The sequence below is a fragment of the Streptomyces sp. NPDC046805 genome, assembly GCF_040645355.1.
Lineage (GTDB): Bacteria > Actinomycetota > Actinomycetes > Streptomycetales > Streptomycetaceae > Streptomyces.
This window is the reverse complement of record NZ_JBEYYC010000011.1, coordinates 56613-171955: the sequence shown is the minus strand read 5'-3', so window position 1 is coordinate 171955 and position 115343 is coordinate 56613. Positions and strand designations below refer to the sequence as shown.

Genomic DNA, 115343 nt, shown 5'->3' with positions numbered 1-115343 from the left:
TGGCCGAGCACGAGCTGGACGTACTCGTGGTCGGCGGCGGAGTGGTCGGCGCGGGCACGGCGCTGGACGCGGTCACCCGCGGTCTGTCCACGGGCATGGTCGAGGCCCGCGACTGGGCGTCGGGCACGTCCAGCAGGTCCAGCAAGCTGATCCACGGGGGCCTGCGCTATCTGGAGATGCTCGACTTCGCCCTCGTACGCGAGGCCCTGAAGGAACGCGGCCTGCTGCTGGAGCGGCTCGCCCCGCACCTGGTCAAGCCCGTGCCGTTCCTGTATCCGCTGCAGCACAAGGGCTGGGAGCGCCTGTACGCCGGGACGGGTGTCGCGCTCTACGACACCATGTCGATGGCCCGCGGCCACGGCCGGGGCCTGCCGATGCACCGCCACCTGAGCCGCAATCACGCCCTGCGCGTCGCCCCCGCCCTGCGCAAGGACGCCCTGGTCGGCGCGCTGCAGTACTACGACGCACAGATGGACGACGCCCGCTTCGTGGCGACGCTGGTGCGCACGGCGGTGTCGTACGGCGCGAAGGCCGCCAACCGCGCGCGTGTGACCGGCTTTCTGCGCGAGGGCGAGCGGGTGGTCGGAGTCCGGGTGCAGGACGTGGAGGGCGGCGGGGAGTACGAGATCCGCGCCAAGCAGATCGTCAACGCCACGGGCGTGTGGACCGACGACACCCAGGCCATGGTGGGCGAGCGCGGACAGTTCCACGTCCGCGCCTCCAAGGGCATCCACCTGGTCGTGCCCAAGGATCGCATCCACTCCTCGACCGGGCTGATCCTGCGCACCGAGAAGTCCGTCCTGTTCGTCATCCCCTGGGGCCGGCACTGGATCATCGGTACGACCGACACCGGCTGGGACCTCGACAAGGCCCACCCGGCCGCGTCCAGCGCGGACATCGACTACCTGCTGGAACACGTGAACTCGGTCCTCGCGGTGCAGCTCACCCGCGACGACGTCGAGGGCGTGTACGCCGGGCTGCGCCCGCTGCTCGCGGGGGAGTCCGACGCCACCAGCAAGCTGTCGCGCGAGCACACCGTGGCGCATCCGGTGCCGGGTCTTGTCGTCGTCGCGGGCGGCAAGTTCACGACGTACCGGGTGATGGCCAAGGACGCGGTCGACGAGGCGGTGCACGGGCTCGACATGCGCGTCGCGGACTGCGTCACCGAGGACGTTGCGCTGCTGGGCGCGGAGGGCTACCAGGCGATGTGGAACGCGCGGGCGCGCATAGCCGCCCGGACCGGCATACACGTCGCGCGCGTGGAGCATCTGCTGAACCGGTACGGCTCGATGGCCGACGAGGTCCTGGACCTCATCGCCGCCGACCCCTCCCTGGGCGAGCCTCTCCAGGCGGCCGACGACTATCTGCGCGCCGAGGTCGTGTACGCCGCCTCGCACGAGGGCGCGCGGCACCTGGACGACGTACTGACGCGGCGGACCCGCATCTCCATCGAGACCTTCGACCGGGGCACCCGCAGCGCCCGCGAGGTCGCCGAGCTCATGGCGCCCGTCCTCGGCTGGGACGAGGACCAGATCGAGCGCGAGGTCCAGCACTACGAGAAGCGGGTGGAGGCCGAGCGGGAGTCCCAGCGCCAGCCGGACGACCTGACGGCGGACGCGGCCCGGCTGGGGGCACCGGACATCGTGCCGCTGTGAACGGCAGCACAGCCCGATACGACGCGGTACGAGCGGCACGGCTCCCCGCAACCGTGGCATTCGGCTTTCCCGGAACGCCTGAATGTCACTCGAACGGGTGCGGTGATCCGGGATCTCTGTCCGGAACCGGCTCGTTCTACGAGGTGCGGGGGCAGAACTCGGCCGTGAGCAGCGCGCGCTCGAGGCTCGGGTCTGCGACCTCGTCCGTGTTGACGCGGAAGGTGAGGGCACGGCGGCCGTGACCGCTGACTGCGGTGCGCACGTAGCTTCCGGGGATGCGGCCGTCGTGCCCCCACACCGTGGCGCCGCACGGAAGCCTGGCCGGAAAGATCCCCATGCCGTACGAGCCGTGTGCGGCACGGGTGTTGAGCATCTCGCGCAGCCAGCGCGGGGGCAGCAGCTTGCCGCGCAGCAGGGCCGCGTAGAAGCGGTCCAGGTCGGCGAGCGTGGTCACCAGCTCACCCGCCGCGCCGGCCACGCGCGGGTCGAGCCTGGTGACGTCGGAACCGTCGGGGGTGTAGGCCCGGCCGTGCGGCGCGGGCAGGGTGGCGCGGGTGCCCGGGAAGGTCGTGCCCGTGAGATGGAGGGGGGTGATGATGCGGCGCCGGGCCTCGGTGGCGTACGAGCGGCCGGTGACCTGGCGGATGACCATGCCGAGCAGGACGTAGTTGGTGTTGGAGTACGAGAAGCGGCCCGGGCGGGCCGAAGGGAGGGTGAGGGCGATGCGTACGGCCTGACGCGGGGACAGGGGGACGATCCCTCTGGTGACCGTGGTGAAGTCGGCGAGGCCGCTGGTGTGGGTGAGCAGGGCGCGCAGGGTGATGTCCCGTCCGTCCGCGTGCGCTCCGCGCACCACGCCCGGCAGGTGCTGATCCACGGTGTCGGAGAGGGACAGCCGGTGTTCCGCGGCGAGTTGCAGGAGAACGGTGGCGATGAAGGTCTTCGTGATGCTGCCGGCGCGGAAGTGGTCGACGCGGGCGATGCCCTTGCCGGCGGCTGCGTAGTGGCGGCCGGTCCCCTCGACGGCGAGCAGGGCGGCGGCGGGCGCTCGCCCCCGGTCGACCAGCGGCGGAAGGAGCGCCGCGGGGGTCCGGGGCGTGGTCGCGGAGCAGGCCGCGGTTAACGCGATGAGCAGCACGAGGAGCACCTGGTTCGGTGGTGATGTGCGACGCGGTGGCATGGCCGGTCCTCCTCTGTCGCGCCCCATCCTCCCGGGGCGGGGAACGCGCGCCTCACCGGGTCCCGGGTGTGGTGAATTCGTGGACACAATGAGGGCACCCTGGGCGTTGATCACTTGTCGCGTGAGGGACAATGGAGGCTCTGTCAGGGCGGGTTGCATGAGGGGACGCATGTCGGAGGCGGAGCGGGCGGGGGCATCCCGTCAGGACAGGAGCGGACATCTCCTTGCCGGGCGGTACCGGCTGGGAGAAGTGCTCGGCCGCGGCGGCATGGGTACGGTGTGGCGCGCCGAGGACGAGACCCTCGGCCGGACCGTCGCCGTCAAGGAGCTGCGGTTCCCGTCGAACATCGACGAGGAGGAGAAGCGGCGTCTGATCACACGCACGCTGCGCGAGGCCAAGGCGATCGCGCGGATCCGCCACAACGGTGCGGTGACGGTGTTCGACGTGGTCGAGGAGGACGACCGGCCGTGGATCGTGATGGAGCTGATCGAGGGCCGGTCGCTCGCCGAGGTCATCCGCGAGGACGGCCTGCTGGAGCCGAAGCGGGCGGCCGAGGTCGGGCTCGCGATCCTCGACGTGCTGCGTTCGGCCCACCGTGAGGGCATCCTGCACCGCGACGTGAAGCCGTCCAACGTGCTGATCGCCGAGGACGGCCGGGTCGTGCTCACCGACTTCGGCATCGCCCAGGTCGAGGGCGACCCGTCCATCACCTCCACCGGCATGCTCGTCGGCGCTCCCTCCTACATCTCCCCGGAGCGGGCCCGTGGGAACAAGCCGGGGCCGGCGGCGGACCTGTGGTCGCTCGGCGGCCTGCTGTACGCGTCGCTCGAGGGCATGCCGCCGTACGACAAGGGTTCGGCGATCGCCACGCTGACCGCGGTGATGACCGAGCCGGTGGAGGAGCCGAAGAACGCGGGTCCGCTCAAGGACGTCATCTGCGGGCTGCTCGTCAAGGATCCGGCCCAGCGGCTGGACGAGGCGGGTGCCCGGGCCATGCTCGACGCCGTGATCCACGCGCCCGAGCCGGAGCCGATGGACGCGACGCGGGTCGTCCCGCTGCCGCCGCAGCCCGAGGAGGCCGCGGGCAAGGACGGTGCGTCCGGCGCGGACGTCAAGCGGGGCGAGGAGGCGGCACAGAGGCTGCGCGGGGCGCTGCGTTCCGTGCGCAAGGCCGGGGCGGCGCAGGGCAGCGACAGCGGCAGCGAGAGTGACGGCTCGGGAGCTGAGGTCGCCTCCGCCACGGCGGCGGATTCGGATTCCGCTGCGGGTTCCAACGCCAGGGGTGGGAAGGCGGGTTCGGGATGGCCGGTGATGACGCCGCCGGATCTGCCGCCGCGCACCGCGCCCCGGGCCTCGCTGACCGACGTGGTGCCCAAGCGGACGTTGGGCGTCGTCGTGGCGGTGGTCGTCCTCGCCGTGCTCGTCACGGTGCTGGCCGTGGCGCTCAGCCGGGACGGCGACGGGACCAAGGGGGCCGGGAGCAGCGGCGGTTCGAAGGCCGCGGCGACGGGGACCGCGGGCGCCCACACCAAGGAGGACAAGGGGAGTACCCGCACGGACGGTGACTCCACGGCCTCCGCCCCGGCGGCCTCGACGTCAAAGACCGGGAGCACGACGAGTGCGAGCGCGCCCAGCGGCGACGACTCCGGGTCGGCAGACTCCCACGGCAGCGGCGGCGGGCGCGCGCCCGTGGTGTCGACGCACAAGGGGAGCCAGGGCTACACCATCGGGCTGCCGAAGGGGTGGAAGTTCCAGTCCGCGAGCGCCGCGGGGGACCGGTTCACCGGGCCCGACGGACAGAAGCTGCTCGTCGCCTGGACGAGCACGCCGAAGGGCGACCCGGTGGCGGACTGGCAGAACCAGGAGCGCTACATGGTGCGTTCGCAGTACAAGAGGATCCGGATCGAGAAGGTGGACTACCGCGGCTGGAACACGGCCGACTGGGAGTTCACCTACGTCGACGGCGGCACGAAGTACCGGTCCATCGACCGCGGGTTCGTCGTCAACGGCCACCAGGGGTACGCCCTGATGTACACCGCCAAGGCCTCGACGTGGGGCGGCGAACTGCGCAAGGGCACCTGGAAGACGCTGACGGGTTCTTTCCACCCGAAGTCCTGAAGCGGGCGGCCCCGGGTCGGTGACGGAAGAATCCGGCATCCCCTCATTGCGGGTCGCCGTCGGCACGTATCGTGAGTGGTTGCGGACCGTACGCATCCAGGCAGGAGTGCCCAACGGCCCGTACGGCGAACGGAATTGACCAACCGGGCGGCCAGGGGAGGCAACGTGGACGACTACGCGGGTCGTGTGCTCGCCGACCGCTACCGCCTGCCGCTCCCGCCCGACGACGAGTACGAACTCACCGAGACCCGCGCCTTCGACACCTACAGCGGACAAGAAGTCCTGGTACGACAGCTGCCGTTGCCGGAGATCGTCGAGGCGGAGGTACTCGACGCGGACGGGCTGCCCGACGGTTTCACGTCCCGTGACCGCGGGGCACACAGGCCTCCGGCGGACCGGGCGGCCACGCGACGGCCGACGGATCCGGCGGTACGGCGTGCCGTCGAGGCCGCGCAGGCCGCCGCCGCGCTGCCCGACCATCCGCGGCTCGACCAGGTCTTCGACGTGTTCGCCGAGGGCGGTTCGCTGTGGATCGTCAGCGAGTCGGTGGCCGCGCGTCCGCTGGCCGCGCTGCTGGCCGAGAGGCCGCTGACGCCGTACCGGGCGGCCGAGATCGCGTCCGACGTCCTGACGGCGCTGCGGACGCTGCACGCCCACGGCTGGGTGCACCGCAACATCACCGCCCGCACGGTCCTCGTCTGCGACGACGGCCGCGTGATGCTGACCGGCCTCGCGGTCGGAGCGGCGGAGGAGGCGCTGTGCGGGTACGACCCGGTGCCGCGGGGCTCCGCCGGTTCGGGGGGTGGCGGGGGAGCCGATGGCGCCGCAGGCCTCGTCGGCACGGGCGCGGCCGGTGTTCTCGGCGGTGGCAGTGCAGTCGTCGACCACCAGGTGGGGCCCGGTGCTTCGGGCGGCGCCGGTGCGGTGGATCCCGAGGCTGCCCGGCGTGCCGCGATTCGGGCGCGGGAGGCCGGTGGGCTGCCGGTGGCGGGCGTGGACGGCGCCGGGGCGAACCCAGCGGAGGGGCGCCGTGCGCTGGAGAGCGGGGGGGACGTCCGTGCCGCCCGGGCCGGGGCGATCGCCGCGTACCGGGCCGGAGCTCGTGCCGCCGCCCGGGTGCAGGAGGCGCAACAGGGCGGGCGAGCGGGATTGGCGGGCGCCCGGCCGTCGGCCGAGGACGCCACCGGTGGCGGCGCCCGGGCCAACGGCACGACTCAGCCACCGCACGCTTCCGGGCAGGGCACGGACCACTGGCCCGGCACGGACCACCGGCCCGGGACCGACCATCGGCCGCCCGTCACCGACCACCGGCCCGGCACCACGCCCCCCGGACAGATAGCCAACCCCTACGGCGTGCACCCCGTGCACCCCGCCCCCTGGCACGGAGCCGCCCCGCGCACCGCCTCTGACGGCGTCCGGCAGCGACTGTCGGGACTGCCTTCCGAACTTCCCCCGGGGAACCCGACCGGCGACACGGCCCCGGGTACACCGCCCACCCCCCTGGCAGGCAACGCCCTGTCCCCTGCCCTCACCCCACCCCCGCACCCCTCTGCCCCACAGGACACTCCCGCCGCCCCCCGAAGCCCCGGCACCGCGCTGGCCGCCGAACGGGCGCGGCAGGTACGGATGACCGTGGTGGGGCCGGTGACGGAGAGGTGGGCGCCGGAGCAGGCCGGCCCCGTGCACCAGAACTGGCAACTCGCCGCGCCCGTCGGCCCGGCGACCGACCTGTGGGCGCTCGGCGCGCTGCTCTTCAGGGCCGTACAGGGGCATGCCCCCTACCCGGAGGAGTCGACGGCCGAGCTGGTGCAGCTGGTGTGCTCGGAGCCGCCCGCCTTCGCCGAGGAGTGCGGGCCGCTCAGGCCGGTCGTCGAGTCGCTGCTGCGCCAGGACCCCACCGAGCGGCTGGACGTGGAGGAACTGCGCGGCTGGCTGCGCTCGCTCGTGCGGTCGGCGCCCGAGCCCGAGGCCGGCACCTACGTCGTCGCCGCTCCGCCCGCCGACGCGAGCCGGTTGCCGATCGTGCGGCAGCGCGGCTGGCTGGTGCGCAGGCGGCGTGCCGGGCTGCCCGAGACCAGTGCGCACGGCCGGCACAAGCGGGCCAAGCAGGAGGCCCGGTCCCGGTCCCCGCGCAGCCTGGGCCGCACGCTGCTTCTGCTGATCCTGCTCCTGCTGGTGGGCGCGGTCGCGTACGCCGTGCTGTTCATGCCGAAGGCCGGCCGAGCCGATCACGGCGGCGCCGCGGACGGTGCACGAACCGGGGCCGCCGGGGAGGCGCGTCAGGCGCCCTCACCGTCGAAGGAGCCGGGCGACGGGAGCGGCACGTCGTCGTCGGTCCCCGCCGAGCAGACCTCGCCGGCTCCCTCCACCGAGACGCAGTCGACCACCGACCCCTCCGTCGCCGACGGCTTCACCCTGCGCAAGGACCCCGACGGCTTCCAGGTCGCGGTGGCGGACGGCTGGGACCGCACGCCCAGGAACGGGCGCGGTCAAGTGGTGTACTCCCATGGGGACTTCGAGCTCCTCGTCGTACCGGGGCGGGACAGTGCGACGACGTACGGCCGCGATCCGATGGCGTATCAGCGGAACAAGGAGCCGGAACTCCGGCCGTACCGGGACTCCAGTTGGGCCACGGCCGCCGGTCTGCGGACCATCGAGGTGGGGGAACGGTCCATGGCAGAGGGACAGTTCACCTGGACCGACGGCCAGGGGCGCGACCTGTTCGTGCGCAACCTCGCGATCCTCCTCGGCGGCCGCTATCACGTGCTCCAGGTCCGCGGCCCGGAGGCCGAACGGGACGAGGTGACGCGGCTGTACGAGCAGGCGTCGGCGACGTACCGGTTCACCGGCTGACCTCACCGGCCCGGCTGTTTCGCCACTCGATTCGACAGTCCGTCAATCTTGCGCAGCCGCATGGAACTTGAGTCACACGCGCCACAGCAAGCGAAAACCGTCACAGTGCTGTTCCTTTGGCACCCCGCTGGTTCCATGGAGGCGGCCCGGTCCTTAGTCTGACCCTGTCAAGACCATTGCGGGGCAACGTGAATCAGATGCAGGGCCTGCTCATAGCGGGCCGTTACCGACTCGCCGACTCGATCGGCAGCGGTGGCATGGGCCGTGTGTGGCGCGCCCAGGACGAGGTGCTCAACAGGGCCGTCGCCGTCAAGGAGTTGACTGCCGCGCTCTACGTTTCCGAGAGCGATCGGCACGTCCTGCTCGCCCGTACCCGGGCCGAGGCGCGCGCGGCCGCGCGCATCAACCACTCGGCCGTCGTCACCGTGCACGACGTCCTCGAGCACGACGGACGTCCGTGGATCGTGATGGAGCTGGTCGAGGGCAACTCCCTGGCCGACGCCGTCAAGGAGCAGGGGCGGGTGGAACCGCGCGAGGCGGCCCGTATCGGCCAGTGGGTGCTGCGCGCGCTGCGTGCCGCGCACGCGGCCGGGGTCCTGCACCGCGACGTCAAGCCCGGCAACGTCCTGCTCGGCCGGGACGGCCGCGTCCTGCTCACCGACTTCGGCATCGCCCAGATCGAGGGCGACACCACCATCACCCGCACGGGAGAGGTCGTCGGCTCGGTCGACTACCTCGCCCCCGAGCGGGTACGCGGCCACGACCCGGGCCCCTCCTCCGACCTGTGGGCGCTGGGCGCCACGCTGTACACGGCGGTGGAGGGCAGGTCCCCCTTCCGCCGCACCTCGCCGCTGAGCACCATGCAGGCAGTCGTCGAGGAGGAGGCCGACGCCCTGCGGTACGCCGGTCCACTCGAACCCGTCATCACCGCCCTGCTGCGCAAGGATCCGGCCGAGCGGCCGGACGCGGAACAGACGGCGCAGATGCTCGCCGAGGCGGCCGAGGGGCGCCGTCCCAGCTCGGCGCAGGCGTACGTGCCCACGCAGCACACCGCGTCGCGGCCGGCGGAGCCGGGCGAGTACCGCTCCGCCCCCGTGCCCCGGCACGGGCCGGGCTCGACGACTCCGACGGCGTCCGTTCCCGCTCCTGCCTCCGCCGCGGCACCGGCGGCCGTCCGCTCCCGGCGCCGCCGCCTGCGGACGCTCGCCGTCGTGGTCGCCGTGTCGGCGATCGTGGGTGGCGGTGCCGCGGTGCTGCTGCAGCAGCTGGACGAGGGGCGGAAGGACCACGGCGGGGCACCGGCCACGCCCGTGTCCGCCTCCACGCCCACGTCCGCGTCCGCGTCGTCGGAGCCCCCGCAGGCGAGCACCGGCGCCACCACGCCCGCGGGCACGGTCCCGGACAACTGGGAGTCCCACACCGACCCGGCGGGCTTCAGCCTCTCCCTCCCCCCGGGCTGGAAGCGGACGGTCTACGGCGTCGACGGCGACCTCACGCAGATCGACTACTCGCCCGACGGCGGCAATCACCTCGTCCGCATCGCCGTCGACGGCTCACCGGACTTCGCCTCGCCGTACCAGCACCAGCAGGACCTGGAGCAGCAGATCCAGGGGCTGGTCGCCTACCGGCGCCTGACCCTGGAGCAGAACACCTACCGCGACCGCGACGCCTCCCTGTGGGAGTACACCTGGACCGCGCTGAAGAAGGACCCGCCGCACATCCCCGGGCCGCGCCATGCCATCGACGAGACGTATGTCTCGCGGGAGGGCGTCGAGTACGCCGTCTACATGTCGTCGCCCGCCCCGGACTGGGCGAAGACGAGCCGGCAGTTCAAGTGGGTGCTGCAGAGCTGGCAGCCGAACACTCGCTGATCACCGAGGAGCAGGCGTTCGCGCGCCCGTTGCACGGCTTGGCCGGTCACCGACGCGGAAGGGAGGCGTCCGGTGCGGCATCATGGGGCCCATGGGGACCGAGGGGGCCGACTTCCGTGTGATCGCCGGTCGTTACCGCCTGGAGGCGCGGCTCGGGCGCGGCGGGATGGGCGTCGTATGGCGGGCGACCGACCAACTGCTGGGCCGCCGGGTGGCGGTCAAGGAACTCGCCCACGACGCCGACGCCTCCCTCGCCGACGGCGAGGCGCGGACGCGTCGCGAGCGCACGCTGCGTGAGGCCCGGGCGGTGGCCCAGTTGAGCCATCCGCACGTCATCGTCGTGCACGACGTCGTGGAGGACGGCGAACGCCCCTACCTCGTCATGGAGTTGATCGACGGCGGCTCGCTCGCCAACCGGGTCTCGGCGCACGGCCCCGTGACCGCCGCCGAGGCCGCGCGGATCGGCATCGGCCTGCTGAGCGCGCTGAGCACCGCGCACGCGGCCGGTGTCCTCCACCGTGACATCAAGCCCGCGAACGTGCTGATCGAGTCCGGCACCGACCGCGTCGTCCTCACCGACTTCGGCGTCGCGCAGGTCGCGGGCACCACCACGCTCACCGAGACCGGCTCCTTCGTCGGCTCACCCGAGTACACCGCGCCCGAGCGGATGTCCGGGGTCAGGACCGGTCCCGAGTCCGACCTGTGGTCGGTGGGCGCGCTCCTGTGCGCGGTACTGAGCGGCGAGTCACCGTTTCGGCGCGACTCGCTCGGCGGTGTCGTGCACGCCGTCGTCGACGACGAGATCCGCCCGCCCGCGCAGGCCGCGCCGCTGCTGCCCGTCGTACGGGGCCTGCTGGAGCGCGACCCGGACCGGCGGCTGGACGCGGCGGAGGCGGAGCGGATGCTGCGGGTGTTCCTGGAGACGGGGCGTACGCCGGAGATCGGCGCTCGCGGGGGCGCCGGCGCTCTGTCGGGGCTGATGCCGCGGCCGGTCGAGGGCCGTCCGCCGAAGCCGCCGGTACGGCGCTCCACGCGCAGCGTGCTGGTCGCGGCCCTGCTCGTCGCCGCGATGGCCGGGGCGGGCGTGTCGGCGGCGACCCTGCTGATGCACGGGGGCGGGGCCGGGAGCGGTGGTACGCCGACGAGTACGACCCCGGGTGCGACGTCCTCGGCATCGCCGTCGCCGCGGCCCTCCTCGGCATCGGCCACGCCGTCGCCGCAGCACTCCTCGCCCGCGCCCGCCTCGACCGTCACCGTGACCCGGTCCCCGACCGTCACGGTCACCCGCACTCAGGCCGCGGGCGTCCCGGCGGGCGGGGTTCGCCGCGACGTCAGGATCGCCCGAGGCGACGCATGAGCGCCCTGAAGGGATCGGTCCGTGCGACCTGCAGCGCGAAGCGCCCCTCGTCGGAGGGCGCGGGCCTGGCGTAGCAGGGGAGCCCGAGGCGCCGCCACCTGGCCGGGGCCAGGGTCTTCGGCAGCTCGGGTAGGGGCAACGTCCAGTCGCCCAGGCCGAGTTCGCCGCCCCAGACGCCGGGGGAGAGGCTGCCGACCGGTACGCGGACGATGAAGGCGCCGTCGTCCGAGACCCGCCGGGCGGGGAAGGCGGCGGTCGCCCCCGTGCCGTTGCCGAGCCGGACCTGCAACGCGCCGTCCGGGTGGGCGGCGAGCGTGCACCGCCCGGCGAACTCCAGCTCGGTGGGCGCGTCGGCCGCCCAGTGGACGTCCGGGGCGAGGGTGAGGTGAGGGAGGACCCGGTGCTTGTTCTCGCCGAGGTCGAGGGTGAGGTTGCCGTACGGCCTGGTGGTGTACAGAGTGACGGCCCGGAGACCGTCGGCGCCGGTGACGACCTCGGTGCTCGCCCTGCCGGAGACGTCGGCGGCGCGCTTGCTGCCGATCCGGACCTCCTTGGTCACCCCCTGGGCACCGATGGCGAGTGAGATGTCCCACAGCCCGTCGGCGAGCGGCGCGCCGTCGGCGGCGGTGGTGATGTCGACGTCCGCCTCGAAGCCGGCCTTGTCGTACGTGTACCGGCCCTCGTCCTCGCCCGCGCCGAGGCCCGGGGTGGCGGTGTGCGTGACGGGGAGGCGGTACTCGGCGCCGCCGGCGCGCTCACGCAGGACGAGTGCGGTGCTGACGTCCCGCGTCTCGATCCGGTGGAGGTAGCCGTGTCCGGCCAGGCGCAGGGTGGTGCCGTGGAGTTCGGCGCGGGTGACCTGGTGGCGCGGGCCGAGCTGGTCGGTGACGTCGTAGCAGGTGTCGGGGACGGCGTGCGCGGGGTCGCGGAAGTACGGGTACCGGGCGTAGGCGCGGCCGTCGTCGACGACGACCGGGGTGGCGACGCCCGACGTCTTCAACTCCGCCTCGAAGCGGATGAGTTCGAGCAGCTCGTCGAGCATCCGATGCCGTACGAGGTGCAGGCGCAGCCAGGCCATGGCGGAGAGCCGGGTGCGCAGGCCCTCGTGCCAGAGGGGGGCCACGACGTCGGCGAGGCGGTCGAGGTTCTTCTGCTGCTCGGGGCGGGCCTCGCGCGCCAGGTGGGCGAGGATCTCCTGGACCTCGATGGTCAGGTGCCGGTGCGCCAGGTGGTCGCGGCCGGGACCGGGCGGGACGTTCTCGAGCAGCAGGTCGACCATCCGCGCGAGGATCCGCAGCCGGAACTCGGAGCCGAGGGCGCGTACGGTCGCGTTGCCGCCGTCGTCCCGCAGGGAGCAGAACAGGAAGTCGTAATCGGCGAGCACCGAGATGCCCGACGCGTGCAGATAGGCCAGGGCGACGAACGGCTGGTCCTCGCCGATGGTCAGACCCGTCGGGAACCGCAGGGCGTGCCGCTCCAGCAGCTCGCGGCGGAACAGCTTCAGCGCGTTGAGCGCCCAGTAGACGCGCGAGTCGAAGACGTCGGTCTTCGGCTGCGTGCGCTTGAACATCGACGTGGGCAGGCTGCGTCCGCCGACGCTCACCATCTTGCCCAGCACGATGTCGGTGCCGTTCTTCTCGGCCGTCGCCACCATGCGCTCAAGGGCCTCGGGCCCCAGATGGTCGTCGGCGTCGAGGAAGAAGACGAAGCGGCCCTGGGCGAGATCGAGCCCGACGTTCCGAGGCGCGGAAGGGCTGCCGGAGTTCTCCTGCCGGATCACCTGCATCAGGCCCGGGTACACCGTGGTCAGCCGCTCCAGCTCGGCCGCCGTGCCGTCGGTCGACCCGTCGTCGACGACGATGACCTCCAATGCGCCCCGACCGATGGTCTGCTCGGCGACGGAGGAGATGCAACGCGTGAGATAAGGCATCGCGTTGTACGCGGGGATGATCACCGAGACGGTCGGGTCGGTCACCGTGAAGCTCTCCAAGGACGACGGACGAGGCACACCCTGTTTTTCAAAAGGCTTCCGACACGACGAATGCGCCTGCCAGCTCCGGGAGACGTGCCGACTGTCATGTGAACGTATCGTGCCTCACCTATGACCTCAAGGTAAGAGCATCGTAAGACGGGTGAGGACGAGAGTGAATCGAGTCATCTCGTTCACGTCGACAAGGACGTGTCGCGCGAGGTACTCATGGGACATGAGTGATGACGGGGAACACTCGCCCGACGGCCGTCTGCTCGGCGGCCGTTACCGACTGATCGAACGCGTCGGCTCCGGTGCCGTATGGCGCGCCCATGACGACCTCACCGGCCTCGACATCGCCGTCAAGTGCCCTGCGCTGCCCGGCGATCCGGCTCCCGGGAGTGAGGGGCACGGGCGCGTCGTCCACCGCCTCTACCACGAGGCGCGCGCGGCGGCCCGGGTCGACCATCCCGTCGCCGTCGCCATCCACGACGTCCTCCTCGAGGGCGGGCTCCCCTGGATCGTCATGGAGCTGGTCCGGGGCGAGTCGCTGCGCGCGGTGCTGCGGCGCGGTCCGCTCCCTCCCGTCGAGGCCGCCCGTATCGGGCTCGCCGTCCTCGGCGCCCTGCGCGCCGCGCACTCCGTCGGCATCGTGCACCGCGACGTCAAGCCCGCCAACGTGCTCCTGGAGTCCGGCACCGACCGCGTCGTCCTCACCGACTTCGGTGTCGGGCGCGGGGACGCACTCGGGTTCCTCTCGCCCGAGCAGCTGGCGCGGCCCGGCGCCGGCCCCGCCTCCGACCTCTGGTCCCTGGGCGTGCTGCTGTACGTCGCCGTGGAGGGCCGCTCGCCCTTCCGCCGCAGCGCCGCCGGTCCGATCGTCTGCGAGCGCGCCGGCGCCCTCGGTCCGCTGCTGGGCCGCCTCCTGGTCCGGGAGCCCGACGAGCGGCCGGACGCGGAGGAGGTCGAAGCGGCCCTTGCGACGATCGCGCCCTTCGGCCCCTCCCTGACCTCCGCCCTCTCCTCGGCCACGTCCTCGCCCGTGCCCTCGGTGGGGCCCAGGTCACCCCACGCGTCTCCCCACGCCTCACCGCACCCCGCCGTCTCCGGTTGAGGGGAAGATTTCCGGATCAGGTTGATCCACACCGTACGACGCCCTGATCAGGGTATTTACTGCCAGTGATCACTGGCAGTGTGTGGGCACTTTGTGAATCCCAGTTACCGACAGGTATCCAAAACCCCCGGAGCGGTCCTACTCTGCGCCTCATGACGGACTCGCAGGCCCCCGAGACGACCGGCACCGACATCGCGGCGCAGACCGGCACGGTCGGTACCAATCCACTCGCCCCCGCGCCCGCGGGCGCCCGGACCGCGGCCGACGTGGTCACCCCGGAGCTGATCGCCCAGCTCACGAAGGGCGTCGTCGGCTCCGGCCGTACCGCCAACCACACGCCGCTCACCGGCGAGAAGCTGGCCGACCTGCCCGAGTCCACCCCCGAGGACGTGCAAAGGGCCTTCGAGGCCGCCCGCGCCGCCCAGGCCGTGTGGGAGCGGACGCCGCTCAGGCGGCGGGCCGCCGTCCTGCTCCGCTTCCACGACCTGGTGCTGGAGCGCCAGGCCGAGGTCCTCGACCTCATCCAGCTGGAGACCGGCAAGGCGCGCCTGCACGCCCACGAGGAGGTCCAGGCCGTCGCCATCGCCGCCCGTCACTACGGCCGCAAGGCGCCCGGGTACCTGAGGCCGAAGCGGCACACCGGTGCCATCCCGACGCTGACCAAGGTCACCGAGCTGCGCCACCCGCGTGGCGTCGTCGGCCAGATCGCCCCCTGGAACTACCCGCTCGAACTGTCCGTCGGCGACGCGCTGCCCGCCTTCGTCGCGGGCAACGCGGTCGTCATGAAGCCGGACACCGAGACCTGCCTGACCGCCCTGTGGGCCCGCGACCTGCTCATCGAGGCGGGGCTGCCGGCCGAGGTCTTCCAGGTCGTGCTCGGCGAGGGGCCCGTCGTCGGCCCTGAGGTCGTCAGGCACGCCGACTACGTCTCCTTCACCGGCTCCACCCGCACCGGCCGCGAGGTCGCCCAGGGCGCCGCCGCGCGCCTGGTCGGCGTCTCCCTCGAACTCGGCGGCAAGAACGCCATGCTGGTCCTGGACGACGCCGACATCGAGAAGGCCGCGGCGGGCGCTGTCCGTGCCTGCTTCTCCTCCGCCGGGCAGCTGTGCATCTCCATCGAGCGGCTGTACGTCCACGAGTCGATCGCCGACGCGTTCCTGGAGCGCTTCGCGGCCCGCACGAAGGCCATGCGGCTCGGCACGTCCCTCGCCTACGGCGCCGACATGGGCTCGCTGGTCGGCGAGCGGCAGCTGGAGACCGTGCAGCGGCACGTCGAGGACGCGGTCGCCAAGGGCGCCACGGTCGTCGCCGGCGGTGTGGCCCGTCCCGACATCGGGCCGTACTTCTTCGAGCCCACCATCCTCGACGGCGTCGAGGCCCCGATGACCGTGTGCGAGGAGGAGACCTTCGGTCCCGTCGTCTCCGTCTACCGTTTCAAGACGGTCGACGAGGCGGTCGAGATCGCCAACTCCACGCCGTACGGCCTGAATTCCTCGGTCTGGACGAAGGACGGCCGGCGGGGCCGCGAGGTCGCCGCCCGCCTGCGCACCGGCACCGTCAACGTCAACGAGGGCTACGCGCCCGCCTACGGCAGCGTCCAGTCCCCGATGGGCGGCATGAAGGACTCCGGCCTGGGACGGCGGCACGGCTCCGAGGGCATCCTCAAGTACACCGAGGCCCAGACGGTCGCGCAGCAACGGCTGCTGCCCATGGCCCCGTCGCTCGGCATGGACGACGAGAAGTACGCGGCGTTCCTCACCCGCAGTCTCCAGCTCATGAAGGCGTTCCGCTTCCGCTAGTTCCGCCAGTCAGCCAGACCACCCCCGTTCTCAACGAGGAGAGCACGTGTCGCAGGAGAAGTCTGTCCAGCCCCGGGACGAGGACGGGCACGACAACGCAGACGGGCAGGAGCGGGTGGACGGCCGTGAGGACGCGTACGACTACGACGTCCTGGTCGTCGGGTCCGGGTTCGGCGGCTCCGTCACCGCCCTCCGCCTGACCGAGAAGGGCTACCGGGTCGGCGTTCTGGAGGCGGGTCGCCGTTTCACCCGCGACACGCTCCCCAAGAACTCCTGGGACCTGAAGAACTACCTCTGGGCCCCGAAGCTCGGCCTGTACGGCATCCAGCGCATCCACCTGCTGGGCAACGTGATGGTGCTGGCGGGAGCGGGGGTCGGCGGCGGTTCGCTCAACTACGCCAACACCCTCTACGTACCGCCGAAGGCTTTCTTCGACGACCCGCAGTGGAAGGACATCACCGACTGGCAGGAGGAGCTGAAGCCGTACTACGACCAGGCCCAGCGCATGCTCGGCGTACGGCTCAACCCGACCATGACCCCCTCCGACGTGCACCTGAAGGCGGCGGCGGAGCGGATGGGCGTGGCCGACACCTTCCACATGACGCCGGTCGGCGTCTTCTTCGGCGACGGCAAGGACGCCGACGGAGAGGCGAAGGCGAAGGCGGGCGAGCAGGTGGCCGACCCGTACTTCGGCGGGGCCGGGCCCTCCCGCAACGCCTGCACCGAGTGCGGCGAGTGCATGACGGGCTGCCGGCACGGCGCGAAGAACACCCTCAACGAGAACTACCTCCACCTCGCCGAGAAGGCGGGCGCGGTCGTGCACCCCATGACGACGGTCGTGTCCGTCACCGACGACTCGCGCGGCGGGTACGCGGTCGCCACCCTGCCGACGGACGCGAAGAAGAAGGGCAAGGGGCGGATCTTCACGGCCCGCCGGGTCGTCCTGGCCGCCGGTACGTACGGCACGCAGACGCTCCTGCACCGTATGAAGACCAACGGCCAACTGCCCTATCTCTCCGACCGGTTGGGTGTGCTGACCCGGACCAACTCCGAGGCGCTCGTGGGCGCGCAGACCGACGACCGCCGCTACCGCAAGGCACACGGCACGCAGAAGGTCGACTTCACCCGCGGCGTGGCGATCACGTCCTCGATCCACCCGGACGAGAACACGCACATCGAGCCGGTCCGCTACGGCAAGGGCTCCAACTCGATGGGCGGCCTGACCATCCTCCAAGTGCCGTACGCGGAAGGGTCCTCCCGCGTCCTGGGCTGGCTGGCGAACGCGGTCCGCCACCCGCTGCTCGTGGCGCGGTCCCTGTCCAACCGGCGCTGGTCGGAGCGGACCATCATCGGTCTGGTGATGCAGTCGCTGGACAACTCCCTGACGACGTACCTCAAGCCGGACGGGGTGGGCAAGGGGCTGCTGACCGCGCGCCAGGGCCACGGCGCCCCCAACCCCAAGCAGATCAAGGCGGCCACGGAGGCGGCCACCGTGCTCGCCGACGAGATCAACGGCTTCGCGGGCAGCAACGTCGGCGAGCTCATGGGCACCCCGCTCACCGCCCACTTCCTCGGCGGCTGCCCGATCGGCGACTCGCGCGAGACGGGCGTCATCGACGCCTACCACCGGCTGTACGGCCACCCGGGCATCTCCGTGGTGGACGGCGCGGCGGTGTCGGCGAACCTCGGGGTGAACCCGTCCCTGACCATCACCGCCCAGGCCGAGCGGGCGATGGCGTACTGGCCCAACAAGGGCGAGACCGACCCGCGCCCGGAGCAGGGCGCGTCGTACGAGCGCCTGAAGCCGGTCGAGCCCCAGAACCCGGCGGTCCCGGCGGACGCCTTCGGCGCGCTGCGCCTGCCGTTCCTGGGGATGCCGACGGTGCCGCCGAAGAAGTGACGTCCATGAAGCCACGTACATGAGTGGACATACATGAAGAAGGACCTGCGCCCCCCTCCGAGCGCAGGTCCTTCTTCATGCGGCGGGCGTGTCACTCACGCCGTGGCTCAGGCGCCGGCCTGGGCTCCCGCCTTGCGCCGGCGCATCGCGATCACCGCGCCCGCACCGGCGACGACGGCGACACCGCCGGCGAGGCCGATCATCGGCAGCGCGGAGCTGGCGCCGGTCTCGGCGAGGTTGCCGGTCGGCAGCTTGGAGACGTCGCCCTGCGGCTTCTTCACCGAGGTCTTGGTGCCCTTGTCGCTCGGCTTGGCGGTGCCGGGGGCCGGGTTCGTGGAACCGGCCTTCAGGACCTGGAAGTCGTACTGGGCCCAGCCCTCGGCGATGCAGTCCTGGCCCTTGACGTTGTCGAGGTAGGCACCGGAGCCGAAGGAGTAGGCGTCACCGGCGGGGGCCTTGGCGTCGATGCTGACGCGCAGGTCGACCGACTGGCTCGCGCCCGACTTCAGCTTGCCCATGAAGAAGAAGTAGTCGCCGGCCCAGTCCTTGGAGCCGATGCGGTCCCAGGAACCGCTCTGGGGGTTCTTGAACTCCAGGTCGACGTACGGGCTCAGGAACTTCGACTCGTCGAGCTCGTAGTTCTCGACCTCGGCGTAGAAGGCCACGTCCTGGACGTCGGTCTTGGAGTTGTTCGTGACGGTCAGCTGGAAGCCGTGGAAGCCGTCACCCGCGACGATCTTGCCCGGCAGGCCCTTGATGTCGGCGGACAGCTTGGCGTTGGAGAAGTCCTGGTCGAGCTCCTCGCAGTAGGGCACGTCGGGGGACGACGGGTCCTCGCTCGGCTCGGCCGACTCGGACGGCTCGGCCGGGGTCGACTCACTCGCGCTGGTGCTCGGGTCCGGCGACTCCTCGGCCGGCGCGCTGGTGCTCGGGTCCGGGCTGACGGTGTTGTCGGACGGCAGGGACGAGACGCTCGACGACGGGTCGGTGGACTCGCTCGGCGTCGACGCCGAGGGGTCGACCGTGACCGACTCGGAGGGGGACGGCGACGCCGACTCCTCCGCGAACGCGGCGGGCGCGGACAGCAGGGCGAGCGGGGCTATGACAGCCGTGGCGGCTGCCGCGACCATGGCACGGCGCAGATTCATGAAGACCTCGGTGTGTCCGGCGTGCTGCGGCTTCGCAGCACGAACGTCTGGGGGAGGCCTCCGCGTGTGGGTTGCGGGTGTGGCCCTTGTTGCTGCTGGTTTGATCAGTGAGACCTGTGAATGGTTGCGGCGTCACTCACACGTTTCTTATGTGGGCTGCGTCACATGCGAAAGGGCCCCGCGGACGGAGCCGCAGGGCCCTTCTTCGTCAGCACGGCGTCAGGGCAGCGCCGGTGCCCCGGGGGCGGCGCCGGGGGGCGCGCCGCTGGTGTGGTGCCGCTGGTGTGTGGTGCCGAGCGCCCTGCGTGCGCCGGGTCGGTGCCCCGGCGCGCTCTGGGGCGTGTGGGTGGGTCGACCTCCGGCGGGTCGGGCGGGACATCGCAATGCGGGGGTGCGGATGGGGACGTGGGCTTCTCGCATCGTGCTGGTGATCACGGCCTCCGCAACCGTGTGACCGAGCCCGGTGCGGCGGGCATGTCTGCGGTTTCCACCGGTCGACGGTTTCCGCCGGTCGACCCCGGGCGTCCCCGGAGCCGACCGTTCTCTTGGATGACCGGGCTGCTGTCCCCTGCCGTCCGGTCACTTCCCTGGAGCGAGGTCCCACGACGCACGGCACGATCCGTACGCCTCATCGCCCCAGCGAGCCACGCGTGGTTCTTTCGGGCCCGCCCCTGGCTGGCACGGACACCGGGACCAACGAAGCGGTGCGCGAGGCGGTCACGCGCCGTACGAGTGAGAGCGGGACCGAACTCAGATGCGACCCCGGCACAGTTCGAGGAGCGTCATGGCGAGGGACGTACCGGGCTTGCCCAGCGCGTCCCTGTAGTGGCCGAGGATCTCCATCTCGCGGGAGAGGTTCACGCGCCGGCCGCCCGAGGTGAGCCGGGCCTGCTGGATCGCGGCGGACACGGCCATCCGTTCCTGCACGAGCCCGATGATCCGCTCGTCCAGCGCGTCGACGCGCTCACGGGCGTCGGTGATCGTGTCGGCGGCCTCGGGGGTGCGGGCACCGGTCTTCTCGGTGGCGGAAGTGGCGGGGGCGGTGGCGCTCATGGCAGGGGGCTCCTTGTCGGTGTGGCCCGGGTGCCCCGGTCCGGCAGGTCCCGCAAACGCCAGGCGCCCCGGACCTTGTCGGCCCGGGGCGCCTGGGAAGTCGCTTGTCAGTTGCTCAAGCAGCACGACCATGGCAGCCGGTGGGCCGGTTGCCATAGGTAAAGAGGAAGGTCGGGTGCGCGAGCATGCGGCCAGTATGCCACGTCACACAACGGCACCTCTGTGTCCGGCCGAGACGGGCGGGCGGGTGCGTAAGAGACCGGGGGTCCGGGGGCGGAGCCCCAGGACGGGACCGGTCCGACGGCCACCCCCGTTAGAATCGGAAGATACCGACCCCCCGCCCAACCGCCGGAAGGCACCCCGTGTCATCAGCGACTCCCGCTGCCGCCACCCCCGACACCGTCCTGGTCGTCGACTTCGGCGCGCAGTATGCCCAGCTCATCGCCCGTCGAGTCCGCGAGGCGCGGGTCTACAGCGAGATCGTGCCGAGCACCATGCCGGTCGAGGAGATGCTCGCCAAGAAGCCGGCGGCGATCATCCTCTCCGGTGGCCCCTCGTCCGTGTACGAGCAGGGCGCCCCCCGCCTCGACCGCACGCTCTTCGAGGCCGGTGTCCCCGTCTTCGGCATGTGCTACGGCTTCCAGCTGATGGCGCAGACCCTCGGCGGCACGGTCGACAACACCGGCGCCCGCGAGTACGGCCGTACGGATATGTACGTCTCCAAGCCGTCCTCCACTCTCTTCGAGGGCACCCCCGCCGAGCAGGCCGTCTGGATGTCGCACGGCGACGCCTGCTCCGCCGCCCCCGAGGGCTTCGCCGTCACGGCCTCCACGGACGTCGTCCCGGTCGCCGCCTTCGAGAACGACGAGAAGAAGCTGTACGGCGTCCAGTACCACCCCGAGGTCATGCACTCCACGCACGGCCAGCAGGTGCTGGAGCACTTCCTGTACCGCGGTGCGGGCCTGACGCCGAACTGGACGACCGGCAACGTCATCGACGAGCAGGTCGCCCTCATCCGCGAGCAGGTCGGCGACAAGCGCGCGATCTGCGGTCTGTCCGGCGGCGTCGACTCCGCGGTGGCGGCCGCGCTGGTCCAGAAGGCCATCGGCTCCCAGCTGACCTGCGTGTACGTCGACCACGGCCTGATGCGCAAGGGCGAGACCGAGCAGGTCGAGAAGGACTTCGTCGCGGCCACCGGCGTCCAGCTGAAGGTCGTCGACGCCGAGCAGCGCTTCCTCGACGCCCTCGCCGGGGTCTCCGACCCCGAGGAGAAGCGGAAGATCATCGGCCGCGAGTTCATCCGCGTCTTCGAGCAGGCGCAGGCGGAGATCATCGCGGACGAGGGCCCCGCGGTCGAGTTCCTCGTCCAGGGCACGCTCTACCCGGACGTGGTCGAGTCCGGCGGCGGCACCGGCACCGCCAACATCAAGTCCCACCACAACGTGGGCGGCCTCCCCGAGGACCTGGAGTTCCGGCTCATCGAGCCGCTCCGCAAGCTCTTCAAGGACGAGGTCCGCATGGTGGGGCAGGAGCTCGGCCTGCCCGACGAGATCGTCCAGCGCCAGCCCTTCCCGGGCCCCGGCCTCGGCATCCGTATCGTCGGCGAGGTCACCAAGGAGCGCCTGGACCTGCTGCGCGAGGCCGACGCCATCGCCCGCGAGGAGCTGACCGCGGCCGGCCTCGACCGCGACATCTGGCAGTGCCCGGTCGTGCTGCTCGCGGACGTCCGCTCGGTCGGCGTCCAGGGCGACGGCCGCACCTACGGCCACCCGATCGTCCTGCGCCCGGTCTCCTCCGAGGACGCGATGACCGCCGACTGGTCGCGCCTGCCGTACGACGTCCTCGCGCGCATCTCGACCCGCATCACCAACGAGGTCCGCGACGTCAACCGCGTCGTCCTCGACGTCACCTCGAAGCCCCCGGGCACCATCGAGTGGGAGTAGTCCCGCTCGATGAACGGTGAAGAGGTGGAACGGCTCAGGCCGTTCCACCTCTTTCGTGCGAGAGCGCTCTTTTGCGCAAGAACGCTGTCCTCCCGTGCGAACCGACGGTAACTTCCGCACCGTAAAGCAGAACCAGTGCTGGAGGACCTATGCACGGGCCCACCCCGCCCCTGCCGCTGCCGACCGACCAGTTGCAGTTCGCGATGCCGCCGATGCACGAGTCGCTCGAGGACGAGCGCCGGCACCGCAGGCAACGGCTGGCCGGCGCGCTGCGGGTCTTCGGCCGGTCCGGCTTCGAGGACGGGGTGTCGGGTCACATCACCGCACGCGACCCGGAATTCACCGACTGCTTCTGGGTCAACCCCTTCGGGATGCCCTTCAAGCACGTCACCGTCGGCGACCTCGTCCTCGCCAACCGGGACGGGCAGGTCATCGAGGGCCGCTACCACATCAACCAGGCCGCGTTCGCCGTGCACGCGGCGGTCCATGCCGCTCGCCCGGACGTCGTCGCGGTCGCCCACTGCCACTCCGTGCACGGGCGCGCCCTGGCCGCCCTCGGCGAACTGCTCGACCCGATCACCCAGGAGAGCTGCGCCTTCTACGAGGACCACGTCCTCTACGACGCCTACACCGGCGTCAACGTCGACGCCGTGGAGGGCCGCCGGATAGCGACCGCGCTCGGCAGCCGCAAGGCGCTCGTCCTGCGCAACCACGGGCTGCTGACGGTCGGCGACTCGGTGGACGCGGCGGCGTGGTGGTTCCTGTCGATGGAGCGCTCCTGCCAGGTGCAGCTGACGGCGAGGGCGGCGGGGCGTCCGGTGCTCATCGACCACAAGCTGGCGGTCGCGACCCGCGAGCAGCTCGGCGGCGACCTGGTGGCATGGATCAACTACCAGCCGCTGTGGCAGGACATCAGCCGCAGCGAGCCGGATCTGCTGAACTGACGGACATGCTTCCGGCCGGGTCAACGCGGCGGCCCGCGCTTCACCCGGGGTGACCACCTGCCGAACGCGCGGGGTGGGCCGTAGGGCACAATTCCCTGTCATCACAAGGGAGTTGCGCGGCGACGGTCGACCCTGTCCAAGGGCGCCGGCCGCGCCGCGGGTCGTGGGGAAGGCGGGCGTCGGGCGTGGCGGTGCAGGAGGCGAGGCAGGGCGCGGGGACGAGCGCCCACGGGGGCGGTTGCACCTGCGGGGACTGTCCGCACGGGGCGCGCGAGGGGCACCGGCGGGCGGTCGCCGAGTTCCTGCTCAAGCGCGACGCGTTCGCGGCCGGGCAGGGGCTGCCGGCGGCGGTGGCCCACTCGGCCTCCGCCTCCCGCCAGTGGGTCTCCGCGGAACTGACGCAGACCGCCGAGGCCGTCGCCGAAAGCGGCCGGGCGGAGGGCGAGGCATGGCTGACCCGGCTGTGGCTCCGGGCGGTGTACGTCCTGTGGGCCGCCGTCGCCCTGCTGCTGATGGCCGAGTCGCTGACGGCGATCGGCGCGGGCTGGACGAGCGCACGCACTGCCGGACTGCTGGCCGCGCTGGTCGTGGCCGGTGCGCTGACCGCCGCCTCGTGGTTCCACCGGGCGCGCGGCGGGGCGCTCGCCCCGGTCATCGGCGAGGACAACCGGATGTCCACCTCCCGTACCGTCGCCGCCGCCTGGGTGCTGTTCGTGGCGTACGCGGTGCTGGTGCTGGCGGGCCGCCTCGCCGCCGCCTCCGACCACCGGGAACGCGACGCGCTGATCTCCGGACTCGACCTCGCCCGCGGGGCCGGGATCGCGACCGTGCTCGCCGTGGTCTGCGGGATCGCGGTGCTCGTGCGACGCGTGGTCGGCCTGCGGATCCTCGGGCAGCGGCTGCAGAAGGTACGGGCGCGCCGGCCACGCGCGGCCGACCTGCTGACCGACGACGGCGGCCGGGGCACCTTCGCCGACATCCAGTACGTCGTGATCGGTGCCGTTGCCCTCGTGTTCGCCGCGGTCCGGCTGGCCCGCCGCCCCGACCAGCTGCCCGACCTGCCGTGGGGTCTGGCGGTGGTGGTGCTGATCTCGGCCGCGACCTACCTCGCCGCCAAGTACGCGGAGGGCGGCCGCCCGGTGATCCTCTCCGTGGTCCGCGCCCGCGAGGCCGGCGACCTGGACGGGCCGATCCGCACCGGTGACGACATCGAGATCCGCGGCGCCGGCTTCGTACCGCCCGGCGCCCAGAGCGCCGACCAGCTCTCCCGCATGATCGTCCGCATCGGCGCGGTCGACGTCCACGTCCCCCTGGTCCCCGTCACCGGCGGCTTCAGCAACCCCACGGACGCGGTGCTCACCGTCCCGGTACCGGCCGAAGTGGAGCCCGGACGCGTGGAGGTGCGGGTGGTGACGGCGGCCGGGATCGCCACCGAGCGATGCGTGGTCGAAGTGATGGAGTGACTCTCCGGGCGAGCGGCTCTCCAGCGGAAGGATGACCAAGCCGAATTCGGGAAATCGGCCACGGAGAGGATTGAGCCGGATTCGATTGTCGTACGTATGGTCTGTCGAGGGTCACGGTATGCGGGCGAGAGGCGGCTGGGAGCGATGACGCACAGCATTCGTACGGACACGCACAACTATCTCGACAGCGACCGGACCTTGCGGGACACCACCACCCGATACGCCCTCCTTCCGCTTCGGGTCTTCCTCGGCGTCACCTTCATCTACGCCGGGCTGGACAAGATCACCGACAGCTCCTTCATGAAGGCCTCCGGTTCCGGCTCGATCGGCGACACCATGAGCTCGGTCCGGGACTCCGCGGCCATCCCGGCCATGGTCGACATGGCCCTGAAGAACCCCGTCGGCTTCGGCTACGCCATCGCGTTCGGCGAACTCGCCGTCGGCATCGGCATCCTGGTCGGCCTGTTCGGCCGCCTCGCCGCACTCGGCGGCGCACTGATCTCGCTCAGCCTGTGGCTGACGGTGAGCTGGGCCACCACCCCCTACTACTACGGCAACGACCTCGCCTACCTGATGGCCTGGCTGCCCCTCGTCCTCGCCGGCACCCCGTACTTCTCCCTGGACGCGGCCCTGCGCAGGAGGCGCCGGGGGCGGGCGGGTGGCTTGCGGTAGATCCCGCCGGAGGGGAGTTGCGTCCCCTGCAGGGACCAGAGTTCCTGGCAGGTCGTCAGCTCGTCGCGCCGGTGTCGGCGGCGCCAGTGCCGTTCCCGCGACCCGGCCCGCGCCTGCCGCGTATGCCCCGGGTCAAGGCCGCCGTCGCGCCCGCGAGGCAGAGGCCGCCCACGACGAGCGGGACGATCGCGAACCACGGGGTGTCCCACAGGCCGACCGCATCACCGGCGTAGACGGCGCCCGTGCCGGCGAGGAAGAGCCCGGCGACCAGCCGACCCGGCTGGAACTCATGACGCAGCACGGCTCACCTCCGCCTGTCCCACGCCGACCTGTAGGCCGAGATCGAGCGTGCCCGCGTCCTTGCCACCCGGCGCCGGAGCCAGCGTCACGTCCTTGTGCCTGTCAGGCTCCACGTCCACGCCCTTCCTGTCGTCTCCCGGTATTCGGATGTCGCCCAGTCCGACGTCGATGCTCATCCGCACGGTCACGTCCGCCGGCACGATCACGCGCAGCCGGCCCGCGCCCACCTGGGCCCCCGTCTCCAGGGTCCGCCCCTTGCCCGGGTGTATCCGCGTCAGGTCCAAGGTGCCGACCCCGGTACCCAGGTCGTACTTCCGTTGCACGTCCGCAGTCGTCGCGGGGCGCCATGACGTGTGGTTCCAGTGGGCGGTGATGTCCCGTGGCAGTGCCGTCGCCCCGGCGAGCAGCGCCGCCGTGAGCACCGCGAGGAACACCGATCCGGCCCCCGTACGCCCCAGGGCCGCGCTGACGGCGATGCCGATGCCGAAGACGACGAGCGCGCAGGACAGACCCGCCTGCAGGCTGGTGCCCAGCGGGTGCGCGCCCCAGGTCCGACGGGCGCCCAGGCCACCGGCCACGAGGGCGAGCAGGAAGACCCAGCCGCCGATCCAGCGCGGGCCGCGCGCCTTCGCCTTCGCGGGTGCGGGCGCGGGACGCGGTGTGCGTATCTCGGTGGTGCCGTGGCCGTAGGACAGGCCGAGGCTGACGTCGAGGGCCGCTGTGACGTCCCCGCCGCGGGAGTCTCCGGGGCCCCACAGATAACCGGTACCGCCGACGTGCGTGCCGTCCTTCACGATGGGGTCGCGCCACCAGGAGGGGTAGGTGGTGGGGACCGGCGGCGCCTGGGCCTCGGGCGGGGCGTCGGCGGCGGCCTGGGCCGCTATGGGGCCTGCTCTCCCCGAGCGCGGTCCGGCGCTCGGGGAAGGCGTGGCGTCGGGAGCGTCGCGTCGCTGCGACCAGTAGCCCGCGCCGGCGAGCAGCAGTGACAGGACGGCGGCGAACGTGAGCACCCCGCCGTTCCTCAGCATCGTCAGGAACACCCAGCAGCCGATCAGGGCGAAGAGCACGGCGGCGAGCGCCTGCCCGTCGACCCGGCCGGTGAGCAGCTTGCGGACCTCGTTCTCCTCCTCGTCCTCGTACGGCACGAAGAGCCAGGCGAAGCCGTAGAAGATGAGCCCGATGCCGCCGGTCGCGGCCAGCACGGCGAGGGTGATGCGGAAGATCACGGGGTCCATGTCGGTGCGCCGCCCGAGCCCCGCGCACACGCCCGCGATCACCTTGTGGCGCCGCTCGCGGCGGAATCCGCGCAGGGCCGCGAGGGGTGAGGCCTCCCCGGAGCTCGGGACCGTTCCGCCCGAGCCGCCCACGCCGGCGGAGTCGGCCGCGGCGGGCGCGGCATCCGTCGGCCCGGCGCCCGGGGTCGGGCGTGGGCCGGGGCCGGGTCCCGGACCCGTCGCGGCGTGCTCGTGATCTGTCATGCGTCCATGGTGACGGCCGGGCTGCCGCGACGGCAGGGGGAACGACCCTGGGCGAACCCTGAAATCGGCCCCCGAGACGGTGCGGGGGAGGCGTGCGACGGCCCGGGTTCCGAAGATCAGGGGAGTCTCGGGGGTCGACCCTGATGCCCCGTGACACCCGGTCATGTGACCATCGACGACATGCCGGAAGCCGCAGCACCACCGCTCGACGACCCGCGGCCGCCGCGCAAGCTCTACCGCAGCAGCGACGGCCGCTGGCTCGGTGGTGTGGCGCGGGGGCTCGCCGGGCATCTCGGGTTGCCCGTGGTGTGGGTGCGGCTCGTCTTCGCCGGCCTGTTCATGGCCCACGGCCTCGGCGCGCTCCTCTACGCCGCGTTCTGGTTCTTCGTGCCTCTCGGCGTCGGCGGCGTCGGCGACCAGAAGCCTCCGTCCCTCGTCGGTACCGAGACCTCGCCGGACGGACGCCGCAGACTCGTCGCCCGTAAACCGGACAAGGGCCAGATGGTCGCCCTGCTGCTCATGGTCGTGGTGGCCATGGTCTTCGTGAGCAACATCAACCTGAGCGGCGCGGCCAAGGCGTACCTCATCCCGGCCGTCCTCGTCGGCGCGGGCGTCGCCCTCGTCTGGCGCCAGGCGGACAACGCCCGCAGGGCCCGCTGGGTCGAAGTCGGCCGCCGACGCCGGACGCTGACGCTTCTGCGCGCGGGCGCGGGCGTCCTGCTCGTCACGGCCGGCGTCTCCGGCATCGTCGTCCTGCAGGGCTCCGCCGCCCCGCTCGGCCCGGTGCTCCAGGCCGCCCTCGCCGTCCTCGTCGGCATCACGCTCCTCGCCGGTCCCTATCTCGTCCGCGTGACCCAGGACCTGTCCCAGGAGCGCCTCATGCGCATCCGCGCCCAGGAGCGCGCCGAGGTCGCCGCCCACGTCCACGACTCCGTGCTGCACACCCTGACCCTGATCCAACGCAACGCGGAGAACGCGAACGAGGTGCGCCGTCTCGCCCGCGCCCAGGAGCGCGACCTGCGCACCTGGCTGTACCGGCCCGCGGGCACCGGCAAGGACGAGGACGACGAACCGGCCACTCTCGCCGAGGCGGTGCGGCGCACCGCGGCCGAGGTCGAGGACAAGCACGGCGTCCCCATCGAGGTCGTCGTGGTCGGGGACTGCCCGCTCGACGAGAAGACCGCCGCACAGATGCAGGCCGCGCGCGAGGCGATGGTGAACGCCGCCAAGTACGGTGGCGAGGGCGGTGCCGTGCAGGTCTATGCCGAAGTCGAGGGGAGGAAGGTCTTCGTGTCGGTCCGCGACCGCGGACCGGGCTTCGACCTCGACTCGATACCCGCCGACCGCATGGGGGTCAGGGAATCGATCATCGGCCGCATGGAGCGCAACGGCGGCACGGCGCGGCTGCGGGCGGTGCCGGGCGGCGGCACGGAGGTCGAGCTGGAGATGGAGAGAGCGGAGAAGACGGCATGAGCGACGCGACCGAGACGAACGGCACGGCGGGAGCGGCGGAGGCGGCCGAGGCCGGCCCCTCCGGGAAGCGGCACGTACGTGTGGTCCTCGTCGACGACCACCGTATGTTCCGTACGGGCGTACAGGCCGAGATCGGCCAGACCGAGCAGACCGGCGTCGAGGTCGTCGGCGAGGCCGCGGACGTCGACCAGGCGGTCACGGTCATCACCGCGACCCGCCCCGAGGTGGTCCTCCTCGATGTCCATCTTCCCGGCGGTGGTGGCGTCGAAGTCCTGCGCCGCTGCGCCGCGTTGACGGCCGACGCCGAGCGGCCCGTCCGCTTCCTCGCCCTGTCCGTCTCGGACGCGGCGGAGGACGTCATCGGCGTGATCCGCGGCGGCGCCCGCGGCTACGTCACCAAGACGATCACCGGCACCGATCTGGTCGACTCGATCTTCCGCGTCCAGGAGGGCGACGCCGTCTTCTCCCCGCGCCTGGCAGGCTTCGTCCTCGACGCCTTCGCCTCCACCGACGCCCCACCGGTCGACGAGGACCTCGACCGCCTCACCCAGCGCGAGCGCGAGGTGCTGCGGCTCATCGCCCGGGGCTATGCGTACAAGGAGATCGCCAAGCAGCTCTTCATCTCCGTGAAGACGGTCGAGTCCCATGTCTCCGCGGTCCTGCGCAAGCTCCAGCTCTCCAACCGCCACGAGCTGACCCGCTGGGCGACGGCCCGACGGCTGGTGTGACCGTCCGACGAGGGCTTGAGCCGCTGTCGTTGGGGCCGGAGCATGCCGCGGGCGTCGATCACCAGGCCCTGACCTCGCCACGTCGCCGCCCTCGCCGCCCCGACGCAGGCGCTCACGCCACCCGCGTCGCCCCCGCGAACGGCATTTCGTCGATGGGGGCCACGCGGACCGGTGCCGACGGGTTGGGGGCGTGGATCATCTGACCGTTGCCGATGTAGATGCCGACGTGGCTGACGCCGGAGTAGAAGAACACCAGGTCGCCTGGGGCGAGTTGGGAGCGGGAGACGCGGCGGCCCGCGTCGATCTGGGCGTATGTCGTGCGAGGGAGGGAGACGCCGGCGGAGCGGTAGGCGGCCTGGACGAGGCCCGAGCAGTCGAAGGAGTCCGGGCCCGTCGCGCCCCAGACATAGCGGCTGCCCAGCTTCCGGTACGCGTAGGAAACGGCCGTGGCGGCACGGGGGTTGGGGGCCGCGACGGAACCGGCAGCGCCCAGCGCGTCGCGCGCGTCCGAGCCCGACCGTGAGGCGTGCCCGGCCCCGCCGTCCGCCGTGGCCCGCGTCCGCTCGCGTGGTGACAGCCGGGACAGCAGATGCCGGGCTTCGGCCAGCTTCCCGGTGATCGTCTTCTTCTGCCGCTTCAGCTCGGTCTGTCTGGACCTGAGCGATGCCAGCTCGACGCGGGCGGCGCCGCGCAGTTGCTCGATCTCGCGGAGCTGCTGTCGTACGCGAGCGACGGCCTGCGACTGCCGGTCGGCCACGCGCTCGGCCAACTCGGCGCCCTCCAGGTACTGCCCGGGACTGCCGGAGAACGCCAGCTGCATCGCGGGCGGGAGCCCGCCGCTGCGGTACTGCGCCGTGGCGATGGAGCCCAGCGCGTTCCGCGCCGAGTCGAGCTTCGCCTCCCGGCGGGCCGCCTGGTCCTGCAGCGTCGTCAGCCGCCGCTGCGCCGCATCCGCCTTCTCCTTCGCCCCGTTGTACTTCTCCGTGGCGATCTCCGCGTCCTCGTACAGCCTGTCCACCCTGGCCTTGACCTGCGCAGGCGTCAGTTGCGGCTCGGCGTGCCCGGTTCCGTCGAAGCCCGTCGCGGTCGCCGCGCCCGCCAGGGCCAGGGTCGCCGCGGTACGGGCCGTAGGGCCGCCGAGCGAGCGTTCTCGGGGCTTGCGGTGCGCTGCCACCGGACCGTCACGTCCTTTCGTGTGACTCGTACGACCGCGGGGGCGCTCTCTCGCGCCCGGTGTCCTGCGGCGGCCCGCACGGGGGAGCGGGCCGCCGCCGGACCTTCTCGGCGGAGGTGTCCGGCTGCCGCCCATGGCCCGGGCGGCGGTGGGGAGCCGGTCACCTGGTGGAGGACGCTAAACCTGAGTGTGTCGGCTTGGTAACGCGATGTACGGAAGTGGCGTGACGGGATCGCCTGGTGACCGCATATGACAGCGATCAGGGTGCGGAGCCGCCGACTTCATGTGGAGCCGTGACCGAAGCAGCGGTTTCGGGGCGCGCGGGGTGGCGCGGTGCTAAGGCCACGGGCGCATATGCGCATGAGGGGGAGGGGGCGAGAAGGTGGGGCGGTGGCCGGACGTGCCGGCGCCGCTGATTAGGCTCCCGACCATGGGCGTACTCATCGAAATCTTCGTCGGCCTGCACATCATCGGCATCGCCTCGCTCCTGGGCGGCTTCCTCACCCAGATGAAGGCGATGGGCAAGGGCACAGCCCGGTTCGTCCCCGCGATGCTGCACGGCGCGCTGACCATGCTGGTCACCGGCGTGGTCCTGGTCGGTCTCAACGAGGCCGGCGGCCATCATGTCAACAGCATCAAGATCGGCGTGAAGCTGGCGCTGCTGATCGTGATCCTCGGGCTCGTCTACGTGAAGCGGGACGACGAGACGGTGGACAAGCGCCTCTTCGGCCTGGTGGGCGTGCTGACCATGGTGAACATCTTCATCGCCGTGCTGTGGACGTGACTGAGCCGGACGTGAGATGAGCCGGAGGTGGTGTGAGCCGCCGCGACAGCGGCCCACACCACCGCGGCCGGCTCAGACCAAACGCTCCATCAGGTCGGCTCAGGCCGGCCGCACCACGCTGTGGATGATCGACGAGCCGCCGTAGTAGATCGACTCCTCGCGGACGTAGGCGCCGGGCTTCGGGGCGTGGATCATCATGCCGTTGCCGATGTAGATGCCGACGTGGCTGATGTCGTCGTAGAAGAAGATCAGGTCACCGGGCCGGGCATCGGCGAGCGAGACCGTGGTGCCGACGTTGACCTGGTCCCAGGTGGTGCGCGGGAGGCTGACGCCGGCGGATCTCCAGGCGGCCTGGGTGAGGCCCGAGCAGTCGAAGGAGTCGGGCCCGGTGGCGCCCCAGACGTACGGCTTGCCGATCTGGGCGCGCGCGAAGGCGATCGTCTTCGCGGCCTGCGTGGCGTACGAGGAGTCCGCGGTGGAGGTCGAGGAGCCCGAGGAGGAGCCCGTCGAGGCCGACACGCTCGCCGCGGCGGCCTTCTTCTGCCGGGCCGCCTCCTCCGCGGCCTGCTGCTTGGCGAGCTCCGCCGCCTTCCGCGCGGCCTCCTCCTGCTTCTGCTTCTCGATCGCCGCTAGCCGCGCCTTCTGCTCCGCCGTCAGCTTCGACAGCAGCTCACGCGCCGTCGTCAGCTTCGTCTGGACGGTGGTCTTGGCGGTCCTCAGGTCGGTCTGCGAAGCGGTGAGCGTCTCGAGGCTCTTGGTGGCCTCCTGCCGTTTCTTCATGGTCGCGGACTGCTGGGTGACGTAGTCGTCGACCGCGCCCTTCTCACGTGAGGTCAGCCGGTGCATCAGCTGGCTCTGGTCGAAGTAGTCCTGCGGGGAGTTCGCGAGCAGGAGGGTGGCGGTACTGGGGGCGGCGGCGCCGGTCCGGTACTGCGCCGCGGCGAACGTACCCAGCTTCTCGCGTGCCTTGTTGAGCCGCTCCGTGCGGCGGGCCACGTCGTCGAGGAGGCCGTCGACGCGCTTGCGCTCCTCGCCGGTCTTCACCTTCGCGGAGTTGTACTTCTCGGTCGCCGACTCCGCCTGGTGGTACAGGTCGTCGACCTTCTTCTGGACCTCTTCGACGCTCGGCTTGCCGCGGTCGGCGGAGGGGGCGGCCTGAGCTGTCTGGGACAGCAGGGCCACCGAGGTGAGGGCGGCGGTTGCGAGGGCGGGGGTGCGTATGCCCGCCAGGCCCGTACCGACGGGGCGCGGCTTGCGGTGCGACGCCAAGGGGGACTCCTTCCGTGCTCCGCCTACCGAGTTAGCTGTCGGGTTCGGGCGGGTGGATCCGGAAGGCTGCCCTACGGTCCCTTCCCTGAGGGGAGCGGGACCGATTCACCCCAAGGTCGGTGTGGGTCCCCGGCTCCGGCACCACGGAAGGCGCGCCGGACTCGGCGGGGGCCGCGTGGCCCGGCGACGTTCGCCGGTGGGGGTCCTGCGGCCCGCCCGGCACGGTAGCCAACTCGTGTGGCCCGTGTGAAGGTTGGTGGGTGATATGCCCGATACATTTTCGTGACCTTGGTAATGACCTTGCCTGGCGATGGTCAATTCGGTGTGTTATGAGGTGACTTGTTCGGTTGTTCTCGACGGGGGGATGGCGTCGGTCGCCGTCGCCGCGTGATCGATTCGAGCCGCCTGCGGGTCGGTTGCGTACCGTTACGGCACGATTCTGGAGGGTGAAGGTGGGTGTGTGTGCCGCACCCGGCGTCCCCGGCCGTGGATGTTTTCGGGGCGGCGGCGGTTTGTCGGTGGGGCGCCCTAGACTCGGAGAGCGATGAGCAGCCTCTTTGACGACAGCTTCCTGGCGAACCTCCAGGCCCCCCGCGGCCACGAGGAGGAACCGCCGCCGCCCGAGGACGATCACGCTCCGGAGTCGATTCCGGACGATCTGTTCGGCGGGAAGTTCGACGTGCCGCCGGACCGGGACGCCCACTACCGCGACGGCGCCCCGCGCCCGGTCATCGACCCGGCGGCGCTCCTGGTCGGGCTGAACGACAACCAGCGCGCGGCCGTCGTGCACGCCGGTTCCCCACTGCTCATCGTGGCCGGCGCGGGCTCCGGCAAGACCCGCGTCCTCACGCATCGCATCGCGCACCTGCTGGCCGAGCGGAACGTGCACCCGGGCCAGATCCTCGCGATCACCTTCACCAACAAGGCCGCGGGCGAGATGAAGGAGCGCGTCGAGCAGCTCGTCGGCCCGCGCGCGAACGCGATGTGGGTCATGACCTTCCACAGCGCGTGCGTGCGCATCCTGCGCCGCGAGAGCAAGAGGCTCGGCTTCACGTCGTCGTTCTCGATCTACGACGCCGCCGACTCCAAGCGGCTGATGGCCCTGGTCTGCCGCGACCTGGACCTCGACCCCAAGCGCTTCCCGCCGAAGTCCTTCAGCGCCAAGATCTCCAACCTGAAGAACGAGCTGATCGACGAGGAGGACTTCGCGGCCCAGGCCTCCGACGGCTTCGAGAAGGCCGTCGCCCAGGCCTACGCGCTCTACCAGTCGCGGCTGCGCGAGGCGAACGCCCTCGACTTCGACGACCTGATCATGACGACGGTCAACCTGCTCCGCGCCTTCCCGGACGTCGCCGAGCACTACCGCCGCCGCTTCCGCCACGTCCTCGTCGACGAGTACCAGGACACCAACCACGCCCAGTACGCCCTGGTGCGCGAGCTCGTCGGCCCCTCCGATCAGTCGGCGGACGCGACCCCGGGCGAGCACGAGCTGCCGCCCGCCGAACTGTGCGTCGTGGGTGACGCCGACCAGTCGATCTACGCCTTCCGCGGAGCGACCATCCGCAACATCCTCCAGTTCGAGGAGGACTACCCGGACGCGACGACGATCCTGCTGGAGCAGAACTACCGCTCCACGCAGACGATCCTGTCCGCCGCCAACGCGGTCATCGAGCGCAACGAGTCCCGCCGCCCGAAGAACCTGTGGACCAACGCGGGCGCGGGCGCGGGCATCACCGGCTACGTCGCCGACACCGAGCACGACGAGGCCCAGTTCGTCGCCGACGAGATAGACCGCCTCACGGACGCGGGCGACGCGAGGGCCGGCGACGTCGCCGTGTTCTACCGCACCAACGCCCAGTCCCGTGTCTTCGAAGAGGTCTTCATCCGCGTCGGCCTGCCCTACAAGGTCGTCGGCGGCGTCCGCTTCTACGAGCGCAAGGAGGTCCGGGACGTCCTGTCGTACCTGCGGGTGCTGGCCAACCCGGAGGACTCCGTCCCGCTGCGCCGCATCCTCAACGTCCCCAAGCGCGGCATCGGCGAGCGCGCGGAGGCGATGGTCGACGCGCTCGCCCAGCGCGAGAAGATCAGCTTCGCGCAGGCGCTGCGCCGGGTCGACGAGGCGTACGGCATGGCCGCGCGGTCGACCAACGCCGTAAGGCGCTTCAACGTGCTGATGGAGGAGCTCCGTACGATCGTCGAGTCCGGAGCGGGACCGGCGACCGTCCTGGAGGCGGTGCTGGAGCGCACCGGCTATCTCGCCGAGCTCCAGGCGTCCACCGACCCGCAGGACGAGACCCGCATCGAGAACCTCCAGGAACTCGCCGCCGTGGCTCTGGAGTTCGAGCAGGAGCGCGAGGAGGGCGAGGAGCAGGGCACGCTGTCCGACTTCCTGGAGAGGGTCGCCCTGGTCGCCGACTCCGACCAGATCCCCGACGAGGAGGACGGCGACGGCGTCATCACGCTGATGACCCTGCACACCGCCAAGGGCCTGGAGTTCCCGGTGGTGTTCCTGACCGGCATGGAGGACGGGGTCTTCCCGCACATGCGCGCCCTCGGCCAGACCAAGGAGCTGGAGGAGGAGCGGCGCCTGGCGTACGTCGGCATCACGCGCGCGCGGGAACGGCTGTACCTCACGCGCTCGACGATGCGCAGCGCCTGGGGCCAGCCGTCGTACAACCCGCCCTCCCGCTTCCTGGAGGAGGTCCCGGACTCGTACCTGGAGTGGAAGCGGACGGGAGCCGTCGCGTCCAAGCCCTCCGGGTCGGCGTCCGGGATCGCGGCCTCGCTGTCGTCGTCCCGCTCGCGTTCGTCGGCGGCGGGCGCGTCCGGGTTCGCCACGCGCAGGACGTCGGACAAGCCGGTGGTGTCCCTGGCCGTCGGGGACCGGGTCACGCACGACCAGTTCGGGCTCGGCACCGTCGTCGCAGTGGCGGGCGCGGACGACAAGGCCCAGGCGACGATCGACTTCGGCGACGGCAAGCAGAAGCGGCTGCTGCTGCGGTATGCGCCGGTGGAGAAGCTCTAGCCGGCCCACGAGCGGTTCCGTGAACATGAGTGAGCCCCCCGTCGGAGATCCGGCGGGGGGCTCACCTCGTGGAGCTAGTTCGGGTTGAGTCCGTGGCTGTGCAGCCATGGGAGCGGGTCGACCGCCGCGCCGCCGCCCGGGTGCACCTCGAAGTGCAGGTGCGGGCCGGTCGAGTTGCCGGAGTTCCCGGAGTTGGCGATCGGGTCGCCGGCCTTGACGGACGTACCGGGGGCGACGCGGTAGTGGGAGAGGTGGCAGTACCAGGTCTCCGTGCCGTCCTTCCCCGTCAGTATCAGCATGTTGCCGTAGGCGCTGTTCCACTTCGTGGTGACGGTGCCGTCGATCGCGGCCATCACCGTCGTGCCGTACGACACGGGGAAGTCGATGCCCGTGTGCAGCGACATCCAGTTGACGCCGGCCTGGCCGAAGAGGGCGCTGAGCCCGTGCTGTGCCACCGGAAGCGCGAACTTGGGACGCAGCCGCTCCTTCCGGGCCGCCTCCTCCGCAGCCTTCTTCTGCTCCGCCACCTGCTGGACCTTGAGGTCGATGCGCTCCTGTGTGCGGCTGGCCCGGTCGGCGAAGTCGTCGGCGCCGGCGGAGAGGCTCTCGAGCTGGGTGTCCAGCTTGTTGTTGGCGACGGAGGGCTTCACCGCGTGGGCGTCCGGGGCGGCGGCCGCCGTGTCCTTGGAATCGTCGCTCATGCCGCCGCCCACGGAGGCGGCGGCGATCCCGGCGACCCCCATCACACACGCCGAGGGGACGGCGACGGTCAGCAGCGCGGAGCGCTTGGCGGGCGTACGGCGCCGGGAGCGCGCCGCGCCGCGCGAGCCGGCGCGCGTCTGCGGAGCCGGGGTGATCTCCTCCTGGCCTTCGAGCAGAGGGGTCTCGCCCGGCAGCACGCCGGTCGCAATCAACTCGCCGTCGTCCGGCGCGGATTCCTCGAAGGGGACGCCCTCGAAGGACGGGTCTTCGTACGACGGTTCCTCGTACGTCGGATCCTCGTACGACGGCTGTTCGAAGGAGGTTTCCTCGTAGGAGGGGTGCTCGAACGCGGCTTCCTCGTACGGCTGTTGCTCGAAGGTGCCGGTCGCCTGCTGATCGAAGGACTCGGGCCGCTGCTCGGGAACGCTCCCCTCGGCGTTCCACTGCGTGGCGTCGTACGCGCCGGTGTCGAAGGCCTGCGTGCCCCATTCCCACTGCTGGGTCGGGTCGGCGGCGGGGGCCTGGTCGGGCTGGAGCCAGGCGTTCGTGTCCCACTGGCCGCTCGCGTCGGCGCCCGTGGCCTGCGCGGGGAAGGTCCAGGCGCCGGTCTCGTAGGCACCCGTGGGGTGGTAGCCGGTCTGCTGCTGGGCCGTGTAGGGGTCGTAGTCCACGGTCTGGTGGGCGCCGGTCGACCAGTGCGTGGTGTCGTACGCGCCCGTGGCGTGGCTCTCGCCCGGGATGTCACCGAAGAGCGGGTCGGTCTCGTAGCCCGTGGTGGGGTGGGTGCCGGTCGCGTAACCGCCGGCGTCGTAGCCGCCGTGCGTGGTGAAGTCGCCGTACTGGGCTTCCTGCGTTCCGTACGACGCGTAGTGCGCCGACGTGGCCTCGGAAGCCGGGGCCGGGGTGGTCATGGTCCCCGACGTGTAACGGTCGTTCACCAACTTCTCTTTCGCCTCGACAACAGGGGCTGCCAGAGCAGTGCGGCGACTGTACCCGGCGGTACACGGGCGCGACAATCTTCGGCTGGTTTCGCGCCTGCGGGAAACGGGCATTCGGCCGTGTTTCGGGGACGGTGGGCACGGGTTTGGCTTTGCGTTCGATGAATGTTCGATGTCCGTCGGCCGTCCAGTGCGTAAAGTCCGCGGCATCCGGCCGCTCTCACGGCTCTCAGGCCACGATCACGCCGTCCGTTTCCGCGTCCGTCCGCGATCCCGGCTGCTCTGCGTCGAGGGCCTGCCGTATCCCGGTCGCGACGAGGGGATGGACGGGCAGGGCGAGATGTCCGATCCCGGTCACCTGTACGTTGCTCGCCACCAGGTCGGGATGGTCGATACGGGCGGTCTCCAGCGGCTCCATCAGCGAGTCCAGGTCGCTCCAGAAGCTGACGAAGCGCGTACGGCAGCCGGGAGCGGGCCGGGCCAGCTCCTCGATGACCTCCGAACCGGGACGCATCTGGCGCACGATCGGGTGGGCGTTCGCCAGCGGGGCGACCCGCGTGCCGGAGTGCGGGGTGCCGAGCGTGACCAGTGTGCGGACCCGCAGGTCACCGCCGAGGCACTGTACGTAGTAGCGCGCGATCAGACCGCCGAGGCTGTGCCCCACGACGTCCACCCGGCGGCTGCCCGTGCGCTCGCATATCTCCTCTATGTGGCGGCCGAGCAGCTCGGCCGCGGCGCGGATGTCGCAGGTCAGCGGCGAGTAGTTGAGCGACTCGACGCGCTGTCCGCCGTGCTGCGCGAGGCTGCGGCGCAGCAGCACGAAGACCGAGCGGTTGTCGATGAAGCCGTGCAGCAGGACGACCGGGGGCCCGGTCTGGACCGGCAGCTGCGCGGTGCCGTCCGGCGCGGGCAGGGGGCGGGCGGGGGAGCGGCGCTCCTGGGCGATGCCGGTCGGATACAGCAGGAGATGCCCCGCGAGGATCGTGACCTCGAGGGCGGCCGCCTTGAGGAGGGTCAGGGAGAGCCCTGCCAGCCTGCATGGAAGCAGACGCTGGCAGAGGGGGAGAAGGGGGTGCAGTGCCCTGGTGACCCTCATGGCCGACCTCCTGTCGGCACACAGAAGGACGCCCCTGTCCCCCGTGTGCGCTCGCGGAAGTCGCGAGTGGGCGCGAGAAGGGGGCCGAGGGTGCGCGCGGCTGCCCTACGCGCCCTTCGGGTCCCCACGGACCACGCTGCGGCTCCCGAACATGTCCCACCGTGTGATTTCCCCCTCGGTCAGCACCGTGAAACTGCCGGTTGCGGGATGCTGGAGATAACGTTCGTTCACTTCGCTACAGGTGACGGAACGCGGGGAACATGCGGTACATGTCGGTACGGATGGATGTAGTCGCTTCATGGAGGCAGTGATGGGTGTGGCAGCTGGTCCGATCCGCGTGGTGGTCGCCAAGCCGGGGCTCGACGGTCACGATCGCGGAGCCAAGGTGATCGCGCGGGCCCTGCGCGACGCCGGCATGGAGGTCATCTACACCGGGCTTCACCAGACGCCGGAGCAGATCGTCGACACGGCGATCCAGGAGGACGCCGACGCGATCGGCCTCTCCATCCTCTCCGGCGCCCACAACACGCTCTTCGCGGCGGTCATCGACCTCCTCAAGGAGCGCGACGCCGAGGACATCCTGGTCTTCGGCGGCGGCATCATCCCCGAGGACGACATCCCGCCGCTCAAGGAGAAGGGCGTCGCGGCGATCTTCACGCCCGGGGCGACGACGGCGTCGATCGTGGACTGGGTGCGCGAGAACGCACGGCAGCCCGCGGGAGCCTAGGGTGCGCGGGCCCTGGGGAGCTGCTCCCCAGGGCCGGCGACCGTGGCCGAGGCTGCCCTATCCCAACTCGTCGGCCATGGCGGAGCGCAACCGCAGCGTCGTCACGAGTCGCTGGAACGCCTCCGCCCAGTACCCCCCTGCGCCCGGCGACGCGTCCTTCCCCTCGTCCGGCACCGCCAGCAGCCCCTCCAGCCGTGCCGCCTCCGCGGGATCCAGGCACCGCTCGGCCAGTCCCATCACTCCGCTGAAGCTCCACGGGTAACTCCCCGCGTCCCGAGCGATGTTGAGGGCGTCCACCACGGCCCGGCCGAGCGGCGCGGCCCACGGCACGACGCACATCCCGAGCAGCTGGAACGCCTCGGACAGGCCGTGCGTCGCGATGAACCCGGCCACCCACTCCGCCCGTTCCCCGGCCTCCAGCGTGCCCAGCAGCTTCGCCCGCTCGGCCAGGGAGACCGCCCCTGGGCCGCCGGCCGCGGGGGTCGAGGCCGTGCCGAGCAGCGCCCGGGCCCACTCCGGATCCCGCTGCCGCACGGCCGCCCGGCACCACGCCGCGTGCAGCTCGCCCTGCCAGTCGTCCGCCACCGGCAGCGCCACGATCTCCCGGGGCGTACGCCCGCCGAGCCGTCCCGGCCATGTCCCGAGCGGCGCGGCCTCCACCAACTGCCCCAGCCACCAGGACCGTTCGCCGCGTCCCGACGGCGGCTTGGCCGCCACGCCGTCCCTCGCCATCTCCGTGTCGCACTCGTGCGGCGCCTCCACCGCGATCGTCGGTGCGTCCCGTGTGTGGTCGAGCGCCACACAGGCCGCGGCCCGTACGGCCATCCGCGCGGCGAGCGCCGAGCCCGGCAGCGCGGACAGCAACTCGGCCGCCGTCGCCCGCACGTTGCGGCTGCGGTCGGCCAACGCCTGTTCCAGGAACGGCTCGTCCTCGGCGGCCAGCCCCGTACGCAGCGAGTCCAGGAACATGAGCCGGTCCTCCGCCCGTTCCGTCGCCCAGGTCTCGGCCAGCAGCTCGCGGGCGACCGCGGGTTCGCGAGCCCGTATCGCCGCGAGCAGGGCGACCCGCTCGGCGAACAGCCCCTCCTGCCACAGCCGTCGTGCCGCGTCGGCGTCCTCGGCGTCCGGCAGCATCGCGCCGCCCCCCGGTGCGGCGCGCAGGGCGAACCGCCAGTCCGGGTTCAGCCGGGCCAGCCACAGGGCGCGGGGTCCCGCGAACGCCAGCACGGCCGGCCGCAGGTCCGTACGTCCCCGGGCCGCGTCCAGCAGGGCGGGCAGCGCCTGCGGGGGCGCGGCGAAACCGCGCGCGTTCGCCGCCGCGAGCCACTGGGGCAGCAGCTCCATCAGGTCCGGTGCGCTGCCGCGGCGGCCGCCGCCCGGCCCGGGACGGGCGGCGAGCAGCAGGGCGAGCCGCCGCGCCGCCGCGGCGGGCAGGGCGGGGCGCGGGTCCTCTGCGGCCCGCTCCGGCCGCCGTGCCGCCCGGGCCGGACGCAGTCCCGCCCGCCGCCTCACGGTCTCCACGGCCGCCGCGTCCAGCAGCGCGACCGGCGCCTCCCGGGCCGGCCCGCCCACCATCGCGCGCCGGTCGGTGCCCAGCAGCGCCGTGGTCACGAGGTTCTCCCAGGTGCCGGCGCCGCCCGAGGCGTGCACAGCGGTGGAGCTCACCGTCATCGGAGTCCCTTCTTTCGTGGCCCTCGGTCCCTCAAGTCCCGTGTTTCTCTTTGCTGTTCGAGGCCCTTCGGCCGGCGGCTCAGCACAGCGCCACCGCCTCCCCCGCTCCCTCCGGCCACGCCGTCAGCGGGGTGAAGCCCCGGTGGCCGCACTCGCCGAAGACCGTGACCGGGGCGCCGCCGGAGAGGGCGGCGAGCCGCCACAGTCCGGGGCGGGCGCGGGCGGCGGGAGTGAGCGGCAGCGCGGCGTCCTCGTCCGCGTCCGCCAGCTGCCAGGAGTCGCCGTCCGGGGTCGGAACGACCCGACCCAGCGTCACCGGCACCGCGTCCAGCCAGGGGTCGTCGCGCAGCGCCTCGCCGTACCGGGCGACCGCCTGCGCCGTCGTCACTCCCGGCGGCCGTATCGCGGCGGGCGCGGGTGGCCCGAACCGCTCGCCCAGGGACACGCGCAGCTGCCCGGCACCCGGGTGGGCGCACGCCTCCGCATCCAGGGCCAGCCCGACCGGCAGGGCCAGTTCGGGAGCCCGGCCGGCGGCGCCGTAGGAGAGGAGCAGGCAGGTGCGGTCCGACGCGGCGCCGTACAGCCAGATCCTGCGGGTCGTCAGCTTCGTGTCCGCCGTGTCGTACTGGGCGAGGACCAGCCAGCGGTCGTGTACCGGTGGGCCGTCCGCCGGGCCGGCCACGCCGATGCGGGAACGGACCGTCGCCGCCAGGCCGTCCGGCAGCCGCTCGCGGCGCAGCCAGCCCTGGTCGAGGAGGTGCAGCAGGGCGAGCTCCTCCAGCAGCCGCACCGGCCAGCCGGGGCCCGACGCCGGGATCGCCCCCAACTCCCTCACCCGCGCGGCCAGTCCGGGAGCCTGCGCGTCGACCATGCGGGCCGCCGTCTCCTCCCACAGCCCGTACCCCGCCTGCTCCGCCGACGCCAGGCCGCCGCGCAGCAGGTCCGCCAGACGCTGCTCCAGCTCCGTCGCGCCCGCCGTGACCCGCTCGGCCCGGCGCTCCGCCCTGCGCCGCGCCGCCTCGGGGTCACCCGACCCGGGCGAGGAGCCGGCGCCGCCCGCAGGCCGCTTCTCCTGCGCGCGCTTCCGCCTGCCTTCTGTCCACTGCTCGGCCCAGTCCGGCGCCTGCGCCGTAGGCACCGCGCCGTCCCCTTCCGCCCACAGCAGCAGCAGGCCGAGCGCGTGCTTGCACGGGAACTTGCGGCTCGGACAACTGCACTTGTACGCGGGCCCCGCCACGTCCGCGACGTCGACCACTGTCTGATACGGCTTGCTGCCACTGCCCTTGCACAGTCCCCACACCGTCCCCTCGTCCGAACTGCCCGCCTCGGACCACGGCCCGGCCGCGCCGAGTTTGCTTCCCGCTTTGCGTGACGCGGTGTCAGGCGCCAGTGCCAGCACCTGATCCGCGGTCCAGCGCACCCCCTGCTGAGTCATGTCATCGACGGTAGATCCCGCCACTGACAATCGGCCTCGCGAGCACGTTTTCGCAGGTCAGAGCCGATTGTCAGTGGGGTGGTGCACGGTGGACACCAGATCCGAACCGGCCGAGCTGGAGGGGGCCTCAGCCATGACTGTCACCGTTGCACCGACGTCGACCGAACCGAGCCACGACCATTCCGCACCCGCGAACGCGGCACCCGCGAGCGAGGCGCTGCGACCGCACGCCGAGGACGCCTTCGCCGCCGAACTCGCCGCGCTGGCTGCGCAGGACGACCGGCCGCGTCCGGCCCGCTGGAAGCTGTCGCCGTGGGCGGTCGCCACCTACCTGCTCGGCGGCACGCTGCCGGACGGCACGGTGATCACACCGAAGTACGTGGGACCGCGCCGCATCGTCGAGGTCGCGGTCACCACCCTCGCCACCGACCGCGCCCTGCTCCTGCTCGGCGTCCCCGGCACGGCCAAGACCTGGGTCTCCGAGCATCTCGCCGCGGCGGTCAGCGGCGACTCGACGCTGCTGGTGCAGGGCACGGCGGGCACGCCGGAGGAGGCCATCCGCTACGGCTGGAACTACGCGCAGCTGCTCGCCCACGGCCCGAGCCGCGACGCCCTCGTGCCCAGCCCCGTCATGCGGGCCATGGCCGAGGGCATGACCGCCCGGGTGGAGGAGCTGACCCGGATCCCCGCCGACGTGCAGGACACGCTGATCACGATCCTGTCCGAGAAGACGCTGCCGATACCCGAGTTGGGGCAGGAGGTGCAGGCCGTCCGCGGCTTCAACCTGATCGCCACGGCCAACGACCGCGATCGCGGGGTCAACGACCTGTCCAGCGCCCTGCGCCGCCGCTTCAACACGGTCGTGCTGCCGCTGCCGGAGAGCCCCGAGGCCGAGGTCGACATCGTCTCGCGCCGCGTCGACCAGATCGGCCGCTCCCTGGACCTGCCGCCCGCACCCGACGGCATCGACGAGATCCGCCGCGTCGTGACCGTCTTCCGTGAACTGCGCGACGGGGTCACGTCCGACGGCCGTACGAAGCTGAAGTCGCCCAGCGGCACGCTGTCCACGGCCGAGGCGATCTCCGTCGTCACCAACGGGCTTGCGCTCGCCGCCCACTTCGGCGACGGCGTGCTGCGGTCGGGCGATGTCGCCGCGGGCATCCTCGGTGCCGTCGTCCGGGATCCGGCGGCGGACCGTGTCATCTGGCGGGAGTACCTGGAGACCGTCGTCCGCGAGCGGGAGGGCTGGCAGGACTTCTACCGGGCCTGCCGGGAGGTGAGCGCGTGAGCGACTCCGAGAGGGGAAGCGCGTTCGGCTCCGGACCGCTGCTCCTCGGTGTCCGGCATCACGGGCCGGGGTCCGCGCGGGCGGTGCGGGCCGCGCTGGAGGCCGCCCGGCCGAGCGTGGTGCTCATCGAGGGGCCGCCCGAGGCCGGCGCCCTGATCCCGCTGGCCGCCGACGAGGACATGCGGCCGCCGGTCGCGCTGCTCGCCCACGCCGTGGACGAGCCCGGCCGCTCGGCCTTCTGGCCGCTGGCCGAGTTCTCCCCGGAGTGGGTGGCGATCCGCTGGGCCCTGGAGCACGGCGTCCCGGCCCGCTTCATCGACCTGCCCGCCGCGCACACGCTGGCCCTGCGCGGCGAGGAAGAGGCGGCTTCCGAGGAGGCCGGCGATCCGGCTGACGCGTGCGCCCCAGGCCATGACATCCGTGCCGATCCCCTGGGCGCGCTCGCCGAGGCCGGGGGGTACGACGACCCCGAGCGCTGGTGGGAGGACATGGTCGAGCACCGCGGCCCGGGCACACGGGCGGACGCCGCGTTCGCGTCCTTCGCCGCACTCGAAGAGGCCATGGGGGCGCTGCGGGAGACGGACGCGCCCGGCGGGCGCGACCGGGATCTCGTGCGGGAGGCGTACATGCGCCTCGAACTGCGCGCGGCCCGGCGTGAGTTCGGGGACGCCGTGGCCGTGGTGTGCGGGGCGTGGCACGTGCCCGCGCTGCGGCGCAAGGCCACCGTCGCCGCCGACCGGGCGCTGCTGAAGGGGCTGCCCAAGGTCAAGACGGACCTGACATGGGTGCCGTGGACGCACCGCAGGCTGTCGCGGTTCAGCGGGTACGGGGCGGGCATCGACTCGCCCGGCTGGTACGGGCATCTGTTCGGGGTGCCCGACCGGCCGGTCGAGCGGTGGCTGACCAAGGTGGCGGGGCTGCTGCGCGAGGAGGACCGGATCGTCTCCTCCGCGCACGTCATCGAGGCGGTGCGGCTGGCCGAGACGCTCGCCGCGATGCGCGGCCGCCCGCTGCCCGGCCTGACCGAGACGACCGACGCCGTGCGCGCGGTGATGTGCGAGGGGTCGGACGTGCCGCTCGCCCTGGTGCACGACCGGCTGGTCGTCGGCGACGTGCTGGGGGAGGTGCCCGAGTCGGCGCCCGCGGTGCCGCTGCAGCGGGACCTGGCCCGGCAGCAGCGCCGGCTGCGGCTCAAACCGGAGGCGCTGGAGCGGGAGATGGAGCTCGACCTGCGCAAGGAGACCGACGCGGGGCGCAGCCGGCTGCTGCACCGGCTGCGGCTGCTGGGCATCGCGTGGGGTGAGCCGGAGCGGTCGCGGGGGAGCACGGGCACGTTCCGGGAGACCTGGCGGTTGCGCTGGGAGCCGGAGCTGTCGGTGCGGGTCGCCGAGGCCGGGGTGTGGGGCACGACGGTGGTCGCCGCGGCGACGGCCAAGGCGGAGGCGGACGCCGCGGCCGCGCCGTCCCTCGCCGAGGTCACCGAGCTGGCCGAACACTGCCTCCTGGCCGGACTGGGGGACGCGCTCCCCGCGGTGATGCGCGTCCTCGCCGACCGGGCGGCGCTCGACGCCGACGTCGGCCACATCGCCCAGGCCCTCCCGGCCCTGGTGCGCTCCCTGCGCTACGGCGACGTGCGCGGCACGGACACGCGCGCCCTGACCGAGGTCGCCGTCGGCCTCGCCGAGCGGATCTTCGTCGGGCTGCCGCCCGCCTGCGCCGCCCTGGACGCGGACGCGGCCGAGGAGATGCGGCGCCATGTGGACGCCGTCCACACGGCGGTGGGGCTTCTCGCGGAGGCGACCGTCCGTGCCCCCGAAGACACGCTCACCGCAGAGCGGGGCGACGCCGGGCTGCGCGGACGCTGGTGCTCGGTGCTGCGCGGGCTGTCCGGGCGGGACACCGTACCCGGCGTGATCCGGGGGCGGGCCACGCGGATCCTGCTGGACGAAGGGGAGTTGGGGCAGGACGAGGCGGCCCGGCTGATGGGGCTCGTGCTGTCGCCGGGGACCGCGCCGGCGGAGGCGGCCGTGTGGATCGAGGGCTTCGTCGGCGGCGGGGGCGGGATGCTGCTGGTGCACGACGAGCGGCTGCTCGGGCTGGTCGACGCCTGGCTGACCGGCGTACCGGCGGAGGCATTCACGGACGTACTGCCGCTGCTGCGGCGGACGTTCTCGGCGTACGAGGCGGGAGTGCGCAGGACGCTCGGCGAGCTGGTGCGGCGCGCCCCGGGCGAGCGGGGGAGCGCGGCGGGCGGCGGAAGCTCCGGCCTCCCCGGATTCGACCCGGAGGCGGACACCGCGCGCGCGGACGCCGTGCTGCCGCTGGTGCGGCTGCTGCTGGGCCTGGACGAAGGAACGGACGACGAGGTCCACGGCCGGGCCGAAGACAACGATCTTGTGGGGGTGGGGACATGACGGGCTCGGCACAGGCGGAGCACACGTCTCGGTCGGACCAGGAGCGCCTGCGGCGCTGGCGGCTGGTGCTCGGGGGCGACGGGGCCGACGGCACCGGGTGTGCGCTGTCCGGGCGGGACGCCGCGATGGACGGGACGCTCGCCGCGCTCTACGGCAGCGGCAGCGGCAGCGGCAGCGGCGGCGGGGGCAAGGGGCAGGCGGGGCTGGACCGTTCCGCGGGGCTCGGGGCGTCCGCGCCGTCCGTGGCGCGCTGGCTCGGGGACATCCGTACGTACTTCCCCTCCTCCGTCGTGCAGGTCATGCAGCGGGACGCCATCGACCGGCTCGGGCTGGCCTCCCTGCTCCTGGAGCCGGAGATGCTGGAGGCGGTGGAGGCCGACGTGCACCTCGTCGGCACGCTGCTCTCGCTCAACAAGGCCATGCCGGAGACCACGAAGGAGACGGCGCGGGCGGTCGTGCGCAAGGTGGTCGAGGACCTGGAGAAGCGGCTCGCCACCCGCACCCGGGCCACCCTCACGGGCGCCCTCGACCGCAGCGCCCGGATCAACCGGCCGCGCCACCACGACATCGACTGGAACCGCACGATCGCGGCCAACCTCAAGCACTACCTGCCCGAGTACCGCACGATCGTGCCGGAACGCCTCGTCGGGTACGGGCGTGCCTCCCGGTCGGTGAAGAAGGAGGTCGTCCTCTGCATCGACCAGTCGGGTTCGATGGCGGCGTCCGTCGTCTACGCGTCCGTGTTCGGGGCGGTGCTGGCGTCCATGCGGTCCATCGACACCCGGCTCGTCGTCTTCGACACGGCGGTCGTCGATCTCACCGACCAGCTCGACGACCCCGTGGACGTCCTCTTCGGCACCCAGCTCGGGGGCGGTACGGACATCAACCGGGCGCTCGCCTACTGCCAGTCGCAGATCACCCGGCCCGCGGAGACCGTGGTCGTCCTGATCAGCGACCTGTACGAGGGCGGCATACGGAACGAGATGCTGAAGCGGGTCGCGGCGATGAAGGCGTCGGGGGTGCAGTTCGTGGCGCTGCTCGCGCTGTCGGACGAGGGGACGCCCGCCTACGACCGGGAGCACGCGGCCGCGCTCGCCGCGCTGGGAGCGCCGGCCTTCGCCTGCATGCCCGATCTGTTTCCCGAGGTGATGGCCGCGGCGATTGAGAAACGGCCGCTTCCGATACCGGACGGCATGGGATGATCCGCGTTCATGTGACAGGTATCACCGCCATGGTGTGACCCGCGATTTAGGGGCCCCAAGCAAGCAGCGATAACCTGCGAGACGGACATGCCGCGCACTCGGACACCGTGTGCGCCCCTTTAGTGACAAGCGGACGTCACGTTGCCCTTCGCGGCACGCCCACGCATCCAACGAACCGCGAGATCACTGATAGGGACGGAAGCGCGTGGACCTGTTCGAGTACCAGGCGAGGGACCTCTTCGCCAAGCACGATGTACCGGTGCTGGCCGGTGAAGTCATCGACACGCCTGAGGCGGCGCGCGCGATCACGGAGCGTCTCGGCGGCAAGTCCGTCGTCAAGGCGCAGGTGAAGGTCGGTGGCCGCGGCAAGGCCGGCGGCGTGAAGCTCGCTGCCACCCCGGACGAGGCCGTTGCCCGCGCGACGGACATCCTCGGCATGGACATCAAGGGCCACACGGTCCACAAGGTGATGATCGCCGAGACCGCGCCGGAGATCGTCGAGGAGTACTACGTCTCCTTCCTCCTCGACCGTGCCAACCGCACCTTCCTCTCCATCGCGTCCGTCGAGGGCGGCATGGAGATCGAGGAGGTGGCGGCCACCCGCCCGGAGGCCGTCGCCAAGATCGCGATCGACGCCATCGACGGCGTGGACGAGGCCAAGGCCCGCGAGATCGTCGAGGCCGCCAAGTTCCCGGCCGAGGTCGCGGACAAGGTCGTCAACGTCCTGATCAAGCTGTGGGACACCTTCGTCAAGTCGGACGCCCTCCTGGTCGAGGTCAACCCGCTCGCGAAGGTCGCCTCCGGTGACGTGCTCGCCCTCGACGGCAAGGTGTCGCTCGACGAGAACGCCGAGTTCCGCCACCCCGAGTACGAGGAGCTCCACGACAAGGACGCCGCCAACCCCCTGGAGGCGGCCGCCAAGGAGAAGAACCTCAACTACGTCAAGCTCGACGGTGAGGTCGGCATCATCGGCAACGGCGCGGGTCTCGTCATGAGCACCCTGGACGTCGTCGCGTACGCCGGTGAGAAGCACGGCGACGTCAAGCCCGCCAACTTCCTGGACATCGGCGGTGGCGCCTCCGCCCAGGTCATGGCGAACGGCCTGGAGATCATCCTGGGCGACCCGGACGTCAAGTCCGTGTTCGTCAACGTCTTCGGTGGCATCACCGCCTGCGACGAGGTCGCCAACGGCATCGTGCAGGCCCTGAAGCTCCTCGAGGACCGCGGCGAGAACGTCACCAAGCCGCTCGTCGTCCGTCTCGACGGCAACAACGCCGAGCTCGGCCGACAGATCCTCACCGACGCCAACCACCCGCTGGTCCAGCGCGTCGACACCATGGACGGCGCGGCCGACAAGGCCGCCGAGCTGGCCCACGCCGCCAAGTAAGCACTCAGGACGAGGACACAACACACCATGGCTATCTGGCTCAACAAGGACAGCAAGGTCATCGTCCAGGGCATGACCGGCGCCACCGGCATGAAGCACACCAAGCTCATGCTGGGTGACGGCACCGAGGTCGTGGGCGGCGTGAACCCGCGCAAGGCGGGGCAGACCGTGGACTTCGACGGCACCGAGGTACCCGTCTTCGGCACCGTCAAGGAGGCCATCGAGAAGACCGGCGCCAACGTCTCCGTCATCTTCGTGCCGGAGAAGTTCACCAAGGACGCGGTCGTCGAGGCCATCGACGCCGAGATCCCGCTGGCCGTCGTGATCACCGAGGGCATCGCCGTGCACGACACGGCCTCCTTCTGGGCGCACGCCGGCAAGAAGGGCAACAAGACCCGCATCATCGGCCCCAACTGCCCCGGCATCATCACCCCGGGCCAGTCGAACGTCGGCATCATCCCGGGCGACATCACGAAGCCGGGCCGTATCGGCCTGGTCTCGAAGTCCGGCACGCTGACGTACCAGATGATGTACGAGCTGCGGGACATCGGCTTCTCGACCGCCGTCGGCATCGGTGGCGACCCGATCATCGGCACCACGCACATCGACGCCCTGGCCGCGTTCCAGGACGACCCCGACACCGACCTGATCGTGATGATCGGTGAGATCGGTGGCGACGCCGAGGAGCGCGCGGCCGCGTTCATCAAGGAGAACGTGACCAAGCCGGTCGTCGGCTACGTCGCGGGCTTCACCGCGCCCGAGGGCAAGACCATGGGCCACGCCGGCGCCATCGTCTCCGGTTCGTCCGGCACCGCCCAGGCGAAGAAGGAGGCACTGGAGGCCGCCGGCGTCAAGGTCGGCAAGACGCCGACCGAGACCGCCAAGCTGGCCCGCGAGATCCTCGCCGGCTGACGCAGCACCGGCTGCTGAGCGGCACGGAGCAGACGGAAGGGTCCGCGCCCCCGGTCGGGGGTGCGGACCCTTCCGTCGTGTTCACCGCGGAAGCGGCAGGAGTTTCTCCGGACCGTGTGCCGTCTGCTGCCGCAGCTTCGCGCGCAGGTGCAGCTGGTCGTTCGACAGCGGACCGAGCGCGGCCTTGGGCGGCACCCCCCGCACCGCCTGCGCCGGACCGAGCGGCGGCTCGTAGTGCGTGGGGGCGGTCCGCAGCGTGAGCGCCGTCGCGCCGATGATCGCGACTGTGAAGGCGATGGCCGCCTGGGTCAGGTGACGCGTCCTGCGTTCGCAGCCCGCCCGCACCGGCTCCGCCCGCGCCGCCCGCAGCCGCTCCGCGGAGGCCAGTTCGGCCAGCCGCCGGTGCAGCAGGGCGGGGTCCGACAGGGCGGGAACGCGCGTGGCCACCGCGGCGCGCGCGTGCGTCAGCCGGTTCGCCGCCGCGGGCGTGCTCGCCTCCGTCTCCGCCGCGGTCTCGGGCAGCCCGAGGCCGACGCCGTCGTACAGCACGAGCGTGCGGCGGTACGAGGGCGGCAGCTTGAGGAGCGCGTCCAGCAGGGTGCGGTCGGCGGGGTCGGCGGGGGGCGGTTCGGGGTGGCGGTAGCGGCGGCGGAAGCGGTGCCAGGGGGAGAGGGCGTACTCGTACGCCATCGCCCGCACCCAGCCCGCCGGGTCGCGGTCCCGGGCCACCTCCGGCCACTGCTGCCACGCGAGCTGGAAGGCCCGCTCCACGGACTCCCGGGCCAGCTCACGCCGTCCGGTGAGCAGATACGTCTGCCGTACGAGGGCGGGGGTGCAGAACGAGTACAGCGCGTCGAAGGCCTGAGCGGGCGTCAGGTCCCTCACGGGGACGTGTTCGGTGGCGAGGGGCGTGATGAGCGGCTGGCGCGCCGTCACCTCCGCGTCGGCCGCCGCGGCCTGACGTCCCGTCGCCTCGGTCGCGTCGCCCCGCGACTGCCGCGGGCTCCCGGTGCTCCGTGTCACAGCTCGCCCCTTCGTACGAAAAAGTACATAAACATATATTGAGCGACACATCGGGGGTTCGCCTGTTACGACGGGAAAGCGCGTGTCGTTGGGAGCATGGCCGTCGTGATCCGAATGACCGCTCGCCGACCGTCGTTGCCGTCCCTGCTCGCCCGGCTGCGCGACTCCCCGGGCCTGGCCCCGAGCCTGCTGAGCGGCGTGATCGCGGCCGGGCTCGGGCTCGCCTCGTTCGCCGCGCTCGTGATGGTGCTGTGGGTCAGCTCCCCCTACCCCGACAGCGGACTGGGCGACGCGCTGCACGTCGCCGCCGCGCTGTGGCTGCTGGCGCACGGGGTCGAACTGGTCCGCACCGACACCCTGTCAGGCGCCCCCGCACCCGTGGGCGTCACCCCGCTGCTGCTGCTCGCGGTGCCGGTCTGGCTGCTGTACCGCGCCGCGCGCGATGTGACGGACGCGCCCGCCGACGCCGACGGACCGCCGCCGGTCGACGCCCGGACCGCATGGTCGGGCGTCACCCTCGGCTATCTCTCCGTCGGGCTCGCCGCCGCGGTGTACGCCGAAGCCGGTGAACTGCGGCCCGCCTGGGGGTGGGTGACGGTGTGCCTTCCCCTGGTCGTGGCGAGTGCGGCCGGTGTCGGGGTGTGGGCGGCGTACGGCCGAGTGGACGAGCTGCCGCCGAGCGTGCCGCTGCCCCGCGCGCTGCGCCGGCTCGCGGCGAAACCGGGCGCCTGGGTGCGCTTCGTCGTGGCCGCGCGGGCCGCCGGCGCCGGGGCCGCGGTGCTCCTCGGGGGCGGGGCGCTCCTGCTCGTGGTGTCGCTGGTGGGGCACGGGGGAGCGGCGCGTGGGTCGTTCCTCGAACTGACCGACGGATGGTCGGGGCGGTTCGCCGTCCTGCTGCTGTGCGCCGTCCTGGTGCCGAACGCGGCGGTGTGGTCGGCGGCGTACGGCCTGGGCCCCGGGTTCACGCTCGGCACCGGTCACCTGGTGCACCCGCTCGTCTCGGACCCGGCACCCCTGCTGCCGCCGTTCCCGTTGCTGGCGGCGGTGCCTGACCCAGGGGTCGGGGGGCCGCTGAACTGGGTGGCGGGAGTGGTGCCGGTGGGCGCAGGGGTGGCGGTCGCCTGGTTCGTGGTGGGCGCGGCCGCCCCCCGGAAGGGGGCGGAGCGGGGCGCCGGGCGGTCGGCCCTGCGGACCGCCGGGACGACGGTGCTGGCGGCGGTGCTGTGCGCGCTGGTGTTCTCGGTGCTCGTCGCGCTGGCGGGCGGACCGCTCGGCGATGGCGCGCTGTCCGACTTCGGGCCCGTGTGGTGGCGGACCGGGCTCGCGACGGCCGGATGGACCGCGGCCGTGGGAGTCCCTACGGCGCTGGTGCTGTGGGGCTGGCGGATGTGGGGGCGACGACCCCGGCGGCCGGCGGCGAAGGCGACGGCGTCGACCCCGGCGGGATCGGTGCCGCGGACAGCGGCCGCGCCGGCGTACGGCGGGCGCAAGCCGTACGGAGCCTACGAGCCGGACCGGGCCGGTGAGCCGTACGGCACCGGCGCCGGTCACGATGCCTATGACCTGCTGCCCGTCGACGACCTGGTGCTGTCCCCGGGGCACGACGACGCCTCCCGCGCGAACCGGTGGGCGGCCTTGCCGGAGGCTTCGACGCAGACGGGGATCACGCCGATGGAGCCCTTCCCCGACATCCCGAAACCCGAGGCGGTACCCATCGACCCCGTCCCCCTCGACGAGGAGTGACCGTCAGCTGTTGGCCGTGCCCAGCAGTCCGCGCAGCTCCTTGGGCAGGAGCTGGGTGCAGGACGACTTGGCCTTGGTCGTCAGGGCGTCGTTCACGCACGTGTAGTAGTCGCGGTAGACCAGCTGGGCCGTGAAGGTCGTCGCGACCAGGGCGAGGGCCAGTGCCGCGGTGACCATGCCGCTGATGGCCGCCGAGGTCTGGGGCCGGCCCGTCGGCCGGGGCCGGCCGGTGCTCTCGGGTGCCGGGGTGTCGGGGTCGGGCGTGCGGGGCTTGGCGCGGAGTGAGCTGCCGCCCCAGTAGAGGGACAGCGCGCCGAGCAGCAGGGCCACGTACGGCCAGCCGAAGAGGGCGAAGAAGAAGGCCCACATCCCGCACAGCAGCGCGTACCGCGCCCGGCGCTGGGCCGGGTCCGTCGGATCCCAGCGCAGGCCGGGGCCGGTTCCGCCGCCGCCCTGGCCCTCGGGCGTGCCGCCGGGGCGCTCGCCGAAGCCGCCGGACGAACGGCCGGGCTGGCGGTCGCTCCACTGGCTGCCCCAGGGGGAGCGGTCGTCGTCCGGTGCGTCGTCCTGTGAGTCCGGGGAGCCGTCCTGGCCGCCCTCGGGACGCCTCGGCCGCCAAGGCTGGTCCGGCGTGCCCTCCGGCGGTGGCGCGAAGGGGTTGTCGTTCTGCGGAGCGCCGCCCTGCCGATCGCCGTCCGGCCGGCCCGAGGGTGCGTCGGGCGGCGAGGCCGGCCGCTCCCGCAGCAGCATGGCGCCACGCTCCCCTCCCTGCACCGAATGGGGCGGGAACGTGAGGAGTCGCAGGCTGCGGTCCGGCATCAAATGAGCGTCTTCCCTTGGGTGGCTACGGCTGTCTGGCGTGAGCTGTCACTCCGGGAACGCATCGCGCGGTCACCGCGTTCCCGAGCTCGCTCCTTTCAGACGCTACCTTCCGGCCACGCCCCCGTCCCATGGGGGCCGTCCTGTATGCCGGTATCGTTGCTGGCGGTCGGCCGCTTCGTAGACTTCCCCGTATATCGGGAAGCGAAGCAATCGTACGAATGTACAAGCGCCGTACAAACCGGCCGCCGAACCGAAGCTCCCCCGAGAAAGGGCCCCACCGTGGCCGCCAAGCCCGTGGCCAAGCGCCTCGTCGTGCTGGTCTCCGGATCCGGCAGCAATCTGCAGGCACTCCTCGACGAGATCGGACGCGTCGGCCCCGAGGCCTACGGCGCCGAGATCGTGGCCGTAGGCGCCGACCGTGACGGCATCGAGGGGCTCGCGCGCGCCGAGCGTGCCGGTGTGCCCACCTTCGTCACGAAGGTCAAGGACTACGAGACCCGGGAGGAGTGGGACGCGGCCCTCGCCGAGGCCGTCGCCGCGCACGAGCCCGACCTCGTCGTCTCCGCCGGGTTCATGCGGATCGTGGGCAAGGAGTTCCTCACGCGGTTCGGCGGGCGGTTGGTCAACACGCATCCGGCCCTGCTGCCCAGCTTCCCGGGGGCGCACGGCGTGCGGGACGCGCTCGCGTACGGCGTGCGGGTCACCGGCTGCACCGTCCACTTCGTCGACGACGGCGTCGACACCGGGCCGATCATCGCGCAGGGCGTGGTCGAGGTCCGGGACGAGGACGACGAGAGCGCTCTGCACGAGCGCATCAAGGAAGTCGAGCGAAGGCTGCTCGTCGAGGTCGTGGGGCGGCTCGCCCGCAACGGCTATCGCATTGAGGGACGAAAGGTAGTTATCCAGTGACCGCCGAGAGCAACGAGAGCAGCAAGCGGCCGATCCGCCGCGCGCTGGTCAGCGTCTACGACAAGACCGGGCTCGAGGAGCTCGCGCGCGGGCTGCACGAGGCCGGTGTCGAGCTCGTCTCCACCGGTTCGACCGCCGGGCGCATCGCCGCCGCCGGCGTTCCCGTCACCAAGGTCGAGGAGCTCACCGGCTTCCCCGAGTGCCTGGACGGCCGGGTCAAGACCCTGCACCCCAAGGTCCACGCGGGCATCCTCGCCGACCTGCGCCTCGAGGACCACCAGCGGCAGCTCGCCGAGCTGGGCGTCGAGCCGTTCGACCTCGTCGTCGTCAACCTCTACCCGTTCCGCGAGACCGTCGCCTCGGGCGCGTCGCCCGACGAGTGCGTCGAGCAGATCGACATCGGCGGCCCGTCCATGGTCCGCGCCGCCGCCAAGAACCACCCGTCCGTGGCCGTCGTCACCAGCCCCGAGCGGTATGCCGACGTCCTCGCGGCCGCGCAGGGCGGCGGCTTCGACCTGGCCACCCGGAGGCGGCTCGCTGCCGAGGCCTTCCAGCACACGGCCGCTTACGACGTCGCCGTGGCCTCCTGGTTCGCGTCCGAGTACGCGCCCGTCGACGAGTCGGACTTCCCCGACTTCCTCGGTGCCACCTACGAGCGCAAGAACACCCTCCGCTACGGCGAGAACCCGCACCAGCCCGCCGCCCTCTACACCGACGGCACCGGGCGCGGCCTCGCCGAGGCCGAGCAGCTGCACGGCAAGGAGATGTCGTACAACAACTACACGGACACGGACGCCGCCCGCCGTGCCGCGTACGACCACGACGAGCCGTGCGTCGCGATCATCAAGCACGCCAACCCCTGCGGCATCGCGGTCGCCGCGGACGTCGCCGAGGCGCACCGCAAGGCGCACGCCTGCGACCCGCTGTCCGCGTACGGCGGGGTCATCGCCGTGAACCGGCCGGTCAGCAAGGAGATGGCCGAGCAGGTTGCGGAGATCTTCACCGAGGTCATCGTGGCGCCGGACTACGAGGAGGGCGCGCTGGAGGCCCTCGCCAAGAAGAAGAACATCCGTGTGCTGAAGGCCCCGACCGGCCCGTGCAACCGGGTGGAGGCCAAGCAGATCGACGGCGGTGTGCTGCTCCAGGAGACCGACCGGCTGCAGGCCGACGGCGACGACCCGGCCCACTGGACGCTGGCCAGCGGCGAGCCGCTGAGCGAGGAGGAGCTGGCCGAGCTGGCCTTCGCCTGGAGGGCGTGCCGGGCCGTGAAGTCCAACGCGATCCTGCTCGCCAAGGACGGCGCCTCGGTCGGCGTCGGCATGGGCCAGGTCAACCGCGTCGACTCGTGCAGGCTCGCCGTCGAGCGGGCGGGCGAGGAGCGGGCGCGCGGCTCGTACGCCGCGTCCGACGCGTTCTTCCCGTTCCCCGACGGTCCGCAGATCCTCATCGACGCCGGCGTGCGGGCGATCGTCCAGCCGGGCGGCTCGGTCCGTGACGAGCTGGTCGTGGAGGCCGCGAAGAAGGCGGGCGTCACGATGTACTTCACGGGGACGCGTCACTTCTTCCACTGACCCGTCGTCCTCAACGGGCCGAGGGCCGTGTCCCCCTGTACGGGTGGGACACGGCCCTCGGCTGTGTTCGAGTCTTGGCGCTCGGTGCCGTAGACCTCAGTTGCGGATGACCATCGTGGTCGCGACCTTGTCGTGCCAGCCCTGCTGGCGGCCGGAGTTGTCCCAGAAGGGGGACAGGTACACGACGAGCTCGCCGATGCCGCAGAAGAAGCCGCCGACGGTCGGAATGATCCAGCGCAGGAACGCCGAGAGCAGGCCGGGCTTCTGGCCGGTGTCCGCCTTCACCACGCGGATGCCCACGGCCAGCTTGCCCAGGGTCGCCCCGACCAGGCCGATCATCAGCCACTCGTAGAGCAGGGTCGCGAGCCCGAACAGGATCATCACGCCGCCCAGCTTGGCCGCCATGTCCGAGCTGGCGGCGTTCATGCAGTTCTCGTAGTCGGTCGCGGCCGGGTCGCAGTCCTTGGCCGCGTTCATGAAGCTCGCGATACCGGCGAAGCTCAGGGCGACGTAGAGGACGCCGATGACCACCCCGTCGATGAGGCGGGCGCCGAGGCGGCGGCCCATCGAGGCGACCTGCGGGCCGAGGCCGCCCGGGAAGCCGGGCTGCTGCGGGTAGCCGTACCCCTGCTGCGGCGGGATTCCCGGGGCCTGCGGGTAGCCGTAGCCGGGCTGGCCGGGCTGGCCGGGCTGGCCGGGCTGGCCGGGCTGCTGGGGGTAGCCGTAGCCAGGTTGTCCGGGCTGGCCCGGCTGCTGGGGGTAGCCGTAACCAGGCTGGCCGGGCTGGCCGGGTTGCTGGGGACTCTGCGGTTTCTCGTAGGGATTCTGGGGCGAGCCGAAACTCATGGTTGCTCTTCCTCCGTTGCACTGCGGGACAACGCGGATGGCGCGGAGGAACGTCAGAGCACGAGCGGTTTGCCCCCCAACACGGACCGCGACTACTGCGTCGTTCATCGTCGTCGGCCGCGCGAGTCCTTGTCCAGCGGCATTTCGCAGGCGTTGTGCAAGCGCAACCTCGGCGATCACGGACGAAACGGGTGACGTGGCGCACGGCCGGACCCGGATTGGAACCGGGAGGCGGTCATCCGGGAGGATGGGGTCATGACCGCCCAGATTCTCGATGGCAAGGCCACCGCAGCCGCGATCAAGTCCGATCTGACCGCCCGCGTGGCGGCGCTGAAGGAGAAGGGAATCACGCCCGGCCTCGGCACGATCCTGGTCGGGGACGACCCCGGCAGCCAGAAGTACGTCGCCGGCAAGCACAGGGACTGCGCGGAGGTCGGCATCGCCTCCATCCAGCGCGAGCTCCCGGCCACCGCGACCCAGGAGGAGATCGAAGCGGTCGTACGCGAGCTGAACGAGGACCCGGCCTGCACCGGCTACATCGTCCAGCTGCCGCTGCCCAAGGGCATCGACGAGAACCGCATCCTCGAGCTGATGGACCCGGACAAGGACGCGGACGGCCTGCACCCGATGAACCTGGGGCGCCTGGTCCTGAACGAGCCCGCGCCGCTGCCCTGCACCCCCAACGGCGTGCTGACGCTGCTGCGCCGCTACGGCGTGGAGATCAAGGGCGCCGAGGTCGTGGTGGTCGGCCGGGGCGTGACCATCGGGCGTCCGATGCCGCTGCTGCTGACCCGGCGCAGCGAGAACGCCACCGTGACCCAGTGCCACACCGGCACCCGTGATCTGTCCGCGCACCTCAAGCGCGCCGACATCATCATCGCGGCCGCCGGTTCGGCCCACCTGATCCGGCCCGAGGACGTCAAGCCGGGCGCCGCCGTCCTCGACGTCGGTGTCTCCCGCAGCGCCGAGGGCAAGATCGTCGGCGATGTCCACCCCGGTGTCGCCGAGGTGGCCGGCTGGATCTCCCCGAACCCCGGCGGCGTGGGCCCGATGACCCGCGCGCAGCTGCTCGTCAACGTGGTCGAGGCGGCGGAGCGCAGTGCCGGCTGAGAACGACATCCACCACCCCGCGAAGGCGGAGCAGGCCGTGCGTGACACGACCGGCACGCCCGACGCCGAAGGACGCCCCGAGCGGTCCGACCGCCCCGAGCGCTCCGAGCGGTCCGCCAAGCTCGCGGCCGCGCTCGCCTGGGGCGCGCGCGGGTCGCGCCGCTTCCCGCTGTTCACCAAGGACACCGCGCGCCCCGAGGGCGGTGGCCGGGCCGCGTCCGGCGACCTCCCGGCGCCCGCCCGCCAGTGGCCGATCCTCATCGTGCTGTCGTCGGTCGCGCTCGGCCTGCTGCTGACCGCGCTCGACGTCTTCCGGTTCGGGACGTTGCTGATCGGCCTCGCCCTGATCGCCGGTGCCGTCATGCGCTGGATGCTGCCCAGCGTCGGCATGCTCGCCGTGCGCTCGCGCTTCACGGACATCGTCACGTACGGCGTCCTGGGCCTGGTGATCTTCCTGCTGTCGATGATGGCCCAGCCGGACCCGTGGCTGGAGATCCCGTTCCTGAAGGACACACTGCACTTCACGCTGAGCCAGTAGGTCCGGCCCGCGCCGGCCGGATTTCGCCGGCGTACGACGGCGGCCCGTCCCCTCCCCCGAGTGAGGGCGGGCCGCCGTCGTCATCCAGCCTTTCGCGCTGTGATCGGGCCGTTCAACGCCTGTCCGTGTGCTGTGGCACGGAGGTGACCATTCCGCTACGGTTCCCGCGCTCCGCCGGCCGCCCAGCCGCTAACGTGTCCCTGCGAGAGGGCCCGGTGGACCGCGCAGCGGTCGGCGTGCAACGGTGCATGGCCAAGGGGCCCATGCTCCCGTGCGCCCCCGTCCCGGGAACCGAGATCCTCGGTGGACGCATTCCTGTGGGTAGCCACAACAGGGACTCGGCGGAGCGCGCCTCGCGCGGGGACCAACGCGGGGGAACGACGCGGGGGACAGCGTGAGCGACGACCGGCACCACACCCGGGAAGTGGACCAGCACTGTCCGGGGGAATGAGGGGGAGACGATGCCTCGTTGGAAAGCCTTACCCGACGAACTCGATCCGCAGATAAGGGAGTTCACCGGCCAGTTGCGGCGACTCGTGGACCGCGGCGGCCTGAGCGTCGCGGCGGTGGCCGACCACACGGGCTACAGCAAGACGTCCTGGGAGCGGTACCTCAACGGCCGGCTGCTCGCGCCCAAGGGTGCGATCGTGGCTCTCGCCGAGGTCACCGGCACCAATCCCATCCATCTGACCACGATGTGGGAGCTCGCCGAACGGGCCTGGAGCCGCGCGGAGATGCGCCACGACATGACCATGGAGGCGATCCGGATATCCCAGGCGCGCGCCGCGCTGGGGGAGTTCGGGGAGCCGCAGGCGGGCGCCGGGGGCGGCAGCGCGACCCGTACGGAGGGCCGCGCACCGGCGGCACCAGGGGGCGCCGCACCGGGGGTCGCGGCGCCAGGGGTCGCGGGGCCGACGGGCGTCTCACCCACGATCCCGCCGCAGCCGGGAGCGTCCGACGTCGACGCCGACGCACGGCAGGGGGCCGCGCGGAACTCATCGGCGTACGCGCCCGGATCGCCGTCCGCGCCCCCGTCCTCGGACGGTTCCGACTGGACCCCGTCGGCCCCGAATCCCTTCGGTGATCCGCCCCGCGATGCGCGGCCCGGTGGCCCGTCCGCCCCGGCGTCGGGCGGCCGACGCCGGCTGACGATGCTCTTCGCGGGCGTCGGCGGCGTCCTCGTCGTCGTCGCGGCGGTCTTCCTCCTCACCGGCAACGGAGGCGACAAGGAGGCCGCCGGTCATGGAGGTACGGCCAAGTCGCCCTCTCCGGCCGCCAGTTCAGCCCACGCTCTGCCCGCCGGGGTCAAGTGTGCGGGCGCCGCCTGCACCGGCAAGGACGCCGAGCGCATGGGGTGCAGCGGCAACCTGGTGACCACCGCCAGGACCGCGACCGTCGGCACGACCACCGTCGAGGTCCGCTACAGCAGGACCTGCGGCGCGGCGTGGGGACGGATCACCGGGGCGGCGCAGGGGGACCAGGTGGGGATCGTGGCGGGCCGGGCGAGCCAGAAGGGTGCCATCGCCGAGGCCGGCGACACCATCGCGTACACCCCGATGGTGGCCGTGAAGGACGCGGCCGAGGCGAAGGCGTGCGTGACGTCGGCCGCCGGACGGAAGGGGTGCACGCCGTAGCGGGCGCGCGGGAGAGAGGCCGAGAGACCGTGAGACAGGGGGAGGCAGGCAGGGAGGGAGGCAGGGCCACCGGAAAGAATCACCGGCCCGCACGCATGGCGGGCCGCTTCGCGGGCACGCGAACGGTACCCCCACGGGAGTCCGGTCATCGGTACCCCCCGAAGCGGCGGCCGTCTTCGTCTCCCCTCTCCCGGACGGGCGGCCGCCCCCCGGGTTCCCGGGCTTCGTCGTGCCGGTTCTCGCTCTGTGGGGCGGGCCACACGGGGTGGGCCGTCCGAGATCACGGATGCGCGATAGCCTGACCGCTGGATCTCTCTTGACGCCAAGAGATCGATCATCGTTACCCGTGATCGATCATCGCGCCGGGCGCCGGTCACAAGCCGGGGCGGGGATCCCGTACCCCCGGGGCAGGGACGCCCCACCGCCAGCTGTCATACGGAGAACGCCATGACCCGCACTCCCGTGAACGTCACCGTCACCGGCGCGGCCGGCCAGATCGGTTACGCCCTGCTCTTCCGCATCGCCTCCGGCCAGTTGCTCGGCGCGGACGTCCCGGTCAAGCTGCGCCTCCTGGAGATCACCCCCGCGCTGAAGGCCGCCGAGGGCACGGCCATGGAGCTGGACGACTGCGCGTTCCCGCTCCTGCAGGGCATCGAGATCACGGACGACCCGAACGTCGCCTTCGACGGTGCCAACGTCGCCCTCCTCGTGGGCGCCCGCCCGCGCACCAAGGGCATGGAGCGCGGCGACCTGCTGGAGGCCAACGGCGGCATCTTCAAGCCGCAGGGCAAGGCCATCAACGACCACGCCGCGGACGACATCAAGGTCCTCGTCGTCGGCAACCCGGCCAACACCAACGCGCTCATCGCGCAGGCCGCCGCGCCGGACGTCCCGGCCGAGCGCTTCACCGCGATGACCCGCCTCGACCACAACCGCGCGCTGACCCAGCTCGCGAAGAAGACGGGCACCCCGGTCTCCGAGATCAAGCGCCTGACGATCTGGGGCAACCACTCCGCCACCCAGTACCCGGACATCTTCCACGCCACGGTCGCCGGCAAGAACGCCGCCGAGGTCGTGAACGACGAGCAGTGGCTGGCCGACGACTTCATCCCGACCGTCGCCAAGCGCGGCGCCGCGATCATCGAGGCCCGTGGCGCCTCGTCGGCCGCGTCCGCCGCCAACGCCGCCATTGACCACGTCTACACCTGGGTCAACGGCACCGCCGAGGGCAACTGGACCTCCATGGGCATCCCGTCGGACGGCTCCTACGGCGTCCCGGAGGGCCTGATCTCCTCCTTCCCGGTCACCACCAAGGACGGCAAGTACGAGATCGTCCAGGGCCTGGACATCAACGAGTTCTCCCGCGCCCGCATCGACGCGTCGGTGAAGGAGCTCGCGGAGGAGCGCGAGGCGGTCCGCGGCCTCGGCCTCATCTGAGCCACCCTCGGCGGCGTTTCCGCCCCGAGCCCGCACGGGCCCCGTTCCGGTTGGACACCGGCACGGGGCCCGTGGCCGTTTTCCGGCACCGTGGGCCGCCACCATGGTCCGGCACCGACCTCGCAAATGTGGTCGGCTTCACCGCGCTGTCATCTTGACAATCCGCTTTCCCGGCCGATCCCCGCCCCTTATGCTGATGGCGCGTCAAGTCATGGATCGCACAGGTCTGTCCACGCATCGGGGGATCGGCGTGAGTACCGCGCACGTGCCGCAGCAATCGCAACCGACAACCACGGGGCCGTCGTCGGCGCCCCCGCCCGTGTCGCCGCACGCCAGTGAGGCCACCCGCCTGCTGTGCGCCGGCGCCTACCTCGACCCGGCCTTCCGGGAGAAGGTCATCGAGGAGCTGTATCTCAACGAGCAGCGGATCGTGGCGCCTTCACTGGGCCACGACGCGGCACGCGTCCTCGCGCACGCCCTGCGCGCCCGCCGGATCGAGGCGGGCTCGTCCGCCGCGATCGTCGGCCTGTGGGCGGTGGGGCTGCCGCTGACCGGTGGGGTGCTGGCCACCTATCTGCTGCCCAGCCTGCTGCTGTCGATGGGCGTCTCCCTGAGCGGCGACGACAAGCGCGGGCCGGTCAGCCGCAAGGCCGTGGCGTTCGCCGCGCGTTGGCTGGGGCGCATCGTGCTCGCGGTCTTCCTCGTGACCACGGTGGTGATCGCCTTCTCCGGCTCGGACGTGCCGTCGTACGGCACCTACGGCTACAGCCCGGGCTTCATGGACTTCGTGCTCCAACTGCTGCCCGCCCTGACGCGGATGATCGGCGGCGACGGCACGATCAGCCCGCTGGAGGCGTGGCTCGCGCTCGTCCTGTTCGTCGCCGTGGCCGTGTGCGCGGGCGGTCAGCGAAGTCAGCTCGCCCGCATCCTGGGCGGCGAGTTGTCGCCCCGTCACTTCCCCGAGGCCGCCGCTGACCCGGCGGAGCGGACGACGGGAGCGCGGTTCTGGGTGAAGGAGCGCATCCGGCTGGAGCAGCACGCCCCGATGATCATGTACCACGAGGCGCGCCCGTTCTGCGGCGCCGGCTCCGCCTACGACACCTGGGTGCTCGCCGTCGAGATGCGGCCGGCCGACGAGACGAAGAAGCCGCGCCCGGTGCGCAACCGCACGATGCTGGACGCCGTACGGCCGCTCCTCGAAGGGCTGCGGCTGCCACCGGAGTTCGCGGGGCACGCGGTGCGCGACCGGCTGCGCTGGCTGGAGATCGACGAGTGCGTCTTCCTGCCCGCCGAGGGTCTCGTCCGGCGCGTGGACGCCCCCTACAGCCGGGAGGACTTCGAGGACCACCGGGACCGTGCGGTGGAGGAGGGCGGCGAGAAGCGGCGCCACTTCCTGCGGGTCCGCGTCGGCGGCTGGGAGGAGGAGCTGGTCGTCACCGTGTACGTGCGCATCCACACCCAGGGCCGCATGCTGATGCTGGAGATCGCGCCGCATGTGCTGATGCCGATCCGCGAGGACTTCAAGGAGGCCGACAACGTCGCCCACAGGTTCCGCAACGACAGTGTGATCGGCAAGGCGACCTGGGCCGTCGGCCGCGTTCCCGCCTCCACCGCCCGCTCCGTGGTCGCCCTGTGCCAGGCCGCGGCCTCCGGCTGGCAGCTGCTCACCGGGAGCTACGGCAGTGCGCTGCCCGACGGTCCGGCCCTGTCGGTGCGCGAGCTCGGCGCGGCCCGCACCCGGTCGCTGTTCCAGCAGATGGACGTCGACCGCTACCTCAAGAGCGTCCAGGACCGCATCGCGCACGGGGTCCGCACGACGCTGGCCGAACACGGCTACCAGACCGGCGAGTTCGTGCAGAAGGTCGTCAACATCAGCAAGGGCGGCATGCACATCGACTCCGTCGCGGACAGCACCTTCGCCGTGGGCAGTCATGCGCAGGCCACCTCGACCACCACGACCGGAGGCGCCGCGCCGGAGGCGAGCGGCGGCTCCGCGTTCCAGAAGGGACTCGACAGCGATGACCAGCGCTGAGGAACCCCGCGTCAGCTTCGGCGATGTCACGCACAGCACCTTCGCCGTCGGCAGCCATGCCCGCGCCGAGAGCCACCACGCCGCCGGGCCCGCGCGTGACGAGTCCGCCGAGCAACTGCTGGCGGCCGTACGCGAACTGCGCGCCGATCTCGCGCGCATCCAGGGCAGCGACCGGACCCGGGCGCTGGACGAGGCCCTGGCCGACACCGAGGACGAGATCACCCGCACCGGGGCGACCGGCGCGAGCAGACGGCAGCGGCTGCGGGAGCTGCTCACCGACGCCCAGACGGTGCTGACCCTGTTCACCTCGGCCGGCACCCTGGCCGGTCTGCTGGGGCAGTGAGGGGGCGGACGGTGGTGAACGGGGGAGAGCGAAGATGAGCGGCGGCCGCCACTGGAACGAGGACACCCAGCGCTGGGAGGACGGCGAGGACACCCGGCGCCGTGAGGACAGCGGTGACGCCATGCCACCGGCGCACGGCACCGGCGACGGTGCCTGGCCCCCCGCGGCCTCGCCCCCCGGAGCCGCCCCGCCGTCCCGGCCGACCGCCTTCGCCGGATACGACCGCCGGACGATGTGGACGCTGATCGGCGGGGCCGCGGCGGCCGGGATCGTCGTGAGTCTGGTGGTGACCCTGGGCTTCGGCGTCGGGCGAAACGACGACAAGCACCCCGCCGCCGCGAGCAGCTCCCCCGCGCCCACCGGGCCGTCGCTCACGGCGTACCCCTCGGACGACGCCACGACGGACCCTTCGTCCCCGGCCGCCGCCGAGCCTCCGGCGGGCTACACGGCGTACGACGATCCGCAGGGCTTTCGCATCGCGGTGCCGGACGGGTGGGAACAGCAGCGGACCACCGTGGACTCGCAGTACGGCATGGACATCGTCAACTATCACGACGCCTCGGGCGATCGGCGGCTGCAGGTGTACGAGGTGGCCGAGTCCTCGCCGAGCGAGTCGTTCGACCTGTACCTCTCCTCGGAAGTCCCCAAGCCCCGCGGTTTCCGCGAGCTCTCCCTGGACAGCATGGACACGGCAGGATTCACCGGCTCCCGCCTGGAATACGTAGCCGACTCCCTCAAGGGCGAGCCCGACATCGGTACCTGGCACGTGGTCGACGAGCGTTTCCAGGCCGCCGACGGCAGGCTCTACGCGATCGCCTCCTACGGCCCCGACGCCGACGGCCGTGCCGACGAGGGGCAGGTTCTCGACACGGCGCTGGCGTGGTTCTGCCCGCCGGGCGCCGACTGCACCGCCCCCGCGGCCGGCTGACCGCTCCTCGCCGACAGCGGTGTGCGGAGGGGGACGGCTCCGGTCACGGCGCCGATTCCGTGGCGCACGTCACTTTCGTGCGGACGCTTTGTCCCGGTTCCCTCCCATTTTTCGGTGATGCAGCGCACTTTCGGCCACCGAACACGCATGCAATCCGAGGCGGGGGGCAGGCGGACCCGGTCCTCGTGGGTGACATGTGTGTGACACAAGGGCACTGAACAGGAACGGAAGGCAATACCGATCATGGCGGACAGAACGGAACTTCAGGCAATGGCGACGATCCATGCGGGAGGGGAGTGGCTGGAAGCGGTCTCCGGCGCGACGCGCGACATCCTCGACCCCGCGGACGCCCGTCCGTTCGCCGTGGTCGCGGAAGGCGGCGCGAAGGACGCGGAGCTGGCGGTGGCCGCGGCCCGTCGCGCCTTCGACACCGGCGACTGGCCGCGCACCCCCGTCGCCGAGCGTGCCGCCCTGCTGCGCCGGGTCGCCGACCTGCTCGTGCGCGACCGCGAGAAGCTCGGCCTGCTGGAGAGCCGGGACGCGGGCAAGACCGTGGAAGAGGGGCGCATCGACATCGACTGCGTCGCCGACGCCTTCCGGTACTTCGCCGACCTCGTCGCCGCCGAGACCCCGGGCCGGGTCGTCGACGCGGGCTCCCCCGATGTGCACAGCGTCGTCGTACACGAACCCGTCGGCGTGTGCGCGCTGATCACTCCCTGGAACTACCCGCTGCTGCAGGCCAGCTGGAAGGTCGCGCCCGCGCTCGCCGCCGGGAACACCTTCGTCATCAAGCCCAGCGAGATCACCCCGCTGACGACCGTCGCGCTGATCGAGCTGCTCGTCGAGGCCGGGCTGCCCGCCGGTGTCGCCAACATCGTGACCGGGCCCGGCCATACGGTCGGCGCCACGCTGTCCGAGCACCCCGACGTCGACCTCGTCTCCTTCACCGGCGGCCTGGTCAGCGGCACCAAGGTCGCCCAGGCCGCCGCCCCGACCGTCAAGAAGGTCGCCCTCGAACTCGGCGGCAAGAACCCCAACGTCGTCTTCGCCGACGCCTGCGCCACCGACGAGGGCTTCGACACCGCCGTCGACCAGGCCCTCAACGCCGCCTTCATCCACAGCGGCCAGGTCTGCTCGGCGGGCGGGCGCCTCATCGTCGAGGAGTCGATCCGCGAGCGCTTCGTCGCCGAACTCGCCCGCCGCGCCCTGAAGATCCGCCTCGGCCGCGGCACCGAGGACGGCGTCGAGTGCGGCCCGCTCGTCTCCGAGCAGCAGCGCGCCAAGACCGAGGCGTACGTCGCGTCGGCACTCGCGGAGGGCGCGGTGCCGCGCTGCGGCGGCAAGCGGCCCGAGCCGTCCGCCGAGCGGCCGGAGAGCGGCTACTTCTACGAGCCGACCGTCCTCGACCAGTGCCACCGGGAGATGAAGGTCGTACGGGAGGAGGTCTTCGGACCGGTCCTCACCGTCGAGACCTTCCGTACGGAGGACGAGGCGGTGTTCCTCGCCAACGACACCGAGTACGGACTCGCCGGCGCCGTCTGGACCGCCGACCCGGGCCGCGCCCGGCGCGTCGCGGGGCGCCTGCGGCACGGCACCGTCTGGATCAACGACTTCCACCCCTACCTCCCGCAGGCGGAGTGGGGCGGCTTCGGCAAGAGCGGCGTGGGCCGCGAACTGGGGCCCGCGGGGCTCGCCGAGTACCGCGAGACCAAGCACGTCTACCAGAACCTGGCGCCGAAGCCGGTGCGCTGGTTCGCCGGCTGACGCGCCTCCGCCTCCCTCCCGCACACCCCTCTGGAGAAGAAGCACCCCCATGTCAGAGACCACCCCCCACGTCTACGACTACGTCGTCATCGGCGGCGGCACCGCGGGCTCCGTCATCGCCTCCCGCCTCACCGAGAACCCCGACGTCACCGTCGCCGTCATCGAGGGCGGTCCCAGCGACGTCGACCGTGAGGACGTCCTCACCCTGCGCCGCTGGATGGGCCTGCTCGGCGGCGAGCTGGACTACGAGTACACGACCGTCGAGCAGCCGATGGGCAACTCCCACATCCTGCACAGCCGCGCCAAGGTGCTCGGCGGCTGCTCCTCGCACAACACCCTGATCGCCTTCAAGCCGCTGCCGTCCGACTGGGACGAGTGGGAGGAGGCGGGCGCCACCGGCTGGGGTGCCGTGCAGATGGAGGCGTACTTCGCCCGGCTGCGCAACAACATCGTGCGCGTCGCCGACAAGGACCAGAACGCCATCGCCAAGGACTGGATCGAGGCGACGAAGACCGCCACCGGCGTCCCCGAGGTGACCGGCTTCAACGCGCGGCCCTTCCACGACGGCGTCGGCTTCCTCGACCTCGCCTACCACCCGGAGAACAACAAGCGCTCCTCCGCCTCCGTCGCCTATCTCCACCCGCACATGGAGGCCGGCGACCGCCCCAACCTCACGCTGCTGCTGGAGACCTGGGCGTACAAGCTGGAGCTGGACGGCAAGCGGGCCACCGGGGTGCGGGTGCGCACCAAGGACGGCGAGGAGCAGCTGATCAGCGCCCGCCGCGAGGTCGTGGTCTGCGCCGGCGCGGTCGACTCGCCGCGGCTGCTGATGCTGTCCGGCATCGGCCCGAAGAAGGACCTGGAGGACCTGGGCATCCCGGTCGTGCACGACCTGCCGGGTGTCGGCGAGAACCTGCAGGACCACCCCGAGTCGGTGATCGTGTGGGAGACGAACCGGCCGCTGCCGGAGAACTCGGCGATGGACTCCGACGCCGCGCTGTTCGTGCGCCGGGACGACGGTCAGGACCTGCCCGACCTGATGTTCCACTTCTACCAGATCCCGTTCACCGACAACCCGGAGCGACTGGGCTACGAACGCCCCGCCCACGGCGTGTCGATGACACCGAACATCCCCAAGTCCCGGGCCCGCGGCCGTGTCTACCTCACGTCCGCCGACCCCGAGGTCAAGCCCGCCCTCGACTTCCGCTACTTCACCGACGAGGACGGCTACGACGCGCAGACCCTCGTCGACGGTGTGCGCATCGCCCGTGAGATCGCGAAGACCGAACCGTTCGCGGGCTGGCTGCAGCGGGAAGTCTTCCCTGGAGCCGACGTCGACGACGACGAGACGCTCAGCGAACTGCTGCGCAAGGCGCACCACACTGTCTACCATCCCGCGGGTACCTGCCGGATGGGTGCAACCGATGACCAACTTGCCGTTGTCGACCCGGAGTTGAGGATCCGCGGTCTGGAGGGCGTCCGAGTCGTCGACGCCTCCGTCTTCCCGACGCTGCCCGCCGTGAACCCGATGATCGGCGTGCTGATGGTCGGAGAGAAGGCAGCGGAACTGCTGGCCGACACCACCGAAGGGAACCAGGCCCGATGAGCGCCATACCCTCCCCCCAGAACCGAGAACTCGGCACGGAGACCGGGAACGCAGAGTCCGTGGTCCCGGAGGGGCGCTCGCCCGTCTTCGGCGTCCGGAACCTCTGGAAGGTCTTCGGCCCGAAGGCCGACCGCATCCCCGGCGACCGGGAGCTCACTGGGCTGTCCCAGTCCGAGCTGCGCACCCGAACCGGCTGCACCGCGGCCGTCCGCGACGTCTCCTTCGACGTACGCAAGGGCGAGGTCTTCGTCGTCATGGGCCTGTCCGGCTCCGGCAAGTCCACGCTGGTGCGCTGTCTGACCCGGCTCATCGAGCCGACCTCGGGCTCGCTGGAGATCGACGGCGAGGACGTCCTCGCCATGGACAAGACCCGGCTGCGCGAACTGCGCCGGCACCGCGCCTCCATGGTCTTCCAGCACTTCGGCCTGCTGCCCCACCGCTCCGTCCTCGACAACGTCGCCTACGGCCTGGAGATCCAGGGCGTGGCCAAGGAGGAGCGGCGCAAGCGGGCCTCGGAGATGGTGGCCAAGGTCGGTCTGGAGGGGCTGGAGCAGCGCAGGCCCGGCCAGCTCTCCGGCGGTCAGCAGCAGCGCGTCGGCCTCGCCCGGGCGCTCGCGACCGACCCCGAAGTGCTGCTCTTCGACGAGCCGTTCAGCGCGCTCGACCCGCTGATCCGGCGCGACATGCAGGAGGAGGTCATCCGCCTGCACCGCGAGGAGGGCCGCACCATGGTCTTCATCACCCACGACCTCAGCGAGGCCCTGCGCGTCGGCGACCGCATCGCGCTGATGCGCGACGGCGAGATCGTGCAGCTCGGCACCCCGGAGGAGATCGTCGGCTCGCCCGCCGACGACTACGTCCGTGACTTCGTGCGCGACGTACCCCGCGAGCAGGTCATGACGGTGCGCACCGCCATGCGCGCCGGCGACTGCGGCGGCTCCGAGCACCCCGGTGCGCTCACTCCCGACACGGTCGTCGCCGACGCCATCGAGGCCGTCGCGAGCAGCGGCCGACCGGCCTGCGTGGTGGAGGCGGAGACCTGCCTGGGCCAGGTGGACCAGCTGACGCTGCTGCGCGTGGTGGCCGGACTCGACCGCGACGACCGCGAGGAGGTGGCCGCGTGATACACGCACGCACGAACACCGCCGTCCACAGGCGCACCAGTACGGCACCCATGAGTACCGCCGCCGACAGCCATACCCGGGGGTGGACCGCATGACCGCCGTCGTCACCCCTGCCTCGTCGCGGACGTCCGCCGAACGGGCCGAGCAGAACGGGTCCGACGCGCCCCGTTCGCCGCTGCACCACCCGCTCGTCCGACGGCTGCTGCCGCTGGCCGTCGCCGCGGCCGTGCTCGTCCCGCTGGCCGCGGTCCTGTTGGGCAGCGGCTCCTGGCCGCACGACCTGACCGTCGACGTCAAGACGCCCCTCGACGACGCCTACACCTGGGTCGTCAACAACCGGGACACCAATCCCGTCTTCCTCTACTTCCTGCTGTGGCTGAGCAACTGGTCCGATAGCTCGGTGAGCTGGATGACGGACCTGCTGGAGAACCTCGGCTGGTTCCCGGTCGGCGCCGGCGCCGTCCTGCTGGCCTGGCGGATCGGCGGCCTGCGGGACCGGCGCGGGCTGAAGCTCGCGGGCGTCACGCTCGCCACGTTCGCCGTGTGCGGTGTGCTCGGCATGTGGGAAGCCACCATGGAGACCGTCGCCCTCATGGTGATCGCGGTCACCGTCTCGGCCCTGATCGGCGCGCTGCTCGGGCTCGCCGCCGGCCTGTCGGACACCTTCCAGCGCATCCTGCGTCCGGTCCTGGACACCATGCAGATCATGCCGGCGTTCGCCTATCTGCTGCCGCTGGTGCTGCTGTTCGACATCGGCGTCCCGTCGGCCCTGATCGCCACCATCATCTACGCGGCCCCGCCGATGGCCCGGCTCACCGCGCTCGGTCTGCGCGGCGCCGACCCGGGCGTCATGGAGGCCGCCGAGTCCCTGGGCACGAGCCCGCTGCAGCGCCTGCTGACCGCGCGGCTGCCGCTGGCCCGCAAGGAGATCCTGCTCGGCCTGAACCAGACGATCATGATGGCCCTGTCGATGGTCACCATCGCCTCGGTGATCGGCGCCGGCGGCCTCGGTGAAGAGGTGTTCCAGGCGCTGTCCACCGTCGACGTCGGCTCGGCGCTCGCCGCGGGCATCCCGATCGTGCTGCTCGCCGTGTGGCTGGACCGCGCGACCTCCGCCGCGGGCGACCGGCTGGGCGCGGGCACGGCCCCGGCCGGCTCCGCCTGGCTGCACGGCTGGCGTGCCTGGACCCTGGTGGCCGGCGCGTTCGCCGCGCTGGCCGTGGCCGGACGCACGCTGCTGATCTCCGAGTGGCCCGACCCCTGGACCGTGGACATCTCCCAGCCCGTCAACCAGGCCGTCGACTGGTTCACCAGCCACATGGCCCAGGGCGTCCCCGTGGTGGGTGGCACCCGCCCGTGGGCCGACGGCTTCACCACCTGGGTGCTCGACCCGATCCGCACCGGCCTGACCATCGCGCCGTGGTGGTCGCTGGTGCTGCTGGCCGCCGTCTGCGCCCTGCTCGCCGGTGGCTGGGGCGCCATGTGCACGGCCGCCCTGGCGATGGCCGGCGTCGGTGTCATCGGCGTCTGGGGCCACTCCCTGGACACCCTGTCGCAGGCCATCGCGGGCGTCGTCGTCACCCTCGCCCTCGGCTTCGCGATCGGTGTGGTGGCGGCCCGGGTGTCGCTGCTGGAACGCGTGCTGCGTCCCGTACTGGACACCATGCAGACGCTGCCGCAGTTCATCTATCTGATCCCGGTGGTGGCCCTGTTCAACGTGGGCCGTGCCGCCGCCGTCGCCGCGGCCGTGCTGTACGCGCTGCCCGCCGTCGTCCGGATCACCGTGCAGGGCCTGCGCGGCGTCGACGGCGCGACGTTGGAGGCGGCCCGCTCCATGGGTGCCTCCAGCTTCCAGCAGATCCGCCAGGTGCAGGTGCCGCTGGCCCGTCCCGCGCTGATGCTCGCCCTCAACCAGGGCGTGGTGCTGGTGCTGGCCATGGTGATCGTCGGCGGCTTCGTGGGCTCCGGCGCGCTCGGCTACGACGTCGTCTTCGGCCTGCAGAAGAGCCAGCTCGGCACCGGCCTGACCGCCGGTGTCGCCATCGTCCTGCTCGGCCTGGTCCTGGACCGGACCACCCAACGCACCGACCGGGCGGCCGCCTCGCGCTGACCCGGCCGCTCCCCTCACAGGAACACCAGGAAACCCAGAAGTTCGGGAACCCCAGGAAAATTCGCCCGACCGAAACGAGAGACACGCCCACATGATGAACCGAAAGCACCTCCGACTGGCCGGTACCGCCGGCGCCGTCGTCCTCGGCCTCACCGGCATGAGCGCCTGCGCCGCCGCCAAGACCTCGTCGTCGGGCAGCTCCGGCCAGGTCACCATCGCCGTGCCCTCCTGGGTCGGCGCGGAGGCCAACGCGGCCGTGGCGCAGTACCTCCTGGAGCACGAGCTCGACACCAAGGTCAAGCTGACGCAGCTCGACGAGTCGGTCGCGTTCGACGCGGTCAACAGCGGCAAGGCCGACGCCATCCTCGAGGACTGGGACGGCGTTCCGCAGAAGGTCAAGCTGTACGTCGACAGCAAGAAGTCCATCGAACCGGCGGGCGACCTCGGCGTGACGGGCCACATCGGCTGGTACATCCCGAAGTACCTCGCGGACCAGCACCCGGACATCACGAACGCCAAGAACCTCAACAAGTACGCGAGCCTGTTCAAGACCGCGGAGAGCGGCAACAAGGGCCAGCTGCTCGAGGGTTCGCCGTCGTACACCACCAACGACGACGCTCTGATCAAGAACCTGAAGCTGAACCTCAAGACGGTCTACGCCGGTTCCGAGGCCGCCCAGATCACCCAGATCAAGGAGAACTACAAGGCCAAGAAGCCGTTCATCAGCTACTGGTGGACGCCGCAGTGGCTCAACAACCAGCTCGACATGGTCGAGGTGAAGCTGCCCCCGTACAAGAAGGGCTGCGACTCCGACCCCAAGAAGATCACCTGCGGTTACGCCAAGACCCCGCTGCAGAAGTACATCGGTGCCGACTTCGCCAAGAAGAACAAGAAGGCGGCCCAGTTCCTGAAGAACTTCAAGTGGACCGACGCCCAGCAGAACGAGGTCGCCGGCATGATCGCTGACAAGAAGATGAGCCCGGACAAGGCGGCCGAGACCTGGGTCAAGGCCAACAAGAACGTCTGGAAGGGCTGGCTGCCGAAGTAACCCGGCCCGCCGGAGCACCACAGGCCGCATGCGGAGGCCGCTCGGGACGCACGTCCCGAGCGGCCTCCGGCCGTATGTCCGGTCGCACGCGCCTCACTTGAGCTGCCCCGGCTGGTAGTGGCCCGGCACCGCGCGCGTGGCCACACCGAAGCGGTTCCATGCGTTGATCACCACGATGGTCGCGATGAGCCGGGCCAGTTCGGCCTCGTCGAAGTGCTGGGCGGCACGCTCGTAGACCTCGTCCGGGACGAACCCCTCGGTGAGGACGGTGACGGCCTCGGTCAGCTCGATCGCCGCCAGCTCCTTCTCCGTGTAGAAGTGCGTCGACTCCCGCCACGCGTTCAGCTGCACGATCCGCTGGACGCTCTCGCCGGCCGCCAGCGCGTCCTTGGTGTGCATGTCCAGGCAGAACCCGCAGTGGTTGATCGCGGAGGCGCGCAGCTGGATCAGCTCCACCAGGGCCGGGTCCAAGCCCTGTTTGGCCGCGGCGGAGAACCGGCTCATCGCCTGGTAGACCTCGGGGGCGCGCTGAGCCCAGCGCATGCGGGGGCCGTGCTCGGGGGCGTACGGGGCGGTTTCCTCAAGGCTCATGGCCCTCGACCCTAGGAGCCGAGCAGCCCGGCATTATGGTCCATTCCCATGACGGATTCCTGGGCCACTTCGGGCGTCGACCTGCACCTGGCACCGGCCGGCTCGGGCGGCCTGCGCCGGGGCCTGACCGACGCGCTACGGGACGCGGTCCGCACCGGCCGCCTCGCCCCCGGCACCCGGCTGCCCTCCTCCCGTTCCCTGGCCGCCGACCTCGGCATCGCCCGCAACACCGTCGCCGACGCCTACGGCGACCTGGTCGCCGAGGGCTGGCTCACCGCCCGGCAGGGCTCGGGCACCCGGGTGGCCGACAGGACGGTGGCGCCGCCCCCGGCCGCCGCACCCCGCCGCCACGCACCCGACCGCCCCGCCTACGACCTGAAGCCCGGCACGCCCGACCTCGGCGCCTTCCCGCGCACCGACTGGCTCAAGGCCGCACGCCGCGCCCTCACCGCCGCCCCCTCCCACGCCCTCGGCTACGGCGATCCGCGCGGCCGCCCCGAACTGCGCACCGCCCTCGCCGACTACCTCTCCCGCGCCCGGGGCGTACGCGCCGACCCTGAAAGCATCCTGGTGTGCGCGGGCTTCGCGCAGGGGCTGAGAATCCTCGGCGCGGTTCTGCGCGCCCGCGGGACGCGTCGGATCGCCGTCGAGTCGTACGGCCTCGAGAGCCACCGCCGGGTGCTGACCGACGCCGGACTGGCCACGCATCCGTTGCCGTACGACGAACTCGCCACGGACACCCGTGCGTTGAGCGAGCTGGCCGGCGCCGGAGCGGTGCTGCTCACCCCCGCCCACCAGTTCCCGATGGGCACGCCCCTGCACCCCGACCGGCGGGCCGCCGTCGTGGACTGGGCGCGGCGCACCGGCGGCCTCGTCCTGGAGGACGACTACGACGGCGAGTTCCGCTACGACCGCCAGCCGGTGGGCGCGCTGCAGGGCCTGGACCCGGACCGCGTGGTGTACCTGGGCACCGCCAGCAAGTCCCTCGCCCCCGGCCTGCGGCTGGCCTGGATGGTGCTGCCGCCGTCCCTCGTGGAGGAGTGCGCGGCGGTCAAGGGCAGTTACGACACCTGCGGGGTGCTGGACCAGCTGACCCTGGCCGAGTTCCTCACCTCCGGCGCGTACGACCGCCACGTCCGCTCCGCCCGGCTGCGCTACCGGCGCCGCCGGGACTCCCTGGTCGCGGCCCTCGACGCCCGCCCGCCGGAGGTCTCCGCCATCGAGATCACCGGCATCGCGGCGGGTCTGCACGCCGTGCTGCGCCTGCCGCCCGGCAGCGAACGCTCGGTGGTCCAGGCCGCGGCCTGGCAGGGTCTGGCCCTGCACGGGCTCTCCTCCTACCGGCACGAACGGGCGGTGGCCGAGCCGCTGGACGCCCTGGTCATCGGGTACGGCGGTCCGCCGGACCACGCGTGGGCGGGCGCGCTGGAAGCGCTGTGCCGGGTTCTTCCCTGAGGCTCGGAGCCCACGGCGCGGAACGCTAAGCTGACCGGCGACGGACAAGGTGAACGAAGCCGAAAAACGGGGGAATGCGAAAGATGGCGAACATACGCAGGCAACTCCGCTCCGGAACAGTCGTCCTCGGGGGCATGGGCCTCCTCGCGGCCGCCCTCACCGCCTGCGACTCCGAACCCGACAAGCGCTGTGTCGACCGGGGAAGTTACCAGGTCGGCAAGGGATACAAGGTCGTCTCCGACAAGAACTGCGGATCCGGCAAGACCTTGGTCAACGGCTCCTGGTACTACGACGGCACGAAGAAGGAAGGCCGGGTCACGGGCGGCTCCTTCACCAAGCCCCGTACGAGCTCCGGCGGTTACCACGGCGGCGTCCACCGCGGCGGCTTCGGCGGCCATGAGGGCAGCCACGGCGGCTGAACGGCCGGCACACGATGGAACGCCGCACGATCGACCCCCGCCCCGGCTGGCAGCAGACCGTCGAGGAACAGGGACTGATCTACCCGCTCACCCGCCACCCCGACGGCTCCCTGCGCCCCTACTGGGACGAGAGCGCCTACTACGCCTTCACCCTCGACGAGGTCGAGGCACTGGAGGAGGTGGTCGAGGAACTGCACCGCATGTGCCTGGCGGCGGCGGGCCACATCGTCACCGAGGGCCGGTTCGCCGACCTCGGCATCACCGACCCGCGCGTCGCGCAGGCGGTCGCCGAGGCCTGGCACCGCCGCGCCGAACTCCCCTCCGTCTACGGCCGGTTCGACCTCCACTACGACGGCACCGGCCCGGCGAGGCTCCTGGAGTACAACGCCGACACCCCCACCTCCCTGGTCGAGGCCGCCTCACCCCAGTGGTTCTGGATGGAGGAGCGCTTCCCGGGCGCCGACCAGTGGAACTCCCTCCACGAACGCCTCGTCGCCGCCTGGAAGAAGCAGTCCGCCCTCCTCCCGCCGGGCAGCCCCCTGTACTTCGCGCACTCCTCCGACGACGAACTCGGCGAAGACCTGATGACCGTCGCCTATCTGAAGGAGACCGCCGAGCAGGCCGGCCTGGACACCGACTGGATCTCCATGGAGGAGATCGGCTGGGACCCGCTCTCCGGCCGCTTCGTCGACAACCACCTCCGTTTCATCCGCAGTTGCTTCAAGCTCTACCCCTGGGAATGGCTCACCACCGACCGCTTCGGCGGCCACGTCCTCGACACCCTCGACAACGGCGGCGGCACCGGCAGCACCCTGTGGATCGAACCCGTCTGGAAGATGCTGCTGAGCAACAAGGCGCTGCTCGCGATCCTCTGGGAGCTGTATCCCGGCCACCCCCATCTCCTCCCCGCCTACCTCGACGGCCCGCGCGACCTCGCGACGACCACCGGCTACGTCGCCAAGCCCCTCCTGGGCCGCGAGGGCGCCGGTGTCACCGTCCACGAGCCGGGGTCGCCGCCCGCCCTGCCCGACGAGCCCTGCTGCTACCAGCAGTTGGCGCCCCTGCCCGCCTTCGACGGCAACCACGTCGTCCTCGGCGCCTGGGTCGTCGAGGACGAGTCGGCGGGCCTCGGCCTCCGCGAGTCGTCGGGCCTGATCACGGACTCGTACGCCCGCTTCCTTCCGCACGTGATCCTCTGAGGCACTCTGGCGCCACGCTGTCCGGCTAGGCGCCCAGCACCGCCCGCAGTTGGTCGATCCCCCAGTCCAGGTCCTCCTTGCTGATCATCAGCGGCGGCGCGATCCGGATCGTCGAACCGTGGGCGTCCTTCGCCAGGACGCCCCGTTCCATCAGCCGCTCCGACACCTGCCGTCCCGTCCCGACCGACCGGGCGATGTCCACCCCCGCCCACAGTCCGCGCCCGCGCACCGCCGTCAGCTTCCCGGTGGCCGCCAGCGCCCGCAGCTCACGGTGCAGATGCTCGCCGAGCTCCGCGGACCGCGCCTGGTACTCGCCGGACCGCAGCATCGCGATCACCTCCAGTGCCACCGCACAGGCCAGCGGATTCCCGCCGAACGTCGACCCGTGCTCACCGGGCTGGAACACCCCGAGCACCTTGGCGCTCGACACGACCGCCGACACCGGCACGATCCCGCCACCCAGCGCCTTCCCCAGCACATACACATCCGGTACGACCCCCTCGTGCTCGCACGCGAAGGTCCGCCCCGTCCTGCCCAGGCCCGACTGGATCTCGTCCGCCATGAACAGCACGTTCCGCTCCCGCGTCAGCTCGCGCACCGCCTGGAGGTAACCGGCCGGCGGCACGATCACCCCCGCCTCGCCCTGGACCGGCTCGAGCAGCACGGCGACCGTGTTCTCGGTGAGCGCCTCCCGCATCGCGGTCAGGTCCCCGTACGGCACGATCTCGAATCCCGGTGTGTACGGCCCGAAGTCCGCCCGCGCCTCCGGATCGGTGGAGAAGCTGATCACCGTCGTCGTACGCCCGTGGAAGTTGCCCCCCGCGACCACGATCTTCGCCATCTCCCCGGGCACCCCCTTCACCCGGTACCCCCACTTCCGGGCCGTCTTCACCGCGGTCTCCACCGCCTCGACCCCCGTGTTCATGGGCAGGACCATCTCCATGCCGCACAGTTCGGCCAGCTGCTCGCAGAACGCGGCGAACCGGTCGTGGTGGAACGCCCGCGACGTCAGCGTCACCCGATCCATCTGCTCCTTGGCCGCCTGCAGCAGCCGCGGGTGGCGGTGCCCGAAGTTCAGCGCCGAGTATCCGGCCAGCAGATCGAGGTAGCGCCGTCCCTCGACATCCGTCATCCAGGCCCCGTCCGCCGTGGACACGACCACCGGCAGCGGGTGGTAGTTGTGCGCACTGTGGGCGTCGACAGCGGCGATGAGGGTCTCCGTAGCGTTCACGGGATCTCCCGGGGTCCAGAGCCAGAGGCGGAGAAATGTTCAGGTTCGGTCGAGTTCACCCCCCTTCTTATCTCCGTCCCGACCCCCCTCGCATGGTGGACACGGGCTGAATCGACATGCGACCGCCGTCGTGTGGCATCCCCGACCCGGCCGGTAGGCTGACCAGCGGGCCGTGACTGGCGCGCTGGGATGGGACCGACCATCAGGGAGCGGCCCGAGTGGGAACGAGTGCCGTGCGCCTGGGCCGAACCGAACACGCCGTATGCCATGTCGGAGGTCCCCCGATGCCCGAGAACCCTGCCAATTCCGTACCTCTCTCCACCGAGTCCACGGCCTTCCGGGCCGCCCTCGACGTGATCCGCGCCGTCGAGCCGCGCGTGGCCGACGCCATCGGCCAGGAGGTGCACGACCAGCGCGACATGCTCAAGCTGATCGCCTCCGAGAACTACGCCTCCCCGGCCACCCTCCTCGCGATGGGCAACTGGTTCAGCGACAAGTACGCCGAGGGCACGGTCGGCCGCCGCTTCTACGCCGGCTGCCGCAACGTCGACACCGTCGAGTCCCTCGCAGCCGAGCACGCGCGCGAGCTGTTCGGCGCCCGCCATGCCTACGTCCAGCCGCACTCCGGCATCGACGCCAACCTCGTCGCCTTCTGGGCCGTCCTCGCCCAGCGCGTCGAGACCCCCGCCCTGGAGAAGGCCGGCGTCCGCCAGGTCAACGAGCTCTCCGAGGCCGACTGGGCCGAACTCCGCCAGGCCTTCGGCAACCAGCGCATGCTCGGCATGTCCCTGGACGCCGGCGGCCACCTCACCCACGGCTTCCGCCCGAACATCTCCGGCAAGATGTTCGACCAGCGTTCCTACGGCACCGACCCGGCCACCGGCCTCATCGACTACGACGCCCTGCGCGCCCAGGCCCGCGAGTTCAAGCCGCTGATCATCGTCGCCGGCTACTCGGCGTACCCGCGTCTGGTGAACTTCCGGATCATGCGCGAGATCGCGGACGAGGTCGGCGCCACGCTCATGGTCGACATGGCGCACTTCGCCGGCCTGGTCGCCGGCAAGGTCCTCACCGGCGACTTCGACCCGATCCCGCACGCCCAGATCGTCACGACCACCACCCACAAGTCGCTGCGCGGCCCGCGCGGCGGCATGGTCCTGTGCGACGACTCCCTCAAGGACCAGGTCGACCGCGGCTGCCCGATGGTCCTCGGCGGCCCGCTCCCGCACGTCATGGCCGCCAAGGCCGTAGCCCTCGCCGAGGCACGCCGGCCGTCCTTCCAGGACTACGCCCAGCGCATCGTGGACAACTCCCGTGCCCTGGCCGACGGTCTGATGCGTCGCGGCGCCTCCCTCGTCACCGGCGGCACCGACAACCACCTCAACCTGATCGACGTCGCCAGTTCCTACGGGCTCACCGGCCGCCAGGCCGAGTCGGCCCTCCTCGAGTCCGGCATCGTCACCAACCGCAACGCCATCCCGGCCGACCCCAACGGCGCCTGGTACACCTCCGGCATCCGCATCGGCACCCCCGCCCTGACCACCCGTGGCCTGGGCACCGCCGAGATGGACGAGGTCGCCGGCCTCATCGACCGCGTCCTCACCACCGCCGTGCCCGGCACCACGAGCAAGGGCACCCGGTCCAAGGCCCAGCACATCCTCGACCCGAAGATCGCGGACGAGATCTCCCGCCGGGCCACCGACCTCGTGGCCGCCTTCCCGCTGTACCCGGAGATCGACCTGGGCTGAGGCCTCCGGCCGCCGGCCTCGACACGTCTCACACGTCGAGGTCGATCAGCTCCTGCCGAGGTTCCTCCCGCGGCGGTCCGGCACCCTGCCGGGCCGCCGCGCGGCGTATCAGAAACCCGATGCCGACCCCGACGCCCAGCCCGGGGAGCGCCCACCACGCGCCGCCCGTCACCCCAGCCCGAGTCGCCGTATCCGCCCCCGAGCCCGACTTCCGCTCCGCCGCAGGCCCGAGCAGGTCCGTCCGGTCCAGCTGCCGGAACACCGTGCGCGGTGCTCGATGCCAGCGGATGTCGTCGTCGGCCACATCCGGTGCCGGATCCGACCGCACCCACGGAGTGCCGTCGGCCGCGACGAACAGCTGGTCCTGCCGCTCCATGGCCACATCGGTACGTGGTGCCCGGTGGGTCTGCGGCCGGCCCCCGACTCCCGTCAGTCCCCAGATCACGGTGACCCGCACCTCCGGATACCGTCCGTCCGTCCAGTCCTCCGGCACCCGTTCCGTGTCCGTGTCCGTCGGCCGCAGCAGCTGCCAGAGGCGCGCGAAGTCCGGCTCCCCGGAGTGCAGCGTTCGCGTCCGGCCCGTGGCGCCCGTGACGACCAGCGCCATGTCGGGCAGGTCACCGGCCGGCCCGGGCGCGGCCGAGGCGGCCGCCATCGCCGGAACGCCGCTCAGGGCCAACGCCGCCGACACCGGCACGAGACAGGCGAGCCACCCCGCCGTGCGTCCGCACCGCAGCACCCTTCGTCTCCCCTCGAACCCCACAGCGCCCCTCCGGTCTCACACGTCCCGAAGTTCCTGCCTCGGCCCCGCCTGCCGGTCCCCTCGCCGGCGAGCCCCCGTCACCCGTGACAGGAGGGGCCGTACCGCCGGCGCGTTCTCACACTCTTGTCACACCGCCCGAGGCGGATCGGTTCCCATCGATTTCGCGCCCGTTCCGGATCGGTGCCCGGGACCTGAGACAATGGGGGGCATGGCTTCTGACCGACCTCGCGTGCTCTCCGGAATCCAGCCCACCGCAGGCTCGTTCCACCTCGGCAACTACCTCGGCGCCGTGCGCCAGTGGGTGGCCCTGCAGGAGTCCCACGACGCGTTCTACATGGTCGTCGACCTGCACGCGATCACGGTCCCGCAGGATCCCGCCGACCTGCGCGCCAACACCCGGCTCGCCGCCGCCCAGCTGCTCGCGGCCGGCCTCGACCCGGAGCGCTGCACGCTCTTCGTGCAGAGCCACGTCCCGGAGCACGCCCAGCTGGCCTGGGTCATGAACTGCCTCACCGGATTCGGCGAGGCCTCCCGCATGACCCAGTTCAAGGACAAGTCCGCCAAGCAGGGTGCCGACCGCTCGTCCGTCGGACTGTTCACGTACCCGATCCTCCAGGTCGCCGACATCCTGCTGTACCAGGCCAACGAGGTCCCGGTCGGCGAGGACCAGCGCCAGCACATCGAGCTCACCCGCGACCTGGCCGAGCGCTTCAACGGCCGCTTCGGCGAGACCTTCACGATCCCGAAGCCGTACATCCTCAAGGAGACGGCGAAGATCTACGACCTTCAGGACCCGTCGATCAAGATGAGCAAGTCGGCGTCCACGCCGAAGGGCCTGATCAACCTCCTCGACGAGCCGAAGGCGACGGCGAAGAAGGTCAAGAGCGCGGTCACCGACACCGAGACGGTGATCCGTTTCGACCCGGAGAACAAGCCGGGCGTGTCGAACCTCCTCACCATCTACTCCACGCTCACCGGCAAGGCGATCGCCGACCTGGAGCGCGAGTACGAGGGCAAGATGTACGGCGCGCTCAAGACCGACCTCGCCGAGGTCATGGTCGAGTTCGTGACGCCGTTCCGGGAGCGGACCCAGCAGTACCTGGACGACCCCGAGACGCTCGACTCGATCCTGGCCAAGGGCGCGGAGAAGGCGCGAGCCGTCGCCGCGGAGACCCTTTCCCAGGCGTACGACCGGGTGGGCTTCCTGCCCGCCAAGCACTGACGCGCACGACCGCACCGACGTACCCCACCGACGTACCCCTGGGCAGAGCGCTGCACATCACTCCGGTTGCGCCTGCCCAGGGGACAGCCGTGGTCGTACAGTCGATAAACGGACGGTTAGTACGAACGACATGACGGCGGAGTGCGAACCGGCGCCCCGGCCGATGGTTGACAGCTGAAAGCGACACGACGACAGGAGACGACGTGGGGACCGTAACGATCGGCGTCTCGATCGCGGTCCCGGAGCCTCACGGCAGCCTGCTCCAGGAGCGGCGCGCGGGCTTCGGCGACGCCGCGGCTCACGGCATCCCCACGCACGTCACGCTGCTGCCGCCGACGGAGGTGGACCGCGCCGAGCTGCCGGCCGTCGAGGCGTATCTGACCGAGGTCGCCGCGGCCTGCCCGCCCTTCCCGATGCGGCTGTCCGGCACCGGCACCTTCCGGCCGCTGTCGCCGGTCGTGTTCGTGCAGGTGGTGCAGGGCGCCGAGGCCTGCACCCGGTTGCAGCAGCAGGTCCGTGACGCGTCGGGTCCCGTGGCGCGCGAGCTGCAGTTCCCGTACCACCCGCACGTCACGGTGGCCCACGGCATCGACGACGCGGCGATGGACCGGGCGTTCCGGGAACTCGCCGGCTTCGAGGCCGAGTGGCCCTGCACCGGCTTCGCGCTCTACGAGCAGGGCACCGACGGCGTGTGGCGCAAGCTGCGGGAGTTCGCCTTCGGCGGCGGTGCCGTGGTGCCCCCGCAGGCCGGTCACGCGGATCGCGGGACGATCGCCAGCCGGTAGCGGTCGCCGGGCGAATGGCGACCGGTCCCGGACCGGCAGTCGGCTCCTAGAACGGCAGTCGGCGGAACAACGCGCGCGGGGTGTGCCGCAGTGCCGCCATGACCAGTCGCAGCGCACCCGGCACCCACACCAGCTCCGAGCGGCGCCGTACCCCCAGCTCGATCGCCGAGGCGACCGCCTCCGGGGTGGTCGCGAACGGGACCTCCTTGCGGCCGGCCGTCATCCGCGACCGTACGAACCCGGGCCGTACGACCAGGACGTGCACGCCGGTGCCGTACAGCGCGTCGCCGAGACCCTGCGCGAAGACGTCCAGACCGGCCTTGCTGGAGCCGTAGATGAAGTTCGAGCGGCGCGCCCGCTCGCCGGCGACGGACGAGAGCACCACCAGGGAGCCGTGCCCCTGGGCCTGGAGCGCGGCGGCGCTCACCAGGCCCGCCGACACCGCGCCCGTGTAGTTGGTCTGGGCGACGCGCACCGCGTTCACCGGCTCGCGCTCGTCGGTCGCCTGGTCACCGAGGATGCCGAAGGCGAGCAGCACCATGTCGATGTCGCCCTCGGCGAAGACCTTGCCGAGCACCTCCTCGTGGGACTCGGGGTCGAGCGCGTCGAAGGCGACGGTACGGACGTCCGCCCCCAGGGTGCGCAGCTGCTTGGCGGCCAGCTCCAGTTCGAGCGAGGGGCGGCCCGCCAGCCACACCGTGCGGGTGCGGCGGGCGATCAGCCGGTGCGCGGTGGCCTGCGCGATCTCGGACGTGCCGCCGAGAACGAGCAGGGACTGGGGAATGCCGAAGGCGTCCTTCACGACAGCTCCTAAGGGGGTAAGGGGGCTTCAGAGACCGAGGCGGCGGGCGAGGTCCGAGACGAACACCTCGCGCGGGTCCAGCTCCGCGCGCAGGGCGCGGAAGTCGGTGAGCCGGGGGTACATCGCGCCGAGCAACTCCGGCCGCAGCCGGGAGTCCTTGGCGAGGTAGACACGCCCGCCGGCCGTGGCGACCTCCTCGTCCAGTTCGTCGAGGAAGACGCCGAGGCCGGGCAGGCCGGCCCGCACGTCCAGGGCGAGCGTCCAGCCGGGCACCGGGAAGGAGAGCCAGCCGGGGTCCGCCTCCCCGAAGCGCTTGAGGACGGCGAGGAAGGACGGGCAGCGGCGCTCGGAGATGCGGCGCACGATCCGGCGCAGGGCCTCCTCCTGGCCGTAGCCGACGACGAACTGGTACTGCACGAAGCCGCCGCGGCCGTAGATCCGGTTCCACTCGGGCACCCCGTCCAGGGGGTGGAAGAAGGTGGAGATGCGCTGGAGTTCGCCGGTACGCGCGCGGGGCGCCTTTCGATACCAGAGCTCGTTGAACCAGCGCACGCTGGTCCGGCCGAGCAGTCCCTCCGGGAGGACGGTGGGGGCGGCCGGGAGCCGGCGCGGGTGGAAGGACAGCGGGCGCCGCCACGCGCGCGTGCCCTCGCGCAGCGCGTCCAGGGGCGCGTGGTCGCCGCGGGTCAGCACCGCGCGGCCGGTCGCCGCGCCCCGGGCCAGCAGGTCGATCCAGGCGACCGAGTAGCGGTAGCGGTGGTCGGTCGCCGTCAGACGGGCCATCAGGTCGTCGAGGTCGGTGGCGCGCTCGGTGTCGACCGACATGTACGCGGTCTCCACCGGCAGCAGACGCACCGTGGCCGTGAGGATCACCCCGGTCAGGCCCATGCCGCCGGTGGTCGCGTCGAACAGGGGCGTGCCGCGGCCGACCGCGCGGATCTCGCCGTCGGCGGTGAGGAGTTCGAGGGCGAGCACATGGCGCGAGAAGGCGCCGGAGACGTGGTGGTTCTTGCCGTGGATGTCGGCGCCGATCGCTCCGCCGACGGTCACCTGGCGGGTGCCCGGCGTCACCGGCACGAACCAGCCGAGGGGCAGCAGCACTTCCATCAGCCGCTGCAGGGAGACGCCCGCGTCGCACAGCACGGTGCCGCCGTCGGCGTCGATCGCGTGGATGCGGTCGAGACCGGTCATGTCGAGCACGGCCCCGCCGGCGTTCTGCGCCGCGTCCCCGTACGCCCGTCCCAGGCCTCGTGCGATGCCTCCGCGGGTGCCGCAGTCGCGTACGGCGGCCGCGGCCTCCTCGTACGTCCGCGGGCGGATCAGCCGGGCGGAGGTGGGGGCGGTGCGGCCCCACCCCGTGACGGAAACAGTGTCTCCAGACATGCGGGCGACCGTATCGCCCTTATATCGACGATTGATTCAGAAACATCAGACCTCTCCCCGAAATGGGTGATTAATGGGATGTCGCTCAATATTGCCGTAGGTCCGACGGTGCCGGGGGTGAAAAGTGAGTCCACATGGACGACATGGACCACCGCATCGTTTCGGCGCTCCGCGCCTGCGGTGCCGATCACCGCGTCGCGGCCGCGGCACGCAGCTTGTCCCTGGCCGGTGAGCACGGCGCGCTGTGGCTCGCGGCCGGCCTCGTCGGCGCGGCCGCGGACGGCGCCCGGCGCGGCTCCTGGCTGCGCGGGACGGCGCTCGTCGCGGGGGCGCACCTCACCAGCATGGCCGTGAAGCGCGTGGTGCGCCGGGCGCGCCCCGCACACGTCGAGCCCCTGGTGCGTACGGCCGGCCGGCACTCCTTCCCGAGCTCGCACGCCGCCTCCGCCACCGCCGCGGCCGTCGCCTTCGGGACGCTGGGAACGCTCGGGGCGTACGGGATTCCGCCGCTGGCCGCCGCCATGTGCCTCTCCCGCCTGGTCGTCGGTGTCCACTACCCCACCGATGTGGCCGCGGGCGCGGCCCTGGGTGCACTCACGGCGCGGCTCGGGGCGCGCTGGATGGGAGGCGGTGCGCGTGACTGAGACAGTGGACGCCGGGCGAGCGGACCTCCTGGAACAGCGCCGGCACCCCGCCCCGCCCCGTCAGGCATCCTCTCCGGGCGGCGTGCTCAGCGGTCTGCTGAGGACCACCCGGCCTCGGCAGTGGGTCAAGAACGTCCTCGTCGTCACCGCCCCGGCCGCCGCGGGGCAGCTGTTCTCCCGGCATGCGATCGCCCAGGTCGCCCTCGTCTCCGTCCTGTTCACCGCCTGCGCCGCCGCCGTCTACCTGATCAACGACGCCCGCGACGCCGAGGCCGACCGCGCCCATCCCGTCAAGTGCCTTCGCCCGGTGGCCGCGGGGCAGGTCCCCGTGCCGGTGGCGTACGCCGCCGGAGGCGCGCTGGCGGTCCTCGCGCCGACCGCCGCGGCCCTGCTGACCTCGCCGCTGGTCGCGGTGCTCCTGGTGGCGTACCTCGGCATGCAGCTGGCGTACTGCGTCAGCCTCAAGCACGTCCTGGTGGTCGATCTCGTCGTCGTCACCACCGGCTTCCTGATGCGGGCGGCGATCGGCGGAGTCGCGCTCGGCATCCCGCTGTCCCGCTGGTTCCTGATCACCACCGGCTTCGGCGCGCTGTTCATGGTGTCGGCCAAGCGCTACTCCGAGGCCGTCCAGATGGCGGGGAAAGAGGGCGCCACGCGCGCGTTGCTCACCGAGTACACCAGCGGCTACCTCCGCTTCGTCTGGCAGCTGGCCGCCGGTGTCGCCGTCCTCGCGTACTGCATGTGGGCCCTGGAGGAGGGCGGCGTACCGCACACGAGTGTGCTGCCCTGGCGGCAGCTGTCGATGGTCCCCTTCATCCTCGCGATCCTCAGGTACGCCGTCTTCGCCGACCGCGGCATCGCGGGCGAGCCCGAGGACGTGGTCCTGCGCGACCGCGCCCTGGCGCTGATCGGACTCGCCTGGCTCGCGATGTACGGCCTGGCGGTGGCGAATTGGTGAGCGTTCCGCACAGCGCCTCGCCTCCCGTCTCGTCTTCCGCCTCGCCCTCCGTCCAGCCTCCCGTCTCACCTCCCGTCTCGCGCCTCGCGCCGCACCGTCGCGAGCTGCTCGGCTTCGCCACCGTCGGTCTGCTCGCCTACGTCGCCGACCTGACCCTGTTCAGCGTCCTGCGCGGTCCCGTCGGCCTCGGCCCGCTCACCGCCAAGGCGCTGTCCTTCGTCGCGGGCTGCACGGTCGCGTACGTGGGCAACGCGCGCGGAACCTACCGGCACGCGCGCGTGCAGGGCATGCGCCCGTACGTCGTCTTCGTCGCCGTGAACCTCGCGGGTGCCCTCGTGCAGCTGTGCTGCATCGCCGTCAGCCACTATGGCTTCGGGCTCACTTCGCAGCGTGCCGACACCGTCTCCGGGGCAGGTGTCGGCATGGTGCTCGCCACGTGCCTGCGTTTCTGGGGTACCCGTACGTGGGTGTTCCGCAACGAGGGCACCGACGGCGACGAGAGCGGCGGGGACAGAGTCGGATCATGGACTGGTTGAAGAAGCTCCCGGGCGTCGGGCCGCTCGTGACGCGCCTGATGGCGTCGCACGCGTGGCGGGCGTACGAGCGGCTGGGCGAGGGGGCGTGGGCGCGGCTCGCCGCCGCGATGACGTTCATCAGCTTCATCTCGCTGTTCCCGCTGCTGACGCTGGTCGCCGCGATCGCCGCCGGCACGCTGAGCACGGCGCAGCAGAAGCGGCTCCAGGACACGATCGCCGACCAGTTCCCGGGCCTCTCCGACCAGTTGGACATCAACTCCCTGGTCCACAACGCCGGAACCGTCGGCTTCGTCGCCGGTGTCGTGCTGCTGTTCACCGGTATCGGCTGGGTCGGGCAGATCCGCGACTGCCTGCGCGCCGTGTGGAACCTCCCCGCGCGCGAGGGGAACCCCATCCTGGCCAAGGTCAAGGACGCGGGAATCCTCGTGGGCCTCGGCGGCGCCTTCCTCGCCACCATCGCGATCTCCACCGTCGCCTCCGCGCTGGTGGGCTGGATCATCGACCACCTGGGCATCGACCGCTCCGGCCCGGGCGGCATCCTGCTGCGGATCGCGGCGTTCGCCGTCGCCGTCCTGGCGAACTTCCTGCTCCTGCTCTACGTCCTGACGCTGCTGCCGGGCGTCGAACCGCCGCGCCACAGTGTGATCGAGGCCGCACTGATCGGCGGGGTCGGCTTCGAACTGCTGAAGTTGCTGCTCAGCGGCTATATCCAGGGCGTCGCCACGAAGAGCATCTACGGCGCGTTCGGCGTGCCCGTGGCGTTGCTTCTGTGGATCAACTTCACCGCGAAACTGGTGCTGTTCTGCGCCGCCTGGACGGCCACGGCCGACGTGAAGACCGACGCCGAGGCTAAGAAGACCGACGGCGCACCAGATCCGGCAGCGGCCACCGGCGATTGACCAGGAACACCCCGCCCGCCAGCAGCACCAGCGCCCCGCCGGCGATGGCCAGCGCGATGACGATCCCGCGCGATCCGCTTCTGGAGGCGGCGACCGGCTTCGCCGAGGGGCTGTCGCCCGCGTCACGGGCCGGGGTCGCCGAACCCGGCTGCCCGCTCGGCCGGGCGGCGTTCTTCGGCGGGGCCAGCTCGCCCACCGGCCGCACCTTGCCGGCCGCCTGGAAGCCCCAGTCGAGGAGCTTGGCGGCCTCCTTGTAGACCTCGTTGTGGTCGCGCTTCTCCGGCTTCATGACGGTGACCAGGAGCACCTTGCCGTTCCGCTCGGCGACACCGGTGAAGGTGGCGCCCGCGTTGGTGGTGTTGCCGTTCTTGACGCCCGCGATGCCCTGGTAGACCGGGACGTCGTAGTCGCCGCTCAGCAGCCGGTTGGTGTTCCGGATCTCGAAGGACTGATGGACGGTCCTGCCCTTCTTGTCCTTCTTCGTTTCGCCCGGGAATTTCGCCCGTACGGTCGAGCAGTACTCGCGGAAGTCCTTCTTCTGCAGTCCGGAGCGGGCGAACAGCGTCAGGTCGTACGCCGACGAGACCTGCCTCTTCTCGTCGTAACCGTCGGGGCTCACCACGTGCGTGTCGAGGGCCTGGAGTTCGTCGGCGTGCGCCTGCATGTCCTTGACGGTCCGGCCGACGCCGTGGTTCATCGCGGACAGCGCGTGCACGGCGTCGTTGCCCGAGCGCAGGAAGACGCCGAGCCACAGGTCGTGGACGGTGTAGGTCTGGTTCTCCTTTATCCCGACCATGCTGGAGCCGGCGCCGATGCCCGCCAGGTCGGCGTGCACCACCTTGTGCTTCGTCGTCTTCGGGAACTTCGGCAGCAGGGTGTCGGCGAACAGCATCTTCAGCGTGCTCGCCGGGGGCAGCCGCCAGTGCGCGTTGTGGGAGGCGAGCACCTCGCCGGACTCGGCGTCGGAGACGATCCACGAGCGTGCGGTGAGGCCCTTGGGGAGCACGGGGACACCGGCTCCCAGGTTGACCTGCGTGCCGGCCCGGCCGAGGCGGGCCCCGCCGACCGTCGACATGTGCGCCGGGGGAGCGGTGGACGGACTCGCCGACCGCCCCGGTGCCGCGAGGGCGGCGGGTGCGGCGAGCGCGGCGAGCGGAAGAGACAGCAGCGTGGCAGACGTGACCAACAGTGATCGCCTGGCGGTCTTCTCGGGTGCGGGCACGGTCGAGAACGTACCGGTCGCGGGCTGTGATGTCGCGCCTCTCGCCCCACCCCGGACACGGCACAGAACGGCCGGTGGTGATACTGGACGTATGAAGCTCAGCCGCCCGGTGTCCTGGTTCCTGCTCGCCTTCGGGGTGTGGAGCTGGATCATCTGGGTCACTTTCGTCAAAAATCTGATCAAGGACGGCAGCGGGCTCGCCTTCGACGGCGGGCACCCGACGGCGTACTTCTGGGTGCATCTGCTGCTCGCGGTCGTCTCCTTCGTATTGGGGACGATCATCGGGGTCATCGGGTTGCGCGGTCTGCGCGCACTGCGCCGCGCGCCCTAGCCGAAGCACGCCGCACGCCATGGCCGAAATGCGCGGGATGTCATAGCCGAAGCACGTCGGACGTCACAGCCGAAGGACTACGGGGGACACAGCAGGGTGGTCATCGTCTTCGTGCTCGTCGCCCTGGCCGTACTGGCCGTCGTGACGGGACTGCACTGGTACATCTGGCGCCGACTGGTCCGGGACACGACCGACGGCCCCGGCCGCGCGCGCCGCACCGGTACGGCGCTCTTCGTCGCGGGCCCGGTCCTGATGATCGCGGCCCTGGTCGCGGAGCGCTCCGGCGCCCCGTTCTGGCTCCAGCGCACCCTGGCGTGGCCGGGCTTTCTCTGGATGGCCCTGTCGATCTACCTGCTGCTGGCGGTGCTGGCGGGAGAGGTCGTACGCCCCCTGCTGCGGCGGCTGGCGGAGCGGCGAGCGCAGCAGCCGGCCCCGGGCGACGTGCCGGCGACCGTGCCGGCGGGACCGCCGACGCAGGACCAGGAGCAGGAGCTGGGACAGGAGCCCGCCGGGACACCTGTCGGGACACTCGCGCCCGCCCCCGCACCTGCGCCAGTCTCCGCCCCCGCCGAGGCGCCCCGCCCCGCGCCCTCCCGTCGCCTCTTCGTCTCCCGGGTCGTCGGCGGTGCCGCCGCCACCGCCGCCGTCGCGACCGTCGGCTACGGCACGTACGGCGTCCTGCGCGGGCCGCGCGTGAAGCGGGTCACGGTCCCGCTGGCCAAACTCCCGCGCGCGGCGCACGGCTTCCGGATCGCCGTCGTCAGCGACATCCACCTGGGCCCGGTCCTCGGCCGCGGCTTCGCGCAGACGGTCGTCGACACGATCAACGCCACACAGCCCGATCTCATCGCGGTGGTGGGCGACTTGGTGGACGGCAGCGTCAAGGACCTCGGCCCGGCCGCGGCCCCGCTCGCCCGGTTGTCGGCGCGGCACGGGTCGTACTTCGTCACCGGGAACCACGAGTACTTCTCCGGTGCCGAGCAGTGGGTCGAGGAGGTGCGGCACCTCGGACTGCACCCACTGGAGAACGCCCGCACCGAGCTGCCCGGCTTCGACCTCGCCGGGGTCAACGACCTCCAGGGCGAGAGCGAGGGGCAGGGGCCGGACTTCGGCAAGGCGCTCGGCGACCGGGACCCGGCACGCGCGTGCGTGCTGCTCGCCCACCAGCCGGTCCAGATCCACGAGGCCGTCCGGCACGGCGTCGACCTCCAGCTCTCCGGCCACACCCACGGCGGCCAGCTCTGGCCCGGCAACTTCATCGCCGCCGCCGCGAATCCCACCGTCGCGGGCCTGGAGCGCTACGGCGACACCCAGCTGTACGTCAGCCGGGGCGCCGGCGCCTGGGGGCCGCCCACGCGCGTGGGAGCGCCGTCCGACATCACGGTGATCGAGCTGGCGTCCACGCGCGCGTAAGCGGCATGCGGCATGCCGTGTGTGAAGCCGCCGTGAAACTCGCCCGCAAGCAGTCGCTCGGTAAGTTCTTGCTCATCTCGGCAGATTGCTCTTCCCCCGGCTGAAACACGTGTGATTAGGTGAGCCGCGCCACTTAGGGGAGTGGCGTTTGTGCACGACGTGGGTAGGGCCCGGTCGACGGGCCTGGGGAGGGCACCACCATGCGATCGGTTCGCATGCGGATTCTCGCGACGCTGCTGGTACTGGCGGCGGTGGGAGTCGGCGGCTGGCAGATGATGCCGTCATCAGGGAGCAAGAACAAGACCATCACGGTCGGTACGACGGACGCCGTCACGGCGCTCGACCCGGCCGGCGCCTACGACGCGGGCTCCTGGGCTCTGTACAGCAACGTCTTCCAGTCGCTGCTGACCTTCGCGCCCGGCGGGGCCCAGCCCGTGCCGGACGCGGCCAGGAGCTGCGCCTTCGTGGGCAGCGGGCTGAAGACCTATCGCTGCGTGCTGCGCGACGGGCTCAAGTTCCCGAGCGGGCGCACGATGACGGCCGAGGACGTGAAGTACTCCTTCGACCGGGTCAAGAGGATCAACTCCGATCTCGGCCCGGCGAGCCTGCTCTCCACGCTCGGCTCGGTGAGCGCCGACGGCGCCACCGTCACCTTCCGTCTGTCGTCGCCGGACGCCACCTTCCCGTTCAAGGTGGCCACGGGCGCCGGTTCGATCGTCGACCGGGAGAAGTACCCGGCGAAGGCCCTGCGCACCGGCTCCCGGGTCGACGGCACGGGGCCCTACCGGCTGACGTCGTACACGACGAACAAGCGAGCCGTCCTCGAGCCCAACCCGAAGTACCAGGGCGACGCCAAGGGCGACGGCAGCCCCGTCGAGCTGCGCTACTACAGCGACTCGGACCATCTCGACAGCGCCTGGAGGACCGAGCAGATCGACGTCGCCACGCGCACGCTGCCGCCCGGCGTCCTGTCCACCCTCTCGGCGAGCGACCCCCACCGGCGCGTCACCGAGTCCGAGAGCTCCGACACCCGCAACCTCTACCTCAACACCCGCGCGACCTCGCCGCTGCACGACGCGCGCGTGCGCCGGGCCATGGCCTGGCTGATCGACCGGGAGCGGCTCGCCGCCACGGTGTACGAGGGCACCGTCGACCCGCTGTACTCGCTCATCCCGACCGGCATCACCGGCCACACCACCTCGTTCTTCGACGACTACCCCACGCAGAGCGCCACCAAGGCCCGGCAGTTGCTCACCGAGGCCGGCGTCTCGGTCCCCGTCCGCTTCACCTTCGGGTACGGCAGGGGGCGCGGCTCGGGCGCCGAGGAGGCCGCGGAGCTGAAGCGGCAGCTGGAGTCCAGCGGCCTGTTCAAGGTGGATGTCCGGGGTTACGAGTGGACCGACTTCCAGAAGCGCTGGGCGGCCGGCAAGCTCGACGCGTACGCGGTCGGCTGGGTCGCCGACTTCCCCGACCCGGACACCTTCGGCGGCTCGCTCGTCGGCACCGGCGGCTCCATGAACACGGGGTACAGCAGCAAGGCCGTCGACAGCCTGATCGTGGGCACCCGGCAGTACGCCGATCGCAGCGCGGCCGCGAAGGACTTCAGCGAGCTGCAGGCGGACGTGGCCGTCGACGTCCCGCTGATCCCGCTGTGGCAGAGCAAGGAGTACGTCGTCAGCAGCGAGGACGTGGGCGGCGGCCAGTACCTCGAGGACGGCACGGGCGTGTTCCGGCTGTGGCGGCTGGACTGGATCTGACCGGATCCCCGGCCAGGGGGTCGATCAGGTGCTCTGTTTCTTGCCCGCGGGATCCGGCAACACCTTCGTCATCCCCGGCAGGAAGTCCGTGAACAGCTCGTGCACCTCGCGTACGAGCGGGCGCAGCACGCGGAACCGGGCCAGGATCACGCCTCGCGTGGTGAGCCTGGCCCCCCGCTCGGCGAGCCGGTAGCTGCGCTCGCGTCCCTCGGTGCGGTCGAAGATCCAGTACAGGACGAGTCCCATCTGCGAGAGCCACATCAACTCGGGCAGGAGGTCCCGCAGTTCCGCGGGCACCTTGGTCTTCGACCCGGCCAGCACCTCCCGGTGGACGCTGATGGCCTGGGCGCGCGCGTGCTCCGACTCGGGCGAGAAGGGGCTGAGCGGGCTGTCCGGGTCGGCGGCGTTCTTGAAGAACTGCACCGCGAACTCGTGGTACGGCCGCGCGATGTCCAGCCATGCCTTCAGCACGCCCGCCAGCCGGGCCTCGAGGTCGGTCTCCCGGTCCAGGACGGCCCGGACCGCCAACCGGTGCTCGGCGGCGATCCGGTCGTAGAAGCCCTGGATCAGGTGTTCCTTACCGCTGAAGTAGTAGTACGCGTTGCCGACGGAGACCCCGGCCTCGCGGGCGATGGCCCGCATGGTCGTCTTGTCGTAGCCGCGCTCCTGGAACAGCCGCATCGCGGTCTCCAGGATCAGCGCGCGGGTCTGTTCGGACTTGCTGAGCCCTCCGGCCTCCTCGGCACGCTCGCTCAGGCTCGTCACGGGAGCGTTCGTCACGGACCCGTTCTTCGGGGATTCGGCATTGGCGGACACGGAACAAAAGCCTAACGACTGGAGCAGCCGCCGTTGTCACAGGCCGGTGGAGAGTAGATCCACCCCTGGTCCGGCCGGTACGCCCACCCGTCCGCCCTCCGGTATGCCGTCCCGCCCCACTGCGCGCCCCGCCACTTGGCGGCCGCCAGCACCGCGCCCTTGGCCAGCCTGATGCCGGCCGGGGTGCTGAGCTTGTGGGCGAGCGGGCGGTGCTCGCGCAGCGCCCAGAGGACGACGATCCAGGCGGCGGTGCCCTGGTAGACCTGCCCGCCGTCCCCCACGACGGTGACGTCGTCGAGGGTGGCGCGATGGTCGAGCCCGGGACAGCGCCGCCGGGCCTCCTGCGACCCCGCCGCGACCAGATCCAGCGGCACCAACTGCGGCTGCCGTACGAGCCATTCGCGGACATGGGCGCACAGGGCGCACTGGGCGTCGTACAGCACGGTGAGCCGGCGGACCGGGACGCGCACGGCGCCCCGGCCCTCGGCGGTCGCCACCGCGCTCACGCCCGGCTCGCCGGGGCGATCCACTCCTGCGGCGCCACGGGCGGCAGTTGCTCCCGCTCCATGACGCCCCGCCGCCGGATCCGGTTCAGCACGTACACGTTGCCCAGGTGCATCACACCGAGCACGAGCAGCACGACGCCCAGCTTGGTCGACAGGGCCTCGAAGATCCCGCGGGTGTCCTCGATGGTCTCGTCGCCGCTCAGGTACAGCGCGACGAAGCCGAGGTTGACCAGGTAGAAGCCGACGACCAGGAGGTGGTTGACGGCGTCGGCGAGCTTCTCGTTCCCGTGCAGCACGTCGGCGAGGAAGACCCGCCCGTTACGGCTGAGCGTGCGGGCCACCCAGACCGTCAGCCCGATGCTGACGAACAGGTAGATGACGTAGGCGATGACCGTGCGGTCCATGCCCCCACCCCTTCTTGAACGCGTTCAAAACGCTGACAGAGGTGACTGTAGACCTGTTTTTGAACGCGTTCAACTGGCTTGGTGGAGTTGCCTGTTCGGGAGCTGCAGGGACCTGCGCCCGAGCTCCGGCCGCTTCGAGTAGTCCGCGAACCCGAGGACGTTCCCCCAGGGGTCGGCGACCTCTACGGCCCATCCGGTGGCCACGGCGGTGGGCCCGTCGAGCAGCGCGATGCCGGCCCCGGTGAGCCGTCGTGCCACCGCCCGCGCGTCCGGCACCTCCAGCCAGACCCGGGGCGCCGGCCACAGCGGCGGCCGGCGCCCGAACTCCTCCTCGGCCCGCAGCAGGATCCCGGGCGTCTCACGTCCGACCCGCAGCAGCGCGAGCCCACCCTCGTCGAACCGGTACCCCACGGCGAATCCGGCCCTCGCGTAGAACGCCACGGCCTCGCAGAGATCCCCGACGGGCAGCACCACGTTGTCGAACCCGAGCAGGTCGTACGACTCTTCAGCTGACATGACGTCAGGTTGGGAGCGGCGCCGTGGCGGACCGAGGCGCGTCAGGATCGCCGAACCGCCTGTTCACCCGCCCGGACGAGGCGTTCCCACGGCTGCCGAAGCACGAGAGGGCCCTGTTTCCGTCACTCCGGAAACAGGGCCCTCTGGTGCGAACTGAAGGAGATCAGATGCGGCGCGTGATCAGCGCCCTCTTCACTTCCTGGATCGCCTTCGTGACCTCGATGCCGCGGGGGCAGGCGTCCGTGCAGTTGAAGGTCGTGCGGCAACGCCACACACCGTCACGGTCGTTGAGGATCTCCAGGCGCTGCTCGCCCGCCTCGTCACGGCTGTCGAAGATGAAGCGGTGCGCGTTGACGATGGCGGCCGGGCCGAAGTACTGGCCGTCGTTCCAGAAGACCGGGCAGGACGACGTGCACGCGGCGCAGAGAATGCACTTCGTGGTGTCGTCGAAGCGCTCGCGGTCCTCGGCCGACTGCAGGCGCTCGCGCGTGGGCTCGTTCGTGTCCTTCGTGATGAGGAAGGGCATGACGTCGCGGTACGCCTGGAAGAACGGCTCCATGTCCACGACCAGGTCCTTCAGGGCCGTAAGACCCTTGATGGGCTCGACCGTGATGGGCTGCTCGGGGTTGATGTCCTTGATCAGCGTCTTGCAGGCGAGGCGGTTCTTGCCGTTGATCCGCATCGCGTCCGAGCCGCAGATGCCGTGGGCGCAGGAGCGACGGTAGGTCAGCGTGCCGTCCAGGTCCCACTTGATCTTGTTGAGACCGTCGAGGACGCGCTCCTTCGGGTCCATCTCCAGCTGGAAGTCCTCCCAGTGGACCTCCGCCGAGACCTCCGGGTTGAAGCGCCGGATCCGGAAGGTGACCGTGATGTAGGGGGACGCCGCGGCCTCCGCCTCCACCTGGTCCAGAACAGGGGTTGCCATCAGTACTTACGCTCCATCGGCTGGTAGCGGGTCTGGACGACCGGCTTGTAGTCGAGGCGGACGGACTCGGTGCCGTCGTCGCCCACCTCGCGGTACGCCATGGTGTGGCGCATGAAGTTGACGTCGTCGCGGTTGGGGTAGTCCTCGCGGTAGTGGCCGCCGCGGGACTCCTTGCGGGCCAGCGCGGAGATCGCCATGACCTCGGCCAGCTCCAGCAGGTTGCCCAGCTCGATGGCCTCCAGCAGGTCCGTGTTGAACCGCTTGCCCTTGTCCTGGATCGAGACGTTCCTGTAGCGCTCGCGCAGCTCGGCGATCTTCTCGACAGCCGTCTTGATCGTCTGCTCGGTGCGGAACACCATGACGTTGGCGTCCATGGTCTCCTGCAGCTCGCGGCGGATCTCCGCCACCCGCTCGGTGCCGTTGGAGTCGCGCAGCCGCTCGATCTGCTCGACGACCAGGGACTCCGGGTTCTCCGGCAGCTCGACGAAGTCGGCACGCTTGGAGTAGTCCGCCGCGGCGATGCCCGCACGGCGGCCGAACACGTTGATGTCCAGCAGGGAGTTGGTGCCCAGGCGGTTGGCGCCGTGCACCGACACGCAGGCCACCTCGCCCGCGGCGTACAGACCCGGGACGACGGTGGTGTTGTCCGCCAGGACCTCACCCTCGACGTTCGTCGGGATACCGCCCATCGCGTAGTGCGCGGTCGGCTGGATCGGGATCGGGTCCGTGTACGGCTCGATGCCGAGGTAGGTGCGCGCGAACTCCGTGATGTCCGGGAGCTTGGCGTCCAGCTGCTCCGGCGGGAGGTGCGTGAGGTCGAGGTAGACGTGGTCGCCCTCGGGACCGCAGCCGCGGCCCTCGCGGATCTCCGTGTAGATGGAGCGGGACACGACGTCACGGGACGCGAGGTCCTTCATGACCGGCGCGTACTTCTCCATGAAGCGCTCGCCGTCCTTGTTGCGGAGGATGCCGCCCTCACCGCGGGCGCCCTCCGTCAGCAGGATGCCCATGCGCCAGATGCCGGTCGGGTGGAACTGGAAGAACTCCATGTCCTCCAGCGGGATGCCCCGGCGGTAGACGGCGGCCTGGCCGTCACCGGTCAGCGTGTGCGCGTTGGACGTCACCTTGAAGAACTTGCCGGTGCCGCCGGACGCGTAGATCACGGACTTCGCCTGGAAGACGTGGATCTCGCCGGTCGCGAGCTCGTACGCCACGACGCCCGCCGAGTGCTTGACGCCGTCGACCTCGGTGATCAGCTGGTCGAGGACGTAGAACTCGTTGAAGAACTCCACGCCCTCCTTGACGCAGTTCTGGTACAGCGTCTGGAGGATCATGTGGCCGGTGCGGTCGGCCGCGTAGCAGGAGCGGCGGACCGGGGCCTCGCCGTGGTTGCGGGAGTGACCGCCGAAGCGGCGCTGGTCGATCGTCCCGTTGGGCGTCCGGTTGAACGGCAGGCCCATCTTCTCCAGGTCGAGGACCGAGTCGATGGCCTCCTTCGCCAGGATCTCGGCGGCGTCCTGGTCGACCAGGTAGTCACCGCCCTTGACCGTGTCGAAGGTGTGCCACTCCCAGTTGTCCTCCTCCACGTTGGCCAGCGCGGCGGCCATGCCGCCCTGCGCGGCGCCCGTGTGGGAGCGGGTCGGGTAGAGCTTCGTCAGGACCGCGGTGCGGCTGCGCTTCGTCGACTCGATGGCCGCGCGCATGCCCGCGCCGCCGGCGCCGACAATGACGGTGTCGTACTTGTGGATCTTCATGAGTGGAATACCTCAGCCCCGTGCCTAGCGGATGTTCGGGTCGAAGGTGAAGATCACCAGCGTGCCCAGCAGGATGGTGAACACCGTGGCGGTGTAGAGCAGTGCCTTCAGCCACAGGCGGGTGTTCACGCGCTCCGCGTAGTCGTTGATGACGGTACGCAGACCGTTGGCGCCGTGCAGCATCGCGAGCCACAGCATCAGCAGGTCCCAGACCTGCCAGAACGGGGAGGCCCAGCGGCCGGCCACGAAGGCGAAGCCGATCTTGGAGACGCCGCCGTCCAGCACGAGCTGGATCAGCAGGTGGCCCAGGACCAGGACGACCAGTACGACGCCGGACAGGCGCATGAACAGCCAGGCGTACATCTCGAAGTTGCCCCGAGTGGACTTCGGGGTCTTCTTCGTGCGCAGACGCGGCGCCTCGATGACGGGGGCCGGGTTGTCGACGTCGTAGACGGCGGCGCCCTCGACGGGGCCGATCCCGGCAGCGGTGGTTTCAGAGGTGGACATCGGCGTCAGCTCCCGAACAGGACTCGAGCGGCGTGGCCGAGGACCGGGTAGATGGCGCCCAGCATGAGGACGACCCAGATACCCATCACGGTCCACAGCATCTGCTTCTGGTAGCGCGGGCCCTTCGACCAGAAGTCGACGGCGATGACGCGCAGGCCGTTGAGCGCGTGGAAGAGGATGGCGGCGACGAGGCCGTACTCCAGGCACGCGACGAGCGGAGTCTTGTAGGTGGCTACGACGTTGTCGTAGTCCTCGGGGGAGACACGGACGAGAGCGGTGTCCAGCACGTGTACGAACAGGAAGAAGAAGATGAGGACACCGGTGACTCGATGAGCCACCCAGGACCACATGCCTTCCCGGCCGCGGTACAGCGTTCCAGCCGGCACGGAAGATCCCTCCGGATGCGGAGACTAGGGCCGCGCCGGCTTCACTGTCGGTCGGGCCCGGCCGGGTACGGTCCACCGGCCCCCAGCATCGTAGCCACGTACTGATGAGACGCTTACAGCGGGCCTGACTGTGTGATCAAACTGGCATTCAACGTCGCCCGGACGAACGCCCGGGCAGATGGCCGAACGGGCCTCGCCGTGCGGCACGGCTACCGCCGGATGCGCGCGCCCTCACGGCCCGGCGCCCCGCCCGAGGCGGGCGGCGAGGCGGCCGCGGGCCAGCCGGCGGAGCTCCTCCGCGGTCAGCACCCGCTCCTCCTCCGGATCGTTCGCCAATCGTGACCGGATGCCTTCCAGGGCGCGGTCGAGGGTCTCCTCGGCAGGTGTGTCGCCGAGGTAGATGACGAAGACGTGACCGAAGCGGGCCTCGTATGCGGCGTGTGCGGCGCTCAGTGCCGTATGGGCGGCCGAGTACGTTCCGTCCGGAAGTTTCGGGAGGTACTCGCCCGACAGCGCCTCCGCCAGGTCCCCGGGGGTGAGGTCGTACGCCGCCTCGTCCGCCGCGGCGAGCAGGGAGTCCAGGTCCGGGTAGGGCCGGTGGTCGGCCAGCCGGCGTGCCCAGCGCAGGCTGCGCAGGCAGGTCAGCAGCGTGCCGCGCGCCTCGTCGGCGGGCGCGGCGTTGAACCTCTCCAGCGGGTCGCGGGGCGGCGAGCAGCGGGTCTGCTCCGGCAGCGCCGCTGCGGCCACCCGGTCGGCCGTATGTCCGGCGGACAATCCGGAGGGAGGCCCGGAGGCGTGCCCGGCGGCATGCCGGGAGGTGTACGGGAGACGGTGCGCAGGCAGCGTGGCTCCTCGCGTCACGTGTGCTGTGGCAGGGGATGGGGCTCTGGCATGGGGCTGGGCGTACGGCAGGGGAGGGTGTGAGGAATGTGTCGTCACGCTACCGAGACCGGTCACGGCGTGTCCGCGAGAGACCCGAATTTCACTCGGACGGGAGAGTTTGGGAACGGGTGGTGGACGCATCGCACGGATATGGGACGTAGGTTGGCGCCGTGAGCCAGCACAGACGCAGGACATCCCCGCAGCAGGACGGTCGGAAGCGGACCGCGGTCGTCGCGGCGATCGCCGGCATGGTCGTGGTCGGGCTCGGAGCCGGGGTCTGGGCCTTCCTCGGCGACGGCGACGGGCAGGCCTCGACGGGCACGGCGGCGACCTCGACCCCCGATCCCTGCAGCGCGTCGCCCCACCGCTCCTATCCGATGTCACAGGCGCCTCGCACGATCCCCGCGGTGCGCTCCCACACCCCGGCGCGCGGCCCCGGCTGGCGCCCGGCGCACGGCGAGCGCGTGGTGGTGAGCGACGAGAGCCTGGCCGACGAGGGCCGACTGATCGCCGGTGAGCTCGGCCTGTCGTACGGGGGCAAGACGGACGACTCGCATGCCGGGGACGTACGGCTGGCGCTGGGCGGCGGCAAGGGCGCGAACCCGGAGTCGTACTCCATGACCGTGCACAGCGGCTGCGTGAACATCACCGGGCCGGCCGACGCGGGCGTCTTCTACGGCACCCGCACCCTCAAGCAGGAGATCAAGGGCAGCGGCTCGGCCCCGGAGGGCGTCGTGCGCGACGAGCCGGCCAAGCCGCGGCGCGGCTTCATGCTGGACATCGCGCGCAAGCCGTTCACCGAGTCCTGGATCGAGGACCGGGTGCGGGAACTGGGCGACCTGAAGTACAACGAGCTGGGGCTGCACTTCTCCGACGACCAGGCCTTCCGGATCCAGTCCAAGACCCACCCCGAGATCGTCTCCAAGGTCCATCTGACCCAGGATCAGGTCAAGAGGATCGTCGATCTCGCGGCCACCCGGCACATCACGGTCGTACCCGAGATCGACTCGCCCGGACACCTCGGCGCGGTCCTCGCCCCCCACCCCGAGCTGCAGCTGCGCAACGCTCAGGGCGTCCCGACGAGCGGCGCCATCGACATCTCCAAGCCCGCCTCGGCCGCCCTCATCGACGACCTCCTCAACGAGTTCGCCGGCGTGTTCCCCGGCAGCCAGTGGCACCTCGGCGGCGACGAGTACCTGGCGCTGATGGCGTCCGACCCGGCGGCCTCCTACCCGCAACTGGCCGCCGCCGCCCAGCAGAAGTACGGCTCCGGCGGCACCATCGCCGACCTGACCACCAACTGGATGAACGACCGCGCCGACACGGTCCGCGCCCACCACCGGACCATGCGGGCGTGGAACGACGGCTTCTACCGGGACACGTCCGTCCGCCCCGCCAAGGACCTCCAGGTCGCCTACTGGACCGGCAAGGAGTACGGCGCCCGGCCGCCCGTCGACTACCTGAGCGCGGGCCGGAGGGTCATCAACTACAACGACGAGTTCCTCTACTACGTCCTCGGCGAGCCGCAGACCTTCGTCTATCCCACGGGACAGCGGATCTACGAGCAGTGGACCCCGCGGGTGGTGCGGGGCACGACGGCCGTCCCCGCCCGGTACGACGGCCAGATCCTCGGCGCGTCCTTCGCCGTGTGGTGCGACATCGCCGACGCCCAGACGCAGGACGAGGTGGCCGACGGAATCCGGATGCCGCTGCGGGCGACCGTCCAGAAGCTGTGGGACCCCGGGAATCCGGAGCTCTCCTGGACGGACTTCAAGACGCTGGCCGGCCGGCTGGGCTGAGGGGGTCGGCCGTCTCCGGCGGCCGCCCCTGCCGGCGGCCGCCGCCTTTCAGCCACGGCCCATTGGCCGAAAACCTCACCCTCAGCCGCCCCGACCGGCTCAAAACGGGGCCCCTGTGACACTCCAGGCTCATCGCACGCAGTTAGGGGGAGTGCGGGCTCCGTAAAGGTCGGCGCCCTGTTCGCCCTGGTTGGGGAGGCGTGGATGAGCCTGGTGGAACTGATCGCTCAGGCCGACGAACGCGGACTGGCTGCCAGCGGGTTGGCTTGTTTGGATCGGTGCGTACCGCTGCTGGGCGGCGACAACGAGGTCCTGCGACCCCTCTGGGCGAGTCTCGTGGTCGGCGGGGACTGGGCCGAGCGCCTGGAGAAGGTGCGCGCCACGCTCGACGCGGCGGCCCCCGAGAAGCCCGACGAGGACGAGGCCGCGCTGCTGGCCCACCGGATGATCGACGCCGCCCCGCCCGAGCGCACGGCCCCCGCGCTGCGGGTGTGGGCCGACGCCTGCTCGGTCGCCTCGCTCCAAATCCACCGGCTCCTCGAACCCGGCGAGGACGGCACGGCCTCGGCCGACGACGCGGTCGACTCTCACCGCGAGGGCCGTACGGAGGGCATGTCCCCCTTGGTCGCCGCCGAACTGCGCCGCCAGATCGCGGTCCTGGAACTGCTCGCCGGGCACGGCAGGGACGGGCTGAGCAGCGCGCTGCAGGTGTCGAACGAGGGGCGGCGGGTGCTGCAGGCGGTGGTGTCACGGCGGGCGCGGGTGCGGGGCTGACGGCCCGCGGACACCGGGCCCGACCCGGATTCGCTCTGTTCCACCCCCGATCCGGACCCACGGTTGCGGCCTCCCCCTCGAAACCTCGCACCTGGGGGAGTCCTGTGACTGTCCTGGGGTGGAGGTGGGGTGGTCCTGCGCCGGTCTCGGCCACGGCACGGATCCCTGTGACGAAACGCCGGGGCGTCGCGCTCTTCCGGATGTGACGACACAGCAAGACATCAGGCCCTCGGCTGCGGCGAAGCCCAGGCGGTGGGCGGCGGACACGGTGGCGACGATGCGGGAAGGGGCGCGATTGCGCCTCGACTACTCGGCGCAGAGCCTGTGGAGCGTGGACCGGCTGATCGACGACCTGCGCCGCGAAGGGACGCCGCCTGCCGCTGTGCAGAACACGCTGCGCGGGCTCGGGGCGTACGCCGGCGAGGTGATCGTCCGGCAGGTCGGCGCCGAGTGGTGGGCGGCGGGCGGCGACCACTGGGTCCGCACGCCCAACGGGCGCCTGTGGGAACCGATCGAGGAGGCCCGCCGCTGCTTCGCCGGCGACGGATCACTGCGGCTGCTCTGCCGGGACGCGACGCGCGCGGGAAGCCGCGGCGGCGGTCCGGCCGGGCGGTAGGGGTGGGCGCTGAGCGGTGGGGGCAGGCTGAGCGCTGGAGCGGCGGCCGGGGCCCCGTGCAGTGCGTCGGGGGCCCCGGCCCAGGGGAGGGATTCCGCCTTGCGGCGCCGGCTCACCGGGCCAGCACGGCGCCTACTCCCAGGCCCGAACCGGTGCTCAGACCGAGTGCCACGGGGCCGTAGTACGTCCCGCTCTCCGGCACCGGCGTCCCGTCCGCACCGCCGTTCAGCGTGAGGACCGTGCCGTCGCCCGTGTTCTCGCCGTCGGAGCCGACCGCGAGGTCCAAGGCCCCGTCGCCGGTGAGGTCCGCGAGCGACACCGCGCTGCCCAGGCGGTCGCCCGCCTCGGCGGCACCGGGCACCCCGGCGCGGTCGGTGTCGTACACGTCGGCACCGGTGGCCGTGAGCCCGTTCGCGCTGCCGTGCAGCAGTACGGCGGCGCCCGCGTCGGCGGCGGGGGTGCCGGAGACCGTGACATCGGTGCCGGGCGCCCCGGCCAGGACGTCCGCGTAGCCGTCGTCGTTCACGTCGGCCACGGCGAGCGAGGCCCCGAACCGGTCACCCGCGGACCCGAGTCCGACGACGGGCGCCCCGGTGTCGGTGAGCCCGCCGGCCGCGCCGCGCAACGTGGCGATCTCACCGCCGGTGCCCGCGTCCGGCCGGCCGACGGCGAGGTCCGTGTAGCCGTCCCCGTCGAGGTCACCCGCGGCGAGCGCCGTACCGCCCTTGTCGGCGAACACGTCGGGCGCGTCGGTACGCAGCCCGCTCGCCGCACCGCGCAGCACGACGAGCGGAGTGGCGCCGCTCGCGGTGCGGTAGGTGAGGGCGGCGTCCGCGTACCCGTCCTTGTCGAAGTCGCCGGCCGCCAGCGCGGCATCGGTCACCGCCCCGCTCTCACCCGCGAGTTGAGACAGCGGTACGGAGGCGGAGAACGTACGGTCCGCCCCGTCCACCGCCCAGGCGCGCCCCGCGCCCGGCGCCACCGCGAGGATGTCGTCACCGCCGTCCCCGTCGAAGTCGCCGGTGGCCACGGCGGAACCGAAGCGGGCGCCGCTCGCGCGCGCCCCCGTCGGCTCGTTGATCATCCCGGCCTGCCCGGTGAGCCCGTTCGCGGTGCCGCGCAGCAGGCTCAGCGCACCTTCGTCGGTCGCGCCGGCGGTGACCTCCTCGCCGGGCGAGGAGACGACCAGGTCCCGGTAGCCGTCGTGGTCGAAGTCGCCGTAGGCGATGGCCGACCCGAACCCGTCCCCGGCCTCCGAACCGCCCGGCACGCCGTCCGACTCCTGGGTGATCACCTGACGGTTCCCGCTGTACGGCGCGGAGGGCGCTCCCGGTACGACGCCGATCTGGCCGGCCCCCGCCTGGCTGTTGGCGGTGGCGCCGGGGACGCCGGCGGCGAGGTCGGCGTGTCCGTCGCCGTTCATGTCGTCCGTCGGAGCGGGGGAGTCGGCGGCGGCAGCGAGGGTGCGGATGGCGGGCAGGTCGGCGTAGAGGTTGTTGCCCGGGCACTCGGTCGGATAGCCGTCGCGGTGACCGGAGATGCGGTTGAGGGTCACCAACTGGCCTGCGGTGTACTTGCCGTTGTCGGCGGCCGCCGCCATCACCACGGTCCCCGACGGGTTGATGCCGTACAGCCCGAGCTTCCAGGCGGCGAGCTTGGCGATCGCCTCGTGGACGGCGGTCGGCGCGGTCGCCGTGTTGTAGTCGCCGAGGACCGCGATCCCGCTGCTGTCGGTGTTGAAGCCGTAGGTGTGCGCGCCGAGCACGGGCTTGTCGACACCGCCGGCCCGCCCCTCGAAGACCGTGCCGCACTTGTCGACGAGGAAGTTGTAGCCGATGTCGTTCCAGCCGTTGCTCTGCACGTGGTAGACGAAGATGCCGCGGATGGTCGACGCGGACTCGGCGCACGTGTAGTCGTTGGTGCCCGCGGTGTGGTGTACGAACACGGCCTTCGTGTCGGTCGTGTACGTCGGCGGATCCACGACCATCGACTCGTCGGCACCCCAGCCGGAGCGGGGCACGATGTCCGGCCGACCGGCGGCGGTGGGCGAGTAGGCCGAGTTCACCGGGGTTTGCGTGGCTTCCGGGGCCGCACCCCCGGCCTCCGGGTCCACCAGGTCGACGCGCAGTCCGCCCGGCAGTCCGGCCCCCCTGGCCGCTCCCGTGACCCGCGCCTGCACCCCGTCCGACGGGCCGACCCACAGCGGCTGGGTGCCACCGCGCAGCCCCTTGGACGCGCGGTCGGGCCCCGCCTCGGGAGCGCGCAGGTCGGCATCGAGCGTGCGCCAGTCCGACCAGCGGCCGGTCCCGGCGTCCCGGGTACGCACCTGGGCCGTACCGCCGAGCTCGGCCCGCGCGTCGGACCAGGTGATCCCGACCATGCGGAAGGGATCGGTGCCGCGCGCCGCCAGTACGCGATGCCCCGGGTCGGTGCCGACGGGCACGGGGACGGTACGCAGCGCACCGCGCGGAATCGCCTTGCCCGCGGCCGCAGTCGAGGTGCCCGCGTGGCTGCGCGCCGACAGGCAGACCACGCTGAGGACGACGGCGGTGGCCAGCGCGAGACGGTACGTGTTCCGTCGCAGGGGACTCATCCGGCGGCCTCCGTCCGCTCCGGCGCCGGCGTCGGCGAGGCGAGCTCGGACTGGCAGGTGGCGCGGCCGAACCTGCCGAAGGCGGAGGCGGTCTGGACGTGCTTGCCGCGCACGGCGAGCGAGCAGCTGGCCTGCCCGCCCTTGTCGCCGAGCGTGATCGAGACAAGCGGCGCCTTGCCGAGCGGCACCCGCACGGTCTTCGTCCACGGCAGCGTGACGGCACGGTCGACGATGGCGGTCCCGGCCTCGCTACGGCCCTGGTAGGCGATGTCGGCGGTGCCCTCGCCGGAGACCTCGTACGTCACGGCGGCGGTGGGGACGGGCGGCTTGCTCGGCTTGTCCGCGGTGCCGAACACGCCGTAGAGCACGAGCCCGCCGCAGGCGGCCAGTACGGCGCCGGCGATGAGGAGACCGGTGCGGTCGGGGCGGGCGGTGCTGCGGGCATGGGCCGCGTCTTCGGGTCCGGAATTCGCACCGGCCTCGCCGGTTTCGGCAGCGTCTGCCGCGCCCGCCGGCATTTCCTGATCTTCGTCGCCCATAAACATCCCCTTGAAATCAGCCGATCAGAACCGGCCACTTGAAAATCGGCCGCCCGGAATTCGCGTGCGTGCGCCGGGATTTCCGGAGCCGGGTTCTTATACAGGACGCCGGACGGGGTGCGCTACTGCTGGGACAAACCGGGCGCCGATTTCGGGTGATGAGTGAACTGTCGTGATCTGCGTGGTCACTTGACGGGCCGGCAGCGGGGTGATTAGAACCGCGGCGCCGTTCCGTGTGCCCTGCTTTTCGTGGGGGCGGGTGAGCGGTTTTGGGTCGATGTTTATGACGGCAGGGCCGAGGAAAGGGTTGCAGTGAAACCCAGATTGGGCAGGCTTATTGCGTGCCTTGTGGTGTCCGCGGTCGCGAGTACCGCGTTGCCACAGGCCGCTTATGCGATACCCGCATCCGGTGACCATGGCGGGTCCGGTTCCGGTGGCGGCAAGGGGATTGTCGACACCGTCAAGGGCTGGTTCGGCGACGATGACGATCCCGGGCTGGCCAAGCCTCCGTCTCATAACGAGGTGGGGGTGGCGGACCGGCAGAAGCTGCCGAAGGGCAGGCACGCCCCGGCGGCGAAGCGGGTGCGGGAGCTGACGGGACGGCGTACGTCGACGGCGCGGTTCTGGCAGATGTCGGACGGCCGGGTGCAGGCGGAGTTGTCGGCGGTGCCGATGTCGTACCGCTCGGGCTCGGGGAAGAAGGCGGCCTGGAAGCCGATCGACACGGCTGTGCGGGCGTCGGATGCGAAGGGTTTCGACTTCGCCAACACGACGAACGAGGGCCGGAGTTGGTTCGGTTCGGATGCGGGCCGTCTGGTGCGTTTCCGGTCGCCGGACGGGCGGTCGGTCACGCTCGGTCTGCAAGGCGCGGACGGCAGGCTGAAGCCGGCGGTGAAGGGTTCGACGGTCACGTACCGGGATGCGGTGCATGGCGCGGATCTGGAGTACGGGGTCGGCCGGGGCCGGGTGAAGGAGAACATCACCCTGGCGAAACGGCCCACCAGTCCCTTGAAGTTCGTGTTCACGTTGGACACGGCCGGCCTGACGCCGAAGGCGCGCAAGGACGGCTCGATCGCGCTGTACGGGGAGCTGCCGCATACGCCGGTGATGGTGATTCCGGCGCCGTTCATGACGGACGCGAAGAAGGCGGACAAGTCCGTCTTCGGTGAGACCTACAGTACGAAGGTCCGCCAGACGCTGACCCACGACGGTAAGTCGTGGAAGCTGACGGTGACGCCGGATGCGGGATGGCTGGCGTCGAAGGACCGCCAGTACCCGGTGGTGATCGACCCGACGATCACGATCGCGCCGTCGCCGACGGATTCGCAGGACACGATGGTCCTGTCGGATCAGGCGTCGACGAACTTCAACACCACGTGGAAGCTGTCGGCGGGCAAGACGGACACGGGCACCGCCCGTTCACTGATCAAGTTCCCGCTGAGTGAGCTCCCGTCGGGCACGAAGATCGATTCCGCGCACCTGGAGATGTACTTCGACCAGGCGCACACCACCAACGCCAACGACGTGACAATCGGCGCCTACCGGGCGACCGGGGCGTGGGACGAGGCGACGGCGACCTGGTCCAACACCAGTGGCCTGGTGGGCGAGTTGTCCGGCACCACGGTGCAGGTGGACGACGGTGACGCGGGTACCGCTGCGGTGGGTGACTGGCCGCGGGTGGGCACCATCGGCAGTGTCAACATCGGCAACGACTACAGCTACAACAAGAACAGCCTGACGGGTGAGTCCTACACCTGGCAGCCGACCGTCAAGGACACCGGCACCTACACCGTCGAGGCGCACTTCGCGCCGCTGTCGGACGCCACGACCGTGGCCCCCTACACGGTGACCTACGACAACAACGGCACCCCGGTCACGGCTAACTACACCGTCGACCAGAGCGCGGGTTCGAGCCCGGTGTGGAAGCAGCTGGGGACTTCCCAGCTGTCGTTCGCCAAGGGCACCGCCGGCAAGGTCGTCCTCGGTGACACCGGGGACGCGAACCACCGCACGGTTGCCGACGCGATCCGCCTGGTCAACCCCGCCTCCATCGTGAAGGACACCGGGGAGTACAACCAGTGGCACAAGTTCCCGGTCACGGACACCGTGCAGAAGTGGCTGGACGGCACGTCCACCAACAACGGCTTCGTGCTGAAGGCCACCGACGAGTCGGCCAGCGCTCCGACGGGTGGCCCCCGCTATGAGTCGGGTGACGGCGATTACGGCGGCGAGACCTCGACGATCCCGCGGCTGACGGTCACCTACGGCAAGGTCGGCACGACCCTCAACTCGCCGACGGTCGTGCACTCGACTGGCCCGGAGTTGAGTTGGAAGGCGTACTCCAACACCACGGGTGACTCGAATCTGGACATCGTGGAGTACCAGCTGCACCGTTCCACGCAGCAGGCGTTCACGCCGTCCGCGGCCACGCTGGTGGCGCCGATCGACAAGTCGGCCACGGCGTACACGGATACGACCGCGACCCCGACACCGGACTCCTCCTCGGTGGAGATCGGCCGGTCGTACTACTACCAGCTGGCGGTGAAGACCAAGGACGGCCAGCTGCTCGGCTCCCCGACGCGGATCGTGGGTGTGCCGAAGGCGGGCCGCACGATGCGCCTGCTTCAGGGAACGTCCGATGCCACGGACACCACCTTGTCGTCGGGTCAGCCGACGACGAACGAGGACGCGATCCAGTCGTTCGGGGTGGGCCAGAAGTGGCTGGAGGTGGGCAACAACTCGACCACCTACGGCAAGGCCCGCGCAGCCCTGAAGTTCACCACGTCGGGTATTCCGACGACGGCGACGGTGCTGGAGTCGCGGCTGTTCATGTGGGGTGCGGAGACCACCACCGACACCAACGGTGCGATCTACGAACTCCACGGCCTGAACAAGGACTTCAACGAGACCCAGGCCACCTGGAACAACGCCGCCACCGGCACCCCTTGGACCACAGCCGGTGGTGACTACTCCGGGACCGTCTCCGACACGGTCGCCCAGGTTTCGGAAGTCGGCCGCCACTGGTGGGACGCCACATCCCTCACTCAGGGCTGGATCGAGACCCCGTCCTCCAACCACGGCGCGCTGGTCAAGCTGAAGGACGAGACCACCACCGGCCCGCAGGAACGCACCCTGTTCCTGTCCTCCGAGGCGCCCGACCCGCAGCTCGGCCCGCTGCTGCGCGTGATCTACGTCGACTCCACCACGGACGACACCTACTACGCGCCGCAGACCCCGGCCCGCATGACCCCCAACTCGACGTACACGGTCAACTTCACGGTCACCAACACCACCAGCTCCGCGTGGGCGAGTGGCGAGCGGGTCCTCTCGTACACGTGGAAGCTGCCCGACGGCACGGACGTGACGAACGGCGGAAACCAGCTCTCCACCGCCATCCCGCCCCTGTCCCCCGGGCAGTCGGCGACGATCCAAGCGCAGGTCAAGACACCGATCAACTCCGACTCGGGCAGCAAGCGTACGAACTACGTGCTGGGCTGGGACGTCAAGAAGGTCTCCGACGGCAGCTGGCTGTCCGCCGGCACCGGCGGCATCCCCACCCTCAACCAGAACGTGGCCGTCGAGGACCCCACCTCCGACACCCTCGGCCTGGAGAAGTTCTACTCCTACACGGGTAAGAACACCGGTGCCGGATCGACGGTGATGAACAACCTCGCCTCCGGCAACACCGTGTGGTCGTACAACGCGTTCACCAACCCCGGCCGCGGCCTGACGACCTTCGCCCGCCTCGCCTACAACTCCCTCGACACCAGCGACACGGTGTCGGGCGCAGGCTGGTCCGCCCAACTCGCCGGCCCCATCCGCCTCGGCGCGCCGCTGGACTTCCACCCCAACCCCAACCCGACCGAGATCCGTCTGCCGGACGGTGACGGCACCACGCACGTCTTCACCAAGCAACCGGACGGGAGTTGGAAGGCCCCTGCGGGCGTCCACTACCGGATCACGATGAAGGCGGGCCTGGACTGCACCCCCGACAAGGACCCCGTCCCCGACGCCTGGACGCTCCTGCGCCCGGACGGCACGCGCTTCCTGTTCGGCTGTGACGGCTATCTGACGTCGGTGGTCGACAAGAACGGCAACGCGCAGACCTACACGTACGAGGAACGCAAGTCCAACAACAAGCCGACCAAGTTCCTCACCTACATCACCGACCCCGCGGGCCGGCAGTCCCTCACGGTCGACTACTACAAGAAGGGCGACGCGTCGTACGACTACATCGACGACACCGGCGCCAAGGTCACGGGCACGAACCTGACCAACTCCAAGATCTACGACCACGTGAAGTCGATGACCGACATCTCCGGTCGCAAGGTCTCCTTCTACTACACGACCAAGGGCCTGCTCGGCCAGTTCACCGACGGCGACGGCTCCAGCCAGCCGAAGAACTTCAAGTTCACCTACGACGCCACCCAGGGCAACAAGAACGTCAAGCTGGTCAAGGCCACCGACCCCCGCGGTCACGCCACCAACCTGACGTACAACGAGCCCAAGACCGGCGACGACCCGAAGTACCACTGGTGGACCAAGACCATCACCGACCGCCTCGGCGGTGACACCGGCTTCGCCTACGCGGCCGACACCGCGAACACCAACTTCACCGACACCACGGTGACGGATGCCGAGTCGCACGCCACGCAGTACGTGACGGACGACTTCGGCCGTGGCGTCCAGACGACCAATGCCAAGTCCCAGACGACGAAGATGAGCTGGGACGCCGATAACAACGTCACGTACATGGAGGAGGACAACGGCGCCAAGACCGCGTACTGCTACGACCAGAAGACCGGCTACCCGCTCTGGCAGCGCGACGCGGAGAACAACAAGGTGGGCGTGCCCGACCAGACGACCACCTGCGTCACCGATAGCACCAAGTGGCCGGCCAACGTCTCGAAGTACGAGTACCAGACCCGCGCGGACGGCTTCTCGGCGGACCTGTTCCGCAAGACGTCGCCGGAGGGCCGGGCCTGGCAGTTCGGCTACGACGGCTTCGGCAACCTCAAGACGGTCACGGACCCCAAGGGTGTCGCGACCACGACGGTGCCGGACGACTACACCACCAAGTACGACTACGACGCCTACGGCGAGCTGACCAAGGCGACCGACGCCAACGGCAACCCGACGACGTACAGCGGCTTCGGACTGACCGGCTACCCGACAACGATCACGGACGCGAAGTCCAACGCGTCGACGTTCGTGTACGACGAGCGCGGCCAGGTCACCCAGGTCACCGACGCCAACCAGAAGGTCACCACGCAGACGTACGACGTGTTCGGGCGTCCGTTGGTCAACACGGTGCCGAAAGACCAGGCGGCGGGCATTCTGATCACCACGCCCGCACCGGTGTACGACGCCAACGATAACGTCACCACTACGACAGCGCCGAACGGCGCTGTGTCGACAGCGGTGTACGACAATGCGGACCAGGTCACGTCGGCGACGGCGCCGGCGAACAACCAGGCTGCCCCGCGCACCACGTCGTACACCTACGACAAGGTCGGCCACCTGAAGACGACGACCGAGCCCAAGGGCACGGCGACTACGTCAGACTCGACCGACTACGTCACGACGAATACCTACGACGAGATCTACCAGCTCACCTCCGCGGTCAACGCGAGCGGTGACAAGGTCTCGTACGAGTACGACAGCGTCGGCAACGTCACCAAGGTCATCGACCCGAAGAAGAACGTCACCGCCGACACGACCGACTACACGACCAAGACCGACTACGACCTTGACCACCGGGCCACAGTCGTCACGGACGCGGCCGGCAAAACGTCGAAGAAGGGTTACGACAAGGACTCCCTGGTCACGTCGACCACGGACGCCGAGAACAACACGACTACCGTCACCTACGACGAGCGGGGCAAGCAGACCGAGGTCAAGGTCCCGCACGAGGGCATCACGACCCGGTCGACGAAGTACGAGTACGACCAGGTCGGCAACACCACCAAGGTGCTCACCCCGCGGGCGACGGCGGCCGGTTCCGCCGACGCCTTCACCGTCCGCACGTCGTACGACGAGCTGAACCGCCCGGTCAAGCAGTACCAGCCCTACGACCCGGCCGACTCCCGCTACAACGATCCCGACGTCTACACGGAGACGACGTACGACAAGGTGGGCCAGGTCGCCAAGACCTCCCTGCCGCCGTCGGACGGCGAGACGGTTCGCAACGACACCACCTACACCTACTTCGACAACGGCTGGGCGAAGTCGTCCACCGACCCGTGGGACATCGTCACCACCTACGACTACAACGAGCTGGGCAAGCAGACCAAGCGCACGCTGACCTCGGCGGGCGGTTCCTCGGACCGCACGATGACCTGGGACTACTACCCGGACGGCTCGCTGAAGTCACGCGCGGACGACGGCGTCCCGGCCGGCAAGTCGGTCGTCCTGGTGGATAACTCCGACACCCAGAACACCTCGAAGACGGGCACATGGACGAAGGGAGACATCACCGGCCAGCAGGGTTACAACCACGAAGCCCACGCGTCGGGCGCGGGTACGGACGCCTTCACGTGGACGCTCAACATCCCCGAAGACGGCACGTACACGGCGTACGTGAAGTTCCCGCAGGTAACGGGCGCGGCCACGACGGCCAAGTACACGGTGACATACGACGGCGGCACGACCGACAAGACGATCGACCAGACGGCGATCACCGGTACCTGGGTCTCGCTCGGCTCATTCGCCTTCAAACAGGGCAACGCGGCCAAGCTGCAACTGTTCCAGAACAGCGGTGGCACCGTTGTGGCAGACGGCGTGAAGCTCGTTCGTGACACCAGCGGCGACCCGGCCGACACGGAGAAGGGCAACTTCGCCTACTCCTACGACCTCAACGGCAACCTGACCGACATCGACGACACCTCGTCGACCGCAAAGATCGACAACTACGCGCTCATCTATACGGGCCTCAACCAGGTCCAGAAGGTCACCGAGAACCTCGCGGGGTTGGAGAAGAAGTCCACGTCGTACACGTACGACGCGAACGGCCTGTCGGACACGGTTACGCACCCGGACCAGTTCTCCAAGTACACCTACGACCTTCGTGACTTGGTGAACACGGTGTCGGTGGGCAAGACGCCCACGGACTCCTCGCCGAAGGTGACGTCGTACACGTACACGGACCGCGGCCAGCAGCTCCAAGAGACCAAGGCTAACGGCAATACCGTTGACTACACCTACTTCCTGGACGGCCAGGTCAAGTCGACGGCGGAGAAAAAGTCCAACGGCACCCTTGTCGACTCGCACACCTACGCCTACGACCCCAACGGGAACAAGTCGCAGGACGTCGCGCAGAAGATGAACGCCGATAACCACTCGGCGTACCTCTCCTCCACCACAAACTACACCTACGACCCCGCCGATCGGCTCAACCAGTCACTCAAGACCGGCAACGGCGGGGGCACCGAGACGTACGTCCACGACGCCAACGCCAACGTCATCAGCCAGACGGCCAAGGGCACGACCACCACTTACAGCTACGACCGCAACCGGCTTCTGACCGCATCGACGCCGAGCAGCACGGCGAATTACAACTACGACCCGTTCGGCCGCCAGGAGTCGGTCACCTCGGGCGGTCAGATCATCTCCCGGAGCGTGTACGACGGCTTCGACCACGTCGTGGAGTCCCAGAAGATGGACGACACGGGCGAGATGAAGTCGACGACCTACACCTTCGACCCGCTGGACCGCACCGCGTCGAAGACGGTCGACGGCAAGACGACCGACTTCGAGTACCTGGGCCTCTCCTCGGAGGTCCTGGACGAGAAGGTCGCCGGCACACTGACCAAGTCGTACCAGTACAGCCCCTGGGGCCAACGTCTGTCGCAGGTGAAGCACAACACGGACGGCACCACTGAGGACGGCTACTACGGCTACAACGGCCACTCCGACGTCGAGACGCTCACTGACGACAACGGCGACACGAAGGCGACGTACGGCTATACCGCTTACGGCTCCGACGACACGTCCGAGTTCACCGGTATCGACAAGCCGGACGCGGCCGACCCGGCAAAGGAGGCGTACAACCCCTACCGGTTCAACGCCAAGCGCTGGGACGCCCAGTCCGGCACCTACGACATGGGCTTCCGCGACTACAACCCGGGCCTGAACCGCTTCACCACCCGGGACATGTACACCGGCGCCCTAGCGGACATGGGGCTCGGCGCTGATCCCTACACGGGCAACCGGTACGCCTTCACCGGTGGCAACCCGACGAGCTTCATCGAACTCGACGGGCACAGGCTCGTGGACGATGGCGGTGGGACGTGCGCGTCCTGTGGCAAGACGGCTACGAAGCTCTTCAATCCGTACAACTACTGCGGGGTATGTAACTTCGGCATATACAAGACGGCGCATGACACCGCCATCCTTCTTATGGCGGGGTACCTGAGTACGGTGCAGCCCAGGGGGAGTGGAGAGGTCACCATGGATCTGACTCAATCCGGCGGCCTCATGAACCCGAAGAACGTAATCCCTGGGGGGTCCAGTGAGAATCCAGGAGACAACTACGGATACGCCGACCTCATCTATTGGACGGATAACGCCGTCTATGTGTGGGACGCCAAGAATTCCGGCGGAAAGGCCGAACGAGGAGGGAAGGCGGACGTTGCCAAGAAGGTGAAGGCCCTCCAAGCTCAGCTGAGAAGTGAAGGCGACAAGCGCCCAGTGCTGACGGGCTTTGATCTCCCGGAGCAAGTAGGCGGCAACTGGAGGAAGGGGAACGAGTGGGTTAATGCCTGGTCTTCCAAGATATCCCCCGGAGTCATAGCCTACAGCACGAGGAAGATCGAGAATCGGCAATTGCCTGAGACGGAACCGGCGACGCAGCCTGCAACGTCGACTTCGCATGGCTGGTTCACAAACGCACTCATGGTAGGTGTCGGCATAACAGCCACGGCAGTACTTGGCGCGGACGACGCAACCGGAATTGGCGTGGCGGACGATGCGGCCATACCTGTAACCGCCGGCATCTTCACGAAGGGGTTGGCAGGTCTAATGGGGGGCTGAGCACCTAACGCCGCGTCACGTGGTTTGACATGAAGGCGCCTGCAGCCTGATGGGAGCCGCTCGGGAACATTTCACAGTGTTCCTGAGCGGCTCCCATGCTCAGCTGCATCTATTTTGGGGACAGTCGGTTGGTCAAGTCCCTGATGGGGTGTGGTTGGATGTAGGGTTGAATAGTTATCTATCAAGACGTTAAGGGGCGTCGGATATGGGAGTTTCGTTCCGTTTGTGCCAGATCTCTGCAGGGGAGAATATTCGCGACATCGGTTCTCTAGAGAGGAGATTGTCCGATGATTTTAAGCCGGAGAGCCCCCTCGCATGTGCCCTCGGGGAGTCTTGGAGGTTTGTCAACGTATTGCTGACCGGGGAGCAGTATTCGACGGCAGGAGTTTCCGGGCTTATTCTCCTTGGTGGGCAACATGTTGCGACTTTCGAGGATCCGACTGATGTACTGATTGTGCTGGATGAGGTGCAGGTTGAGGAGGTGGCGGAGTTTCTTCGCCGCAATGAAAATGAAGTGCTCTTGGATAGAAATCGTCATGCGCTCGAAGTTTTTTTCCGTGGTGCGCTGCGGCCTGGGCTCATGGAAAATTTCTTGAACGCCGTCGACCAGCTCCGGATGTTCTATGAGTCTGCTTCTCTCAATGGAAACACCGTTGCCAAACGCTTGATTGGATTTGGCTGACGTCCTATCCGGCCGGGGCTTCGGCTCTGTCGGCGGCCCCGATGTCGTCGGGGCGACAGGACACTCCCGCGTCGAACCGTGACCTGTGCTCACCAGTGCTCGCCGGAGGCTCACTTGAGGCTGTTTCGGACTATATGGGACGTGTTTGAGCGACATCGCAAGGAACTCGTGGGCTTCGGTGACGCGGGGTGGCTTGCGACCGGCGTGTGTCGTCGCCTGAGTGCCCTGCAGCGCTTCTACGCTCTCGCAGATGCCGCCGGCGAGGCTGTGACCAAGCGCGTGTACGCCTGAGTCGGGATCCCCGCGCAACAGCCACTCGGAGTCGTCGCCACGCGAGCGTCCCCTCCCCAGATCGTCGGGGGATGTGGGTGGGCGTGGCGACGGCCGCTGTGGGGCTGATCGCGGCAGCCGTCGCCGCGACCGTCAGGCACTGCCGCACCGGGCTTACGTAAAGAATCTGACTCTCCCCGACAAGCTCTCGTTGTCATATCCGCCAGCGGTGAACTGCCGCCGTATGACCGTTCTTCGGCGCGGCGTGTTCTACGAACCGCCGTACAGCCGCTCCAGATCCACGAGGACGACGTCACCCCGGTCCGCTGCATCGCGCAGCTCCGGGGTGAAGCCCGCGCCGCTGTAACAGCCCGGGACGGCGTGGCTGGTGTCCACCCCGCGGGCGGCGACCACTGGGTCCGCACGCCCAACGGGCGCCTGTGGGAACCGATCGAGGAGGCCCGCCGCTGCTTCGCCGGCGACGGATCACTGCGGCTGCTCTGCCGGGACGCGACGCGCGCGGGAAGCCGCGGCGGCGGTCCGGCCGGGCGGTAGGGGTGGGCGCTAAGCGGTGGGGGCAGGCTGAGCGCTGGAGCGGCGGCCGGGGCCAATGGCTCTGACCAGTGCGGCTGAGCCGGAGATCATTTCCCGGGCAGTGGGCTGAGGGCTGCCGTGTAGTGCAGTTACCCGAGGGGCGCGAATGGGTTCGAGAACGAGGTCAGGTCGCTCACGCGGACCAGGCTGAGCTCGCTGGGTTCGATCTCGGAGCCGGACAGGACCACTTCAGCGCTATCGACGCATCCCCGTGCCACCCAGTAACGGTTGCTGCTGTTGCGCCAGAGTTCGAACGTCACGCGTTTCCCGTCTGCGGTGATGGTGACGGGTTCGGAGGCCGGCAGGCTGGCCGGGGGTTCCTCGCCGGGGTGGTAGTAGATCTCGAAAGCCCGCTCCAGGGCCTCGCCGGCCTCTGCATTGTCGGAGGAGGCGGTGAAGACCGTGACGTGCTCGACCTCGGGGTCGAAGTACGGAGAGCCGAACCACAGGTACACATGGATGTCGCCGGTGGCTCGGTTGTAGCCGTGACCCGTGACCTGCCGTGATTCCGGCCAGCTGGCGTCGACAGCGAAGACGCTGAAGCCTTCTGCCGAGCCGGGGGTGCCTTGATCATTCATCGGATCTCCTGTGTGCTCGTCCCTGATCCTGCCACCGTCGAGGTCGTGGCTGCGGTCCGCGTCGGGCTTCGTGGGCGGTCGGGGTCTGACGAGCGCCGTTCCCTTGTGGCTTGTGATTCGGTGACGACCGTCGTCCTCAACGACGCACAAGCGCCGCAAAGGTTGTACGCCCTCTGTGACTTT

At 71.0% G+C, this 115343-nt stretch carries 88 protein-coding genes, 1 pseudogene and 2 riboswitches (1 of these 91 only partly in view); of the genes and pseudogenes, 55 read left to right on the top strand and 34 right to left on the bottom strand.

The features are described from left to right. Positions 1-1655, top strand: partial view of a glycerol-3-phosphate dehydrogenase/oxidase gene (locus tag ABZ910_RS14780; protein WP_361363777.1) — the 3' portion only. The gene continues 52 nt to the left of window position 1, outside the view; the window shows 1655 of its 1707 coding nt (coding positions 53-1707); its start codon lies beyond the left edge, outside the window; it ends in the stop codon at positions 1653-1655. 136 nt (positions 1656-1791) lie between these two features. Here ABZ910_RS14780 and ABZ910_RS14775 read toward each other — a convergent pair whose 3' ends face one another. After that, positions 1792-2835 (bottom strand): serine hydrolase domain-containing protein, encoded by a 1044-nt coding sequence (locus ABZ910_RS14775; RefSeq protein WP_361363774.1) that lies wholly within the window; start codon positions 2833-2835, stop codon positions 1792-1794. A gap of 169 nt (positions 2836-3004) precedes the next feature. Here ABZ910_RS14775 and ABZ910_RS14770 point away from each other — a divergent pair, with 169 nt between their 5' ends. From ABZ910_RS14770 to ABZ910_RS14755, 4 genes and pseudogenes are all read left to right on the top strand, one after another. Continuing rightward, the gene (locus ABZ910_RS14770; RefSeq protein WP_361363771.1) at positions 3005-4954 is read left to right on the top strand and encodes a serine/threonine-protein kinase; all 1950 of its coding nucleotides are present in this window, start codon (positions 3005-3007) and stop codon (positions 4952-4954) included. 165 nt (positions 4955-5119) lie between these two features. Further along, positions 5120-7807: a protein kinase gene (locus ABZ910_RS14765; RefSeq protein WP_361363769.1), complete on the top strand. Its 2688-nt coding sequence runs from the start codon at positions 5120-5122 to the stop codon at positions 7805-7807. A 197-nt stretch (positions 7808-8004) separates the two neighbouring features. Then, positions 8005-9678 carry a serine/threonine-protein kinase gene (locus ABZ910_RS14760; protein WP_361363767.1) on the top strand — a complete coding sequence of 558 codons (1674 nt, stop codon included), beginning with the start codon at positions 8005-8007 and terminating at the stop codon, positions 9676-9678. 91 nt (positions 9679-9769) lie between these two features. Continuing rightward, positions 9770-10834: pseudogene (locus ABZ910_RS14755) on the top strand (serine/threonine-protein kinase); the annotation flags it as partial. Between the two features lie 175 nt (positions 10835-11009). Here ABZ910_RS14755 and ABZ910_RS14750 read toward each other — a convergent pair. After that, positions 11010-13010, bottom strand: a complete 2001-nt coding sequence (locus ABZ910_RS14750; RefSeq protein WP_361363765.1) for a glycosyltransferase family A protein — start codon at positions 13008-13010, stop codon at positions 11010-11012. A 229-nt stretch (positions 13011-13239) separates the two neighbouring features. Here ABZ910_RS14750 and ABZ910_RS14745 point away from each other — a divergent pair, with 229 nt between their 5' ends. The 3 genes from ABZ910_RS14745 (at position 13240) to ABZ910_RS14735 (ending at position 17817) form a co-directional block, all read left to right on the top strand. Then, positions 13240-14118, top strand: coding sequence for a serine/threonine-protein kinase (locus ABZ910_RS14745; RefSeq protein WP_361363763.1), 879 nt, complete (start codon positions 13240-13242; stop codon positions 14116-14118). A 152-nt stretch (positions 14119-14270) separates the two neighbouring features. Beyond that, positions 14271-15917, top strand: coding sequence for a succinic semialdehyde dehydrogenase (locus tag ABZ910_RS14740; RefSeq protein ID WP_361363761.1), 1647 nt, complete (start codon positions 14271-14273; stop codon positions 15915-15917). Positions 15918-15963: 46 nt separating this feature from the next. Beyond that, a complete protein-coding gene (locus ABZ910_RS14735; RefSeq protein ID WP_361363759.1) occupies positions 15964-17817 on the top strand; it encodes a GMC family oxidoreductase in 1854 nt (617 codons plus the stop codon). A 107-nt stretch (positions 17818-17924) separates the two neighbouring features. Here the strand turns inward: ABZ910_RS14735 and ABZ910_RS14730 are convergent, their stop codons facing one another. After that, positions 17925-18965: an LAETG motif-containing sortase-dependent surface protein gene (locus tag ABZ910_RS14730; RefSeq protein WP_361363756.1), complete on the bottom strand. Its 1041-nt coding sequence runs from the start codon at positions 18963-18965 to the stop codon at positions 17925-17927. A 750-nt stretch (positions 18966-19715) separates the two neighbouring features. After that, positions 19716-20018, bottom strand: a complete 303-nt coding sequence (locus tag ABZ910_RS14725) for a chorismate mutase (protein WP_361363753.1) — start codon at positions 20016-20018, stop codon at positions 19716-19718. Between the two features lie 362 nt (positions 20019-20380). Here ABZ910_RS14725 and guaA point away from each other — a divergent pair, with 362 nt between their 5' ends. The 4 genes from guaA (at position 20381) to ABZ910_RS14705 (ending at position 25040) form a co-directional block, all read left to right on the top strand. Further along, the gene (guaA, locus tag ABZ910_RS14720) at positions 20381-21961 is read left to right on the top strand and encodes a glutamine-hydrolyzing GMP synthase (protein WP_361363750.1); all 1581 of its coding nucleotides are present in this window, start codon (positions 20381-20383) and stop codon (positions 21959-21961) included. A 149-nt stretch (positions 21962-22110) separates the two neighbouring features. Continuing rightward, positions 22111-22905: a class II aldolase/adducin family protein gene (locus ABZ910_RS14715; RefSeq protein WP_361363747.1), complete on the top strand. Its 795-nt coding sequence runs from the start codon at positions 22111-22113 to the stop codon at positions 22903-22905. A 185-nt stretch (positions 22906-23090) separates the two neighbouring features. After that, a complete protein-coding gene (locus ABZ910_RS14710; RefSeq protein WP_361363744.1) occupies positions 23091-24368 on the top strand; it encodes a hypothetical protein in 1278 nt (425 codons plus the stop codon). Positions 24369-24512: 144 nt separating this feature from the next. Then, on the top strand, positions 24513-25040 hold the full coding sequence (locus tag ABZ910_RS14705; RefSeq protein ID WP_361363741.1) for a DoxX family protein: 528 nt from the start codon (positions 24513-24515) through the stop codon (positions 25038-25040). A gap of 55 nt (positions 25041-25095) precedes the next feature. On the opposite strand, the gene ABZ910_RS14700 is transcribed toward ABZ910_RS14705, so the two are convergent. Both ABZ910_RS14700 and ABZ910_RS14695 read right to left on the bottom strand, forming a co-directional pair. Beyond that, complete coding sequence (locus tag ABZ910_RS14700; RefSeq protein WP_361363738.1) at positions 25096-25341, bottom strand: hypothetical protein; 246 nt, start codon at positions 25339-25341, stop codon at positions 25096-25098. Next, on the bottom strand, positions 25328-26818 hold the full coding sequence (locus ABZ910_RS14695; RefSeq protein WP_361363735.1) for a PspC domain-containing protein: 1491 nt from the start codon (positions 26816-26818) through the stop codon (positions 25328-25330). Before ABZ910_RS14695 ends, ABZ910_RS14700 begins: the two co-directional genes overlap by 14 nt. A gap of 180 nt (positions 26819-26998) precedes the next feature. On the opposite strand from ABZ910_RS14695, the gene ABZ910_RS14690 reads away from it, so the two are divergent. Further along, positions 26999-28291, top strand: a complete 1293-nt coding sequence (locus ABZ910_RS14690; protein WP_361363732.1) for a PspC domain-containing protein — start codon at positions 26999-27001, stop codon at positions 28289-28291. Next, on the top strand, positions 28288-29019 hold the full coding sequence (locus ABZ910_RS14685; RefSeq protein ID WP_361363729.1) for a response regulator transcription factor: 732 nt from the start codon (positions 28288-28290) through the stop codon (positions 29017-29019). The genes ABZ910_RS14690 and ABZ910_RS14685 overlap by 4 nt, the downstream gene beginning before the upstream one ends. A 112-nt stretch (positions 29020-29131) precedes the next feature. On the opposite strand, the gene ABZ910_RS14680 is transcribed toward ABZ910_RS14685, so the two are convergent. Continuing rightward, positions 29132-30193, bottom strand: coding sequence for an NlpC/P60 family protein (locus ABZ910_RS14680; protein WP_361363726.1), 1062 nt, complete (start codon positions 30191-30193; stop codon positions 29132-29134). Positions 30194-30623: 430 nt separating this feature from the next. Here ABZ910_RS14680 and ABZ910_RS14675 point away from each other — a divergent pair, with 430 nt between their 5' ends. Continuing rightward, positions 30624-30977 (top strand): hypothetical protein, encoded by a 354-nt coding sequence (locus ABZ910_RS14675; protein WP_361363723.1) that lies wholly within the window; start codon positions 30624-30626, stop codon positions 30975-30977. A gap of 99 nt (positions 30978-31076) precedes the next feature. Here ABZ910_RS14675 and ABZ910_RS14670 read toward each other — a convergent pair whose 3' ends face one another. Further along, positions 31077-32246 (bottom strand): NlpC/P60 family protein, encoded by a 1170-nt coding sequence (locus tag ABZ910_RS14670; RefSeq protein WP_361363720.1) that lies wholly within the window; start codon positions 32244-32246, stop codon positions 31077-31079. Between the two features lie 5 nt (positions 32247-32251). Continuing rightward, a riboswitch (cyclic di-AMP (ydaO/yuaA leader) is annotated at positions 32252-32423 on the bottom strand. A 367-nt stretch (positions 32424-32790) separates the two neighbouring features. On the opposite strand from ABZ910_RS14670, the gene pcrA reads away from it, so the two are divergent. After that, complete coding sequence (gene pcrA / locus ABZ910_RS14665) at positions 32791-35271, top strand: DNA helicase PcrA (protein ID WP_361363718.1); 2481 nt, start codon at positions 32791-32793, stop codon at positions 35269-35271. Between the two features lie 74 nt (positions 35272-35345). Here the strand turns inward: pcrA and ABZ910_RS14660 are convergent, their stop codons facing one another. Together ABZ910_RS14660 and ABZ910_RS14655 are read right to left on the bottom strand one after the other, a co-directional pair. After that, positions 35346-36911 (bottom strand): M23 family metallopeptidase, encoded by a 1566-nt coding sequence (locus ABZ910_RS14660; RefSeq protein WP_361363715.1) that lies wholly within the window; start codon positions 36909-36911, stop codon positions 35346-35348. Between the two features lie 229 nt (positions 36912-37140). Next, positions 37141-38007, bottom strand: coding sequence for an alpha/beta fold hydrolase (locus ABZ910_RS14655; protein WP_361363712.1), 867 nt, complete (start codon positions 38005-38007; stop codon positions 37141-37143). Positions 38008-38317: 310 nt separating this feature from the next. Between ABZ910_RS14655 and ABZ910_RS14650 the strand changes: the two genes are divergently transcribed. After that, positions 38318-38734 carry a cobalamin B12-binding domain-containing protein gene (locus ABZ910_RS14650; RefSeq protein WP_361363709.1) on the top strand — a complete coding sequence of 139 codons (417 nt, stop codon included), beginning with the start codon at positions 38318-38320 and terminating at the stop codon, positions 38732-38734. Positions 38735-38791: 57 nt separating this feature from the next. Here ABZ910_RS14650 and ABZ910_RS14645 read toward each other — a convergent pair whose 3' ends face one another. Together ABZ910_RS14645 and ABZ910_RS14640 are read right to left on the bottom strand one after the other, a co-directional pair. Continuing rightward, positions 38792-40405: a DUF5691 domain-containing protein gene (locus tag ABZ910_RS14645; protein WP_361363706.1), complete on the bottom strand. Its 1614-nt coding sequence runs from the start codon at positions 40403-40405 to the stop codon at positions 38792-38794. 79 nt (positions 40406-40484) lie between these two features. Then, positions 40485-41840 carry an SWIM zinc finger family protein gene (locus ABZ910_RS14640; protein ID WP_361363703.1) on the bottom strand — a complete coding sequence of 452 codons (1356 nt, stop codon included), beginning with the start codon at positions 41838-41840 and terminating at the stop codon, positions 40485-40487. 133 nt (positions 41841-41973) lie between these two features. On the opposite strand from ABZ910_RS14640, the gene ABZ910_RS14635 reads away from it, so the two are divergent. The 5 genes from ABZ910_RS14635 (at position 41974) to sucD (ending at position 49043) form a co-directional block, all read left to right on the top strand. Further along, positions 41974-43128: an AAA family ATPase gene (locus ABZ910_RS14635; RefSeq protein WP_361363700.1), complete on the top strand. Its 1155-nt coding sequence runs from the start codon at positions 41974-41976 to the stop codon at positions 43126-43128. Then, complete coding sequence (locus ABZ910_RS14630) at positions 43125-45542, top strand: DUF5682 family protein (protein WP_361363698.1); 2418 nt, start codon at positions 43125-43127, stop codon at positions 45540-45542. Before ABZ910_RS14635 ends, ABZ910_RS14630 begins: the two co-directional genes overlap by 4 nt. Next, the gene (locus tag ABZ910_RS14625; protein ID WP_361363695.1) at positions 45539-46744 is read left to right on the top strand and encodes a VWA domain-containing protein; all 1206 of its coding nucleotides are present in this window, start codon (positions 45539-45541) and stop codon (positions 46742-46744) included. The genes ABZ910_RS14630 and ABZ910_RS14625 overlap by 4 nt, the downstream gene beginning before the upstream one ends. A 205-nt stretch (positions 46745-46949) precedes the next feature. Continuing rightward, entirely contained in the window at positions 46950-48131 is a 1182-nt protein-coding gene (sucC, locus tag ABZ910_RS14620) for an ADP-forming succinate--CoA ligase subunit beta (protein ID WP_361363693.1), read from the top strand. Between the two features lie 27 nt (positions 48132-48158). After that, positions 48159-49043, top strand: a complete 885-nt coding sequence (gene sucD / locus ABZ910_RS14615) for a succinate--CoA ligase subunit alpha (protein WP_361363690.1) — start codon at positions 48159-48161, stop codon at positions 49041-49043. Between the two features lie 81 nt (positions 49044-49124). Here the strand turns inward: sucD and ABZ910_RS14610 are convergent, their stop codons facing one another. Next, on the bottom strand, positions 49125-50066 hold the full coding sequence (locus tag ABZ910_RS14610) for a sigma factor-like helix-turn-helix DNA-binding protein (protein ID WP_361363687.1): 942 nt from the start codon (positions 50064-50066) through the stop codon (positions 49125-49127). 96 nt (positions 50067-50162) lie between these two features. Here ABZ910_RS14610 and ABZ910_RS14605 point away from each other — a divergent pair, with 96 nt between their 5' ends. Beyond that, positions 50163-51809 (top strand): DUF6350 family protein, encoded by a 1647-nt coding sequence (locus ABZ910_RS14605; protein WP_361363684.1) that lies wholly within the window; start codon positions 50163-50165, stop codon positions 51807-51809. 3 nt (positions 51810-51812) lie between these two features. Here the strand turns inward: ABZ910_RS14605 and ABZ910_RS14600 are convergent, their stop codons facing one another. Continuing rightward, positions 51813-52628, bottom strand: coding sequence for a hypothetical protein (locus ABZ910_RS14600; RefSeq protein WP_361363681.1), 816 nt, complete (start codon positions 52626-52628; stop codon positions 51813-51815). 282 nt (positions 52629-52910) lie between these two features. Here ABZ910_RS14600 and purN point away from each other — a divergent pair, with 282 nt between their 5' ends. Together purN and purH are read left to right on the top strand one after the other, a co-directional pair. Then, entirely contained in the window at positions 52911-53540 is a 630-nt protein-coding gene (gene purN, locus ABZ910_RS14595; protein ID WP_361363678.1) for a phosphoribosylglycinamide formyltransferase, read from the top strand. Further along, positions 53537-55111: a bifunctional phosphoribosylaminoimidazolecarboxamide formyltransferase/IMP cyclohydrolase gene (purH, locus tag ABZ910_RS14590; RefSeq protein ID WP_361363676.1), complete on the top strand. Its 1575-nt coding sequence runs from the start codon at positions 53537-53539 to the stop codon at positions 55109-55111. Before purN ends, purH begins: the two co-directional genes overlap by 4 nt. A gap of 96 nt (positions 55112-55207) precedes the next feature. Here purH and ABZ910_RS14585 read toward each other — a convergent pair whose 3' ends face one another. Next, positions 55208-55957, bottom strand: coding sequence for an RDD family protein (locus tag ABZ910_RS14585; protein WP_361363673.1), 750 nt, complete (start codon positions 55955-55957; stop codon positions 55208-55210). A 255-nt stretch (positions 55958-56212) separates the two neighbouring features. Between ABZ910_RS14585 and ABZ910_RS14580 the strand changes: the two genes are divergently transcribed. From ABZ910_RS14580 to ABZ910_RS14525, 12 genes are all read left to right on the top strand, one after another. Continuing rightward, complete coding sequence (locus ABZ910_RS14580) at positions 56213-57067, top strand: bifunctional methylenetetrahydrofolate dehydrogenase/methenyltetrahydrofolate cyclohydrolase (protein ID WP_361363670.1); 855 nt, start codon at positions 56213-56215, stop codon at positions 57065-57067. After that, entirely contained in the window at positions 57057-57605 is a 549-nt protein-coding gene (locus tag ABZ910_RS14575; RefSeq protein WP_361363667.1) for a DUF3017 domain-containing protein, read from the top strand. The genes ABZ910_RS14580 and ABZ910_RS14575 overlap by 11 nt, the downstream gene beginning before the upstream one ends. A gap of 461 nt (positions 57606-58066) precedes the next feature. Continuing rightward, the gene (locus ABZ910_RS14570; protein WP_361363665.1) at positions 58067-59239 is read left to right on the top strand and encodes a DUF2690 domain-containing protein; all 1173 of its coding nucleotides are present in this window, start codon (positions 58067-58069) and stop codon (positions 59237-59239) included. Between the two features lie 447 nt (positions 59240-59686). Then, on the top strand, positions 59687-60676 hold the full coding sequence (locus ABZ910_RS14565; protein WP_361363662.1) for a malate dehydrogenase: 990 nt from the start codon (positions 59687-59689) through the stop codon (positions 60674-60676). A gap of 250 nt (positions 60677-60926) precedes the next feature. Continuing rightward, positions 60927-62708 carry a hypothetical protein gene (locus ABZ910_RS14560; RefSeq protein WP_361363659.1) on the top strand — a complete coding sequence of 594 codons (1782 nt, stop codon included), beginning with the start codon at positions 60927-60929 and terminating at the stop codon, positions 62706-62708. Then, a complete protein-coding gene (locus ABZ910_RS14555) occupies positions 62695-63051 on the top strand; it encodes a hypothetical protein (protein WP_361363657.1) in 357 nt (118 codons plus the stop codon). The genes ABZ910_RS14560 and ABZ910_RS14555 overlap by 14 nt, the downstream gene beginning before the upstream one ends. Positions 63052-63085: 34 nt before the next feature. Then, complete coding sequence (locus ABZ910_RS14550) at positions 63086-63979, top strand: hypothetical protein (RefSeq protein ID WP_361363654.1); 894 nt, start codon at positions 63086-63088, stop codon at positions 63977-63979. Between the two features lie 243 nt (positions 63980-64222). Beyond that, on the top strand, positions 64223-65743 hold the full coding sequence (locus tag ABZ910_RS14545) for an aldehyde dehydrogenase family protein (RefSeq protein WP_361363651.1): 1521 nt from the start codon (positions 64223-64225) through the stop codon (positions 65741-65743). 49 nt (positions 65744-65792) lie between these two features. Then, positions 65793-67349, top strand: a complete 1557-nt coding sequence (locus tag ABZ910_RS14540; protein WP_361363648.1) for a GMC oxidoreductase — start codon at positions 65793-65795, stop codon at positions 67347-67349. Further along, on the top strand, positions 67346-68473 hold the full coding sequence (locus tag ABZ910_RS14535; RefSeq protein WP_361363646.1) for a glycine betaine/L-proline ABC transporter ATP-binding protein: 1128 nt from the start codon (positions 67346-67348) through the stop codon (positions 68471-68473). Before ABZ910_RS14540 ends, ABZ910_RS14535 begins: the two co-directional genes overlap by 4 nt. 91 nt (positions 68474-68564) lie before the next feature. After that, positions 68565-70583 (top strand): ABC transporter permease subunit, encoded by a 2019-nt coding sequence (locus tag ABZ910_RS14530; protein ID WP_361363644.1) that lies wholly within the window; start codon positions 68565-68567, stop codon positions 70581-70583. Between the two features lie 91 nt (positions 70584-70674). Next, positions 70675-71631: an ABC transporter substrate-binding protein gene (locus tag ABZ910_RS14525; RefSeq protein WP_361363641.1), complete on the top strand. Its 957-nt coding sequence runs from the start codon at positions 70675-70677 to the stop codon at positions 71629-71631. A 93-nt stretch (positions 71632-71724) separates the two neighbouring features. Here the strand turns inward: ABZ910_RS14525 and ABZ910_RS14520 are convergent, their stop codons facing one another. Then, positions 71725-72222 carry a carboxymuconolactone decarboxylase family protein gene (locus tag ABZ910_RS14520; protein WP_361363639.1) on the bottom strand — a complete coding sequence of 166 codons (498 nt, stop codon included), beginning with the start codon at positions 72220-72222 and terminating at the stop codon, positions 71725-71727. A gap of 48 nt (positions 72223-72270) precedes the next feature. Here ABZ910_RS14520 and ABZ910_RS14515 point away from each other — a divergent pair, with 48 nt between their 5' ends. The 3 genes from ABZ910_RS14515 (at position 72271) to ABZ910_RS14505 (ending at position 75295) form a co-directional block, all read left to right on the top strand. Beyond that, entirely contained in the window at positions 72271-73677 is a 1407-nt protein-coding gene (locus tag ABZ910_RS14515) for a PLP-dependent aminotransferase family protein (protein ID WP_361363636.1), read from the top strand. Positions 73678-73760: 83 nt separating this feature from the next. Then, complete coding sequence (locus tag ABZ910_RS14510) at positions 73761-74096, top strand: hypothetical protein (RefSeq protein WP_361363634.1); 336 nt, start codon at positions 73761-73763, stop codon at positions 74094-74096. A gap of 14 nt (positions 74097-74110) precedes the next feature. Next, entirely contained in the window at positions 74111-75295 is a 1185-nt protein-coding gene (locus ABZ910_RS14505) for a glutathionylspermidine synthase family protein (protein WP_361363631.1), read from the top strand. A gap of 25 nt (positions 75296-75320) precedes the next feature. On the opposite strand, the gene rocD is transcribed toward ABZ910_RS14505, so the two are convergent. Further along, positions 75321-76526 (bottom strand): ornithine--oxo-acid transaminase, encoded by a 1206-nt coding sequence (gene rocD, locus ABZ910_RS14500; protein WP_361363628.1) that lies wholly within the window; start codon positions 76524-76526, stop codon positions 75321-75323. A 162-nt stretch (positions 76527-76688) separates the two neighbouring features. After that, positions 76689-76778: riboswitch (ZMP/ZTP riboswitch) on the top strand. Between the two features lie 32 nt (positions 76779-76810). Between rocD and ABZ910_RS14495 the strand changes: the two genes are divergently transcribed. Then, entirely contained in the window at positions 76811-78274 is a 1464-nt protein-coding gene (locus tag ABZ910_RS14495) for a glycine hydroxymethyltransferase (protein WP_361363626.1), read from the top strand. A 28-nt stretch (positions 78275-78302) separates the two neighbouring features. Here the strand turns inward: ABZ910_RS14495 and ABZ910_RS14490 are convergent, their stop codons facing one another. Beyond that, complete coding sequence (locus ABZ910_RS14490; protein WP_361363889.1) at positions 78303-78929, bottom strand: hypothetical protein; 627 nt, start codon at positions 78927-78929, stop codon at positions 78303-78305. 316 nt (positions 78930-79245) lie between these two features. Here ABZ910_RS14490 and trpS point away from each other — a divergent pair, with 316 nt between their 5' ends. Together trpS and ABZ910_RS14480 are read left to right on the top strand one after the other, a co-directional pair. Further along, a complete protein-coding gene (gene trpS / locus ABZ910_RS14485) occupies positions 79246-80259 on the top strand; it encodes a tryptophan--tRNA ligase (RefSeq protein WP_361363623.1) in 1014 nt (337 codons plus the stop codon). A gap of 203 nt (positions 80260-80462) precedes the next feature. Then, complete coding sequence (locus ABZ910_RS14480; protein WP_361363620.1) at positions 80463-81044, top strand: 2'-5' RNA ligase family protein; 582 nt, start codon at positions 80463-80465, stop codon at positions 81042-81044. Between the two features lie 46 nt (positions 81045-81090). Here ABZ910_RS14480 and ABZ910_RS14475 read toward each other — a convergent pair whose 3' ends face one another. Continuing rightward, a complete protein-coding gene (locus ABZ910_RS14475; protein ID WP_361363618.1) occupies positions 81091-81846 on the bottom strand; it encodes a decaprenylphospho-beta-D-erythro-pentofuranosid-2-ulose 2-reductase in 756 nt (251 codons plus the stop codon). 27 nt (positions 81847-81873) lie between these two features. Next, positions 81874-83229, bottom strand: a complete 1356-nt coding sequence (locus tag ABZ910_RS14470; protein WP_361363615.1) for an FAD-binding oxidoreductase — start codon at positions 83227-83229, stop codon at positions 81874-81876. A gap of 134 nt (positions 83230-83363) precedes the next feature. Here ABZ910_RS14470 and ABZ910_RS14465 point away from each other — a divergent pair, with 134 nt between their 5' ends. From ABZ910_RS14465 to ABZ910_RS14450, 4 genes are all read left to right on the top strand, one after another. Beyond that, complete coding sequence (locus tag ABZ910_RS14465; protein WP_361363612.1) at positions 83364-83873, top strand: phosphatase PAP2 family protein; 510 nt, start codon at positions 83364-83366, stop codon at positions 83871-83873. 28 nt (positions 83874-83901) lie between these two features. After that, a complete protein-coding gene (locus ABZ910_RS14460; protein WP_361363886.1) occupies positions 83902-84831 on the top strand; it encodes a decaprenyl-phosphate phosphoribosyltransferase in 930 nt (309 codons plus the stop codon). Between the two features lie 104 nt (positions 84832-84935). Next, complete coding sequence (locus ABZ910_RS14455; RefSeq protein ID WP_361363884.1) at positions 84936-85367, top strand: GtrA family protein; 432 nt, start codon at positions 84936-84938, stop codon at positions 85365-85367. After that, positions 85355-86266: a YihY/virulence factor BrkB family protein gene (locus ABZ910_RS14450; RefSeq protein ID WP_361363609.1), complete on the top strand. Its 912-nt coding sequence runs from the start codon at positions 85355-85357 to the stop codon at positions 86264-86266. Before ABZ910_RS14455 ends, ABZ910_RS14450 begins: the two co-directional genes overlap by 13 nt. On the opposite strand, the gene ABZ910_RS14445 is transcribed toward ABZ910_RS14450, so the two are convergent. Continuing rightward, a complete protein-coding gene (locus ABZ910_RS14445; protein ID WP_361363606.1) occupies positions 86217-87488 on the bottom strand; it encodes a D-alanyl-D-alanine carboxypeptidase in 1272 nt (423 codons plus the stop codon). The two genes, ABZ910_RS14450 and ABZ910_RS14445, sit on opposite strands and share 50 nt — an antisense overlap. Before the next feature lie 91 nt (positions 87489-87579). On the opposite strand from ABZ910_RS14445, the gene ABZ910_RS14440 reads away from it, so the two are divergent. The 3 genes from ABZ910_RS14440 (at position 87580) to ABZ910_RS14430 (ending at position 90989) form a co-directional block, all read left to right on the top strand. Continuing rightward, the gene (locus ABZ910_RS14440) at positions 87580-87819 is read left to right on the top strand and encodes a hypothetical protein (protein ID WP_361363603.1); all 240 of its coding nucleotides are present in this window, start codon (positions 87580-87582) and stop codon (positions 87817-87819) included. Between the two features lie 96 nt (positions 87820-87915). Further along, positions 87916-89232, top strand: a complete 1317-nt coding sequence (locus tag ABZ910_RS14435) for a metallophosphoesterase (protein WP_361363600.1) — start codon at positions 87916-87918, stop codon at positions 89230-89232. A gap of 200 nt (positions 89233-89432) precedes the next feature. Next, positions 89433-90989 (top strand): ABC transporter substrate-binding protein, encoded by a 1557-nt coding sequence (locus ABZ910_RS14430; RefSeq protein WP_361363598.1) that lies wholly within the window; start codon positions 89433-89435, stop codon positions 90987-90989. Positions 90990-91013: 24 nt separating this feature from the next. On the opposite strand, the gene ABZ910_RS14425 is transcribed toward ABZ910_RS14430, so the two are convergent. The 9 genes from ABZ910_RS14425 to ABZ910_RS14385 all read right to left on the bottom strand — a co-directional run bounded on the left by ABZ910_RS14425 (position 91014) and on the right by ABZ910_RS14385 (position 97550). After that, positions 91014-91769, bottom strand: a complete 756-nt coding sequence (locus tag ABZ910_RS14425; protein ID WP_361363595.1) for a TetR family transcriptional regulator — start codon at positions 91767-91769, stop codon at positions 91014-91016. A gap of 47 nt (positions 91770-91816) precedes the next feature. Then, positions 91817-92311: a DCC1-like thiol-disulfide oxidoreductase family protein gene (locus ABZ910_RS14420; RefSeq protein WP_361363592.1), complete on the bottom strand. Its 495-nt coding sequence runs from the start codon at positions 92309-92311 to the stop codon at positions 91817-91819. Continuing rightward, positions 92308-92715, bottom strand: a complete 408-nt coding sequence (locus tag ABZ910_RS14415) for a hypothetical protein (RefSeq protein ID WP_361363589.1) — start codon at positions 92713-92715, stop codon at positions 92308-92310. The genes ABZ910_RS14420 and ABZ910_RS14415 overlap by 4 nt, the downstream gene beginning before the upstream one ends. 69 nt (positions 92716-92784) lie before the next feature. Further along, positions 92785-93231 (bottom strand): VOC family protein, encoded by a 447-nt coding sequence (locus tag ABZ910_RS14410; RefSeq protein WP_361363586.1) that lies wholly within the window; start codon positions 93229-93231, stop codon positions 92785-92787. Positions 93232-93394: 163 nt separating this feature from the next. Further along, positions 93395-94156 (bottom strand): succinate dehydrogenase iron-sulfur subunit, encoded by a 762-nt coding sequence (locus ABZ910_RS14405; RefSeq protein ID WP_361363583.1) that lies wholly within the window; start codon positions 94154-94156, stop codon positions 93395-93397. After that, entirely contained in the window at positions 94156-95910 is a 1755-nt protein-coding gene (gene sdhA, locus ABZ910_RS14400) for a succinate dehydrogenase flavoprotein subunit (protein WP_361363580.1), read from the bottom strand. The genes ABZ910_RS14405 and sdhA overlap by 1 nt, the downstream gene beginning before the upstream one ends. Positions 95911-95934: 24 nt before the next feature. Next, positions 95935-96417, bottom strand: coding sequence for a succinate dehydrogenase hydrophobic membrane anchor subunit (locus ABZ910_RS14395; protein ID WP_361363577.1), 483 nt, complete (start codon positions 96415-96417; stop codon positions 95935-95937). A gap of 5 nt (positions 96418-96422) precedes the next feature. Beyond that, positions 96423-96803, bottom strand: coding sequence for a succinate dehydrogenase, cytochrome b556 subunit (gene sdhC, locus ABZ910_RS14390; protein ID WP_361363574.1), 381 nt, complete (start codon positions 96801-96803; stop codon positions 96423-96425). A gap of 231 nt (positions 96804-97034) precedes the next feature. Next, entirely contained in the window at positions 97035-97550 is a 516-nt protein-coding gene (locus ABZ910_RS14385; protein ID WP_361363571.1) for a 2-oxo-4-hydroxy-4-carboxy-5-ureidoimidazoline decarboxylase, read from the bottom strand. 383 nt (positions 97551-97933) lie between these two features. On the opposite strand from ABZ910_RS14385, the gene ABZ910_RS14380 reads away from it, so the two are divergent. The 3 genes from ABZ910_RS14380 to ABZ910_RS14370 all read left to right on the top strand — a co-directional run bounded on the left by ABZ910_RS14380 (position 97934) and on the right by ABZ910_RS14370 (position 100874). Next, positions 97934-99484: a glycoside hydrolase family 20 protein gene (locus ABZ910_RS14380; protein ID WP_361363881.1), complete on the top strand. Its 1551-nt coding sequence runs from the start codon at positions 97934-97936 to the stop codon at positions 99482-99484. Between the two features lie 204 nt (positions 99485-99688). Further along, positions 99689-100258 (top strand): hypothetical protein, encoded by a 570-nt coding sequence (locus tag ABZ910_RS14375; protein ID WP_361363568.1) that lies wholly within the window; start codon positions 99689-99691, stop codon positions 100256-100258. A gap of 202 nt (positions 100259-100460) precedes the next feature. Next, positions 100461-100874, top strand: coding sequence for a hypothetical protein (locus tag ABZ910_RS14370; RefSeq protein WP_361363565.1), 414 nt, complete (start codon positions 100461-100463; stop codon positions 100872-100874). 112 nt (positions 100875-100986) lie between these two features. Here ABZ910_RS14370 and ABZ910_RS14365 read toward each other — a convergent pair whose 3' ends face one another. Beyond that, positions 100987-103467, bottom strand: a complete 2481-nt coding sequence (locus ABZ910_RS14365; protein ID WP_361363562.1) for an FG-GAP-like repeat-containing protein — start codon at positions 103465-103467, stop codon at positions 100987-100989. Beyond that, positions 103464-104006, bottom strand: coding sequence for a hypothetical protein (locus ABZ910_RS14360; RefSeq protein WP_361363559.1), 543 nt, complete (start codon positions 104004-104006; stop codon positions 103464-103466). Before ABZ910_RS14360 ends, ABZ910_RS14365 begins: the two co-directional genes overlap by 4 nt. 1335 nt (positions 104007-105341) lie before the next feature. On the opposite strand from ABZ910_RS14360, the gene ABZ910_RS14355 reads away from it, so the two are divergent. Beyond that, positions 105342-113036, top strand: a complete 7695-nt coding sequence (locus ABZ910_RS14355; RefSeq protein ID WP_361363875.1) for a DNRLRE domain-containing protein — start codon at positions 105342-105344, stop codon at positions 113034-113036. A 205-nt stretch (positions 113037-113241) separates the two neighbouring features. After that, a complete protein-coding gene (locus ABZ910_RS14350; RefSeq protein WP_361363556.1) occupies positions 113242-113718 on the top strand; it encodes a DUF1877 family protein in 477 nt (158 codons plus the stop codon). 540 nt (positions 113719-114258) lie between these two features. Here ABZ910_RS14350 and ABZ910_RS14345 read toward each other — a convergent pair. Beyond that, positions 114259-114384, bottom strand: coding sequence for a hypothetical protein (locus ABZ910_RS14345; protein WP_361363554.1), 126 nt, complete (start codon positions 114382-114384; stop codon positions 114259-114261). Positions 114385-114671: 287 nt separating this feature from the next. Then, positions 114672-115160: a hypothetical protein gene (locus ABZ910_RS14340; RefSeq protein ID WP_361363551.1), complete on the bottom strand. Its 489-nt coding sequence runs from the start codon at positions 115158-115160 to the stop codon at positions 114672-114674. Between the last annotated feature and the right edge of the window lie 183 nt (positions 115161-115343).

Excerpts from the sequence above, each read along its gene's own strand:
- ABZ910_RS14775 (WP_361363774.1), bottom strand. The coding sequence starts at position 2,835 with ATGCCACCGCGTCGCACATCACCACCGAACCAGGTGCTCCTCGTGCTG.
- ABZ910_RS14770 (WP_361363771.1), top strand. The coding sequence starts at position 3,005 with ATGTCGGAGGCGGAGCGGGCGGGGGCATCCCGTCAGGACAGGAGCGGA.
- ABZ910_RS14760 (WP_361363767.1), top strand. The coding sequence starts at position 8,005 with ATGCAGGGCCTGCTCATAGCGGGCCGTTACCGACTCGCCGACTCGATC.
- ABZ910_RS14745 (WP_361363763.1), top strand. The coding sequence starts at position 13,240 with ATGAGTGATGACGGGGAACACTCGCCCGACGGCCGTCTGCTCGGCGGC.
- ABZ910_RS14740 (WP_361363761.1), top strand. The coding sequence starts at position 14,271 with ATGACGGACTCGCAGGCCCCCGAGACGACCGGCACCGACATCGCGGCG.
- ABZ910_RS14730 (WP_361363756.1), bottom strand. The coding sequence starts at position 18,965 with ATGAATCTGCGCCGTGCCATGGTCGCGGCAGCCGCCACGGCTGTCATA.
- ABZ910_RS14725 (WP_361363753.1), bottom strand. The coding sequence starts at position 20,018 with ATGAGCGCCACCGCCCCCGCCACTTCCGCCACCGAGAAGACCGGTGCC.
- ABZ910_RS14715 (WP_361363747.1), top strand. The coding sequence starts at position 22,111 with ATGCACGGGCCCACCCCGCCCCTGCCGCTGCCGACCGACCAGTTGCAG.
- ABZ910_RS14705 (WP_361363741.1), top strand. The coding sequence starts at position 24,513 with ATGACGCACAGCATTCGTACGGACACGCACAACTATCTCGACAGCGAC.
- ABZ910_RS14695 (WP_361363735.1), bottom strand. The coding sequence starts at position 26,818 with ATGACAGATCACGAGCACGCCGCGACGGGTCCGGGACCCGGCCCCGGC.
- ABZ910_RS14690 (WP_361363732.1), top strand. The coding sequence starts at position 26,999 with ATGCCGGAAGCCGCAGCACCACCGCTCGACGACCCGCGGCCGCCGCGC.
- ABZ910_RS14685 (WP_361363729.1), top strand. The coding sequence starts at position 28,288 with ATGAGCGACGCGACCGAGACGAACGGCACGGCGGGAGCGGCGGAGGCG.
- ABZ910_RS14675 (WP_361363723.1), top strand. The coding sequence starts at position 30,624 with ATGGGCGTACTCATCGAAATCTTCGTCGGCCTGCACATCATCGGCATC.
- pcrA (WP_361363718.1), top strand. The coding sequence starts at position 32,791 with ATGAGCAGCCTCTTTGACGACAGCTTCCTGGCGAACCTCCAGGCCCCC.
- ABZ910_RS14655 (WP_361363712.1), bottom strand. The coding sequence starts at position 38,007 with ATGAGGGTCACCAGGGCACTGCACCCCCTTCTCCCCCTCTGCCAGCGT.
- ABZ910_RS14650 (WP_361363709.1), top strand. The coding sequence starts at position 38,318 with ATGGGTGTGGCAGCTGGTCCGATCCGCGTGGTGGTCGCCAAGCCGGGG.
- ABZ910_RS14645 (WP_361363706.1), bottom strand. The coding sequence starts at position 40,405 with ATGACGGTGAGCTCCACCGCTGTGCACGCCTCGGGCGGCGCCGGCACC.
- ABZ910_RS14640 (WP_361363703.1), bottom strand. The coding sequence starts at position 41,840 with ATGACTCAGCAGGGGGTGCGCTGGACCGCGGATCAGGTGCTGGCACTG.
- ABZ910_RS14635 (WP_361363700.1), top strand. The coding sequence starts at position 41,974 with ATGACTGTCACCGTTGCACCGACGTCGACCGAACCGAGCCACGACCAT.
- ABZ910_RS14625 (WP_361363695.1), top strand. The coding sequence starts at position 45,539 with ATGACGGGCTCGGCACAGGCGGAGCACACGTCTCGGTCGGACCAGGAG.
- sucD (WP_361363690.1), top strand. The coding sequence starts at position 48,159 with ATGGCTATCTGGCTCAACAAGGACAGCAAGGTCATCGTCCAGGGCATG.
- ABZ910_RS14605 (WP_361363684.1), top strand. The coding sequence starts at position 50,163 with ATGGCCGTCGTGATCCGAATGACCGCTCGCCGACCGTCGTTGCCGTCC.
- ABZ910_RS14600 (WP_361363681.1), bottom strand. The coding sequence starts at position 52,628 with ATGCCGGACCGCAGCCTGCGACTCCTCACGTTCCCGCCCCATTCGGTG.
- ABZ910_RS14585 (WP_361363673.1), bottom strand. The coding sequence starts at position 55,957 with ATGAGTTTCGGCTCGCCCCAGAATCCCTACGAGAAACCGCAGAGTCCC.
- ABZ910_RS14580 (WP_361363670.1), top strand. The coding sequence starts at position 56,213 with ATGACCGCCCAGATTCTCGATGGCAAGGCCACCGCAGCCGCGATCAAG.
- ABZ910_RS14570 (WP_361363665.1), top strand. The coding sequence starts at position 58,067 with ATGCCTCGTTGGAAAGCCTTACCCGACGAACTCGATCCGCAGATAAGG.
- ABZ910_RS14565 (WP_361363662.1), top strand. The coding sequence starts at position 59,687 with ATGACCCGCACTCCCGTGAACGTCACCGTCACCGGCGCGGCCGGCCAG.
- ABZ910_RS14555 (WP_361363657.1), top strand. The coding sequence starts at position 62,695 with ATGACCAGCGCTGAGGAACCCCGCGTCAGCTTCGGCGATGTCACGCAC.
- ABZ910_RS14550 (WP_361363654.1), top strand. The coding sequence starts at position 63,086 with ATGAGCGGCGGCCGCCACTGGAACGAGGACACCCAGCGCTGGGAGGAC.
- ABZ910_RS14545 (WP_361363651.1), top strand. The coding sequence starts at position 64,223 with ATGGCGGACAGAACGGAACTTCAGGCAATGGCGACGATCCATGCGGGA.
- ABZ910_RS14540 (WP_361363648.1), top strand. The coding sequence starts at position 65,793 with ATGTCAGAGACCACCCCCCACGTCTACGACTACGTCGTCATCGGCGGC.
- ABZ910_RS14535 (WP_361363646.1), top strand. The coding sequence starts at position 67,346 with ATGAGCGCCATACCCTCCCCCCAGAACCGAGAACTCGGCACGGAGACC.
- ABZ910_RS14530 (WP_361363644.1), top strand. The coding sequence starts at position 68,565 with ATGACCGCCGTCGTCACCCCTGCCTCGTCGCGGACGTCCGCCGAACGG.
- ABZ910_RS14525 (WP_361363641.1), top strand. The coding sequence starts at position 70,675 with ATGATGAACCGAAAGCACCTCCGACTGGCCGGTACCGCCGGCGCCGTC.
- ABZ910_RS14520 (WP_361363639.1), bottom strand. The coding sequence starts at position 72,222 with ATGAGCCTTGAGGAAACCGCCCCGTACGCCCCCGAGCACGGCCCCCGC.
- ABZ910_RS14515 (WP_361363636.1), top strand. The coding sequence starts at position 72,271 with ATGACGGATTCCTGGGCCACTTCGGGCGTCGACCTGCACCTGGCACCG.
- ABZ910_RS14510 (WP_361363634.1), top strand. The coding sequence starts at position 73,761 with ATGGCGAACATACGCAGGCAACTCCGCTCCGGAACAGTCGTCCTCGGG.
- ABZ910_RS14505 (WP_361363631.1), top strand. The coding sequence starts at position 74,111 with ATGGAACGCCGCACGATCGACCCCCGCCCCGGCTGGCAGCAGACCGTC.
- ABZ910_RS14495 (WP_361363626.1), top strand. The coding sequence starts at position 76,811 with ATGCCCGAGAACCCTGCCAATTCCGTACCTCTCTCCACCGAGTCCACG.
- ABZ910_RS14490 (WP_361363889.1), bottom strand. The coding sequence starts at position 78,929 with ATGGCGGCCGCCTCGGCCGCGCCCGGGCCGGCCGGTGACCTGCCCGAC.
- trpS (WP_361363623.1), top strand. The coding sequence starts at position 79,246 with ATGGCTTCTGACCGACCTCGCGTGCTCTCCGGAATCCAGCCCACCGCA.
- ABZ910_RS14470 (WP_361363615.1), bottom strand. The coding sequence starts at position 83,229 with ATGTCTGGAGACACTGTTTCCGTCACGGGGTGGGGCCGCACCGCCCCC.
- ABZ910_RS14465 (WP_361363612.1), top strand. The coding sequence starts at position 83,364 with ATGGACGACATGGACCACCGCATCGTTTCGGCGCTCCGCGCCTGCGGT.
- ABZ910_RS14450 (WP_361363609.1), top strand. The coding sequence starts at position 85,355 with ATGGACTGGTTGAAGAAGCTCCCGGGCGTCGGGCCGCTCGTGACGCGC.
- ABZ910_RS14440 (WP_361363603.1), top strand. The coding sequence starts at position 87,580 with ATGAAGCTCAGCCGCCCGGTGTCCTGGTTCCTGCTCGCCTTCGGGGTG.
- ABZ910_RS14430 (WP_361363598.1), top strand. The coding sequence starts at position 89,433 with ATGCGATCGGTTCGCATGCGGATTCTCGCGACGCTGCTGGTACTGGCG.
- ABZ910_RS14415 (WP_361363589.1), bottom strand. The coding sequence starts at position 92,715 with ATGGACCGCACGGTCATCGCCTACGTCATCTACCTGTTCGTCAGCATC.
- ABZ910_RS14410 (WP_361363586.1), bottom strand. The coding sequence starts at position 93,231 with ATGTCAGCTGAAGAGTCGTACGACCTGCTCGGGTTCGACAACGTGGTG.
- ABZ910_RS14405 (WP_361363583.1), bottom strand. The coding sequence starts at position 94,156 with ATGGCAACCCCTGTTCTGGACCAGGTGGAGGCGGAGGCCGCGGCGTCC.
- sdhA (WP_361363580.1), bottom strand. The coding sequence starts at position 95,910 with ATGAAGATCCACAAGTACGACACCGTCATTGTCGGCGCCGGCGGCGCG.
- ABZ910_RS14395 (WP_361363577.1), bottom strand. The coding sequence starts at position 96,417 with ATGTCCACCTCTGAAACCACCGCTGCCGGGATCGGCCCCGTCGAGGGC.
- ABZ910_RS14380 (WP_361363881.1), top strand. The coding sequence starts at position 97,934 with ATGGTCGTGGTCGGGCTCGGAGCCGGGGTCTGGGCCTTCCTCGGCGAC.
- ABZ910_RS14375 (WP_361363568.1), top strand. The coding sequence starts at position 99,689 with ATGAGCCTGGTGGAACTGATCGCTCAGGCCGACGAACGCGGACTGGCT.
- ABZ910_RS14365 (WP_361363562.1), bottom strand. The coding sequence starts at position 103,467 with ATGAGTCCCCTGCGACGGAACACGTACCGTCTCGCGCTGGCCACCGCC.
- ABZ910_RS14360 (WP_361363559.1), bottom strand. The coding sequence starts at position 104,006 with ATGGGCGACGAAGATCAGGAAATGCCGGCGGGCGCGGCAGACGCTGCC.
- ABZ910_RS14355 (WP_361363875.1), top strand. The coding sequence starts at position 105,342 with ATGGTCCTGTCGGATCAGGCGTCGACGAACTTCAACACCACGTGGAAG.
- ABZ910_RS14350 (WP_361363556.1), top strand. The coding sequence starts at position 113,242 with ATGGGAGTTTCGTTCCGTTTGTGCCAGATCTCTGCAGGGGAGAATATT.
- ABZ910_RS14340 (WP_361363551.1), bottom strand. The coding sequence starts at position 115,160 with ATGAATGATCAAGGCACCCCCGGCTCGGCAGAAGGCTTCAGCGTCTTC.